Genomic DNA, 93,095 nt, shown 5'->3' on the forward strand with positions numbered 1-93,095 from the left:
CCCGGCGCCGCTTGCGCGTCGCGTCCCGCGGCAAGCGCCGGGCGGCCCGCGCGCGCCGGATCGCCGCGGAAGCTTTGCATCGGCAGACGATCCTTGTCGACCTGGCCGGTCAGTCGCGTGCCGCGCACGGTCGCGGAACCGTCGCGTTCGACGAGCAGGATGTCCGGCGGCGCCCAGACGGACGTCGGCCGACCGGTCAGCTCGGACAGGCGCTGCGCGAGCGCCGCCGCGAAGGTGGTACTGGCCGCGCGCACCTGGCCGGGCGCGATGCGCAACGGATCGTGCTTGTTCGATCCGCCGAAACACGAATACAGCGTGACGTCCTGATCCGGTTCGAGATGCGGCGCGACGCGCTCCGCGACCTCGTCCGGCGTGAGCGGCCTGCCGTCGGGGCCGAGCATCGCGTCGGCCGAGATGCCGTGGCCGAACACCACGTGATGGCCGGGCGGCGACATCAGCCCGCGCGCGCCGACCGCATGCAGCGGATCGTCGGCCGGCATCAGCAGCGTATCGGCCGGGCGCAGGAATTCGGGATGCTGCGTCGCGTCGATGCCGGTCACGTCGTCGAACCCCGGTTGCAGCACCGACTTGCCGTGAATCGTCGTCGTCACGACGCCGCCGTCGGCGATCCTGCGATCCGTATAGACGCGGCTCGCCTTCGGGTAGATCTTTTCCGTCTTGCCGGACAGGCCGTCGTCGGCCTCCGCTTCGGCGGCCTGGTCGGCCCGCGCGGCCCATTCGTCGGCCGTGTAGATCCGGTCCGGCGCGACCTCGACGAGCGGCGTAGGCTCGTGGACAGGCGGCTCGCCTGCATCCGGATCGGGCGCGAGCCGCGGATGCGCGGGCTCGCCCGGTGTCGCGCCCGGCCGCCCGGTATTGGCGTGCGCATCGTCCGGCGCGCCGTTCGCCGCGCGCCGGCCGCTGTCTCCGTGCGGATCGATTTCGACGTCGATCGCCTGCACCGGCTCGACCGGCGCATCTCCATGGGCGAGCGGACGCGCCACCGTCTGGCCGCGCTGCGCGAACACCATCGGCGGGTCGCTGGCATCGGGCGCTTCGGGTACGTGCAGATAGAGCCGCGTTCCGACATCGGGATCGTGAGCCGGCACCGTGATCGAGTCGTCGAGCGGATACAGCTCCAGCGCACCGGTGCCGCGCACCGAGTTCGATGCGATCGACGCGATCACGGGCACCTGCAGCTCGTACGCGAGCTCCTGCGCGAACGAGTAGCCGCCGGCACCGAGATAGCAGCCCGTCAGCAGCACACCGTTGCCTTCCGTGTAAGCCGGATCGTCGAGCAATGCACGCGCGAATTGCCGCGGCGACATCGTCTTGCCGCCCTGCGTGATGGCAGTCGCGCTGTCCAGGCTCACGTCGCGCGGCTGCGTGCCGTGCGACTCGGCGATGTCGAAGCCGGACACCTTCAGGAACTGGCGGGCGGTCGCGTGACCCAGCAGGTTCACGACGCTCGTACCCGGCACGGGCCGCAGCTCGAGCGGATTGATCCGGACGGGCTGCGCGCCGCCCGGCGAGAACTTGCCGTTCACGTCGGGCTCGATCTGGAAGCGCGCGAGCCGGCGATTCGGATTGGGCACCGCGCGGTGCCATCCGGCCGCGTCGTCGTCGCCGAGCCGGCCGAACACCGGCGCCTGGATCAAGTCCGCGAATTCCTGCAGCAACGCGGGATCGGCGCCGCTGCGCGGCCCGTCGAGCGCGATCGGCGTACCGGGCGTATAGCCTTTCCATGCGAGCGCTTCCAGCGCATGCGTCATCTCCAGCGCGCTGGCGGGACGATTGCTGCGCGGATTGATGATCGACCCGCGTTTCGTCAGCATCCGCCACACGTACACGCCGATCGGCACGCGCACGTCGCCCGTCGCCGCGCGGCCGCCCCACTGGTTCGACACCGGACGCGGCGCGACGCTGCTCCAGTCGACCGGATGCGCGCCCTGGTCGATCACCGCCAGCGCCGGCGAGAACCGGTAGGTGCGCGGCCCGCTGCTGACCGAATGGTCCGGCACGCCGTCGCGGCCGGGCGCACCGGGTTCGATCAGGATGCCGCTCGTATAGCCGGAATCGGGCGCGCCGCCGGTGCGATAGCGCGGCGAACGCCACGCGACGAAGCCGCTTGCGCCGTACACGTCGACACCCAGCACGTTCGCGAGCAATTGCGCGAGCGGGCTCACGCGCGTGCCGGCGCCGCACGCATACAGGATGACCGGCGACTTGCCGTCCCAGCCGCTCTGGCGAATCATCTCGGCCATGTCGTCGACGCTCATCGCCTTGCCGTTCGCGCGCGCGAACGCGTCGGCCCACGCGTGCGCATACACCGCGAAGTACCCGGGCGGGACCGGCATCAGCGGCCGCTCGCCCGGCGGCAGCCGGTTCTCGGGCTGGGCCGGGTTGTCCGAATAGATCGCGAGATCGGCCTCGCGGCGCGGATACGCGGCCCACTGCGTTTCGCTCATGCCGAACGGCGCGTTGATCACGTCGACGCGCCGGCCGTCCTCGCTGCGGATCAGCGGCTTCTGCGGATCGAAGCCGCGCGGGTACATCACGCGTAGCGTGCGGTCGTACGCGTCGTTCATCGACAGCATGAACGCGTCGCCGGCGTCGGTCAGCCCGACGTGGCCGACGACGGCCTCCGGCGGCACCGACCCGTCCGCGGCGAGCGCACGCTGATCGACCAGCGCGATCCGGTAGCGGCCGGCCGCGACGCCGCCGGCACCGACCATCAGCGCATCGTGATACGTCGCATAGCGCGTCACGCCGATCGTGCCGTCCTCGTCCGGCGCGACGGCCGCGCGTGCCCGCGCATCGTCGGCGGCTTTCGCGCGCCGCTCGTCCGCCTTCGCCGCGTTCATGTCCTTGAGCAGGTCGCCCTTGTCGGTCGCGGGCAGCCCGTCCTCCTCCGGGTTGCGCACGTTGCCTTCGGCGTCCTCCAGCGCGTACACGTAATACTCGACGTCCTCGAGCCGATTGCCGCTTTCGATGATCCGCCCGACGACTTCGCTCAAGATCGCCGGATCGGCCGCGATATGCGCGGGAATCTCCCACGACACGGGCCGCGCGCCGTTGGCCGGCACACCGGTTTTGCCAGGCGATGCATCGTCGCCTGCCAGCGCGCCGGCCACGGCCGGCGTCACGTCGCCGTCGACCGGTTCGCCGTCGGGCGCGAGCCGCAGCGCGATCGCATCGTCATCCGTGGCGCCCTGCATGCGGCGCGCGCGCAGCCATGCGGCGACGCGCGCGCGCAGCCCCTTGTCGGCCGGTGCGATCGCGCTGCGTTCGTCGATCGGTTCGCCGAAGCTGGCCGCCTGCTCCTGCGCGTGCTGCCACGGATTGCCGATTTCGCCGACCGCGAGCCGCTGGTTCGCGAGCCCGTTGCCGTACAGCGTGTCGGCTACGTTGACCGCGGCCGGCCTCGGGATCGCGGGCGGTGCGGGCGTCTTCGTGATCGCGCGGATCGGCCGCTCCATCAGCGTGTGCGAGCCGAGGCCCATCTGTGCGACGCCGACGCCGAGGTTCAGCAGTTGCTGCGCGCGATCGGAGTCGGACATCGCGTCCCAGTTCTTCACCAGCGACACGCCCTGATCGGCCATCTGGTAGCCGCCGATCGCGCCGCCCGTGACATTGAGCACGCCGGCCGTGCGGCCCGTCGTCTGCGCGAGCGACTGGAACGCATCGGCCTCCTGTGCGAACCGGCCGAGACCGGCTGCGTCGGCCGTCACGCCCTCGCCGCGCGACGCCAGCGTGATCATGTCCGACACCTGCCCGGTCGTGCGCAGCAGCGACGATGCTTCCGCGAGCGATTTCGCCGCGATGCCGAGCCCGCCGCCCGCGATGCCCGCGCCGCTGCCGATCAGGCTGATCCAGTCGCCGCGCGCCTGCGCGTTGCCGAAGCCGATCGACTGTCCGTGGTCGCTCAGGTTCTTCAGGTCGCCGATCGCGGCCGACGCGCCGACGGCCATGCCGACGCCGACCGTCGTCCACGCGGCGCCGAGCAGCGCGCCGCCGACCGGCGCGCCGATGCCGCTCGCGACCAGCACGACACCGCCGGCCGCGGCGAGAATGCCGGTGCCGATCTCGAGAACGTGCTCGACGTGCTGGTACCACTCCGTCTTGTGGGCCGCGATCGTCTCGTATTGCGACAGGTCGCCGGCCGCCGCGTCGCTCGTCAGGCTCTTCGGCACGTACAGCTTGCCGTCGTCGGACAATGCGTTGTTGTGCTGATAGTTGTCGACGCTGTCGTACTGCCAGCCGCGATCGTCGATCAGCTTGTACTGGCCCGGATGGCCCTCGACCTGCACCTTGAACAGGGCGCTCGGCGCGGTGCCCGATTGCTTCGACACGTAGTAGATCGGCACCAGCGACACGACGGCATGATCGCCGCCGACCTTGCGGATTTGATCGACCACGGCCTGGATCATCTGCGTCGCGGCGGAATTCTGCGCGTACAGCGAGCGGCTGTTTACGGCCGCCCCGTTCTGCAGCTGCCCGTTGCTCACGATCAGTTGCTCGAGCAGCGCCATCGACGGCACGTCGTTCCGGTCGGTCGGCACGGCGCCCGGATCGTCCGGCTGAATCCCGAGCCCCGCGCCGACGAAGTTCTTCAACTGATCGGAATCGGTGGCGAACGTGTAGGACTTGTCGCCGAGGTTCTTCTGGAAGTCGTTGAAATACGCGCGCAGCTGCTTGTCGGGATCGGTCTGGAAGAGCTTGTAGCTGGCGCTGGCGGCCTCCTTGTTCTGCTTGTTCTGCGCACTCCTGGTGCCCTGCTCGTAACGCAGCTGGAAGTCGTTCGCGAAGCCGGAGCGGAACCGGTCGTCGTTCTGCATCTTGGACAGCAACGCCTTCGACAACGCCGGATCGACACCCGCCGACAACGCCTGGCGCACGCTGTCGAAACCGTAGCCGGTGTCGCTGCCGCGCAGCGTGTAGATGAGCGTCTTCGCATTGCCGTCGGCGTCGAGCAGCCAGTTCGCGACGTCGTCCGCGCGATCCACGGGCACGCCGCTCGCGGTCGGCTGCTGGTCGGCGAGCCCGACCGCCGTACTGAGGCCCTTGTAGAACTCGATGCCGTCGCCGTACGGCTGCGGCGTGCCCGTGTTCGACTGCGTCCACTTGTTGCCGAAATCCTTCTCGACGGTGTCGAGCACGACGCCCGCGAATTCGGGCGGCGCATTCGCGAGGATGTCCTGCATCCACTTGCCGACCTTGTCGGCATTCATCCGGCCGTCGGCGCGCGCCTGCATGCTGGCCTGATCCGTTGCCTGCGAATCGGGCTTCTGCATCAGCGGATCGATCTGCGAATGAATGAACTTCGCGTCGAAATGCGGCTGGCCGGCCTGCGTCCACAGCGTCTGGCGCTCGTCGAGCGAGAACGACGCGTTCATGTTCGTCTTCAGCACCTGCAGCGCCGCGCCCGGATTGCTGCCGGAGCCCTGCATCAGCTGCGCGGCCTGCTGCTTCGTGTACTGCAGCCGCACGTCGGGCGCCGCCGCGAGCAGCGTCTGGATCTGCTGATAGGCGGGATTGTTCTTTTGCGCCTGAGCCTGCGCCATCGCGTACGCGAACACGCCGCCCGCCTGGTCGATCTTCGCGTTCAGCGCCTTGGCTTGCGCATCGCTCAGGCCGTCGGTGCCGACCTTGACGCCCGTCATCTTCACGAACGCTTCGGCAAGCGGATTCTGCTGCGCGAGCGCCCTCTCCTGCGTCGACAGCTTCGGGTCGTTGGGATCGACGCTCACGCCGGTGTCCTGCAGCAGCGCGAACGTCACGGGATCGGACTGCGCGAGCTGCTTCATCTGCGGCGACAGCGACGGGTCGTCGGGATTGATCGTCGCGATCGTGCGCTTGAGCTGGCTTTCCTTGCCGAGCGCGTCGACGAGACCCGTGTACCACATGCCGTCGTGATTCTGCTTCACCGAGGCGACGACCTGCTTCTGCTCGTCGGCCGTCACATAAGTGAGTGCGGTGTCGTCGCCGCCCGTCACGACCTTGTCGTACTGGTTTTGCGCCTGCGACAGTTCCCGCATGATGTCCGCTTCGTCGGCGCGGCGGGCGCCGCCAGGCTCCTTTTGCCATGCCGCGTAGTCGGCCTTCGCGTCGTTCAGGCGCAGCGTCGCGGCGGCCGCGCTGTATTCGTGACGCAATGCGGTGGTGAGCGCCGTGTATGCGTCGTTCGCGTTCGCATCGGCCGCGGTGGCCGCCTGCCGCACTTGTGCGCCCGCTTCCGGATCGGCGCGCCGGACGCCGCCCGGCAACGCGTTGTACTTCTGCCGATCGGCGTTCGCGTCCTGGTCCTTCTGCATCGCCAGCGCGAACTGGAACGCCTTTTCGTTGGTGGCCCGCTGAGGTGCCGATTCGGCCGACACCGCCTTCTGCGCATCGTCGAGGACCGACCCGAGCACGGGATCCTTCGGCGAAGCGTTGCGCAGGTCCGCCGCCACGCCGGCGATCGCCTTGTTCGTGTCGCCGCCGCCGTCGGCCGCGACGCGCATCTGGTTCTCGACGGCCGCCTGCGCCGCGCCCCACGCGGCTTGGGCCTTCTTTATCTGGTTGTCGAGATCGGCCTGCGACGCGCCCTGATCGTGCAGTCGCTTGAGCGCGGCCATTTCGGCCTGCGCGAGCCGCAGCAGGCGCTGCGTCTCGGCCTGCGCGGCCGCGAGCGCCTTCTGCTCCGGCGTCTGGGCCGGCGGATTGCTGCCGGCCCCGTTCTTGGGCGCCGGATCGTTGTCGTTCTGCGGCTGCGGCACGCTGACCGGTCCGCCTCCGCCCACAGCCATCAACACCATGTCCGTTCTCCCGCGGCATGCGCGACGTGCCGGCACAGCGGCAGGCGGGCCGCGCGCAATGATCCATTGTGCCGAACGGGCGCGCGCGAAACGTCCGCGTATTACGTAGTCGGCGGGCGGCGGGCGGCCGTGCCGACCGACGCATGCTACGAACATGCCGCCGCCAGCCGCTCGGCGGCCGTCAGCGGCAAAATTTGCGAGTTGCGTTCGTGCGTGCCATAAATACACGCTGCATCCCGTCGACACCCGTCTTCCGATGCGGCGTGCGCTCACGCCGCCGTTGAACACGACGCGCTCCGGCGGACCCGCTCATGCGCGCTGTCGTCCGTTTGAGAGCGGCACACGCCACGCCCGCGCTCGAAGCGCGGGCGACTGCCGTTCGCGCCGCCTGTCCGCGCGGCGGGCTTCACGCTGCGTTGCCTTTTGTCCGTCGCTGATCCTCAATCGGCTGCGTGCATGTCCGGGACATTACCGCCGCCCGGTTGCGGCGCGATGCCGCGATTCCGCGCGATTTCGCAGAGGACCTTTCCCGTGCAGCGCCTTGATCGGCCGTCGCTCGATTTCCAATAATGGCCGCTCGCTGCGTCGCGCCCGCGCGCAGACGCGACCACCGGCGATCGGGCCGGAGACCAACGACAAGAAAATCCTGTGCATTCCCACCCAACAGACCGACACGCCCGCGCAACCGTCCGCGGCGCGCATTGCACTTCACGCGCCCGCCGCACGAGTACGGCCGCAGGCACCTTCATCGCCGCGTGCGTCGCCGGCCTGACACCCGGCGCCGCGGATGCGCAAAGCAGCGTGACACTGTACGGGCTGATCGACACGTCGATCACCTACGCGACCAGCCAGCGCACGCACGGCGCCGGTTCGCCGGGCAGCGGCAGCGTCGCGCTCACGAGCGGCGCGTTGAATGCGTCGCGCTGGGGGCTGCGCGGCCGCGAAGATCTCGGTGGCGGCGTGGCCGCAGTCTTTGCGCTCGAGAACGGCTTCTCGGGCACGACCGGCAAGCTGTCGCAGAAAGGCGTCGACATGTTCGGCCGCCAGGCATGGATCGGCGTCAGTTCGCGCACGGCCGGCACGCTCACGTTCGGCCGGCAGTACGACCTGATCCTCGACTTCGTCACGCCGCTCGGCGCGTCGGGGCCCGGCTGGGGCGGCAATCTCGCGGTGCACCCGTACGACAACGACGACTCGAACCGCAACCTGCGCATCAACCATGCGGTGAAATACACGAGCGCGGCCTATCGCGGGCTGACGTTCGGCGCGCTGTACGGGTTCTCGAACACGGCCGGCGCGTTCTCGAACAACGCCGTGTGGAGCGCCGGGCTCGGCTATGCGAACGGGCCGCTGAAGCTCGGCGCCGGCTACCTGAAGATCAGCCGCGACCGCAACGTGCCGAATCCGGACGGCGCGCTGAGCACGGTCGACGGCTCGGCGACGATCACCGGCGGCAACCAGCAGATCTGGGCCGTCGCGGCCCGCTACGCATTCGGCCCGCACTCCGCCGGCGCCGCGTGGTCGCATTCGGCCACCGACGGCGTGAGCGGCGTGCTGCAGGGCGGCGGCATCACGCCGCTGAAGGGCGAATCGCTGGTGTTCGACAACTTCACGGTCGACGGCCGCTTCTTCGTCACGCCGGCGTTCAGCGTGGCCGCCGCCTACACGTACACGATGGGCCGTTTCGACACGCGCACCGGCCAGACGCGCCCGAAATGGAACCACGTCGTCGCGCAGGCCGACTACGCGTTCTCGAAACGCACGGACGCGTATCTCGAAGCCGTCTATCAAAGCGTGAGCGGCGGCAACGGCAATCCGGCGTTCAACGCGACCGTGTGGACGATGACGCCGTCCGCGAACAGCAACCAGGTGGTCGTCGCGCTGGGGCTGCGGCACAAGTTCTGACAATCGCCGTTCGCGCAAGCAGGATCGCGTGCTGCGTGGTTTTTTCGCAAATAGACGGAGCAACTGTTCGCGTTGTGACATTTTTCCTAATCTATTTGCAGCGCCGCCGTGATCCGGCGTTCCGGCCGACACACTCTTTCATGTCGCACGTCGCCGGCTTACGAAAACGCATCGCTCGCGCAGGCCGGCACCTTTGTGCCGTCCCGCCGCATACGTGCCGCGGCCGTTCTCGCGCACCTACGCTTTCCACGCAGTCAACCGCAGGAGACGCACGATGAGCAAAACGAACCGATTGGCGGTCCTGGCAATGTTCGCGCTGCTGGCAGGTTGCCACCACGCGGCGAAAACACCCGAAAACGCGAGCGCGGCGCCGGAGCCGTCGAGCGAAGCGGTTGCGACGGTCGCGGCCGACGATCTCGACAATCCGAACAGCCCGCTCGCGAAACGCAGCGTCTATTTCGATTTCGACCAGTACTCGGTGAAGCCCGAATACCAGTCGCTGCTGCAGGCGCATGCCGGCTATCTTCGCAGCCATCCGTCGCGCCGCGTGCTGATCCAGGGCAACACCGACGAACGCGGCACGTCCGAATACAACCTCGCGCTCGGCCAACGCCGGTCGCAGGCCGTGATGAGCGCGCTCGAAACGCTGGGCGTGCAGGCGTCGCAACTCGAGGCGGTCAGTCTCGGCAAGGAAAAGCCGGTCGCGCTCGGCCACGACGAGGAATCGTGGGCGCAGAACCGCCGCGCCGACCTCGTCTATCGCTGACCGTCGGCCCGAGGCCGCCGCGACGGCGGCATTGCGGCCGTGCATCGTCCGTCCCCGTCTCACCCGACGCCCGGTGCCGACACGCTCCGATCCGCAAACAGCATGGAATAAACCGCCCGCGCGAATCGTTTCGTCATCGCGCGGCCTGCGGTTCCTGCGAACCGCGCCGCCGCACGGCCTTCGCGGCGAAAGGAGAGTGAAATGGGATCGGCAAGATGGGCCGCGGCGCTGCTCGCGGCGGTGATGCTGGTGCTGTCGGCTGGATGTGCGTCGTCGGCCGGCGGCGTATCGCAGGGGCCGGGCATGAGCCGGTATGGCGGCGCGGGCGGCAGCGCAGGGGGAAGCGGCGGAGGGGGCGGCGGCTACTGACGCGCCGCCACACCGGCTCGACCGGGGCGTCACGTGCGAGCGCGGCCGCAACCCGGCTGCGTCGCACGCGACGCCCCGCTTCGTCGCCCGATTTACCGACGCATCGCCGTCACGTCGGCCGGCACGACGCTCGCGGGCTGGCCGCCCCACGTCGCGCGCAGGAAGTTCGCGAGCTGCGCGAGTTCGTCGTCGCTCAGCGTGCGCGCGAAACCGGGCATCGCCTGCATGTTCTCGACACCGGCGAACTTCTGCTCGTCGATGCCGTCGAGCATCGCGACCAGCAGGTTGCGCGGGTCGCGCTGACGCAGCGTCGAATTGCCGTTCATCGGCACCGCCACGTGCGGCTTGCCCTCGCCGTTCAGCCCGTGACAGCCCGCACATACCGCGAGATACACGGAGCGGCCGGCTGCGAGCTGCGCCGCGTCGGCCGACACCGGCTTCACCGGCTGCGGCGCGGGCGGCGTATCGCCGAGCAGGTACACGGACAGCGCGCGCAGGTCGTCTTTCGTCAGGTTCTGCGTGCTCAGGTGCACGACCGGATACATTTCGCCGAACGCCGAGCCTTGCGGCGCGATGCCGACGCCGAAGAACGTCTGCAGGTCGGCGCCCGTCCAGCCGCGCGCCGCGAGCCCGGCCGGCGTGATGTCGGGCGCGGCGACGCGGCCGAGCGCGGCGCCCGCGAACGGCTTCGCGCCGTCGAGCTGGCCGGTGAACGCGCGCGGCGTATGGCATTCCGCGCAATGGCCGAGCGCACCGGCCAGATAGCGGCCGCGCTGCCAGTCGGCGGACCGGCCGCTCGACGCGTCGGGCAGGCTGTCCTTCAGGAACGCCATGTCCCAGAACACCATGCCGAAGCGCAGGTTGTACGGGAACTTCAGTTCATGCGCGCGGTTTTCCTGCGCAACCGGCTTCAGCGTCTTCAGGTACGCGAACATCGCGTCGGCATCGGCACGCGTGAGCTGCCGGTACGACGTGTACGGCATCGACGGATACAGCCGCTTGCCCGGCGCCTTGCCGTCGTGCAGCGCGGCGTAGAAGTCGTCCGCGCTCCAGTTGCCGATTCCGTGATCCTTGTCGGGCGTGATGTTCGAGCCGTAGAACGTGCCGAACGGCGACTCGAGCGGCGCGCCGCCGGCGAACGGCGCGCCGTCCTTCGCGGTGTGGCACGCCGCGCAGTCGGCGGCCTTCACGAGATAGCGGCCGCGCGCGATCTGATCGGCGCCGGGCGCGCCGGATGCCGCGCTCGATACCGGCGCATCGTGGCCGCCGCAGGCGGCGAGCAGCAGCGCGCACGCGGCCGCGAGCGCGGACAGGCGCGCGGCCCGCGCGGCACGTTGGGCGAATGTGCGTGTCATGCGGCGTCCTTCACGAGTCCAGGCGTCGTCAGGATCACGTCCTTCACGGCTTCGTAGTAGCGGACGTAACCCGTGCAGCGGCAGAGGTGCGCGTTCAGCGCGTCGGTGATCGTGCGCTCGACGTCAGCCTTCGCGACCGGCTCGCGCTTCAGGCGCTCGATCAGCACCGTCGCCGCGTTCACGAAGCCCGGCGTGCAATAGCCGCACTGGAAGCTGAAGTGCTCGAGGAACTTCTGCTGGATCGGCGACAGCTCGACCACTTCGCCCGCTTCGTTGCGCTTCGCATGACCTTCGATCGTGCGGATCGAACGGCCGTGGAAGAAATGCGCGCCGGTGATGCAGGTGCGCATCTCCTCGCTGGTGCCGTCCGGCTGATCGACGATCACGACGCACGCGTGGCAGACGCCCTGCCCGCAGCCGAGCCGCGAACCGGTGAGGCCGGCATACTCGTGCAGGAACTCGATCATCATCAGCCCTTCGGGCACCTGCATCGGGCCGACGGACTTGCCGTTGATCCTGACCGACAGCGGCTTCTGCTGGAACCGGACGAGCGGGCGCTCGACGGCTGCGGGCGCGGCAACGGATGCCGCGGGCGCGGCCGAAGCCGCATTCGGCGCGGACGCGCCGGTCGCAGCCGCGCCGGCGCTCGCGGCCGACGCGGCGGTTTGGGCGGTCGTCATGCGAGCACCTCCTGAATCTTTTGCGGGGTCACCGGCAAATCGGTGAAACGATGGCCGATCGCGTGCGCGATGCCGTTCACGATCGCGCCGACGACCGGGATCATCACCACTTCGGCGACACCCTTCGGCGGATCGGTCTCGGACAGCGGCGGCAGGATGTCGCCCGTCTGCGACCACACGGCGACGTCGGTCGCGCGCGGCAGCTGGTAGCGGTTGAAGTTCCACGTGCCGTTGCCGGGGCCGTCTTCGTAAAGCGGCAGATACTCGTGCAGCGCATGGCCGATCCCCATCGCGAGGCCGCCCTGCAGCTGGCCCGACACGAGCTGCGGCGAGATCTGGTTGCCGCATTCCATGATCGAGTGATGCGCGAGCAGCTCGACCTTGCCGGTCGCCTCGTGCACGGCCAGCTCGACGAGCGTGCCGACCGCCGTGTAGTACGTGACGGCCGCGTTGTTGCGGCTCGTCGGCGGGATGAACACACGCTTGCGGTCCAGCACGCGATAGCCGTTCGCGGTCGGCGGCAGCGTGCCGCGCAGCGCGGCCGCGCCGGTGGGTGCGGCGGTGCCGGGGATCGGGCCGTCGTCGCCCGTCCTGGGTGCGCCGACGCGCAGCGACAGCCCGTCGATCGGCAGACGCTCGACCACGCCGCCCACGTCAAACTCGGCGTCGGTCCATTGCCAGCGGTTGAACACGTGCACGACGGCGCCGGTCGGCAAGCCGAGCGCATGCGCCTGCTTCGCGAGCTGCTCGAACGTCAGCGGCTCCAGGCCGTCGGCGGTCAGCTTGCCGTCGACCCAGCGCGCGTCCTCGATGCGGACCGTGTACGGCGCGGCCTGGCCGCCGCCGAGGCCGCGCGTCCAGATCGACATCGCGGCCGGCCACAGGCCGTAGCGGAACACCGCGCGCGCGGCTTCCCGCGTGCTGTGCGTGAAGTAGTACGCGGAATTCGTCGCGCTCGACGGCGACGCATAGCCCGGCGACCAGCGCGGGTTCGCGCTCAGCCGATCCTGATCGGCCTGCGACATCAGGTACGGGTCGCCGCTCGTCTCGATCGGCAGGTCCGGCCATTCCGTCACCGCGACGCGCACGTCGGTCGCCGGGCGCCCGAGCCACTTGACGACCGCGACCGCCTGCGACGTCGACATTCCGGTGCCGATCTCGGCGGCCGTGTGATGCAGCGACACGTTGCCGTTCTCGTCGAACTCGACCTTCGCGAACGATGCTTCCGCGCCCGTGCCGAAATCCTTCTGCACGCACGCGAAGCCGACGCCGTAGCGCTTGCCCGGGTTCGCTGCGTCGAATTCGGTCTTGCGTGCCGCGCGGCGCGTCCACAGCGGATGCTGCTTCGCGCGTTCGAGCACTTCGTCGACGCGCAGCGCGCCGGCCGGAATCGCGCCCTGCGTGTTCTTCATCCCCGAACGCAGCGCGTTGCGCAGGCGGAACTCGATCGGATCGATGTTCAGTTGCGCGGCGATCTCGTCGATTGCCATCTCGGTCGCCGCCATGCTCTGCAGCGTGCCGTAGCCACGTGCGGAACCGGCGTCGATCGCGCGCGACGCGATCGCGACGGCCGCGAGATCGCTCTTCGGGAAGTAGTAGATCGATTGCGCGGCGGTCGCACCCACCATCGCCACCGACGGCGAGAAGTTCGAGCGGCCGCCGCCGTTCGCCTCGAAATCGCCCTTGAACGACTGCAGCAGGCCCGTGTTGCGATCGACCGCGATCCGGTAACGCATGTTGAATGCGTGGCGCTTCAACGACGTCTGGAACTGCTCGTAGCGATCGTTCGCGAAACGCACGGGCCGGCCGTCCGCGTACAGCGCGCAGACGAGCCCGTAGAACGGCACGTTGCAGTGATCCTTCGAACCGTAGCCGACCGTGTAGCACGGATGCACGAACAGCTTCTTCACCGGGAAGCGGCATTTCGCGACCATCGCGGCCGCGTTTTCGGCCACTTCGAGCGGCGACTGCGTCGGCACGACGAGGTGCAGCGACTGCGCCGCGGCGTCGTACCAGCAGTTCGCGTTGTCGGGTTCGAGCGCGGCGGTATCGACCGACTGCGTGCTGTATTCGCGGTCGAACACGAGCCAGTCGGCGGGCGGATGATCGAGTTCCGCGGCGATCTGGCCGGCCAGGAACATCCCCTGTTCGTCGAGCTTGCCGTGCTCCTTGCCGTCGGGCCACACCGGCAGATGCTTGCGCATCATGCTCGGGAAGATCGGCGCGTCCTTCAGGCTCGAATAGACGTCGTCGTCATGGGCCGTCTTGCCGCCCACGCGCACGTAGCGGAACGTGCCCCACGGATCGCGCTCGAGCGGGCCCGTGACCGCGCCGTAGCGGATCACGTCGTCGCGGAACTTCAGCGCGTTCTTCGCGAAGCGGAAGCGCGCGAAATCGTGATAGATGAGGATCGCGACCGCATGGCCGAGATACGCGGGCGTCTTGCCGGCGGGCAGGAGCATGTCGTCGCCGTAGAACGCCGGAAACGCGACGCCGTCGCGCGCGAGATCGTCGGCCGTGACCACGCGGTCCGGCTTCAGTTCGTCGCCGAGCAGCGACAGGTCGAAGCCTTCGTAGACGCGATCGGCCCGCGTGACGCGCAGGATCAGCGCGTGCGACTGCTGCTGCGGCCAGTGCGGCATGTCGGCCGCGCGCACGTCGCGGGCGAATACTTTCGAGCCCGTGACCTTCGCGATGCCGTCGATGCGGAATTTGGGGATGCCGGTGACGCCATCCCATTTGACCGGGGTGAGGAGTTTTTCTTCGAAGAGCGCCGCGAACGCGCGGCTGCCGATGGGCGCGACGTAGACCGCGACGCCCGCCAGCATGCTGGCTTTCAGAAAACCCCGCCGTGACAGGCCGTGGTTTTTCATTTGGGGGGAACCTCCTGATACGGCTCGGACGGCGATCGGGTGTCGCGGCGTTCGGAGCGGCGCGCATTCTGGCATTATTTTTGATATATCGCCCATAGTATTTCCCGCATGAAATAGTTATTGGATTTCTTATAAGCGGATTCAGACGGGCCGGGGCAGTCGGTTGCGGGCGCCACTCGATGGCCGCCGTCCGATCGTCCGTCAGCGCAGGGCGACGCGCGGCGCGCGGCAAAACGGGCCTTCGGCCGGCCGCCCGACATCGTCCCGTCGGCAACGATCCTGCGTTCGCGCCGACGGATCGGCATCCCGCGCGCAGCCGTGGTCGACGACTATTCGCCGACGCTCCGCGGCGGCCCGCGCGGCCGATGTTTCATGGTAATGTCGTGCGCATCCGGCTCGCCGGCCATCCCGCCATGTGCCGGCGCGGGCTGCCGGCGACGAGTCGCATCGTGTCGAGGTCAAAATAGCCATGGCAGTCAAGGCACGCCTCCTGAACGCCGTTCTTGCCACTCCCCCTTCCGGCAATCACCAGGTGACGGCCGAACTGCGTCCGTCGATGCTCGTCACGCTGTTCGAAGACGTGCGCCCGATGGCGCTGTCCGGTCTCGCCAGCGCATTCGTCGCGGCGATTGCGCTGATCCGCCTGCAACAACTCTGGTGTTTCGCGTGGCTCGTCGTCGACGTCGGCCTGCTCGCCGCGCGGCTCGCGATCGCACGCGCGTACGTGATACGCCGCGCCGCTGGCGACGATCGCGCCGAATACTGGGCGCAGCGCTACGCACCCGTGTCGCTCGCCGCGTGTTTCGTGCTCGGCGTCGGCGCGATGGGCTGCCTGGATGCACCCGACGTCGAACTCGGCACGCTGGCGGTCATGGTCGCGGGGGGCGTGTTCGGCGGAATCGCATCGCGCAATTCGGCGCTGCCGTGGCTCGCGATGACGCAGGTCACGCTCGGCGTCGTGCCGATCGGCGTCGGCGCGCTGCTGGTCGACCGGCCCGGCGCATGGCTGCTGCTGCCGCCGCTGTTGATCTATCTCGCCGCAATGCGCACCGTCGTCCAGCGTCATTACCGCGTGCTGGTCGCGCTGATCGCCGCGCGCCAGCGCAACGCCGAACTCGTCGCGCACTTCGACGCCGCGCTCACCTACATGCCGCACGGGCTGTGCATGATCGACGGCGAAAGCCGCGTGATCGTCGCGAACCGGCGCACCGCTCAGCTGTTCGGCTCGCCGCGCGAGATCATGCTCGACACGCCGCTGCCCGACGTCGTTGCGGCGCTCGGTTCGACGGCCGTGGGCGAGCCCGGCAATGCCGGCCTCGCCGCGCAGTGCGCCGTGTGGCTGACGCGCGCCGAGCCCGTGCCCCTCGACATCGTGCTCGCCGACGGCCGCCAGCTCGAACTCACGCGCCATCGCGTGCCGGACGGCAACGCCGTGATCATCGTCGAGGACGTCACCGCGCGCCGCCGCACCGAGCAGCATATCCGCCACCTTGCGCGGCACGACGCGCTGACGGGACTGCCGAACCGCCATGAACTGCATGCGCAACTGAAACGGATGCTCGCGCATCGGCCGAGCACGCCGAGCCTCTCGCTCGCCGTCATGTATCTCGACCTCGACGGCTTCAAGGCGATCAACGACCGCTTCGGCCACCAGGCCGGCGACGAAGTGCTGATGCAGGTCGCCGAGCGGCTCGGCAAGACGCTGCCGAACGGCGAACTCGCGGCGCGGGTCGGCGGCGACGAATTCATCGTCGCGCTCGACGCGACGACGATGCATGCGTGCTCGCTCGTCGCCGCGCGGATCATCGAGCAGATCTCGGCGCCGTACACGCTGTCGATCGGCGAGACCATCAGCTTCGGGATCAGCATCGGCATCGCGCTCGACGATGGGCTCGGATCGCCCGACGAACTGATCCGGCAGGCCGACAGCGCGCTGTATGACGCGAAGTCGGCCGGCAAGGGCATCTATCGGTTCTATTCGGCGGGAAGCAGCCGTGTCGCACCCGTGACCGCGAGCTGAACGCCGCGGCGGCGCACGGCGGCATCACGGCATCACGGCACACGCGCGTTGTCCGCTCGCTGCGGTCGCGCGGCGATTCGTTTCCGCACGTTCCGCGCATTTCCGTCACGGTCGTCGCGATTCAATTCCGCAACCGTTTGTGCGATCCGGCGCGTGCGTGCATGTGCCGGTGTGTCGGCGCGCGCGCTCGTGTCACGTGACGTGTTCCGTAACATCGGGCCGCCGCGCACGTCACGTTCGCGGCAAAAGCCCGCACGATCGGCGCTGCGCGTGGTATTTCACGGCTGGCACTCTTATTGCTCCTTGACGGTGAAACAGCACGTCAGGGAGCCACCACATGAATACCGTCGAAGTCCTCAGCCACGCGGAAACGAGCGACCAGGTCGACGTGATCGACGGGGCCGCGCTGATCCGGCGGCTCGTCTCGGAGCACCGCACGACCGCCGCGCGTGAAGCCGCCTGCGTCGACAACCCGCCGCTCACGCTGTACGGCGCATATCGTCAGGGCGTCAGCGATTACGCGGCGCGGCGCGCGAACCCGTATCGCGCCGGCAGCCGGTTCTGGGCGCTGTGGGAAGAAGGCCGTATCGAGGCTGAAACGTCGGGCCGCTGACGCCATCGCGCGCGCCGGCCCCGTAGCGGCAACGGGCCGACGCGCCACATGGCGTGCGCAGGCGGCCAGCTCGCACGCCGGCATGTGTTTCAGCGCTGCAACATCGCGCGCGGTTGCTGCGATTGCGTGTGTCGTGCGTTCGCATGCCGGTCCGTCGACGGAATCGGGCATGCCTGCGCTGCGTACGCCGCGCGACGGCCGTTTCCCGATAAGATGGCAGATTCCGTTCATCGAACGACGCTGCCATGACCGCCTCTTCCCCACACCGAAATCCCATTCACTGCGAAATCGATCTGGATGCGCAAGGCAAGCATGCGGGCTACCTGCGCCTGCCGCATTCCGTGCATCGCTCCGCGTACGGCTGGCTGCCGATCCCGATCGCGTCGATCCGCAACGGCGACGGCCCGGTCGCGCTCGTGATGGCCGGCAACCACGGCGACGAATACGAAGGCCAGATCATCGTGTCGCAGTTGATGCGCGAGATCGATCCGGAGATGGTCAGCGGCCAGCTGATCCTGCTGCCGATGGCGAACTTCCCCGCGGCCGACGCGGGCCTGCGCGTGTCGCCGCTCGACGAAGGCAACCTGAACCGCAGCTTCCCCGGCGACCCGACCGGCACGCCGACGCAGATGATCGCCCATTACATCGAGCACGCGCTGCTGTCGCGCGCGCAGTATCTGGTCGACCTGCATTCGGGCGGCAGCTCGCTGCTGTACCAGGGCGGCAACATGCTCGCGATCGATCCGCTGGACGATGAAGAGGCGGCGAAGCTCAACGGGCTTCTCGTTGCGTTCGGGCTGCCGAATGCGCTGCTGCATGCGCCGAATCCCGTGCATTCGGCGTCGGCTGCGCGCCGGCAAGGCGCGATCTCGATCGTGACCGAACTCGGCGGTGCGGGGATGGCCGATCCGTCGCTGATCCGGCTCGGCCGTCATGGGTTGCTGCATTACCTCGGGTATATCGGTCTGCTGCGCGGCCCGCTCGTGCCCGATGCGCCGCCGACCGTCACGCGTTTTCTGCGTGTCGATGGCGATCGTCACTTCGTCTACGCGTATGAGCGCGGGCTGTATGAACCGCTCGTCGAACTCGGTGAACAGGTGAAGGCCGGACAGCCGGCTGCGTGGGTGCATTTTCCTGACACGCCGCTGCGGGAGCCGGTGCTGCATCGGTTCAAGGGCGACGGTGAGGTGGTGTGCAAGCGCGTGCCGGCGCAGGTGCGGCGGGGGGATTGCTTGTTTCAGCTGGCGGAGGCTTCGACGCCGGCTCGGGTCATTGGGTGACGCGTCCGGCAGGCTCATTCAGTAAACGCGTGCATCGATCGATTGCCTTCGGCCTCCGTATTGCCGATTTACATAGATGAACAATACGGATCCGTTTGCCATGCTTACGCGAGATACCCCGTTACACCATCCCAAAGCAGTTTCACCGCGGCCGCCACCAGCAGTCCATAACAGGCTCGATAAACCTGGCGTTGATCCAGTTTCGCGTGAAGCCGCCAACCGACCACGACACCAGCAGGGATCGCACACAGGCAGACCGCCATCACGATCCAGACATTGCCCGTCGGCCTGGCCAGCAGGAGCCATGGCACCGCCTTGGTCGCGTTACCCACGGTAAAGAACATGCTTGTCGTCCCCGCATATACTTCCTTGCTGAGGCCAAGAGGCAGCAGATACATTGCGAGTGGCGGGCCACCCGAATGCGCCACCATCGTGGTCACGCCGGAAGCAAGACCAGCTGTGATCGCCTTTGGCCTGGAACGCGGACGGACTGTCAACGCTGCGCCTCCGACCAACCATAGCCCGACGAAGATCAGCGTAATCGCCGCCATTACAATCGCGATCGCACGATGGTCCAGGACGCGGAAGGTGAGATAGCCGACTCCGATGCCCGTCACGAGTCCCGGCAAAAGCAGCATCAGATCCGGCTTCGACCAAGTCGAAGGCTTCCAGTAGCGCAATGCGAACAGATCCATTGCGATGAACAACGGCGCGAGCATTCCGCCCGCGGTAACCGGATCCATCACCAACGACAGCAGCGGGATACCGACGATCGAAAAGCCACCGCCGAAGGCCCCTTTCATGAACGAGATCAGGAACACACCCGTAAAGGCGATCAGTATCGTGATAAATGTCAGCTGCGGATCCATTCCGGTCGACGAAACCATCACGATAATCTCGCGTGGCCGACGTAACAGGTGACCAACCGGCGTGAAGATCGCGCCGCCCTTCTCGCATGCGGGGATCGGACGGTAATCGAAGAGGTGAAAGGCATATTGCGGCTCCATGGATGCTCCAAGGCCAATTCGACGCCTGCGCGGATTTCGTCGAAACCCGGCGCGTGCAAATTGGGCGTAGAAGCTTTGCAATCCCGGTACAATCGGGCGACGAAGACAGAATGCACCGAACACCAACTCGGTTCAATAAAAACATTGATCTCGGTGCAATATACATTGAACTCAGTACATTGAATGTCAAAGTCCGAATACCTGAAGTTGGCCGACACGATCGCCGCAGACATTGCTGACGGAACGCTCAGGCCGGGCGACCGGCTTCCTCCGCAGCGGGATTTCGCGGACCAGCGAAAGATCGCCGTGTCGACGGCCAGCAGGGTCTATGCAGAGTTGTTGCGACGAGGACTCGTCGTCGGCGAGGTAGGGAGGGGAACGTTCGTTTCAGGCCAGGCGAGGCGCGGAGCAGCGGCGCCAGGCGAACCGCGTGACGTCCGGATTGATCTGGAGTTCAATTACCCGATACATCCCGACCAAACGACACTCATCGCGAAAAGCCTGAGCGGGCTCGAAAGAGCGGCGGAGCTCGCGAGCGCCTTGGGTCACGCAACAAGCAGTGGAACGCCCGCTATCAGGGCCGTCTCGGCCGCATGTCTCGCGCGCAATGGTTGGTCCCCTGCTCCTGAGCAACTGGTCTTCACGGGCAACGGACGACAAAGCATTGCCGCCGCGGTCGGCGCCATGGTTCCGACCGGCGGGCGCTGCGGCGTGGAAGCCTTGACCTACCCGTTTATCAAGGGCATCGCTGCGCGGCTCGGTATCACGCTGGTCCCGCTCGCGATGGACGAAGGCGGCGTGCGCCCCGACTCCGTACTCAAGGCGCACCGGGAGGCGAATCTTTCGGCAATCTACGTTCAGCCCGCAATCCAGAATCCGTTGGGCATGACGATGAATGCTGCGCGACGGGAAGATCTTTTGCGCGTCGTAGAGAAGCTCGGCATTCCCATCATCGAGGACAATGTGTACGGCTTCCTCGACGACCAGCCGCCGCTTGCGGCGCTCTCACCCGACAATTGCATGGTGATCGACAGCCTATCGAAGAAGGTTGCGCCGGGGCTGACGCTGGGATTCGTCGTACCGCCGCGGCGATTGCGCGAAACCGTGATGGCGTCGGTGCGCTCCGGCGGATGGACGGCATCGGGATTTGCATTTGCGGCCGCGCAGCGATTGATGAGCGACGGTACGGTTGCCGAACTCGCACGGCTGAAACGCCTCGACGCCGTGGCTCGTCAGAAGCTGGCCGCCGACCGTTTGTCGAATTTCGACATTCAGACGAATGGAAAATGCTTTCATCTGTGGTTGACGCTTCCGGCCCACTGGCGCTCGCAAGCGCTAGTCGCAGCCGCAGCCCGACGAGACATCGCGTTGACGCCCTCGACCACCTTCGCAGCGTCACCCGGCCATGCGCCTAACGCCGTCAGGCTCGCACTCGGTGCGCCAACAATGGACCAGCTCGACGCGGGTCTGCTCACACTGAGCGGAATTCTGAATGCAAGAGAAGAGGATTTCGATTCGACCGAATGAAGTCTGCGGCGCAACTTTGGATTGCCCCTCGAAACGGTCGTACGACCCCCGCGCATTGCTCCGAGAGCAATAGACGGTATACCGCTCTGTCTGCGTGTGCGTCGTGACCGCCGATGAAAGATGAAAAGCCGGGGCTCGGTCCGCCGGATAGAGTCACGTTCGAATGACGCTGCTTGGCCGACTGCCGCCAAGCCCGATCGCTCCCTTCCCCCTGCAAGCCTTCTGACTCCATCCACGAAATCCTTATCGAAATTGCTTCGTTCGCCTTTGCCCGCCGCGCCGCTAACGTGTTCGAAACGGCGGCGGCACGCCGGATGCATCGCAGCAAGCATGGTTGCCGCCGTCATCACGACAACCGCGTCGCGATAACGGAACAGACCGGACGGGCCGAGTGCCCCGAGCCCGCCACGGACGTCCGCATCGCGCGCCCTTCGCGATGCCCATGGCCACGAACGACCGCCTCATCGACACGACACCGCTCGACGTCCGCGCGCAGCCGCTGATCGACGCGCTGATCGACGAATACGCGACGCGCTACGACGCGTACCGCCCCGACAGCCGCGCGGCCGCGCGCGACGAACTCGCACGCTATCCGGCCGAGTTGTTCGCGCCGCCCGAGGGCGCGTTCGTGCTGTTGCTGCGCGACGGCGAGACGATCGGCGGCGGCGCGTTCAAGCGCTACGACGCGCAGACCGCCGAGCTGAAACGCATCTGGACCCGCGCGGACCTGCGCCGTCAGGGCCTGGCACGCGTGATCGTCGAGGCGCTCGAACTGCGCGCCGCGCGGCAAGGTTATCGGCGCGTGTACCTGACCACCGGCTTTCGCCAGCCCGAAGCGTGGGCGCTGTACGACCGCACCGGCTACACGCGGCTGTTCGATTCGTCGATCGACCCCGAAGCGTATTTCCATCTGCGCTTCGGCAAGGATCTCGCCGATCCGTCGCGCACGTCAACGCTCGCCGACCTGTGGGCGCCGCTGCCCGAACCGGTGCTGCAGCGCTGAACACGCCGCCGCCTGAGATCCGCTTCAGCCTCCCGCCTACCGACAACACCACAACGACAGGACGCATCCATGCAACGAGCCGTATCTTTCACGCCACGCGCGCTGCGCACGCTGGCTTCCGCGTTGATCGGCGTGACCGCGATCGCCGCAGCCGCCGCGACCTTCGACCTCAGCCCCGAGCAGCGCGGCCGGCCGCGTGGCACGGCCGATGCGGCCGTCGAGCGCGCGGTGCCCGCGTCGTTCAAGTTCGCCGAAGCCGGCACGCTGACGATCGGCGTCGCGCCGAGCCTGCCGCCGATCAGCTCGTATGCGACCGACGCGCGCACGGTGATCGGCTTCGACGCGGACGTCGGCCAGCTCGTGTCCGACAGCCTCGGCCGCAAGCTGAAGATCGTGCCGCTCGCGTGGGCCGACTGGCCGCTCGCGCTCGAATCGGGGAAGGTCGACGCGGTGATCTCGAACGTCACCGTCACCGAGGAGCGCAAGCAGAAGTTCGATTTCTCGACGTACCGCAAGGATCAGGTCGGCTTCTACGTGCGCAACGACAGCAAGATCCAGTCGATCCGCGAACCGAAGGACGTCGCCGGGTTGCGCATCGTGACCGACGCCGGCACCAACCAGGAAAAGATCCTGCTCGCGTGGGACCGCGACAACGTCGCGCACGGGCTGAAGCCCGTGCAGGTTCAGTACTACGACGACCAGGCGATGCGGATCGTCGCGGTGCAGTCCGGCCGCGCGGACGCGGTGTTCAGCGTGAATTCGGTGCTCGCGTACCAGAGCGCGCAACAAGGCAAGACGCGGCTCGTCGGTGCGATCAGCGGCGGCTGGCCGCGCACGGCCGACATCGCGATCGCGACGCGCCGCGGCAGCGGGCTCGCCGAGCCGCTGACTCTCGCGCTGAACGGGCTGATCAAGAACGGCCGCTATCAGCAGATCCTCGAGCGCTGGAACCTCGCGTCCGAAGCGATCGACCAGTCGCGCACGAATCCGCCGGGCCTGCCGAAGAGCTGAGCGCCGCCCGTTCACGCGTTGCGCAGAGGAGCGCCGACCACCATGTCTTATTCGCTGTCATTGCTGGACAAGAGCCCGATCGCCGACGGCGCGACCGCCGCCGACGCGCTGCGCTTCACGACGACGCTCGCGCGGCGCGCCGAACAGCTCGGCTACGAGCGCTTCTGGGTCGCCGAGCATCACGGCGCGCCAGGCTTCGCGAGCTCCGCGCCGGAGATCGTCGTCGCGCACCTGCTCGCGCATACGTCGCGCATTCGCATCGGCTCGGGCGGCGTGATGCTGCAGCACTACAGCCCATTCAAGGTTGCCGAGACGTTCAAGCTGCTCGGCGCGCTCGCGCCGGGCCGCGTCGATCTCGGCGTCGGCAAGGCGCCGGGCGGGCTGCCGCTGACCACGCGCGCGCTGCAGTGGTTTCACGACAAGGCGAGGAAGCCCGATTTCGCCGGCCAGCTCGCCGAACTCGACGCGTTCCTCGGCTGGGGCGTCGCCGAAGATCATCCGCTCGCCGGCGCGGTCGCGATGCCGGTGCCGCCGCACGCGCCCGAACGCATCCTGCTCGGCGGCTCACCGGACAGCGGCGCCCTCGCCGCGCGCCACGGCTGGCGCTTCTGCTACGCCGGCCACTTCAATGGCGATGACGCCAACCTCGAACGCTCGCTCGCCGCCTACCGCGACGCGGGCGGCACGCGGCCGCTCGTCGCGCTGTATGCGATCGCCGCACCGACGCGCGACAAAGCCGAGCAGCTGAGCGGCCCGCTGAAGATCTTCAAGCTGCAATTGGCCGGCGGCCCGAGCTTCAACCTGGCGAGCGCGCAGGCCGCGGCCGAGTTCGCGCGGCAAAGCGGCGCGTCGGACTACCGGATCGACGAGCTGCGCCCGACCGTGCTCGCGGATACGCCCGAGCGCATCCACCGCGCGCTCGACGCGCTGAGCCGGCGGCTCGACGTCGATGCGTTCGTGATCGATTCGCCGGTGACCGACTACGCGGCGCGGCTCGCGTCGGCCGAGTGGCTCGGCGGCGCGCTGTCCACCACTTCGTTGCAGACGGCCTTCGCGGCCGGCCGCTCCCTCTCCCCCGACCAGAACGCGTGACGCGCCCATGACGACCCGACGATCGATTCTCTTCGGCCTGATGCTGCAAGGCGCAGGCAGCCACATGAACGCATGGCGGCATCCGAGCAACCCGCCGGATGCCAGCATCAACCTCGACTTTGCGATCGGCGTCGCGCGCAAGGCGGAAGCCGCCGGCATCGCGTTCGCGTTCGTCGCGGACGGCCTCTACATCAACGAGAAGTCGATTCCGCACTTCCTGAACCGCTTCGAGCCGCTGACCGTGCTGTCGGCACTCGCGGTCGCGACGAAGAAGATCGGCCTCGCGGGCACGATCTCGACGTCGTACAGCGAGCCGTTCACGGTCGCGCGCCAGCTCGCGTCGCTCGACACGATCAGCGGCGGCCGCGCTGGCTGGAACGTCGTGACGACGCCGCTCGAAGGCACCGCGAAGAATTTCGGCAAGACGCATCCCGATCACGAACTGCGCTACGAGATCGCCGACGAGTACCTCGACGTCGTGCAGGGGTTGTGGGACAGCTGGGACGACGACGCATTCGTGCGCGATCGCGCGAGCGGCCGCTTCTTCGACCGCGACAAGCTGCACACGCTCGACCATCACGGCCGCTTCTTCAACGTGGCCGGCCCGCTGAACATCCAGCGCTCGCCGCAGGGGCAGCCGGTGATCTTCCAGGCCGGGTCGTCGGACACCGGCATCGCGCTCGCGGGCAAGTATGCGGACGCGGTCTTCACGCATTCGCCGTCGCTCGACGAAACGGCCGCGTTCACGCGGCGCGTGAAGCAAAGCGCGGTCGAGCACGGCCGGCAACCCGGCGACGTGAAGATCTTTCCGGGCATCGGGCCGATCGTCGGGCGCACGGCCGCCGAAGCGGAAGACAAGTACCAGGCGATCCGTGATCTGCTGACGATCGATGAAGCGCTCGCGTATCTCGGCCGCTATTTCGATCACCACGATTTCACGCAATACGCGCTCGATGCGCCGTTCCCCGAGCTCGGCGACATCGGCCGCAACAGCTTCCGCTCGACCACCGACCGGATCAAGGCCGACGCGAAACGCAAGAACCTCACGCTGCGCGAGACGGCACTCGCCGTCGCGACGCCGCGCCCGAACTTCATCGGCACGGCCGAGCACGTCGCCGACGAGCTGATTCGCTGGCACGACGCCGGCGCCGGCGACGGCTTCATCCTCGGCTTCCCGGTGCAGGCGCAGGGTGTCGACGACTTCATCGAACTCGTGATTCCGGTGCTCGAGGCGCGCGGCCGTTACAGCCGCGAGCTGCCGGGCAGCACGCTGCGCGACCATCTCGGCCTGCCGCGCAAGGCGAGCCGGTATGCGGCGCCGGACGCCGCACAACCACAGGACGACGCGGCCGAAGCGCACGCGTGACGCCGACGCGCGCCGACGCGCGGCGCGACCGACCGACCCGACCGAGGACTTCACCGACATGAGCGACACGACCCATCTCGGCGGCGCACTGCCGCCGCTCTCTTCGTCCAGCGTCCGCGACGCCGGCACGCGCCTGCGGATCGTGCCGGCGCGCCACCGCTCGCGCACGGCCGGCACGGTGCTGGCGCTCGCGTTGATCGCGCTCGCACTGCATTCGATTCTCGGCAACCCGCAATGGGGCTGGCCGGTGTTCGCCGAATGGTTCGTGTCGCCGCCGGTGCTGTCGGGGCTCGCGCGCACGCTGCTGCTGACGCTGCTCGGCGCCGTGTTCGGCTTCGCGCTGGGCGCGTTCGTCGCGCTGGCGCGGCTGTCGCGCTCGCGGCTGCTCGCGGCAAGCGCATGGACGTTCGTGTGGCTGTTCCGCTCGATTCCGCTGATCGTGCTGCTGCTGATCCTGAACAACCTCGGCTATTTGTACGAACACGTGCGGCTCGGCGTGCCGTTTACCGACATCGTCTGGTTCGACACACCGACCACCGACCTGATCAGCCCGTTCCTCGCGGCCGTGCTTGGCCTCACGCTGAACCACGCGGCATTTTCGGCGGAAGTGATTCGCGGCGGCATACTCGCGGTCGACCAAGGGCAGCTCGAAGCCGCCGCCGCGCTCGGGCTGCCGCGCGGCCGACAGACCACGCGAATCGTGCTGCCTCAGGCGATGCGCGCGATCCTGCCGACCGCGTTCAATGACCTGATCACGCTCGCGAAAGGCACGTCGATGGTGTACGTGCTCGCGATGCCGGAGCTGTTCTATACGGTGCAGGTGATCTATCGGCGCAATCTCGAAGTGATTCCGCTGCTGATGGTCGCCACTGTGTGGTATCTGATCATCCTGACGGTGCTGTCCGCGATCCAGGTGCAGATCGAGCGCCACTACGCACGCGGCGCGCTGCGCAACCCGCCGCCGTCTGCACTGACGTTCGTGCTGGCGCGCGTGAGCGCGCTGCGGCGGCGCGCGTCGGCGCGCAACGCAACGACGGCCGCCGCAACCGCCGATGACGCAACCGCGGCCACGCAGGCGTCGCGCACCGGCGGCGAAGTCGCCGTACACAACGTGTCGAAGCAGTTCGGCATGCAGCGCGTGCTCGACAACGTGTCGTTCGTCGCGCCGCGCGGCAGCGTGACGGTGATCGTCGGACCGTCCGGCTCGGGCAAGTCGACGTTGCTGCGCACGATCAACCATCTGGAGCGCGTCGACGACGGCTTCATCGACATCGACGGCGAACTGATCGGCTATCGCCGCGACGGCGACGTGCTGCACGAACTGAAGGAGCGCGACGTTTTGAAGCGGCGCACGGCGGTCGGCATGGTGTTCCAGAACTTCAACCTGTTTCCGCATCTGACGGTGCTCGAGAACCTGATCGAGGCGCCGATTGCGGTCGCGGGCGTCACACGCGCCGCCGCCGAGCGCACCGCGCGTACGTTGCTAGCGCGCGTCGGCCTCGCCGACAAGGCCGATGCGTATCCGCGCCAGTTGTCCGGCGGCCAGCAGCAGCGTGTCGCGATCGCGCGCGCACTCGCGCTGCGGCCGAAGGTGCTGCTATTCGACGAACCGACGTCCGCGCTCGATCCCGAACTGGTGAACGAAGTGCTCGACGTGATCAAGGAGCTCGCGCGCTCGGGCACCACGCTCGTGATCGTCACGCACGAGATCGGCTTCGCGCGTGAGGTCGCCGACAACGTGCTGTTCATGGAGCGCGGCCGCATCGTCGAATCGGGGCCACCAGCGGTCGTGCTCGACGCGCCGGCCCATCCGCGCACGCGCGCATTCCTGTCGCGGGTGCTGTGATGCGCGCCGCCCGCCATCTGCGAGGTAACGGACGATGATCGACCGACGCCAGTTCATCACCGCCGCGCTTGCGGCCGCGGCAGGCGTGCGATGGCACGCAGCCGATGCCGCGTTCGCGGCGGCGGATCTCGATCCGCGCCAGGCCGGCCGCATCCGCGCCACGCGCGACGACGCCGCGATTCGCGCGGCAAGCCATTACCGCTGGGTGCGCGACGGCGCGTTCACGGTCGCGATCTCGCCGCACGCGCCGCCGGTGTCGACCTACGCGACCGATGCGCGGACCGTGGTCGGCGCGGACCCTGACTACGCGCAGCTCGTCGCCGATGCATTGGGCCGCACGCTGGTGCTGCTGCCGATCGCGTGGGCCGACTGGCCGCTCGGCCTCACGTCCGGCAAGTACGACGCGGTGATTTCGAACGTCGGCGTGACCGAAAAGCGCAAGGAGAAATACGACTTCACGACCTACCGGCTCGGGCTGCACGGCTTCTACGTGCGCACCGCGAGCCCGATCGCGAAGATCGCCGAACCGAAGGACGTCGCGGGGCTGCGGATCATTACCGGCGCCGGCACGAGCCAGGAGCGCATCCTGCTCGAATGGAGCCGGCGCAATGTCGCGCAGGGGCTCAAGGCCGCCGAACTGCTGTATTTCGACGACGATGCGGCCGCGCGCGTCGCGCTGCTGTCGGGCCGCGCCGATGCCGAGCTCAATCCGAATGCGTCGCTTGCGTACGAGGCTGCGCGCGACGGCAAGATCCGGCGGGTCGGCGTCGTCAATGCGGGGTGGCCGGCGAATGCGGACGTCGCGATCGCGACGCGTCGCGGCAGCGGGCTCGCGCCGGCGCTGACGCTCGCGACGAACGCGCTGATCGCCAATGGTCGCTATGGGCAGGCGCTCGCGCGTTGGGGATTGCAGAGCGAAGCGGTCGCGCGCGCGGAGACGAATCCGCCGGGGTTGCCGTCGTTCTGACGCTGAAGCGTTGGCATACCGAATGAAATTGAAATCGCCCCGGCATGCATTGAAGGACATACCGGGGCGAATCGGCTGACCAGCCTGCACGCTGGCGTTGGCCGCTCGAGCCGATGCCGGCGAAACCCGCATCGATGCCGGCGACGACGCGGATTACGCGATCCGTACTACGCCGTCACGGTCGCACGCTCCCGATCGAGTTCCGCGACATGCGCGTGAATCGCCGGAATCAGCTCGCGCCCATAGGTCGACGCGTCATCCAGCGGATCGAACCCGCGAATCAGGAACGTCGACACGCCGAGCCGGTAATACGCGCCGAGCGCGCGCGCAACCTGTGCAGGCGTGCCGACGAGCGCGGTCGAATTCCACCGCGCGCCGGTGAGCTTTGCAACGCCCATCCACAGCCGCTCGTCGAGCACGTCGCCCTGCGCGGCGGCCGCCATCAACCGCTGCGAGCCCGCATTCTGCGGCGCATGACCGGCGACAGGCTGACCGTTCGCGAGCCGTGCCGCACGCACGCGCTCGCGGATCGCCCCGGCCTTTTCCCACGCGGCGGCTTCGGTTTCCGCGACGATCGGCCGGAACGACACGCTGATGCGCGGCGCGCGCCCGAACGGCGCGGCGGCGGCCCGCACGCGCGCGATCTGCTCGCGCACCGATGCGAGCGGCTCGCCCCACGTCATGTAGACGTCCGCATGCTGCCCGGCCACGGCCAGCGCAGCCGGCGACGAGCCGCCGAAATAGATCGGCACGTGCGGCCGCTGTGCGCCTTTGACCACCGGCGACGCGCCACGCAGACGATAGAACTCGCCGTCGTGATCGACCGGCGCGTCGGCGAGCCAGATGCGTTTCAGCACGTCGAGATATTCGGCGGTGCGGCGATAGCGCGCGTCATGCGGCACGAAATCGCCGTCGCGCTGCAAGTCGGTATCGTCGCCGCCCGACACCACGTTCAGCGCGAGCCGGCCGCCGCTGAACACGTCGAGCGTCGATATCTGCCGCGCGGCGGCCGACGGCACGATCACGCCCGGCCGATGCGCGAGCAGGATACGAATGCGTTCGGTGGCCGCAGCCGCGAACGACGCGACGACGAAGCCGTCCGCCGCGTTGCTGAAATGGCCGACCAGGATCTGGTCGAAGCCGGCCGCTTCGTGCGCTTGCGCGAAGCGGCGCACGTAGTCGGGCTGGACGGCCGCGCCGCCCGGGACGTCGACCTCCGCGCCGGGTGTCGCGGTGATCATGCCGATGATGTCGACTGGCATGTCGGGATGTCCTTCTGGGTGTCGAATGGAACGCGCAGGCGCGGCCGCGCGGTCACTGCGCGGCGGCCGTCTTCTGCGCGGGCGCCGCGAACGCGCCCGCATACGAACGGTCGAGCAGCTTCGCCGTGTCGTACGCGGCCGGGATCACGCCGGACTTGTGCAGGAAATCGGCCGTGTTCTGCGCATCTTTCGCGGCCGTGTCGTCGACCGGGCCGACGCGCTGATGCGCGTTGTTCAGCCAGCGGTATGCGACGTCCGGCTCGAGCTTCGCGCGTTTCGCCCACAGGTCCGCGTACTCGCGTGGATGGCTGTCGACCCACTGGCGCGCCACCACCACGCGCCGCAGGAAATCGGTGATCTCGGCGCGCTTGCCCGACGCCGCCTCGTCATTCGCGGCGACGAAGCTGAGGGCCGGCATCAGCCCCTGCGCGGTCGTCACCGGGCGCGCACCCTGCCGCAGCGCGAGCGTGCTGACGAACGGCTCCCACAGCGACACCGCGTCGACCGAGCCGTTCGCGAGCGCGTTGGTCGCGTCGATCGGCATCAGGTACGCGTACTTGACGGAATCCGCACGCAGGCCCGCGTGTTCGAGCGCGCGCAGCACGAGCTGCTGGCTCCATGCGCCGCGCCACACCGCGATGGTCTTGCCCTGCAAGTCGGCGACGCTGCGCACCGGCGAGTTCTTCGGCACGAGGATCGCGACGCCGTCGAGGCTTTGCCTCGATACCGCGACGACCTTCACCGGCGCGCCGCGGGCGGCCAGCGTGAGCAGCGCGGAATCGCCGAGGAAGCCGACGTCGATCGCATTGCCGTTGAGGCTTTCGGCGACGGGCGCGGCGGCCTGGAAGTGCTTCCACTCGATCGTGTAAGGCAGGTCCTTCAGCACGCCGGACGCCTCCATCGACGCCTGGATGTTGAAGTAGTTCTGTTCACCGACACGCAGCGTGACGGTGTCTTTCGCGATGCCCGGCTGCGCGGCGAGCGCGAGCAGCAGCGCCGTGACGATTCGGCTCAACAACGTGATCTCCCCGGAGGTTGGCGGGCTGCCGCATGACGCGCGACCGCCCTTTGGTCCGCCCGGCGCGACGCCCGGCGGACGGGTTGGAACCGGTGACGATACGTCGAACCGTTCGATCAGACAAACGCATTATTCTTCTATGCAAAGATGCAAACATTTTATGGAGTGATACCACCGCCCGCGCGCTGCCTGCCCCGCTTGCCGGATGGCCGTTCGAAGGTTTCCTCGACAGATATTTCGTGCGCGAAATAAATCCGCGACTATATTTCGCATACGAAACAACCATCCGGAACGAGGGCGGCCATGACGTCAGAACCGATCGAGTTTTCCGCCGCCGACGGCTATACGCTGCGCGGCACGCTGTGGTCGCCCGCCGCGCCGCCCCGCGCGCTGGTGCTGATCCATCCGGCCACCGCTGTGCCCGAGCGGCTGTATTCCGGCTTCGCTGGCTTCCTGACCGAGCGCGGCTTCGCGGCGCTGACTTACAACTATCGCGGGATCGGCGCGTCACGGCCGGCGCGGCTGAGCAAGCTGAAAGCGCGCATGCGCGACTGGGTCGAACTCGACGTCGGCGCCGCGATCGCATGGGCGCGGCACGCCCATCGAGGGCTGCCGCTGCTGGCCGTCGGCCACAGCGTCGGCGGCCACGCGATCGGGTTGTCGGCCGGCACCGCGCACCTGCGCGCGGCCGTGATGGTGGCCGCGCACGCGGGCAGCACGCGGCTGATTTCCCGCGCGGCGGAGCGGCTGAAGGTGCGGCTGATCCTGCGCGTGATCGGCCCGCTCGCGGCCGCGCTGTTCGGCTACGTGCCCGGCAAGCGGCTCGGCCTCGGCGAGGATCTGCCGGCCGGCGTATTCCGCGAATGGAGCCGCTGGACCACGCTGCCGCGCTACTTCTTCGACGATCCGACGCTGGGTGCGGCCGAACGCTTCGCGAAGCAGCGCTTGCCGATCCTCGCGCTCGGCTTCGACGACGATCCGTGGGCGAACCCGCGCGCGATCGACCTGCTGGTAAGCTACCTGACCCGGGCGGCCGTCGAGCGCCGCCAGATCGATCCTTACGCGGCAGGCAGCGGGCCGGTCGGGCACATGGGCTTCTTCCGCAGCCGGCCCGGCAGCGTGCTGTGGCCCGGCGTCGCCGACTGGCTCGCGCAGGCGCTCGAAGCGCCCCGCGATGCGGGCCGCCCGCCTCTTTCCATTGCAGCAGGGAACCGAGCTTGAGCGAAGACCGACGACTGTTTTTCCTGTTGAACATCGGCCAGCGGCGCGTGCAGCGCTGGGTCGACCGCAAGGCCGAGACCGATGCGCGCGCCAGCGCCGCGCAGGCGGGCGTGCTGTTCTGTCTCGCGAAGCAGGACGGCGCGCTGATCGGCGAAGTCGGCGCGGCGCTGCAACTGGCGCCGTCCGCGATGACGGGGCTCGCCGACCGGATGGCGAAAGCCGGCCTGCTCACGCGGCACGCCGATTCGGACGACGGGCGCGCGACGCGCCTGTTCCTGACCGACGCAGGCCATGCGGCGCTCAAGCGTGCGCGCGTCGTGTTGCGCGAGTTGAACGGCAAGCTGTGCGACGGTTTTTCCGACGCCGAACTCGACGTCGTCGCGCGCTGGCTGCACGCGTTGCAGGACCGGTTTCCGGCGGATCGCTGAACGGCGTCACGCGCCGCATGATGCTCGCACGTTCGCGCATCGAATCCCGCGCGATCGCACGTGATTGCGCGTGAGCGATAGCGATTCCGATTCGTCTTTCCGCTTTCTTTTCGCCCGCTTCCCCGCGGCAAATTTTGCGTCGCCGATACGCAATGTCGGCAACGCTTGCCTGCTACGCTCTGTTACAAAAAATTGCCTCCCGCGCCGCATACGGATCGCCTACATTGCAATCCACTTCGACGCATTCGTCGTATGCACGGACAGGTCTTCCGTCGGGTCCACAGCGCGATGCTCGCCCGGCAAGCAGTGAAATCGAATAGGAGTCTTGACCGAAGTGCTGGCGGCATCCAGCACACGCGGATTGCGATGGCCGACGCGGCCTCCTGAACGACACGATCGACGCATTGCACGGCACCGTTGCCGCGCGGCGGGTCGTGTTGCGCGGCCATGCCGCGCCATCGCCACCGCACGTCACCGAGGAGCAGTCCATGCGACGCACGATCGTGTCTCACTCGCTTGTCATTCGCCTCACCCGCCTGTCCGCCGCGATGGCGATGGCCGCCGCCGCCGCCGCGGCGCATGCCGAACCCGTTGCCGTCTCCGGCCCAAGCCCGTTCGCCGCGTGCACCATCGGCGGCCCCGGCACGAACTACGTGAACGCCGAGGTCGAACCGTGGCTGTCGGTCAACCCGGCGAACCCGACCAACATGATCGCCGTGTGGCAGCAGGACCGCTGGTCGAACGGCGGCGCGCACGGGCTCGTCGCCGGCTACACGTTCGACGGCGGCGCGACCTGGGCGCGCACGCCGCAGCCGTTCAGCGCATGCGCGCCCGGCGGGCTCAAGTACGAGCGCGCGTCGGATCCGTGGGTGTCGTTCGGGCCCGACGGCACCGCGTATTCGGTGTCGATCTCGTTCAACCAGTCGAACAACGGCAACGCGGTTGCGGCGTCGGTGTCGACCGACGGCGGCCAGACGTGGAGCAGCCCGGCCGTGCTGATCGCGAACGACGAGCCGACGACGCAGTTCTTCAACGACAAGGAATCGGTGACGGCGAACCCGGTGAAAGCCGGCACCGCGTATGCGGTGTGGGACCGTCTCGAGCTGCCGAACGGCAATCCGTACGCGAACCTGCACACGGCAGCCTATCGCGGGCCGACGTTCTTCTCGAAGACGGTCGACGGCGGCAAGACGTGGAGCGCGCCGAAGATCATCGTCAACGTGCCGTCGCGTCAGCAGACGATCGGCAACCAGATCGTCGTCGATCCGAAGACGGGCACGCTCTACAACTTCTTCAACCTGATCCAGCCGCCGTTCAACAAGGCGGCCGGCAAGGTCGCGTTCATCAAGTCGACCGACGACGGCGCGACGTGGACGAAGCCGCAGGTGATCGCCGGGTTGCAGACGGTCGGCGTGACGGACCCGAACACCGGCGAACCGGTACGCACCGGCGACATCATTCCGGAGCCGGCGATCGATCCCGCGTCGGGGCAGCTCTACGTCGTGTGGCAGGACAGCCGCTTCAACGGCGGCCACTACGACGAGATCGCGTTGTCGACGTCGAAGGACGGCGGCGCGACGTGGAGCGCGCCGCTGCAGGTCAACACGCCCACCGGTCGCCCGGCATTCAATCCATCGGTGCGCGTGGACAATGCGGGCGCGGTGATGGTCACGCACTACGACTTCCGCGACCTGCAGCCCGGCAACACGACGACGCTGCCGACCGGGTTCTGGCGCAAGATCTCGCACGACGCGGGCGCCACGTTCGCCGACGAGCGGCGCGTCGGCGGCCCGTTCGACATGAAGCTCGCGCCGAATGCGGAGGGATACTTCATCGGCGATTACCAGGGGCTCGACGTGTTGCCGTCGTCGTCGTTCCATCCGCTGTTCGTCCAGACCAACGCGGGCAACCTGACGAACCGCACCGACGTGTTCTTCGCGCCGTGATGCGCGTGTGAGTGCGGCGCTGCCGCGACGTTCGTCGCGCCGCGGCAGCGTACCCGCATGCGTGTCAGTGCATGTCGGTCAGCACGACGCGCCCGTCGACGTTCCCGTCGCGCAGCCGCGCGAAGACGTCGTTGATGTTGCCGAGCCGGTCGCGATGAACGTGCGCGCGCACCAGCCCGTCCGCCGCGAAATCGAGCGATTCCTGCAGATCCCGCCGCGTGCCGACGATCGAGCCGCGCACCGTGATGCCGTTCAGCACCGTCGAGAAGATCGGCAGCGGGAAATCGCCGGGCGGCAAGCCGTTGAGTGCGACCGTGCCGCCGCGCCGCACCATCCCGAGCGCCTGCGCGAACGCGCTGCGCGACACGGCCGTGACCAGCACGCCATGCGCGCCGCCGATCTCCTTCTGGATCACCTTCGCCGGATCGTCGGCCGACGCATCGATCGTCAGCTGCGCGCCGAGCTCGCGCGCGAGTGCCAGCTTCGCGGCGGACACGTCGATCGCGGCGACGTGCAGCCCCATCGCGCGCGCGTATTGCACGGCCACGTGGCCCAGCCCGCCGATGCCTGAAATCGCGAGCCACTGGCCCGGACGCGTATCGGTGACGCGGATCCCCTTGTAGACCGTCACGCCCGCGCACAGGATCGGCGCGATCTCGTCGAACGCGACCTGCGCCGGCAGATGGCCGACATAGTCGGGATCGGCCAGCACGTATTCGGCATAGCTGCCGTTGACCGAATAGCCGGTGTTCTGCTGCGCATGGCAAAGGGTCTCCCAGCCGGTGTGACAGTACTCGCAGTGACCGCATGCGGTGTAAAGCCAGGGCACGCCCACCCGGTCGCCTTCGCGCACGTGCGTGACGCCCGCCCCGACCGCCGCGACGACTCCCACGCCTTCGTGCCCGGGAATGAACGGCAGCGCCGGCTTCACGGGCCAGTCGCCGTCGGCCGCATGCAGGTCCGTGTGGCAGACGCCCGACGCCCTGATGTTGACGAGGATCTGACCAGGGCCCGGCGTCGGGACCGGCACTTCGTCGATGCGCAACGGTTCGCCGAACGCGTGCACCACGGCCGCTTTCATGGTTTGTGTCATGGGTCGCTCCTGTCTGGTCGATGACCGCCAAGTATCCGGGCTTGAAGCCGGAACGCGTTGATACGCATCAACGCGCAGGAAGCGGGCGCGACCGCAGCCACCCGATCTCGAGACATCGCGCGCGGGCCGACGGTCCCCGCGCCGGTTTGACGGGCCGCCGCCACTGCCGTCGCCGTTTCGGCCGGTGGTCCGCAACCCCGCGCACATCGCCGTTTCGCTTGGAATTTGCGATGATATAACATATCATCTTGCCGCCGCAGCCATCGTCCGATCTCGTTCCGTCCGGATGGCTGGCGACGCCGAGCCCTATTTTTATCGGTCAGTGCGCCCGTCTGATGCAACAATATATCGTATCCGAGACGGCAGGCCGCGTGGCTCGTTTTTCAATCCCATTCCAACCGATTCACCGACCATGCGCGACCTCCCTCGTCTACCGCTTCGCCCGCTGTCCCCCGTTTCGTTGATGCTGTGCGCCGCCGTCGCGCAAGCGCAGGCCGACACGCCGGCCATTGCGGCTTCCGCGCAGGGCACGCCGCTCGCGCCGATCTTCGTGACCGCGAACCCGCTCGGCGACACCGAGCTGATCGCGCCGACCGCGCAACTGTCCGGCGACGCGCTCACGCGCCGCCAGGCGGATTCGCTCGGCGAGACGCTCAACGGCCTGCCCGGCGTGTCGACCACCACGTACGGGCCGATGGTCGGCCGTCCGATCATCCGCGGGATGGACGGCGACCGGATCCGGCTGCTGCAGAACGGTGTCGCCGCGTACGACGCGTCGTCGCTGTCGTACGACCACGCGGTGCCGGAGGACCCGCTGTCGATCGAGCGCGTCGAGATCGTGCGCGGCCCGGCCGCGCTGCTGTACGGCGGCAACGCGGTGGGCGGCGTCGTCAACACGATCGACAACCGGATTCCGCGCGACGCGATCGAAGGCGTGACCGGCGCGCTCGACGCGCGCTACGGCGGCGCGAACGCGACGCGCGCGGGCGCCGCGCAGGTCGAAGGCGGCAATGGCCGCTTCGCGTTCCACGTCGATGCATTCGACCGCGAAACGAGCAAGCTGCGCATTCCGGGCTATGCGCGCAGCAGCGCGCAACGCGCGGCCGACGATCCCGACACGCCGCAACCGGTCGGCAGCGTGCCGAACAGCGACGGCCGCGTGCATGGCGGCGCAGTCGGCGCGTCGTACACGTGGGCCGACGGCTTCGCGGGCCTGTCGTACAGCGGCTACGAATCGAACTACGGTTCCGTCGCCGAGGACGACGTGCGTCTGCGGATGCGCCAGGAACGCCTCGCGTTCGCGTCCGAGGTGCGCAACCTCAGCGGCCCGTTCACGAAGCTGAAGTTCGACTTCGCGTACACCGACTATCGCCACAAGGAAGTCGACAACGGCGAGACGGCCACCACCTTTCGCAACCGCGGCTACGAGGCGCGCATCGAGGCGCGGCATCGCAAGATCGGCCCGTTCGAAGGCGCGATCGGCGTGCAGTTCGGACAGAACACATTCTCCGCGCTAGGCGACGAAATGCTCGTGCCGTCCACGCGCACGAACAGCGTCGCACTGTTCGGGCTCGAGGAATGGCAGGTCGACCCGGCGCTGAAGCTGAGCGTCGGCGGGCGCCTCGAGCACGTCAAGGTCGACCCCGACCCGGCCGGCGTCGAGAAATTCGCGCTCGCGCAGCCGCGCGACTTCAATGCCGGCAGCGTATCGGCCGGCGCGCTGTTCTCGCTCACGCCCGTCTGGTCGGTCGCGGCGAACGTCGCGTATACGGAGCGCGCGCCGACCTTCTACGAGCTGTACTCGAACGGCCCGCACGACGCGACCGGCCAGTTCCTGATCGGCAACCCGAACGCGTCGAAGGAAAAGGCCGTGTCGACCGACCTGTCGCTGCGCTATGCGAGCGGCCCGAACCGCGGCAGCGTCGGCGTGTTCTACAACCGCTTCTCGAACTATCTGACCGAGTACAACACCGGCCGCGTCGTGAACGCCGATGGCGAGCCGGTCGCGCCGGGCACCGGCGATACGCTCGCGGAAGCCGTCTATCGCGGCGTACGCGCCGAGTTCTACGGCGTCGAGCTCGACGGCAAATGGCGCGCGTTCTCGCAGCGCGGTCATACGGTCGATCTGGAGTTGACCGCCGACTACACGCATGCGCGCAACGTCGACACCGGCCAGCCGCTGCCGCGCATCGCACCGCTGCGCGCGACGCTCGCGGCGGACTACGGGTATGGTCCGTTCGGTGCGCGCGCACAGGTCACGCACGCGTGGTCGCAACACCGCGTGCCCGACAACGACGTCCCGACCGACGGCTATACGTCGCTCGGCCTGTTGCTCACGTACAAGTTCCGCGTCGGCGCGACGCACTGGCTCGCGTACCTGCGCGGCGACAACCTGACGAACCAGGAGATCCGGTATGCCACCTCGGTCGTGCGCGGCTTTGCGCCGCAAGGCGGTCGAAGCGTGATGGCCGGCCTGCGCACGACGTTCTGACCGCCCCGCCGCCCGCGGCATTCGCCGCGGGACCATCCGGCACCGGTACCGGCACCGCCCGGTGCCGGCTTTGCTTCGCAGACGCCGCTCACTCCGCTTGCGCACCGGTTCCCACCCTCTGTTTCGCACGCGAATTCCGGTATTCACCAGCAAATCGCAAACGTCCAATACCGGGAATTAGAGCGTTCGCTTTAAATCCAATTAGACCGGCCATTTGATCCGCATCTGAACACGTCTCGCCATGGATGATTCTGCATTTCTGATATAGATCAACCAGGCCCGCCCCGCATGGGTTACAGCGAAAAATAAATCGATGTCAGGGTTTTCGAAGGGTAAAGAAAGCATTCTGAATGCCCGTTAATACCGGCACGAGCCCGTATCGGGCCGAAGCAGAAATTCCCATCGCCAACCACGCTCGCACAGAGGCACATCGTGAAAATCGCCAGAATCACCATCAAGACAAAATTGCTTGGCGGCTTCGGTCTGCTCGCCGCAGTGGTCGTGATCGTGTCGGCCATGGCGCTGAAAGCGCTGTCCGACACCAACGACGAGTTTTCCCGCTACATGAACGGCCTGAATGCGCGGGCAGACCTGTCCGCGCAGATCCGCACGGCGGTCGACCGGCGCGCGATCGCCGCGCGCAACCTCGTGCTCGTGAACGCGCCGTCCGACATCCAGGCCGAGCTGGCCGACGTCCAGCAGGCCCACAAGGATGTACAGGATCATCTCGCGAAACTGAAGTCGATGATGGCGAACGCGACCGACACGACCGACCGCGCGCGCGAACTGGTTGCCGAGATCGTGCGCGTCGAAGCGAGCTACGGGCCGGTCGCGCTCGACATCGTCGGGCAGGTCCAGGCCGGCAAGAAGGACGCGGCGATCGCCGATATCGACAACCGTTGCAGACCGTTGCTCGCGCAACTGGTTCGCGCAACCGATGCGTACGCAACCTATACGCACGAGCGCGAGCTCGCGATCGCGCAGGCGTTCGCCGATCGCTACACGACCGAGCGCAACCTGCTGTCCGCCATCTGCCTGATCGCGCTCGCGGTTGCAGCGGGCGGCGGCCTGTGGCTCACGCGCAAGATCACGATGCCCATCATCGCGGCGGTCGACGTCGCGCGCACGGTGGCCAACGGCGATCTCGGCAGCCGCATCCGCGTGACCGGCAACGACGAGACACGCGACCTGCTCGACGCGCTGCGCACGATGAACACGCGGCTGATCGACATCGTCGGCCGCGTGCGCGATTCGTCGAACAGCATCGCGCACGCGGTCGGCGAGATCGCGTCGGGCAATCTCGACCTGAGCCAGCGCACCGAAGAACAGGCGGCGTCGCTGCAGGAAACGGCCGCGACGATGGAGGAATTCACGTCGACGGTGCGGCTGAACGCGGAGAACGCGCAGCAGGCGAGCATGCTCGCCGCGAATGCGTCGGACGTCGCGCTGCGCGGCAGCTCGGTAGTCGGCCGCGTCGTCGACACGATGACGGAAATCGGCCACAGCTCGTCGAAGATCGCGGACATCACCGGGATCATCGAAGGTATCGCGTTCCAGACCAACATCCTCGCGCTGAACGCGGCCGTCGAAGCGGCACGCGCGGGCGAACAGGGCCGCGGATTCGCGGTCGTCGCGAGCGAGGTGCGCAGCCTCGCGCAACGTTCGTCGACTGCCGCGAAGGAAATCAAGGAGCTGATCTCCGCGTCGGTGCAGACGATCCGCGACGGCTCCGCGCTCGCTGGCGAAGCCGGCAAGACGATGACGGACGTGACGCAGGCCGTCGCGCGCGTCACCGACATCATGGGCGAGATCGCGGCCGCATCGGCCGAACAGAGCCGCGGCATCGATCAGGTGAACCTGACGATCACGCAGATGGACGAGACGACGCAGCAAAACGCGGCGCTCGTCGAACAGGCGGCGGCCGCGTCGAAATCGCTGGACGCGCAAGGCCGCGAGTTGTCGCAAACGGTGTCCGCATTCAGGATGCCGGCCGGCGGCGACGCGGGCGACGCGCACACGCGTGCGCATGCGGCGGACACCGCGTCGCGCTGGCAGCCTGCTGCCGTGTAATGCGGTCGCGCAAGTCGACCAGCGATGCGCGGCCCGCGCGACGGTGGCCCGCGCGCGCATCGTCGGCTTCGCCCTGCTTCGACCAGCGAAATGTGCTTGCGTTGACGCGAAGCTGAATTCAACGCTGACGCCGAACGTCGAGAAACGGCAATACGCTGACGCACGCGCAACTGACAGCCTGTTCGCATGCGCCGCCGCGCGCGAACAGGTCGATCCCTTCCGTATCACCGACAAGATGCGATCGATGGCACACGCGCGCATGACTACCCGCTCGATCGTGCCGCGCGCGCAATTACCACTCTTCAGCCGCAGATTTCCCGCCGCAGCGCGCCAGTTTCGCGTGTGCGCAAATTTCGGTCCCGCTCCGGTGATACAAGGCATTCGCCGCATTGCGCCGCATTCACGCGCGTTTCAACCGCGGCCTCGCACTTTTAAATCGTCCGAATGACGAGTATGCTTAAAAAGCACTCCACGTTCGAACGGCGAATCGCGTGCCCCTGATTCCCGTCCGATCGTATTGCGGCCCCATCGCGCCACGCGTCGATGGCGGCGTCCGCCTCGCGCCTCGGCCGCACGAACCTTCCCCAACCATTCGCAGGAGAGCTGGTGAGCCGTCTCGTCGTCGTATCCAATCGCATTGCAGATCCCCGTAAAGCCGCCGCCGGCGGGCTCGCCGTGGCCGTGAAAGACAGCCTGCAGGAAACAGGCGGCGTCTGGTTCGGATGGAGCGGCAGGCTGCGCGGCGACGGCGAGCGTCCCCCGCACGGCGATGACGTGCAGATCCAGAACGTCGGCGGCATCCAGCTCGCGACGATCGATCTCGATCCGCAGGATTACGACGCGTATTACCTCGGCTACTCGAACAACGTGCTGTGGCCGGTGTTCCACTACCGGCTCGATCTCGCGCAGTTCGACCGGCGCTTCGCGGACGGCTACCGGCGCGTGAACCAGCTGTTCGCGCGCAAGCTGAGCACGCTGCTGCGCCCCGACGATACGATCTGGGTCCACGACTACCAGCTGATTCCGCTCGCGGCCGAGCTGCGCGCGACGGGCTGCACGAATCCGATCGGCTTCTTCCTGCACATTCCGATGCCGCCGCCGCCGATCATGGCCGCGATCCCGGAGCACGAGTGGCTGATGCGCTCGCTGTTCGCGTACGACCTCGTCGGCTTTCAGACCGAATCGGACCTGCTGCACTTCGAGCACTACGTCGAAGCCGAAGCGGGCGCCGCGCGTTTGCCCGACGGCCGTCTGCGCGCGTTCGGCCGCACGTTGTCGGCCGGTGCATTCCCGATCGGCATCAATGTCGACGAGTTCGCGGCGCTCGCGGAGAATCGCGACGGCATCGACATGTTCGAGCGGATGCGCGACGAGTATTCGCGCCGCCAGTTGCTCGTCGGTGTCGACCGGCTCGACTACACGAAGGGGCTGCCGCAGCGCGTCCATGCATTTCGCGAGTTGCTCGAACAGTATCCGGAGAACCGCGACCGCGCGACGCTGATCCAGATCGCCGCGCCGAGCCGCGAGGATCTCGGCGCATACGACGATCTGCGACGCGAGATGGACAGCCTGTGCGGCGCGATCAACGGCGACTATGGCGAACTCGAATGGATGCCGATGCGCTACATTCACCGCACCGTCGCACGCAAGCGCTTGCCCGGCCTCTATCGCGCAAGCCGCGTCGCGCTCGTCACGCCGCTGCGCGACGGGATGAACCTGGTCGCGAAGGAATTTCTCGCCGCGCAGGATGAAGCCGATCCGGGCGTGCTCGTGCTGTCGCGCTTCGCCGGTGCGGCCGAGCAGTTGAAGCCCGCGCTGCTCGTGAATCCGTACGACACGCAAGGCACCGCGCAGGCGATCCAGCGCGCGCTGTCGATGTCGCTCGAGGAACGCCGACGCCGGCACGACGCGTTGATGGCGATCGTGCGCAAGACCGACGTGCACTGGTGGCGCGGGCGCTTTCTCGACGCACTCGCGGAAGCGGCCGAAGTCGCCGCCGCGACGGCGTCCTGACGTCGCGTATCGCGCGTACCTCGCGCGTCGCGCACACTCACACGCCGGTCGTCTCGCGGTCGAGCACCGCGCCGTTCACGTCCTGCACCGTCACCGAGATCGGTATGCCTTCGCGCATGCTCTCCGTCACCACGCAATAGGCGTCGAACCGGTCGAGCAGGCGCGTCGCGGCCGCGAGATCGGCCCACGCCTTGCCGACCGACAGCGCCACGGCCATCGCGCCGACACGCACCCTCCCCGCGTCGTTCTGCACCATGTCGACGTCGATATGCGCGGCCACCGGCTGCGGATCGACGCGCTGTTTTTCCAGCGCGAACAACAGGCTCGCCGCGAGGCAGCTCGCGACCGACGCGGCCAGCAGCCGCACCGGATTCGGGCCGCGGCCGGCGCCGAGCGGCGGCGGTTCGTCGGTGAGCACCGGCGAAAGATCGGTGCCGGCGAACGTGACTTCGAAACTGAAACGCGCATGCTGCGCGACATCGACCGATACGTGCGCCTCGCTCATGGCGACTCCGTGACTGGCAAAAGAGGAAAAGAAAGCCGACGCGACGCCGCGCCGGCGAACATGATGCGCAGTGCGGGCGCGTGCAACGCGATCGACTTCAGGATCGCGGCCGCTGCCGGCTGCGCGCGAGAGACGCGCTTCAGCGCTCCGGTTCGCGCGGCGGCCCGTATGCGACGAAATCGCGCTCGACCGCCGACGCCTGCTCCGGCGCATCCGCAGTCGTGTAAGGTCCGCGATCGCCCGACGGACGCTTAGCGCCCGCGTCGGCAAGCCCGTCGATCAACGCCTGCAACGCCTCGCGTTCGAGCACCTCGCATGCGAGCAGCCGTCGCGCGATCCGCTCGAGCACGTCGCGGCGTTCGCCGAGCGTCGCGGCGACGCGCGCATGCGCGTCGGCGAGCAGCGTGCGCACTTCGTCGTCGATCATCCGCGCGGTATGCTCGCTGCAGCGGCCCTCGCCCGCATGCCACGCGCCCGGCATGCCGGTGCGCGCTTCGCCGTCGTCGAAGCTCACGAGACCGATCTTTTCGCTCATCCCGTACTGCATGACCATGTGGCGCGCCATCGCGGTCGCGCGTTCGAGGTCGTTCTGCGCGCCCGTCGACACGTCGCCGAACACGAGTTCTTCCGCGACGCGTCCGCCGAGCAGCGCGTCGATCCGGTCGAGCAGTTCGCTGCGGCGCAGCACGTAGCGATCCTCGGTCGGCACCTGCTGCGTGTAGCCGAGCGCCGCGACGCCGCGCGGAATGATCGACACCTTCTTCACCGGATCGCAGTGCGCGCGGCTTTCCGCAACGAGCGCATGGCCGGCTTCGTGATACGCGATCGTCAGCTTCTCCTGCGCGTTCATCACGCGGCTCTTGCGTTCGAGGCCCGTCAGCGCGCGATCGATCGCCTCGTCGAAGTCGTCCATCCCGATCGCCGGCTTGCCGAGTTCGGCCGCGTGCAGCGCGGCCTCGTTGACGACGTTCGCGAGATCCGCGCCGACGAAGCCCGGCGTGCGCGACGCGAGTTCGCCGAGATCGACGTCGGCCGCGAGCTTCACGCGCTTCACGTGCACGCCGAGGATCTGGCGGCGGCCGTTCACGTCGGGCCGGTCGATCGCGATGTGACGGTCGAAGCGGCCCGGACGCAGCAGCGCCGGATCGAGGATTTCCGGCCGGTTCGTCGCGGCCATGATGATCACGCCGGAGCCGGCCTGGAAGCCGTCCATCTCGACGAGCAACTGGTTGAGCGTCTGCTCGCGCTCGTCGTTGCCCGACATCGGGCCGACGCCGCGCACCTTGCCGAGCGCATCGAGCTCGTCGACGAACACGATGCACGGCGCCTTCTGCTGCGCCTGCTCGAACAGATCGCGCACGCGCGCCGCGCCGACGCCGACGAACATTTCGACGAACGCCGAGCCGCTGATCGAGAAGAACGGCACGGCCGCTTCACCGGCCACCGCGCGCGCGAGCAGCGTCTTGCCGGTGCCCGGTGCACCGACGACGAGCACGCCCTTCGGAATCTTGCCGCCGAGCCGCTGGTAGCGATCTGGATTGCGCAGGAACGCGACGAGCTGCTGCAGTTCGGCCTTCGCTTCGTCGATGCCGGCGATGTCGTCGAACGTGATGCCGGTTTCCTGCTGCACGTACACGCGTGCGCGGCTCTTGCCCATCCCGGTGAAGTCCTGCAGCCCGCCGCGCCGGCGCACCATCAGGTTCCAGACGAACACGAACGCGACGAGCGGCACCAGCCACGACGCGAGCGACGTGATCCAGCCGGTGTCGGACGTCCCGTGAAAACGGATCCCTGCGGCGGTCAGCGAGTCGATCAGCTGCGGATCCGTCACGCGGTTGGTCGCGAAGCGCGACGGCGTGCCGTCCTGCTTCACGGCCGCGACTTCGGACGCCGGCAGCATCGCGCCCGCCTGCGGCATCTTCAACGTGCCGGTGATCGCGGTCGAGCCGATCTCCAGATCGTCGACGAGCCGCGCGGCGACGAGCCGGTGGAAGTCGCTGTACGCGATCAGCGTCGACGCCGGGCGCAGCATCATCAACTGCGCGGCGAACAGCACGAAGAAGCCTGCGGCGATCAGCAATCCTGCGTAGTCGAATTTCCTGTCCATGACATGACATCGGGCCGGCCATACACGCACTGCGTGCGGCGCGCGGCGCCGGCAGCCGCGCGCACACGGCGCGCATTTGCGCCGACGCGTTTCGTCGCATGAATGACATCGCGAAGCGCCGCGGGCGCTATGCGCACGGACCGCGCGCCGCAACGCGCCGCCCTCGCTTTCAGTCTAGTTCGCGCGTGCGCGCCGCGCATCGTCCGACGAACGGCTTTCACCGGCGCCGTCGGCCGCGTTATAGTCGCGTGCATGACACTTTTGTGACAACCGGCGTCGCGCCGGGCAGCGCCTCGCCCACGTTGCCGGTTGCCGCATCCCGTCCCGCGCCGCGGCAGGCAGCAGGGCGACGCCGCCGCGCATCGAACGACAACCGCCCATTCGAGGAGCACACGACGTGAACGACACCCCCGATCGCCCCGACGACCTGCCCGCCGATCCCGACCGCCGCCGCATGCTCGGCGGCCTCGCCGCGCTTGGCGCGGGCGTCGCGCTGGGCGGCTGCGAGACCACGCCGGGCGGCGCGCCGCGCTCGGCGGCCGACCTGCGGCTCGACGAAGCGCTGCGGCGGCAGGTGCGCCACATCGTCGTGATCTACGCGGAGAACCGCAGCTTCGCGAACCTGTACGGCGACTTCCCGGGCGTCCGGTATCCACTGAGCGACGTGCGGCCCGAGCATGCGCAGCAGCTCGATCGCGACGGCAAGACGCCGCTGCCGGTGCTGCCGAAGATCTGGGGCGGGCTCGTGCCGCAGGCGCAGGAAGTGGACGGCAAGCGCTACGCGATCGCGGAGCGCGACATCGACAAGCTGCCGAACGCGCCGTTCCGGATCGCCGATGCGCAGGGCAAGCCGCTGCCGAACGGCGTGATCACGCGCGATCTGTGGCATCGCTTCTACCAGAACCAGATGCAGATCGCGGGAGGCCGCAACAACCAGTTCGCCGCGTGGGCCGATTCGGGCGGCCTCGTGATGGGCCACTACCGCAATTCGGCCGACACGCTGCGACTGTGGAATCTCGCGCGGCAGTACACGCTGTGCGACAACTTCTTCATGGCGGCCTTCGGCGGTTCGTGGCTGAACCACATGTTCCTGATTTCCGCGCAGCCGCCGATCTATCCGGACGCGCACAAGCATCCGCACGCGGCGAAGCTGCTGTCGAAGGTCGACGGCGACGACCCGGCCGGCACGCGGCTGACACTCGCGGCCGATTCGCCGGCGTCCGCGCTCGACGGCCCGCCGAAGTTCGCGGTCGACGGGCCGCTCACGCCCGACGGCTACGGCGTCAACACGATGGCGCCGCCGTACCAGCCGAGCTACGTGCCGCCGCCCGATCCCGGCAACGCCGCGTATGCGGATCCGTCCGACCATCGCGTGATTCCGCCGCAAGGCCATGCGACGATCGGCGATCGTTTGTCGGAGAAGAACATCGACTGGGCGTGGTACAGCGGTGCGTGGCAATACGCGCTCGAGCATCGGGACACGGGCATGGTGCCGGACTTCCAGTACCACCATCAGCCGTTCAACTACTTCGCGAACTACGCGCCGGGCACCGAAGCGCGCCGCAGGCACCTGCGCGACGCCGGCCTCGGCGACGATCCGTCGACCAATCACTTCATCGCGGACATCGACGCGGGCCGCCTGCCGGCCGTCGCGTTCTACAAGCCGCAGGGCAACCTGAACATGCACGCGGGCTACGCGGACGTCGAGTCGGGCGACCGCCACATCGCGCACGTGATCGAACGGATCCGGCGCGGCCCGCAGTGGGCGAATACCGTGATCGTGATGACGCACGACGAGAACGGCGGCTGGTGGGATCACGTCGCGCCGCCGGCCGGCGATCGCTGGGGCCCGGGCTCGCGGATTCCGGCGCTCGTGATCTCGCCGTTCGCGAAGAAGGGCTACGTCGATCACACGATGTACGACACGAACTCGATCCTGCGCTTCATCAGCCGCGTGCACGGGCTCGCGCCGCTCGACGGCGTCGCCGCGCGCGACAAGGCGTTCGCGTCGCGCGGCGCGACGCCGCCGGGCGACCTGACGAACGCGCTCGACCTCGGCTGACGCACGACCGGAGACGGCCGACGTCCATCGGTACGACGGCGCGCCGGTGCAACGCGGTTGCCCTGCGCGCAGCAGAAACGACAACGTCCCGCCACGGCCATCGAAGCCGGGGCGGGACGCCCGTACCGCTTTCAAGTCGTGATGCCGATCCCGCCCGTCACGCGCCGATGCGCTGTTCGATCTTCTTCATCGTATCGGTCAGCTCCGTCGGCAGACGCAGCTTCAGCGTGTCGAACAGCGCCGCATGCAGCGTCAGCTCCTCGCGCCATTCGTCGGCGTTCATCGACGTGACCGCGTCGAACTGCTCGCGCGTGAAGTCGAGCCCTTCCCAGTGCAGATCGTCATACGCGGGCGACACGCCGAACGCATGTTCACCGCCGCCGCCGTTGCCTTCGAGGCGATCGAGCATCCACTTCAGCACGCGCATGTTCTCGCCGAAGCCAGGCCATACGAACTCGCCGTTCGCGTCCTTGCGGAACCAGTTCACGCAATAGATCTTCGGCAGCTTCGCGCCCGCGGCTTCGAGCTGCTTGCCGAGCTTCAGCCAGTGCGCGAAATAGTCGCTGACGTTGTAGCCGCAGAACGGCAGCATCGCGAACGGGTCGCGGCGCACGATGCCCTGCTGGCCGACGGCGGCGGCGGTCGTCTCCGATCCCATCGTCGCGGCCATGTACACGCCTTCGACCCAATCGCGCGCTTCGGTCACGAGCGGCACCGTCGTCGAGCGGCGGCCGCCGAAGATGAACGCGTCGATCGGCACGCCGGCCGGGTTCTCCCAGTCCGCGTCGATCGACGGGCATTGCGACGCCGGCGCGGTGAAGCGCGAGTTCGGATGCGCGGCCTTGCGGCCGGTCTCCTTGCCGATTTCGGGCGTCCACGGGTTGCCCTGCCAGTCGGTCAGCTTCGCGGGCGCCGTGTCGGTCAGGCCTTCCCACCACACGTCGCCGTCTTCCGTCAGCGCGACGTTCGTGAAGATCACGTTTTCCTTCAGCGTCGAGATCGCATTCGGATTGGTCTTCACGCCGGTGCCCGGCGCGACGCCGAAGAAGCCCGCTTCCGGATTGATCGCGTACAGACGCCCGTCGCGGCCCGGCTTCAGCCATGCGATGTCGTCGCCGATCGTCGTGACTTTCCAGCCGTCGAAGCCCCGCGGCGGAATCAGCATCGCGAAATTGGTCTTGCCGCAAGCGGACGGGAACGCCGCCGCAACGTGATACTTCTTGCCTGCCGGCGACGTCACGCCGAGGATCAGCATGTGTTCGGCCAGCCAGCCCTGGTCGCGGCCCATCGTCGACGCGATGCGCAGTGCGAAGCACTTCTTGCCGAGCAGCGCGTTGCCGCCGTAGCCCGAGCCGAAGCTCCAGATTTCACGCGTGTCGGGAAAGTGCACGATGTATTTCACCGGATTGCACGGCCATCGCACGTCCTGCTGGCCCGGTTCGCGCGGATGGCCGACGCTGTGCACGCATGGCACGAAATCGCCGTCCTCGCCGAGCACGTCGTACACGTCGCGGCCCATGCGCGTCATGATCCGCATGTTCACGGCCACGTACGGGCTGTCGGACAGCTCGACGCCGACGTGCGCAATCGGCGAACCGAGCGGGCCCATCGAAAACGGCACGACGTACAGCGTGCGGCCGCGCATCGAGCCGCGGAACAGGCCGTTCAGCGTCTCGCGCATTTCGTCCGGCGCGATCCAGTTGTTGGTCGGGCCGACGTCGTCGGGCGATTCGGTACAGATGAACGTGCGATCTTCGACGCGCGCGACGTCGGACGGATCGGACTGCGCGAGATACGAGTTCGGACGCTTCGCCGGGTTCAGGCGAATCAGCGTGCCCTGATCGACCATCGCCTGGCACAGCGCGTCGTATTCTTCCTGCGAGCCGTCGCACCAGACGACGCGTTCAGGCTCGGTGAGCGCCGCGATGCGCGACACCCAGTCGATCAGCTTGCGATGTTTGACGAATGCCGGGGGAGCGATCAGCGGGCCGTGCGTCGCTTCGGCCAAAGGGATTTGCGACATGGAAATGTCTCCAGATTATTGGGCGGGGATGGGGGATGCGGGGCGCGCCCGCGAGATGGGAAATGCGGTCGGAGTGCAGGTTGAAGCGACGCGCAAGGCGGGACGCGCGAGCGGAACGCGTGTCGATGCCGCGATGCGGGCGAGAGAATGTGATGTCTCGTATGAGCGTGCGAACGCGAGTTTCGCCATGCAAGCAACCTGCCGTACAACTCCATGCCGGCCAGCATACCATCGCCGTTATCGGGCGGGCGTTGCGTTGCAACAAGAAACAATTGTGACGACGCGCCGGCACGCGCGTTGCAGGCCGGTTCTTTTTACTGCGCCGACGCGCCGGCTTCGGGGACGAATCGACTGAAACGGCCGTGCGGCAAGGGTTTCGCGCGGGCGGAAAAATTGGCGTCATACGTATGCATGCGACACACGCGAACGCGCGCGGCGCGAATTGGCGTTTTCGCTACTCAGGCAAACCCTGAATTAGGTTGCGTACACAAACATCTGCGAAACCGCGGCTCGAATGAAAAAACGCCAACCCGCGATGAACGGGTTGGCGCCGTGCCGCTGGTCGGACGATTACGCGAACTGGTTCATCGTGTTGTCCTTGCCGGCCGCCTTCAGTGCTGCTTCGCCGCTGAAGTATTCCTTGTGGTCGTCGCCGATATCCGAGCCGGACATGTTCTGGTGCTTCACGCACGCGATGCCCTGGCGGATTTCCTTGCGTTGCACGCCGGCCACGTAGCCGAGCATGCCCTGGTCGCCGAAGTATTCCTTCGCGAGGTTGTCGGTCGACAGGGCGGCCGTGTGATACGTCGGCAGCGTGATCAGGTGATGGAAGATGCCCGCTTCACGCGACGCATCGGCCTGGAACGTGCGGATCTTCTCGTCGGCGATCTTCGCGAGTTCCGTGTCGTCGTATTCGACGCTCATCAGGCGTGCACGGTCGTACGCCGACACGTCCTTGCCCTCTGCCTTCATCGCGTCGTAAGCCTGCTGACGGAAGTTCAGCGTCCAGTTGAACGACGGGCTGTTGTTGTACACGAGCTTCGCGTTCGGAATCACCTTGCGGATTTCGCTGACCATGCCGCCGATCTGCGCGATGTGCGGCTTTTCGGTTTCGATCCACAGCAGGTCGGCGCCGTTCTGCAGCGACGTGATGCAGTCGAGCACGCAACGCGCTTCACCGGTGCCCGGACGGAACTGGAACAGGTTGCTCGGCAGGCGCTTCGGACGCAGCAGCTTGCCGTCGCGCTTGATCACGACGTCGCCGTTGCCGAGCTGATCGGCCGACAGTTCCTCGCAATCGAGGAACGAGTTGTACTGGTCGCCCAGGTCGCCCGGCGTGTTGGTCACGGCGATCTGCTTGGTCAGGCCGGCGCCGAGCGAGTCGGTGCGCGCGACGATGATGCCGTCGTCCACGCCCAGTTCCAGGAACGCGTAGCGGATCGCGCGGATCTTCGCGAGGAAGTCCTCATGCGGCACCGTCACCTTGCCGTCCTGGTGGCCGCACTGCTTCTCGTCGGACACCTGGTTCTCGATCTGAATGCAGCATGCGCCCGCTTCGATGAACTGCTTGGCCAGCAGATAGGTCGCCTCGGCGTTGCCGAAACCGGCGTCGATGTCGGCGATGATCGGCACGACGTGCGTCACGTGGTTGTCGATCTTTTCCTGGATCGCGGCCTTCGCGGCGGCGTCCTGTGCCGCATCGAGCTCGCGGAACAGCCCGCCGAGTTCACGCGCGTCGGCCTGGCGCAGGAACGTGTACAGCTCGCGGATCAGCGCGCTGACCGAGGTCTTCTCGTGCATCGACTGGTCCGGCAGCGGGCCGAACTCCGAGCGCAGCGCGGCGACCATCCAGCCCGACAGGTACAGGTAGCGGCGCTCGGTGCTGTTGAAGTGCTTCTTGATGGAGATCATCTTCTGCTGGCCGATGAAGCCGTGCCAGCAACCGAGCGACTGCGTGTACTTCGACGGATCGGCGTCGTACGCGGCCATGTCCGCGCGCATGATCTTCGCGGTGTAACGCGCGATGTCGAGGCCCGTCTTGAACTTGTTCTGCGCACGCATGCGCGCCGCATACTCGGGATTGATGGCATTCCACGCGCTGCCGTGGTTTTCCTTCAAAGCCGCCACTGCGTTGATGTCGTCTTGATACTGGGACATGTCTATCTCCTGGGAACGAAGCGCATTTGAGTAAAGAGTTCAGCGTGCCCGCCGCGTGTGCCGAAGCGAACTGCATGGACTCAATACTAACGCCGGCCGCCGCGGTTTCGAACAACTCTTATATAAGACATAAGATATAAATTTCACTGAATTTTCAATGAGATAAGCAAGTCGTTTTGCGATGCAAAACCGGCTTTCAAGCCATGGGAAGGCGTCGCGACGGCAATTCAGCTCGCATCCCGTGATATGAAACGGCCTTTCGGCAACTGGTGAAGGCGCAGATTTGGCGGCCAACGATTCGCGCCTTTGCCACGGATGCGACAAAACGTCTATACTTGGACAATTCATCGACAGCAAACCGACACGCGGCATGGCCGCGTATCGCGATGCGCCCCAAGCCCGGACCGACATGAGCGACTATCCCGTTTTCGATGCGCTGCGCGACCTGCTGACGGCGTCCGGCGCGCGCTTTCGCGTGCTCGAGCACCCGGCCGAAGGCAAATCCGACGTGATCGCCGCGATTCGCGGCACGCGTCCCGAGCAAGGCGCGAAAGCGATGCTCTGCACGTTCAAGGACGGCGGCGCCACCGCGCTCGCCGTGATCCCCGGTCATCTGAAGATCGATTTCCGCAAGGTCGCGGACGCGCTCGGCCGCCGCAAGGCGACGCTCGCGCCGCCGGAACTCGCCGCCGCGGTCACGCGCTGCGTGATGGGCGCGGTGCCGCCGTTCGTGTTCGACGCGACCGTGACGCTCGTCGCCGACCCCGCGCTGATCGAGCTCAATGACGAAATCGCGTTCAACGCGGGCCGGCTCGATCGCTCGATCGTGCTCGATTCGTCCGACTACGTGCGGATCGCGCGCCCGCTGCTGGCGGACATCACGCGGCCCGGAACGATCGATGCGAGTACCACGCCGGCCGCGCGCACGCTCGAGGCAGACGCATGAGCGCGCCCGGCCCCAAGCCGCAAGCCGAACAGGCGTCGCTGATCGAGCAGGTGCTGCGCATCGCCGAAGGGCTCGGCGCGATGTTCGCGCCGTTCACCGAAGTCGTCGTGCACGACCTGCGCACGCCCGAGCATGCGATCCTCGCGATCCACAACAACCTGTCGGGCCGTGCGATCGGCGACCCGGCGACGGAACTCGGGCTCGCGCGCATCGCGGATGACAACTTCCCGCAGGTGCTCGCGAACTACGCGAACCGCTTCGCCGACGGCCGCACCGCAAAAAGCACGTCGATCGGGATCAAGGATTCGAGCGGCCGCTACGTGGCCGCGCTGTGCCTGAATGCGGACGTCACGCTGCTTCGCGGCTTCCAGGGGATGCTGAACCAGTTCTGCAGCACCGAGGGCGCGCCGGTTGCCGAAACCCTCGATCCGGCCGGCGCCGACGCAATCCGGCAGCGCATCGACGCGTTCGCGACACGCTTCGCGACCACGCCGCGCGAACTGAAGACCGACCAGCGCCGCGAGCTGATGCAGGCGCTGAAGGCGGACGGTTTCCTCGAGGTGCGCCGCGCGATGGAAATCGTGTCGCAGCATCTCGGCGTGTCGCGCGCCACGGTATACAACGACGCGAAATGAAGCGCGCCCGCGGGCCAACCCGCTTACCTGTTGATTGACTCTTCCGACGAGCGACTCATGAACATTCCGACCCTCCCTACCTACGACGACGTCGCGGCCGCCGCGGCACGGCTCGAAGGCCACGCGCACCGCACGCCCGTGATGACGTCGCGCACGATCGACGAAGCACTCGGCGCCCACGTGTTCTTCAAATGCGAAAACCTTCAGCGCATGGGCGCGTTCAAGTTCCGCGGCGCGTTCAACGCGCTGTCGCGCTTCGACGCGACGCAACGCCGCCACGGCGTCGTCGCGTTCTCGTCGGGCAACCATGCGCAGGCGATCGCGCTGTCGGCGCGCATTCTTGGCATCCCGGCGACGATCGTGATGCCGCACGACGCGCCGGCCGCGAAGATGGCCGCGACGCGCGGCTACGGCGGCAACGTCGTGACGTACGACCGCTACACCGAGGACCGCGAGCAGATCGGCCGCGCGCTCGCGGAGAAGCACGGGCTCACGCTGGTCCCGCCGTACGACCATCCTGACGTGATCGCGGGCCAGGGCACGGCGGCAAAGGAGTTGATCGACGAAGTCGGGCCGCTCGACGCCGTGTTCACGCCGCTCGGCGGCGGCGGCCTGCTGTCGGGCACGGCGCTTTCGACGCGCGCGCTGTCGCCGCACGCGAAGCTGTACGGCGTCGAGCCGGAAGCCGGCAACGACGGCCAGCAATCGTTCCGGTCGGGGTCGATCGTGCACATCGACACGCCGCGCACGATCGCCGACGGCGCACAGACGCAGCACCTCGGCAACCTGACGTTCCCGATCCTGCGCCGCGACGTCGACGACATCCTCACCGCGACCGACGCGGAACTCGTCGACTGCATGCGCTTCTTCGCGACCCGGATGAAGATCGTCGTCGAGCCGACCGGCTGTCTGTCGTTCGCGGCCGCGCGCCGGATGAAGGACGAATTGAAAGGCAAGCGCGTCGGCATCGTGATCAGCGGCGGCAACGTCGATCTCGAGAACTTCTGCACGCTGGTGTCCGCGTCCGCATGATCGGCGCGGCGCGCCGATCGCACGATGACGATCGTGTCGCCCGCGCGCCGCTGCGCATTCGCGTCGCGTTAAGTTTCGCGCCCTAGACTGATTGAATCGTCCCGCAATCGGTCGTGAAGAAGGAGCCGCCATGAACACGCACGCGATCGTCGCCGCCGCCGTCGCGGCAGCGTCCCTGTCGGCGTTCGCTCAACCGAACGCCTCGTCATCCGGTTTTTCCGCCCCGTCGCCGCGCGAGCACGCCGCGCAGGCCGTCCATCGTTCATCCGCCGGCTTCGCGCTCGCGAAGATCGATCAGAACAATACGCCACCCGATCGCGGTGGCGATCCGGGTGGCCGCGCGCACGCCGGCACGCATATCTAACGCGGCGGCCACCGGCATCCCGTTTCATCAGACATGAAACGAGACTTGCATGCGCGAAAGAACGATGCCGGGAAGCAGCGCGCGCACTGACGTTTTTTCGCACGCAGTTCCTCGCGGGAATTGACGTGCGCAAGCGCTCGCCATTACCCTTGCGCGCTGATGGTTCCCGGTAACGGGATCAAAAGGGAACGCAGGGAGGCCACGCCTCGAATCTGCGGCTGCCCCCGCAACTGTAAGCGGCGAATCCGCGCCCCCGCACGCCACTGGGATACCGGGAAGGCCGGCGCGCATCGCGACCCGCGAGCCAGGAGACCTGCCATCGACCCGAGGTCCAAGCAGCCGCACCGGGCGGGGTGTCCCGGCGCGCCAGGCGCCGCCGTCGGCGGCCGCCCCGTTGCATGGACGGCCCGACCTCAGACCCTTCAGATGTCCGTACTTTCCGTATTCGCTTCCCCGCCGGAAGCATCGCACCGCCGCGCCGCACGGGTATGCGGTGCCGCGTCGGCGGTTTCGCCCGCTGCCTTCTGCACGTGCGATGACGACACGCGCGTCATTCGGCCGCGCTGCCCCACTCCACGATGAGCCGCCCGGCATCCGCGCGCACCGCGCCGCGCCGCACTCACCGTACCCGCAACACGATCACGTTTCGCCGCCCCATGAACCTTCGCCACTTTCTCGCCACGTCCGCCGCCACAGCGCTGCTCTCCCCGCTCGCCCACGCCGCCGGCGACGCGCCGCTCGCACAGCCGCCGCAGCGCACGGACGACGCCGACCTGCCGACGATCACCGTGACCGACACGCGGCACCTGCCCGAGTCGTTCGATCAGCGCTACGCAACGACGCAGGTGCTCACGCGCGCCGATCTCGATCGCCTGTCGCCGAGCGACCCGAGCATTACGCAGGCGCTCGCGACGCTGCCGGGCGTGACCGTATCGCAGAACGGCGGCCCGGGCTCGTCCGCGTCGGTCAGCATCCGCGGCGCGTCGGCAAGCCAGGTTGCGGTGTTCATCGACGGGATCCGGATCGGTTCGCCGACCACCGGCATCGCGCCGTGGGCCGACCTGCCGACCGACGCATTCGAACGCGTGGAGGTGATTTCGGGGCCGGCCGCCGCGTCGTTCGGCGCGAACGCGATGGGCGGCGTCGTGCAGCTGTTCACGCGCCGCGCGTCCGGCCAGCCGAACCAGACCACCGCGTCGTTCGGCGGCGGTTCGAACAAGACCTTCGACACGCAGCTGCGCACGTCGGGCACCGTGCCGTCGACGGGGCCGCTCGCCGCGCTCGGCGGGCTCACGTACGCACTCGGGTTGCACGACTACAACACGGCCGGCATCGATTCGACGCGGCCCGTGCTGCCGTACCACGAGAACGGCCGCAACCCGTATCACGCGCAGGACCTCGACGCGCGCCTCGGCTACGCGCGCGACAACTGGTCGATCTCGACGTTCGCGCTCTATCATCGCTCCGACCTGTCGTTCGACAATGCCGGCTTCGCGAACCGCGAACTCGACCATCAGCTGACGACGGGCGTCGCGTTCCATCTCGACATCACGCCCGACACGCAGTTCGATCAGTCGTTCGGTTATGCGAACGATCGTCAGTTCCTGTACGCGAGCGATCCGGCCATCCCGACCGACCAGATCAACTCGCAGCGCATCAGCACGTCGACGTCGCTCACGCATCAGGAACATGGGTTCCATCTGTTCGGCCTGCCGCTGTCGGGCGAGACGAAGCTCGCGTACGACTTCACGCGCGAGCAGGCGTTCCTGCCGGTCGACGTGCCGGACGGCGTGCCGACCCGCAACGATTCCGCATTCTCGCTGCATCAGTCGGCCACGCTCGGCAGCGTGACGATGTTCGTCGCGGGCCGTCACGAGATCATCGCGGGGAAAGGCGTGAACACCGGCAACGCGGCACTGGCGTGGGCGATCACGCCGGCCTACACGGCCCGGGTATCGTACGGCAACGCGTTCCGCCTGCCGTCGTTCAACGACCTGTACTACCCCGGTTACGGCAACCCCGACCTGAATCCCGAGCGCAGCAATACGGTCGAGGCCGCGTTCGAGGCGAACACCGCGTACGGCACGTTCAGCGCCGCGATCTACGACACGCGCGTGAGCAACCTGATCGCGTACAACCCCGCGACGTTCTCGCCGATCAACATCGGCCGCGCGCATATCCGCGGGATCGATCTGTCGTACAAGGGGACGATCGGCCGCTCGACGCCCGTCAGCGTCGCGATCGGGATCCTGAACCCGCAGGACGAAACCAACGACAGCTGGTTGAGCCGCCGGCCGCGGCAGACCGTCAGCGTGAGCGTCGATCACACGTGGGACGAACTGAAGCTGCACGCACTGAGTACCGGCGCGTCGCTGACGTACGGCGGCACGACGTTCGACAACCCGGCCAACACGACCTATCTGCCGTCGTACCTGACCGTCAACCTGCGCGCGTCGTACAGGATCAATTCGCATCTGACGGTGTCCGCGTCGCTGTCGAACCTGTTCGACCGCCACTACATGACCGCGTACGGCTACAACACGCTCGGCCGCACCGCGTTCGGCAAGGTCAGCTACACGTTCTGATGCGCGCCGCCGGCCCATCGGCGCGCGCGATTGCGGGCGTCGATGCCGCACCGGCGCATCAGCGGCATCAGGCTCCGGCGACGCCGCGCACGCCCGCAACCAGCTGACTCGCGCCGAACGCCGCGATCACGACCGCCGATACGCGTGACAGCACGTGCATGAACGCGAGCGGCATCTTCGTGCGCAATGCGGCGGTCGCGCTGCTCAGGCACAGCCACCATGTCGCGGAACCCGCAAACACGCCGGCAACCATCAGCGCGACGGTCGGCCCCATCGCGCCGCGCTGCGCACCGGCCAGCGGACCGAGCGCCGCGAAGATTCCGACGAACGACAGGATCGTCATCGGGTTCGACAGCGTCAGGCCGAACGTCGTCAGGAAATCGCGCAGCACGGTCGTGCGCCGCACGTCGCCCGGTGCGGTGGACACCACCGGCGCCTGTCGCGCGATGCTCGCGGCGAGCCACACCAGAAACGCGCCGCCGCCGATCTTCAGCACGACGGTCAGCATCGGAAACGCGGTGACGATGCCGGCGACGCCGAGCGCGCCGAGCAGCCCGTAGATCGCGTCGGCGCATGCGGCGCCGATGCCGGTCGCAAAACCCGCATGAAAGCCGCGGCTCAGGCTGCGCTGGATGCACAGCATGCCGATCGGGCCGACCGGCACGGCGATCGACAATCCCATCACGACGGACTTGATGAACAGCATGGCCGGCTCCTCGCGACATGCAATGACTCGAAACGTCATCGTAGGGAAAGTCCGGTCGCCGCTGAAGCCGGTTTTTAAGGAAAAATGGCTGCTTCACCTTAAAAATTCCGGCGCAATGGACGAGCTCGACTGGAACATACTCGCGCTGCTGCAGGCCAGCGGCCGCATCAGCTACACGGAACTGGCGCGCCAGGTTCACCTGTCGGTGCCGGCCGTGACGGAGCGCGTGAAGCGCCTCGAATCGGCCGGCGTGATCGACGGCTATACCGCGCGGGTCAATCCGGCCGCAGCCGGCTACCCGGTGAGCGCGCTGATCGGCATCACGGTGCCGCAACCGGCCAAGGCAAAATTCCTGAAGCTGCTGGAGACGATTCCCGAAGTGGTCGAGTGCCATCACGTGACGGGCGCGGATTCGTACGTGATGCGCTTCGTCGCCGTCAGCATGGTGCACCTCGAGCAGCTGATCGAACGCATCAATCTGTACGGCGAAACGCGCACGTCGATCGTGATGTCCACGCCGTTGCCCGCGCGCGGCCTCGCGCGTCCGCCCGCGGAGACCAGAATCACGCGGAGATGACAGGACGCCCCGCACTGCGCGATGCTGTGCAATACGGACCTTGCACGAACCGGACACCCTCCCATGTCAGTCATCGGACTCAATCATTACAACCTGCGCGCGGATCGGGCGACGCTCGACACGCTGCGCGATTTCTACGTGAACGTCGTGGGCCTCGAACCCGGCTATCGGCCGCCGTTCCAGAGCGCCGGCTACTGGCTGTACGCGGGCAAGCAGGCGATCCTGCATCTGTCGGAAGCCCGGCCGGGGGAAGTGCGGCCGTCGCATGCGGTCAATACGTTCGACCATATGGCGTTTTCATGCGAGAACGCCGCAGCCATGGAGCGGCGCCTCGCCGACGCGCGCGTCAGGTACTCGCGCACCTACGTGCCGCTCACGCGCCAGCTCCAGCTCTTTTTTACCGATCCGGCCGGCAATGGTATCGAGTTGAATTTCGCGCAGCCGGAGGACGTTTCCGGCGACGATGCGGGTTAGCGCGGCATCGTCGCTTGCGTATCGGTCGTCGCCGCACGCGCTGCTTCCGCGGGTTGCGTGACGGGAGCATCATCGCGGCGCGGATCCGCGCGCGCTCGGCAACCGTATCACCGCTGCTTCACGAGCTTCACGATCGTCAGCACGCCGTTCACGCGTTCGATCCGGACCCGAACCTTCTCACCCACGTGCAGCGACTCGATCATCGCCGGGTCGCCGGCCTTGAACGTCATCGTCATCGGGCCCATTCCAACGTTCTCGAGCGCGCCATGCTTCAGCGTCAGCATTCCGTGCGCGGCATCGATCCGTTTCACCTCGGCATCGGTCAACGCGGCATCGGACGCCGGCGTCTTCATGTCGCTCATGTTCATGTCGGACATGCTGCCGGCCGCGCGCGCCGGCATTGCGACGGCTATGGCCATTGCGCCGAGCGCCGCGACGGCAATGCATCGAAGCTTCATGGAGACACCCCCGGCGCGGACGATGACGAACGCGCGCGTCAAACCAGCAACGTCGCGACCGCCCACGCAATCAGCACGACACCCAGCGCGCGGCCAGCTTGCTCGCCGCCCGGCAGCACCTTCTCGACGAGCACGATCAGCGACAACGCGACGATCCACACCACGTTCATCACGCCGCCGACGAACAACAGCGCCATCAGCAGCCAGCAACAGCCGACGCAATACGCGCCGTGACGCACGCCGAGCACGAGACTGCCGACAACGCCCGGGCGCCAGTACGTCGAGAGAAACCGCACCGGCGACCGGCATTGCCGCAGGCACGCGCGCTTCAGCGGAGAAAACTGATAGACGCCGGCCAGCGCGAGGACGAACGCCGAAAGCGCGGCGCTCTTCGACCACAGCATCATCCCGGAGATCAGGCCAGCCGGCTGCAGCAGCATCTGCAGCGCGGCCGCGCCGGCCGAGAACGCGAGCCATGCGGCCAGATAACCGGCCAGCAGCGACGCCGACGTGAGCGCCGCCCCCGCCCCGCTCGCACCGTGATGCCGCAGCACGCGCCGGTACAGCAGCACGAGCGGCGCGGCGCCGGGCGTCATCATCGCGATCATCATCACCCACCACATCAGGATCACGGTGGCCGGCGAAGGATCCATCGCGCCCATGTCGGCGGCGAGCCGATGCGGGAACAACGCGAGCGCCGTCATCTCCCGCGCCGACATGCCGGTGCCGGCGCCCGTCCACAGATACGCCCAGCACACGCCGACGAGCGCGGCCATGCCGAGCAGCGTGACGACGCGCTCGCGCCGCAGAACGTCGTCGAACACGATCATGCCGTGGCGCGATGCCGGATCAGCCCGTGATTGTTCAGGTGCAGCCGAGCGAACTGCGCATAGGTGCGCTCGAGATCGAGTTCGATGTGGCCGCGCGATCGGCCGGTGCCCGAACCGATCTCCGCCAGCTCGTATTCGAAGCCGTGCGGCAGATCGATCCGCGCGCGATGTTCGGCGCCCGTCACCGGATTGCGGATCGGTTCGCCGACGAGGTCGAACACGCCGTCGACGCTGATCCGCCCGCGCCGCGCATCGACATCGACGTCGAACTCGATCTTCGCGAAAATCGGTTCGTACGCGTGTTCGAGCGTCGATGCGAACACCGCGAACATCGTCGCGAATGGATCGGTATCCTGACCGGTCATGATCTTCAGCACGGCGTTGCATTGCGCGGGGCTCGCGCGTTCGTCGACGATCGGCTGGCAGCGGCCGCGGCCTTCGTGAATCGGGCCCGGCCACTGGAACACGACCGCGATCCGGACGCCGTCGAGCACCACGTCGCCGTAGTGACCGCTGTCGATCGAAATCGCACCCATCGCTTCGCAGTGGCCGTGCGTCGGCAGCGAATTGAACTGGCAGGGACAACCATATGAGCAATTGCAGTTGATCAGTTCGGTCCCCTGAATCTCCCACGGCGTCATGGTTTCACCTCGCGCGAGCGGTGGCACGTAATGCTTCGAATCTAGTGCACCGCACAGGGGAAAGCAAAGTCCGCGCGATACGTGCCGGCACGCGGTAGCACGACGCGCCGCCCGTCACTCGATGGCCGTGCACCGACGAATCGATCGCGTCTTCGCACGCCGTATCGATGCGGGTCATCAGGCAGAAAACGGCACGTTCCATCGATCGCGTTCGAACTGCGCGAGGCCGAGGCCGCAGTCGCCGCCGCGTCGCGACAAATCCGGGCACCGCGCGTCGGTCCTGTAGTCGGCCGGTTTTCGCGGCAGATCGACGCCGCGCGGATCGCAGCGTCATATTTCATCGGCACGTTAGGCGTTTCTTCGGTCGGCGGGCAGGTGATGGTGCATGCGGGCAAGGGAGCGTTGCTGATGCTGATCCCGAGCTGCGGGCTCGCGGCGCTGTCGCTGGCAATCTTGCACGACCGCCCGGTGCCGCTGCGCACGCAATAGGCGGCCGCGCGGCGCGCGCGGTCAACCTTGCTTCTTCGGCGCGCGTGCGACCGAGAACCACGCCATCACCGCGCCCGCGACCCACGCACAGGTGAGCAGCAGGTCGAAGTCCATCATCCCTTCGAAATTGGCGGTGTTCTCGAAGCTGCAATGCCGGCTGCCGCGGAATTCGATGCAACCGCTGATGATCCACTGGACGTGCATGAACACGTGATAGAACGCGAAAGTCGAAGCGATGGTGGCGACGCGCAGGCGTATCGGTGTTTTCATTCGGCGTCGAAGGCGGTGGGCTGAGCTGACGCCGATCTTATGACAACGACGCCGCATCAGGCAATCGATCGAGCGCGAACGATCGGGCCCGCATGCAGGTCGACGCGACGCCATCCGAATAAACCCGAAGAAAAGCCGTGACGAGCGTCACACCATCGCGCTCGTCATCGATCCTGTACGCAGAACGCACGCGCGATTGCCGCGAGTGTCAGAACGCATGGGCGTGACGAGCGACGGGTTTCTCGCCGTGAAGCACGCCGCCTCCGACGCATGACGCGCTGCGCGCGCGCAGCGTCGATCTCTGTGAATGCATTCCGGCACGTCGCAGCCCGCCCTCACGAACGCGCAAGCCACGACGACCGTCGTTGCGCCGTCCATCGCGATCGCGTTCATTCCGACCGTGGTGTCCGGCTCGAGCGTCGCATCGTGGTCAACGGGGTTGTTGACGCGAGCCGGCACGTGTCGGCTCTCCACGTCGACCGCGGCATGCGGGCATGACGTTTGCATCGCGTGCTGCCCTCGCCTGCTGACAGGACGCTGGCAGCAGACGGCGCATAAGGTTGCAGGATCGCCTGCCGAGGAATGTCGCCATGCCCGATACCGGAGAACGCGTCGCCCACCCGCTCAAACGCCGTGGCGTGACGTTGCTCACCCTGTGCATCGCCGTGTTGGTCGCGCAGATCGACACGGCGGTCGTCAATCTTGCGACGCGCGCGATCGGTGCCTATTTCCATGCGGGCGTCGGCGCGCTGCAATGGGTCGTCGACAGCTACAACCTCACGTATGCGGTGCTGCTGCTGACCGGCGGGCTGCTCGCCGATCTGTACGGCCGGCGCCGCATCTTCATGGCGGGCACGGCCGTGTTTACCGTCGCGTCGCTGCTGTGCGCGCTCGCGCCGTCGGTATCGGTGCTGATCGGCGCACGCGCACTGGCCGGCGTCGGCGCGGCGCTGCTGCTGCCGGCGTCGCTCGCGATCATCCGCGTCGTGTGGCGCGATTCGGTCGAACGCGGCCGCGCGCTCGGCATCTGGGCCGCATGCAATGGCGTCGCGATGGCGATCGGCCCGACGCTGGGTGGCGTGCTGATCCGGCATTTCGGCTGGCGCAGCATCTTCTTCGTCGTCGTGCCGCTGAGCATCGCCGCGATGCTGCTCGCGATGCCGGCCGTGCCCGAATCGTCGGATCCGCGCGGCCGGCATTTCGACGGCGGTGCGCAGGTCGCTGGCGCGCTTGCGCTCGGCACGCTCGCATATGCGGCGATCGTGTTCCGCGAGTCGCCTGTTGCCAGCGCAATTGCCGCCTGCGTCGCAATCGCGTCGTTCGTCGCGTTCGTCAGGATCGAACGGCGCCACGGCGACGCCGCGCTCGTGCCGCTGGACCTCTTCCGGCTCAGCGCGTTTCGCGGCGCGATCGCCGCTACCACCGGCATGACGTTCGGGATGTATGGCGTGCTGTTCCTGCTGCCGTTGACGTGGCAGAGCATCGGCCGGCTCGATTCGACCGGCGCGGGCCTCGCGCTGCTGCCGATGGCGCTTGTGTTCGTCGCGGTGTCGCCGTGCTCGGGACGCTTGTCCGAATGCGTCGGCACGCGGGCGACGACGGCCGGCGGCGTCGCGGTGATCGCGAGCGGGCTCGCGGTGATCGGCGCGTCGGCCGCGTCGCCGGGCCTGCTCGGCGCGGAAATCGGGCTCGCGTTGACAGGGCTCGGGATGGGGGTCGCGACGGGACCGCTGATGACCGTCGCCGTCGGCGCGGTGGATGCCGCGCGCTCGGGCACGGCGAGCGCGCTCGTCAACGTCGCGCGAATGACGGGCGCGACGCTCGGGATTGCGGTGCTCGGCACGCTGTTCGCGGTCGCGCACAGCGGCACCGCCGGGTTGCGCGCGGCGATGTTCGCCGGTGCGGCGGTCCAGCTCGCTGGAGCGGCCGGGTCGGCCGTCAGCGTGCAACGCGCGCGGCAGTCGGCGTGATCGCGGGACAGCGGACGCGCCGTCGATGCGCATCGTTTGCGCCATCGGCCATCGGCCGCTGGCTGCGAATGCGAGGAAGTGAAGATGCAGATCGGGCGATTCGATCGAGACGATGCGACCCTGGCCACCGCGGCACTGCTCTGCCGCCGGCGACCGACGAACGGCGCGACCTGCGCCGCCCATCCGGTGTGCCCGGCCGCATGACGCGACCGGACGGTTGTCGATCGAAGCGCGTTGCGCGCGCGATCGCTACTGCTTAGCGACGCGGTTGCCCGCTGCGCGGCGGACGCGGCGAATTCGCGTCCTTGTGACGGAAGTTGATGCGGCCCTTCGTCAGGTCGTACACCGACAGTTCGAGCGTCACGCGATCACCCGCGAGGATGCGGATGTGGTTCTTGCGCATGCGGCCCGACGCGTACGCGCCGACCACGACGCCGTTTTCCAGCGTGACACGGTATTTGCTGTCCGGCAGCACTTCGTCGACGATTCCGTCCAGTTCCAGCAGTTCTTCTTTTGCCAAACCAATTCCTCCAGACAAGGTGATGACCGCTGGCGCGGCGCGCTCGCCGGCGCGGTGCCCTGCAACGGGACGGCGGCCGACGGGATGCCGGGTATCCATTCGTTCAGACGGGCAACGTGCCCGTCCTGCAATCGGGGCCCGGCGCAATGCGCCGTTCGGGCGGTCGGTGGCAGCAGCGGTGCGATCGGCACCGCGCACAATCGGGACCGCGCCGCGTGCGGCATGGCGACGGTCTACTCGGGTTGCAGCATGAGCCGCTGGCGACGCGGCGAGCGCGTCGCGAGGGCGTTGAATCGCAGGTCGTACGGACTTGCGATGGATGAGGGAAGCACACGACCGATGCATCGTGACGACCGCGATGCATCGGTCGTGTGCGTCGAAACGCGCGGAACGCCGGCCGAGGCCGGCATCCGCGCGAAATTCCACAGGGCAGCGACCGCCGATTGGCGGCCGGCGCCGGCGCGGCTTACTGCGGCGTGATGTTCGACGCTTGCAGACCCTTCGGGCCACGCTTCACTTCGAAGCTGACCTTCTGGCCTTCGGCGAGGGTCTTGAAACCCGTGCCGCGAATTTCCGAGAAATGGGCGAACAGATCGTCGCCGCCGTTGTCCGGGGAGATGAAACCAAAGCCCTTGGTTTCGTTGAACCACTTGACGGTACCGGTATCCACAAATACTTCCTTAATACGAATGAATGAACATGCGCCCGTGACGGGCACAGAAAGAATCAAAGAGGGAGAGACCAACGACTGCCGCACGGCGTGGCGTGCGGCCAATGATGAGCAATCGGACTTCTTGAAGACCTTCGACACTACGCGGTATAGGCTGATCCGTCAAGCTCTTTCGATGCGACGTGCGTGTGCATCAGCGCGTGCGCCTTGTGCGGCGGGCGTCGGCGGTCGGCGGGACGCATAGCGATACGCGCCCCCTTTTCAGGCCGCTTCAGCCCGCTCCAGCGTTCGTTACGGCGGTTCGAACCCGTGGTGCAGCGCCGGCGGTGTGTCGCGTCGTCGTGGATATTCATCTCGAACGCGTTGCGCGCGGCGCTCGACGGCCGCATGTCGGCCATGGCCGGTTGCCGGATGCGGCGTACACCGTCAGTCGAACGGGATAAACAGACGGACGCCGATGCCGGCGAAACCGTCGATATTGCGCGTGACGACCATCAGATCGTTGATGAGCGCAGCGGCGGCGGATTCGCCAATAACAGCGAACGCGCCATGCGAGGAACGGTAGTTGCGATGCCGCGGCACAGGAGTAGATACGCATCGCGTGACCACGGGATGCTTCGTGCCGCGACGAAACATCATGTTGCATCTCCGCGCGGCATGCCGTCGCGATCGTTTGATAGTATCGGGACACAAGACCGGCGCTCGAACGCCGCACAAAACGCGTGGAAGACCTTGCATCGACGCGGACCATCCGTGCCTGAAATCCCGATCCGAGCGATCCAAGACACGAGACACCCTCCAGTGGACCTGACACCCTCTTCTCTGGATACCCTGTTCTCCCCGACTCCCGACAAGCTCTATTTCCCCGCATGCGTCGCGGCCGTCGCGATCATCGCGTGGCTTGCGGCGAGGCACGTGCCGTTCTATCGGGCGGCCGTTGAAAAGTCGCTGTCGATGCGTTATCACAACCTCGACGGCTTCCGCGGCGTGCTGGCGACGTCCGTCGTGTTCCATCACTTCGCGTGCAATCTAGGCTTGCTGTCGACCGGCGTGTGGGGCCCCACGTCCGATTTCCTGCGCAATCTCGGCACGATTCCCGTCGCGATGTTCTTCATGGTGACGGGCTTCCTGTTCTGGGAGCGTGCGTGCAGGGGCACGCTCGACGTGCGTGCCTTCTTCGTCGGGCGCGTTCGGCGCGTCGCGCCGCTCTACCTGTTCTACGCGGCGATCATCATTGCGTGCACGCTGTATTGGTTTCCCGGCAACGTCGTCCACGCGCCGATCCCGTTGCTCGTCGATCTGCTCAAAGCCGCGTCGCTCGGCTGGTTTGGCTCGTTCCCGGTCAACGGCGCGCAGCAGACCAGCCAGTTGAGCGGCGTGTGGTGGACGCTCGCATACGAATGGCGGTTCTACGTCGCCATTCCGTTTCTCGCGTGGTTCGTTGCCACGCGAGCGTGGCGCAAGCTGGTCGCGCTTGGGATCGTCACGTTCTGTGCCGCGCTGTTCGGGCCGCCCGGCGGCATGGCGCTGCTGTTCGCGTGCGGCGCGCTGGCGTTCGAAGTGTCGCGACATCCGGCGATCCGCGCGCTGCTCGGCACGAAGCTGGCGGCCAGCGTCGCGCTGCTGATTCTCGCCGCCTGCCCGTACCCGACGGAACGCTATTCGATCGAGGGGGCGCTACCGCTGCTTCCGGTGTTCCTCTGCGTCGCATGCGGCAACACGTTCTATGGCCTGCTCACGACCCGACCGCTCGCGCTGCTCGGCACCGCCAGCTTCAGCATCTACATGATTCACATGGTGATCGTGTACACGATCGTCCGTGCGTTCAACAAGTTCGTGATCCCGATCGATTCCGTGGACGACGCGAGCGCGTGGGCGTTGTCGCTTGCATGCGCGCTGATCGCCGTGTTTTGCTCGCTGATGACGTATCGCTACATCGAACATCCGTTCATCGCGAAACGCAACACGCCGCGCCCGGCACGCCGGACGGTCGAACCCGCACGCGAGCATCAGACGGCCGCGATGTGATGCATCCGCGGCTCGGAACCGGTACGAGGGCCCGATCTGGGGGGAGTCCATTGCTCCCCTCGATCCGATGCGCGTCCGACGACAACCAATGGTCAAAGATCCCCGCGCACTTCGCCGGTTCCCAGCGCGCTGCGCCGTCGGTTGACTTCCGCCCAAAGCTCGTCGCTGTCGTCGTTGCGCAGCAGGACGATCCAGTCCAGTTGCTCATCCGTCACGCCGAAGTACTCCCGAATTTCCCGGCGAACCGCGTCGACGAACTGCGCGTATTCCGGCGTTGCCTGAGCCTGCGCGTGCAGCGCGTCGTATGCTGCGTCGTCCGCGCCGCCGCCGTGCTCGTCGATATAGCGCGAGATCCACTGGTCCAGTTCGCGGTCGTAATCGGCCTCGGCGCGCATCGCCTGCACGGCCGTGTAGAAATCCAGTTGCGCAAACGCGTCGATCGCCGCCGTCGTCGCGTCGTCGAATGTCGTAGTCATTGCATTCCTCATGTTCGTCATCGCACATCATCGCACGGGCCATGCGTCGCCTGGTGCATCGGATCCCGGACGGGCAGCCAAAGCAATGTTCCAGGTCACACGAGCATGCAACCCGCCGCAGCGGCTGCAACAGTCTCGCATGCCCGTGGAGCACGCACAGCGCGTTACGCGGCCGTGCCGGGCGCGCGCAGGTCGCTCGTCTCCAGCAGTTCGAGCAGCGTGCCGGCCGGCTGGCTGAGCCGCTTCGCGGCGAGCGCGATGAATTCCACGTCGGGCAGCACGGGCAGCCCGTCGCCGTTCACGGGCGGTGCGAGGCCGCGCGCCGACAGGTATTGCGACGTCGCGGTAAGCCCGAGCCCGGCCCGGGCGGCCGCGATGCAGCCCGGCTGACTGCTGCTCGAACACACGACTTCCCAGCCGATCCCCTTTTCCGCGAGCGCATTGAGCACGACCGCGCGCGTGACGCTCGGCTCGGCGACCAGCACGAGCGGCAGCGGCCGCTCCAGATCGACCACGGTGCCCGGCCGCGCGACCCATTCGAGCCGCGCGCGCAGCAGCGGCGTGCCGCGCCGCTCGCCGAGGCGCCGCTTGCCGACCATCAGGTCGAGCGCGCCCGCATCCATCATTTCGTAGAGCCGGCTCGTCATCCCGGTCGTGATCTCCAGCGCGACGTCGGGATGCGCGTCGCGAAACGCGGCCAGCACGTCCGGCAGCGCGACCAGCGCGAGATCGTCCGACGCGCCGAGCCGCACGCGGCCCTGCAGCCGCGGCTTGCGAAACTGCGATTCCGCGCGGTTCAGCGCCTGCAGGATCACGTTCGCATGCACGAGCAGCGCCTCGCCGTCGGCCGTCATCGCGATCGAATGGGTGTCGCGCACGAACAGCCGCCGGCCGACGCTCTCTTCGAGACGACGGATATGTTCGCTGACGCTCGACTGGTTGAGCCCGAGTTGCCGCCCCGCTTCGGTGAAGCTGCGGCAATTCGTGACGGTCGCGAACGTCTTGAGCCAGACGGGATTGAGCATCCTGCATTGTCATCGGCGTTTCCAATGACAGTCAATGCCTTCAGGCAGCTTCCCGATGACCGGCGGAATCGGTACCATCGGACGCTCGTAAACCTGCCCTGCGCTTGCGCGCGCGTGCCGGGCCGCGTCGCCCGCCGTGTCGCCACGCGCCATGTCGCCGCCGGGGCGGCCGCCGCTCTTTCCATTTCGTCATGTCCCGCCAACCCTCACATTCCGCGCTGCTGTGGATCGTCGCCGCCGCGTTCTTCATGCAGTCGCTCGACACGACGATCGTCAACACCGCGCTGCCGTCGATCGCGCAAAGCCTGCACGCGTCGCCGCTCGCGATGCAGCCGGTCGTGGTCGTCTACACGCTGACGATGGCAATGCTCACGCCCGCGTCCGGCTGGCTCGCCGATCGCTTCGGCACGCGCCGCGTGTTCTCGCTCGCGATCCTGGTGTTCTCGCTTGCGTCGATCGGCTGCGCGGCGTCGCACACGCTCGCTCAGCTCGTCGTCGCGCGCGCCGTGCAGGGCATCGGCGGGTCGATGCTGCTGCCGATCGGCCGGCTCGCCGTGCTGCGGCGCGTGCCGGGCGAGCAGTACGTCGCGGCGATCGCGTTCGTGTCGATCGCCGGGCAGCTCGGCCCGATCGTCGGGCCGACGCTCGGCGGCTGGCTCACGCAGGCGATTTCCTGGCACTGGGTGTTCATCGTCAACGTGCCGGTGGGCGTGGTCGGCTTCATCGCGGTGCAGCGCTTCCTGCCGCACGACCACGCCACGCAGCCGCCGCCGTTCGACTTCGTCGGCTGCGCGCTGCTGTCGGTCGCGATGATCGCGCTGTCGCTCGCGATCGATCCGCCGATGTCCGCGCACCGCACGGAGTGGGCGATCGGACTGGCCGTGCTCGGCGTGGCAAGCGCACTCGCCTACCTGCCTCATGCGCGGCGCCGCGCGCAGCCGCTGTTCCGGCTCGGGCTGTTCCGCGAACCGAATTTCGGCTCGGGGCTGCTCGGCAACCTGCTATGCCGGATCGGCACGAGCGCCGTGCCGTTCATGCTGCCGCTGCTGATGCAGGTGCAGCTCGGCTATACGCCGCTACAGTCGGGGATGATGATGCTGCCGGCCGCGATCGCCGGCGTGATCGCGAAACGCTGGATCGCGCCGCTCGCGAAACGCTTCGGCTATGCGAGCTTTCTGGTCGTGAATACGGGAATCGTCGGCTGCGCGATCGCGGGGTTCGCGCTGGTATCGGCGCGGCCGGCGCCGGCGCTGGAGATCGCGTTGCTGATCGTGTTCGGCGCCGCGAACTCGATGCAGTTCGCCGCGATGAACGCCGCGACGCTGAAGGGGCTGTCGCACGCCGACGCCGGCAGCGGCAACAGCCTGTTCACGATGATGCAGATGCTCGCGATGGGGCTCGGCGTGTCGATCGGCGGCGGGCTCGTGAACCTGTTCGCCGCGCATTGGGGCTCGATGGCGAACGGCTTCATGCTGTCGTTCGTCTGCATGGGCGCGGTCACGCTGCTGTCGTCCGTCGTGTTCCGGCGGATCGATACGGCCGCGCCGCCGGCGCCGGTCGCGCCGCGGCCGTCCGCGTAAGCTACGCCGGCGGGCGCGGCTGTCAGTTCACCGCACGACGCTCGACGATGCGCTTGAGCACCCAGCGGATCGACGAGCCGTCGGCCGGCGGCTGCGCGACGCGGTATTCGTCGACTTCGAGCACATAGTCGTAGCCGGGCTGGTACGCAAAACCCTCGATGCCCGCGTACCCCAGGCTCCACGGCTCGGCCGGGCTGCCGCGCACCTGCAGGTAATCCATCGGCGCGACGCCGGTGCAGCGCGCCGCCTGCGGCGCGACGTAGACGATCTTCGTCACGGGCCGGCCGTCGGCCGCGCGGGCCCCGCGCGCATCGGTCGCGGCCGCGTCGGTCTGGCATCCGGCGAGCAGCGTGACGCCGGCGATCACGGCCGCGCCGACCAGCGTTCTGGTCTTGCGATTCATCCGATATTCCTCTCGAAGCGTTGGCGGGGCGATTTGACGAGCCGTGCACGCGAAAGTTCACGAACGGCTTACAGCGTGCGTACCGCCACGATCGTTCATCGAATGCCCGCGCACCGGCTCAAACATCATGCGTGTGCGCTCGCCGGCCGCGCGATCGCGATCGACGGCGGTTCACCGCATGGTGCTCGTGTATTACCATCGGCGCTTCCTCGTATGCTCGGCGCTGCGTGCCGTCCAGCCACGGCCGCAGCGCCCCCTCTTCGCATGACCTCATCCGTTTCGTCCGATGCCGCGCTGCGGCCGCTGCCGATCGACACGCTGACCGTGCCGGCCGCGCTCGACGGACGCGCAGGCACGAACCGCTCGACCAGCGCGCATCCGCAGATCGCCGCGACCAACGATCTCGACGCGGTGCGCGCATGGCTCGCACGCTTCGCCGACACGCCGACGACGTTCCAGAACTATCGCAAGGAAGCCGAGCGCCTGCTGCTGTGGGCGGTGATCGCATGCGGCAAGCCGCTGTCGTCGCTGACGCACGAGGATCTCGTCGTCTACCGGCAATTCCTGCTCGCGCCCGCGCCGGCCGATCTGTGGTGCGCGAACGGCGGCCGCAAGCATCCGCGCGGTGACCCGCGCTGGCGGCCGTTCTACGGACCGCTGTCGGCGGCGAGCCAGCGGCAGGCGATGGTGATCCTGAACGTGATGTTCTCTTGGCTCGTGCAGGCCGGTTATCTGGCCGGCAATCCGCTTGCGCTGTCGCGGCAGCGGCAACGGCGGCCCGCGCCGCGCGTCACGCGCCATCTGTCGCCGCCGCTGTGGCAGGCGGTCAAGGACGCGATCGCCGCGATGCCGCGCGACGATGCGCGCGCCACGTTCCATGCGAATCGCGCGCGCTGGGTGTTCACGCTGCTGTATCTCGGCGGGCTGCGCATCACCGAGGCCGCCGACACGACGATGGGACAATTCTTCGCGCGGCGCGATGCGAACGGACGCGACCGCTGGTGGCTCGACGTGACCGGCAAAGGCGGCCGGCAGCGGCTCGTGCCGGCTACCGCGGAAATGATGGCCGAACTCGCGCGCTACCGGTGCGCGCACGGCCTCCCTGCGCTGCCGGCGGACGGCGAGGCGACGCCGCTCGTGTTGCCGGCCGGCGGCTCACGCAAACCGCTCACGCGCGCGGCGCTGCACCGGATCGTGAAGCAGGTGTTCAGGTTCGCGGCCGACCGGTTGCGTGCGCAACCCGATGCTGGTGAAGAACGGGCGCGCGTGCTCGAACAGGCATCCGCGCACTGGCTGCGCCACAGCGCGGGCTCGCACATGGCTGATGGTCGCGTCGATCTGCGGCTCGTGCGCGACAACCTCGGGCACGTGTCGCTGACGACGACGAGCCAGTATCTGCACGCGGACGACGACTGGCGGCACAGCGAAACCGAAGACAAGCACCGGATCGGTTGGTAGCCGCCAACGCCAACGTGCAGCGCGATTCAAATTGCACGCGCGCGTCGGCTCTCCTTTGCCGTCGATCGCACGCCACGCGCGTGCGCGTTCGGGTCAATACACGGCCACCCAATGTCCGGGCACCCACGCCCAGTGATTGCCGGCCCAGCGGTAATGGCCCTTGGCCCAGCGATAGCCGGGCGCGGGCGGCGGCGGCGCGACCTCGACGACCGGCGCGGGTTGCGGCGGCCGCGCCGGTTCGACTACGCATGCGGACACCAGCGCTGCGGCCGCCGCTGCCACGATGGCAAGCGATGCGGATCGGATCTTCATGTTCATTTCTCCGTGTCTTGTAGTCGATTGCACGATGCGCTTTCGCGTCTGCCTCGGTTGCCGCGCATCACGCCATTGCGCGAATGAGGCCCGTCATCGGCCCCGTCGGGCCGCTTTCGGCGAACAGCGCGGACGCGGTCACGCGCGGATCGAGCCGCAGGCTTTCGGCGGCCGCGCCCGCGATCAGCGCGTCGAGCGACGCGGTCGGCTTCAGATCGCGCCCTTCGTAAAGGTCGCCCGGCCGCAGGCCAGGCCAGTCGGCGATCACGCGGCCGCCCGCGACCGCGCCGCCCGCCAGCATCGCGACCGACGCCTGCCCGTGATCGGTGCCGCCGGTGCCGTTCACCGCGGCCGTGCGGCCGAACTCGGTCGCGACCAGCACCGTGGTCTGCTGCCACACCGGCCCCAGGCCGTCGCGCAATGCGGCGAGCATCGTGTCGAGCGCCTTCAGCTGATTCGCGAGCCGTGCGTTCTGCGCGCTGTGCGTGTCCCATCCGCCGGTTTCGATCATCGCGATCCGCGGGCCGTCGTCGCGTGCGAGAAACGTCGCCGCGAGCTTGCCGACGCCGGCCGGGTCCTGGCGCGCATGCGCATCGCCAGCGAGCCCGCGCGCGGCCATCGCCGATCGCCATAGCGGCCCGAGCTGCGCGTCGGCGTCGTAAAGCGCCGACACACGTGCGAGCAGATCGTCGGGCGCAGCGGGCAGTCCGGACGCCGCATACGACGCGGCCTGCACGCTGCCGCGCAATGCAAGCGGCACGGTCGGCGCGAATGCGATCGCACGCTCGCGCGTGGCCGGCAACATCGCGGCGAGCCGGTTGAGCCAGCCGTCCTTCACCTGGTACGGCGCGCGGCCGCCCGTCTCGAGCACGTTCTGGCCGTCGAAATGCGAGCGGTCGCGATACGGCGACGCGATCGCATGGACGAACAGCGCCTGCTTGTCGCGATACAACTGCGCGGTCTGCACGAGCGACGGATGCAGCGCGAACGTGCCGTCGATGCGTGTCGCCGCCGCTGCGTCGATCGCGAGCGGCCCGCGCAGCGATGCATACGCAGGCTCCGCATACGGGACGACGATGTTCAGTCCGTCGGCCGCGCCGCGCTGGATCACGAACACGAAGCGCCGGTCGGTCGCGACGTTCGCGAACACGATGCGCGGTGCGACGAGGATCGCGCCCGCACCGGCGGCGGCGATGCTCAGGAAGTGCCGGCGGGTAACAGATCGAGCCATGTTCATCTCCGTTGAAAATCGGGCGACACGAGCAGCAGCGCGAGCGACGTGGTCGCACTTTCCGCGCGCGACAGCGCCGCCGCGGTCGATGCGCTCAGCGAGCCGGCCAGCAGCGTATTGCCGAGCGTGCGCGGATCGAGCCGGTCTCCCGTGCGCGCGGCGAGCCGCTGCGCGATCTCGACGCGGCGCACCAGCGCGTCGGGTGCGGCCCAGCTCGCGGCGACGTCGTCATAGCCGGCCGGCGATCCGGGCCGCCATACCGGCTGCCCGAGTTGCGCGAGCAGCGGCGCGGCCTTCAGGTCGCCGGTGTCGCGCCAGCCGAGCCCGCGCAGCGACGACACGGCCCACTCCCACGGCGTCTTGAACTTGCGATTGACGGGCGACCACGCGTCCGGCGCATCGACGAGCGCGCGATACACGGCCGGCAAGTCGCCGCCGCTCGCGTCGAATGCTTGCGCGAGCCGCTCGGTGAGCGCGGGCGGCGGGTTGTCGGCGACGAAATGGCGTGCGAGCTGGAACGCGATATGCCGGCCCGTCGCAGGAGACCGCGCGAGGTCGCTCAGGATCGCGCGTGCCTGCGCTTCGCCCGGCTGGCCGTAAGTACGGCTCATCACCGTGCGCGCGCCGGGTTCGTGCAGCGCCGCGCGAAACACGAACGCGCCGGGCGCCGCATCGCCGGGCTGCGGACCGCGGCCGCCGGCGATGCTCCAGCCGGTCAACGCGCGCGCGAATTCCGTCACGTCCGCTTGCGTGTAGCCGGTACGGACGCCGAGCGTATGCAGCTCCATGATTTCGCGCGCGAGGTTCTCGTTGAGGCCGCGTCGCGCCGCAGGATTGCGCGCTTCGGCGCGCAGCGCGGCCGGGCTGTCCGGGCCGACCGAGCGCGCCTGATCGAGGAACAGCTGCATCGCCGGATGCTGCTCGACGGCGACGAGCATGTCCTCGAAGCGGCCGAGCACGTGCGGGCGGATCGCGTCGCGCTCGAATGCGCCCGCATACGCAGCGACCTGCCCCTTGTCGACCGACACCGCGAAATGGTTCGCCCAGAAATGCACGAGGCGTTCGACGAACGGCGCGGGCGTGTTCAGCGCACTGTTCAATCGGGCGGCAACGGCGCTGCGATACGCGTCGTAGCCGTCGCGGCGGATCGACTGCTCGGTCGCGCGCTTCGCTGCCGCATCGCCGCTCGTCGTCGCATTGCGTGCATCGGCGAAGCGCGTGGCGAGTGTGGTTGCGTCCGGTTCGCCAGCCCATGCAGCGGGCCGAGCGTCGTAACGGTCGAACTGGGCGGCCAGCGCCGCCTTCGGATCGGCGGGCGGCGCTTCGTCGGCGCGCGCGCCGAGACCGAAGCGGTTCAGCGCGATCGCAGCTGGTGTGATGTCGTTCGGGTGATCCATGACGAGGGTTCTCGCGGTGCATACCCGTGTTCAACGGGGGATGCCGGGAAATCCGTCGCGGGACTGCGAAATATTCTTGATTCGAGGCCAGGGGGATTCGCCCCTGTCGCGGCGCGCGAAATTGCCGCGCGCTACGGTGAATACATCGCCGCTGCCAACGACCGGTTCATCACGATCCTGAAGGCGCGTGCGATTCGACACCCGCACCTGCATCGCTTCATGAGCGGCGAACGCGACGTGCCGCCGTGCCACGCTGCCGCTTACCGACTCGCCGCCGCATCGCGTTTCTGCTGCAACTTCGGCGGCATCCGCCAGTTCCCGCTGCGCCGCAAACCGTCGACGAACTTCGCGCGCTCGTCCGGCGTCAGCGTGGCCGCGAAGTCGACGACACTGCGCTCGACTTGCGCACGCAACGCACTGTCGGCCGCACGCGTGCGCTCGAGCGCCGCGTCGATCGCCGCACGATCGAGCTGCGGCGCGGCCAGCAGGTCCAGCACCGTGATCCGGCCGTCGCGGCCCTCCCGCGCGAAGTCCCGGCCGTCCTTGCGCGCCCCCTTCAGCGCCGCCGCGAACTCACGCTGTCGCGCATCGGGCAACTCGTCCGCGGCGAAACGCAGAGCCGCGCGCTGCGCGGGGCCGCCGGCCGCATGCACGTCACGATGCGTCGAGAACCACTGATACACGCCGCCGCCGATCGCGCCGAGCATGAACACGTTCAACACGACCGAGCCGACGAGAATGAATTTCCAGCTGCGTTCGGTCATTCGTCGGCTCCGTCGATGCTCGGGCCGCCGAACGTCGTCGTCAGATAGCCCGGTTCATGTTGCGCGAGCGGCGCGCTGCCGAGCATCAGCATCGAAACGGCCACCGCGCCGGCGAGCGCACCCGCGAGTCCGACGCCCGCGAATGCGGCGCCCGACCACCACACTTTGCCGCGGCGCCGCGCGCGTTGCGGCGCCGGCGCCGTCGCGACGATGCGTTCGACCAGCGCAGGCGCCGGCGGCGCAACCGTGTCGTGCATCAGCCACGCATCGAGCTCGGCCGCGTCGTCGAGCGCGTCCAGCGCGTCGCGCGGATGCGCGTGCGCCCACGCTTCGGCCGCCGCGCGTTCCGCTTGCGGCCAGCGCCGCGCATCCGAGCCGTACGCGGCGACGATGGTACGGAATCGTTCGGGTGTCATCGCTTGTCCTCGCTAGGTGAGTCGCCGGCCAGTTGCGCGCGCAAGTTGCGTCTCGCGCGCGCGAGCAGGCTTTCCAGCGCATCGACGGTGATGCCCATCAGGTTCGCCGCTTCAACGTTCGACATCTCCTGATAGTACTGGAGCACGAGCGCTTCCCGCTGCCGGGGCGGCAAAGCCGCAAGCGCATCGCGCACGCGCACGTCGCGCGAGCGCAACTCCGCGCGCGCGGCCGGCTCGGGCTGCGTGTCGGGCACGTCGGGCAGCGTGTCGACCGGTTCCTCGCGCCGCCCGCGCAAGCGGTCGTAGCACAGGTTCAGCACGACGCGATGCAACCACGTGTCGAAACGCGCTTCGCCGTCGCGCCAGCGCGGCGCGTGACGCCAGATCCGCAGGAAGGTTTCCTGCGCGACGTCTTCGGCCTCGCTCCGATCGCCGAGCATGCGCGTCGCGAGCGCAAGCAGGCGCGGCAGCTTGCGTGCAACGAGCACGCGCACGGCCGATACATCGCGTGCACCGACCCGCGCGACGAGTTCCGCGTCCGGATCGGCGTCGCTCAACGCGCGCGGCTCCGCGACGTGCGGCAAGAACGCGGCAGGTTGCCGGCGCACACGTCCGCGATCCGGCTGAAGCTCGTCATCGTGCTCTCCTTGCATGCGCCGGGCCGCTGCGTCGAGCGCAAGCTCCGCCCCGTCGGTTTCATCGATATCCGGTTCGAGCGGCATGCCGATCCCGTCGATCGCGCGCCGGCCGGCGCGATCAATATACGACGACCGGCGCGGGCCGGTAATACACCGGCCGCGCCGGCGCCACGACGCAACCGGCCGGCACGGCGGCCGCGACCGTCAGGACCGCGATGGTTCTGAAAGGCACGACTCGGCTCGCAAGTTGCGTGGATGGAGTGCGGCCGCGCGCGCCATGTGCATCGCGCGGCATCGTGCGCGTCACGCCCAGTGTCCCGGCACCCAGCGCCAGGTCGGCCCGCGCGCGACCCAGTGACCCGGCACCCAGTGATAACCGGCACGCACCACCTGCCAGTGCCCGGGAATCCAGACGTAGCGGCCGTGCCGCCAGTGCCAGTGACCCTGATCCCACACGTAGCCCGCGCGCGGTGCCGGCATCACTTCGACGCGCGGCGGCGGCGGTGCGACGGGCGCGACGATGACGGCCTGCGCGAAGACGGCGGACGTCGCGAGCGCGGCCGCGCATCCCGCGGCCATCCGTAATGAAATGGAAAGTTTCATGCAAGACTCCGAAGCGTCGTGTATCGAATGTCGATGGCCGCAAGCGGCCGTTCATGCGTTAAACGGCGCATGCGGGCCGAATCCGTCGCGACATCCGCGAAAAATTTCGGCCGCGCCGGCCGGGCCGGGCACGCATTGCCGATGCGTGCGATCCGTGACGTGATGGCTGTCTGTCACAACGCGGCAAAACTGCGCTTCGACAATCCGTGTCACCGGATCCCGCTCGTTTCCGGCCCACGCCCCGGACGCGCTTCCGCACGGCCGGGCGGTTCCACATCTCGCGTGCCATCCAACGAAAATACGATCATGTCGAACCAGGACAACTTCCCCGCCGAGCCGAACGAGCCGGCTGCTTCCGTCTCGCGTCGCGGCTTCCTGAAACTGGCCGGCGTCTCCGGCCTTGCCACCGCCGCCGGCGGGCTCGCGGCCGCCCGTGCCGCCGCGTCGAGCCCGGACGGCACGCCCGAGCAGGTGCACCTGACGTGGGGCAACGACCCGGCGTCCGAGGTCGTGATCTCGTGGGCGTCGCTCGCGCCGGCCGTCAATCCGCGCGCGCGGATCGTCGCCGACGGCGAGCCGGCCCGCACCGTGCACGGCGTGCAGCGCCTCTACACCGACGGCCTGAACGGCGAGACCGTGTTCACGTACCACGCACGCGTGCACGGCCTGAAGCCGGACACGCGCTACCGCTACGAGCTCACGGCCGACAACGACAGCAACGCGGCGCAGCCGTTCACCGCAACGTTCACGACCGCGCCGCGCGGCCGCGCGCCGTTCCGCTTCACGAGCTACGGCGACCTCGCGACGCCGAACGGCGCGTGGGTGCTGTCGTCGCCGCAAAGCCGCTTTGCAGTGCAGGCCGTCGAGCAGTTCCAGCCGCTGTTCCATCTGCTGAACGGCGACCTTTGCTATGCGAACCTGAACCCCGCGCATCAGCCGGAAGTGTGGCGCGACTTCGGCAACAACAATCAGACGTCGGCCGCGAACCGCCCGTGGATGCCGTGCCCCGGCAATCACGAGATCGAATTCAACAACGGTCCGCAAGGGCTCGACTCGTATCTCGCGCGCTACACGCTGCCGGAGAACGGCACGCGCTTTCCGGGCCGCTGGTACAGCTTCCGCGTGAGCTCGGTGCTGTTCATCTCGCTCGACGCCGACGACGTCGTGTACCAGGATGCGGCCGCGTTCGTCGGCGGCCCCGATCCGCTGGTGCCGGCCGCGAGCACCGGCCGGCCGCCGATCGAACCGGGCACGTCGTTCTACGTGCGCGGCTACAGCAACGGCGAGCAGACGCGCTGGCTCGAGCACACGCTGCGTCATGCGGCGCACGATGACGACATCGACTGGATCGTCGTGCAGATGCACCAGGACGCGCTGAGCTCGTCGAAGACGGGCAACGGCTCGGACAAGGGCATCCGCGAGGCGTGGCTGCCGCTGTTCGACCGCTACGGCGTCGACCTGGTGCTGTGCGGCCACGATCACGACTACGAGCGCAGCTACCCGGTGCGCGGCTGCAATCACCGCGCGGGTGTCGATGCGTCGACGGGCGAAGTGGTCGAGACGCTGCAACCGCGCCCGGTCGGCGCGACCGATCCGAGCCGGACGACGTTCGACACGAGCCACGGGACGATCCACCTGATTCTCGGCGGCGGCGGCACCAGCGCGCCGCTCGACGTGTACGGCGAAAACCCGGCGACCGGCTACGCGCAGGCGAAGGTTTTCACGAAGCCGAACCGGCCGGTGCCGGGCACTGCTCCGAACACGTTCGTGCGCAAGCCGGCCGACGCGCTCGAAGATGCAATCTGGTCCGCGCGCCGCGATACGGGCACGGGCTACGGGATCGCCGTGTTCGATCACGATCCTGGCAAGCCGGGCGGCCGCACGACGATCACGATGCGCTACTACCACGCGCCGGGCGCCGATCAGCATCCGACCGCGCAGTACGAGCTGTTCGAGACGATCGAACTGAGCAAGAAGCGCGGCGAACGCTGACGCGACGGCCGCCCGCCGACGCGTGAGCGCGCGGCGGGCGGCGGCGGTTGGCCGATATGGATCATCGCGCGGGCGACGCGCGGATCGGCTCTGCTGTCTAGTTTCGCGATTCCAGCGCGATGCGCACGGCCAGCCCCGCGAGCACGGTGCCCATCAACCAGCGCTGCACGCGCGCCCACCCCGGCCGAGCGGCAAGAAATCCCGCGATCGACCCGGCCATGCTCGCGATCAGCGCATTGACGCTCACGCTGACCGCGATCTGCACGCAGCCGAGCGCCAGCGATTGCGCGAGCACGCTGCCGTGCCCCGGCGAAATGAACTGCGGCAGCAGCGACAGATACATCACCGCGATCTTCGGATTCGCGAGGTTCGTGACGAAGCCCATCGTGAAGAGCTTCGCGCCGCTGTCGTGCGGCAACTGCCGAACCTCGAACGCCGAGCGTCCGCCCGGCTTCAGCGCCTGCCATGCGATGTAAAGCAGATAGAGCGCACCGGCGACACGCAGCGCGTCATACGCGTACGGGACGGTCAGCACCAGCGCGGTAATGCCGAATGCCGCGCAGAACATGTAGAACACGAACCCCAGCGCGACGCCGCCGAGCGATACGAGTCCCGCGCGGCGACCCTGGCAGATCGCGCGCGAAATCAGGTAGATCATGTTGGGACCGGGCGTAAGGACCATGCCGAGCGACACGAGTCCGAACGCAATCAGGGTAGGAAAAGCCGGCACGATGGGCTCCTTCGCGGCGATGAAGTCGGGACGAGTGCCGAACAATATATTTCATGCCGGATGATCGTGGCATGAATAAACTGCAAGCCACGCATGAGCGCGCTTCATCGCGCCTTTCTCCGACGCCGGCGCGTTACTTCTCCTTTTTCGCGCGCGTCCGGATCGCTTTTCGTGCGTTCGCGCGCTGTGCGTCGACCAGCTTCACGAATGCGTCGGCGACCGCGTTGCCGGTCGTATTCCACGACAGCCGCACGGAGCGGTGCAGCTTGGGCGACAGCTCCAGCACCCGTCCGCCGAAGCGCGTATAGGTGAGCGTGATGCGCGGAACGATCGACACGCCCATGCCGGCCTCCGCCATCGCGAGGATCGTCCGCATCTCGACCACGTTGAACGCGGCGCGCAGCGACGCGCCGTTGCGCGCGAAGTAGTCCGCGATGACCGGCCCGCACCCGGCCTTCGAGAAAATGAACGGCATCGCGGACAACAGCTTCGGCGACACGCTCTTGCGCCCGGCGAACATCCCGTCCGCCGCCACCGCGACGAAATCCTCGTCGAGCAGCGGCAGGTTGTGCGCAAAGGTCTTCGCGCCCGCGACCACGCCGATGTCCGCGGTGCCGTCCTCGAGCCACCCTTCGACTTCGGCGTCCGTGCCTTCGAGCAGCACCGCCGTCACGCTGCCATGCGCGGCTTTCAGCGCCTCGAGCGCCGGGACGACGAACGCGAGCGACACGCTCGGCAGCGACGCCACCACCAGCCGCCCCTCGAGCTTGCCGCGCGACAGGCCGAACTGCTGGCGCAGCGTCTGCGCTTCGCGGACGACGTTCTGCACGTACGGCCACAGACGCTCGCCGGCAGCGGTCAGCACGACCGGCTGGCGGTCGCGCAACAGCAACTTGACCTCCGTGAGGTCCTCCAGTTCCGTCAATGCGTGGCTGATCGCCGACTGACTGCGGCTGAGCCGCTCGGCCGCGGCCGTCAGCGAACCGAGCTCGACCACGGCCGCCAGGGCCTGCAACTGCGCAAGCGTCATTTCGCCTCCTTGTTTCGACGCATGTACTTTTCACATGACAGGGTCGCACATCATGAACGATATTGAACAGACGCAGCGGTATCCGGAGACCCTCGAGCCGCATTTTCGGCATCGGCTATTTGTGTCGTTGGCTGCGCGGCCCAGTCGATTCGTAGTTCGACGAGCATCGAACGCGCGTCGCCGCGCATGAAACGGGCGCTGCCTCATCCGCCGTGCAGCCGCGCCGGCGCCGCGCCCTGCCATGATCCGCAAGACGCGTTAGACTGTCCGGATGGAACAATGCCGTTATTGCCAGAGAATCCGCGATGAATGGGATTGCCACGGGGACGAATGCCGCCGGGCGATCGCGAAGGCGCTGCGCCGGCAGCGCGCGGGCCTGCCGATGGTGCCCGATCGCATCCGCAACGAGCTGCCGTCCGGTGCGCCGACCCAGCAGGTGATCGCGGTCTTGTCGCGCCAGCGACTGCGCGCGCGCCGCGGCAACGAGGAACGCCGCGAGCGCAAGGAAATCGACGACGCGGACGGCGTCTGATTCGACATCGCACTCATCGCTCCACCGTCGCCCGTCGCGACCACGCCGCCGCGTGCCGGCGCATGCACGCGGCGCCGCCATGCGGTTGCCATGGTTGCCATGGTTTGCCGTGCGCGCAACAGCGCACGGGGCCGGATCACATTTATCCCGAAATTATTGCCTCGTCCGCAAGAATCTTTCGCGCGAATCCACGTTTACCCTAGGAGCCGCGAAGCCTACGATGTGATCAATCGCTCCCGACATGGTGTCGCCAGCGAAGTCAATAGAACATCGGAGGTCATCATGAAATCGCTCGTTTCCGCAGTCGCCGCCGCCGTCGCCCTGTCCGCTTCGTTCGGCGCTTTCGCGCAAAGCACCGTAACCCGCGCCCAGGTGCGCAACGAACTCGTCCAGCTTGAAAACGCCGGCTACACGCCGACCCAGTCGAGCCCGTACTACCCGGCCGACATCCAGGCCGCGCAAGCCCGCGTGCAAGCCGCCGACAACAGCGGCTACGGCGCGCAACCGGCGCCGGTCGTCCAGGGTGGCGCGCCGGCAGTCAAGGTGCAGAACGCCCGCGATTCCGTCTACTTCGGCCACTAAGCCCGTCAAGCCCGCTGCTGCGCACCGCGCGCGCGGCCGCGCAGATACGACGAGCCCGTCCCGCGACGGGCTCGTCGCGTTTGCGCTGCCCGCGTGCGGCGCGGGCCGTCAACGGCCGCCGGCCGCCATGCGGGCGGCGGCCTGCGCGTCGGTACTGCCGCCGAGCAGATCCTGATAGCGCACGTACACGCACTGCGCGGACGCCTTCGCCGCGTACATCGCCACGTCGGCCTTGACCAGCAGTTCCTCGGCCGACGCGCCGTCCGCCGGATATTCGCTGACGCCGATGCTCGCACCCACCGCAAGCTGCCGTTCACCGAATTCCAGTTGCTCGGCCATCACGCTCTGAATGCGCGACGCGATATCGCCGATCACCTCCGGCGAACGCACGTCCGAAATCAGCACGATGAATTCGTCGCCGCCGAGCCGCGCGGCCATGTCGCCGCTGCGCAGCACCTGGTTCAGCCGTTTCGCGACCGCGACGAGCGTCCGGTCGCCGGCCGCATGCCCGTGCTGGTCGTTGATCTGCTTGAAACGGTCGAGGTCGACGAACATCACCGCCAGCCCCTCCCGCACCGCGGCCGCATGCCGAATCGCGGCATCGAGATGCTCCATGAACAGCAGGCGGTTCGGCAGCCCGGTCAGCGGATCGTGGCCGGCGAGGTGCGCGAGCTCCAGTTGCTTCGCGCGCAGCATTGCAACCTGCGTGCGGATCTCGACACGCATGCTGTCGAAGCAGCGCGCCAGCACGCCGATTTCGTCGGCCCGCGCGACAGGCAGCCGCTCGGCGGCCGGATCGTCGAACACATGGGTCGCCGCGCGCGCGAGCATCTGCAGCGGCCGCGTGATCGCACGGGCGAACAGGATCGCGAGAATCACGGCGGCCAGGCTCATCAGGAACACCATCCGGATGATCCGTTCGCCGAGAATCCCGCCGGGCGTCAGCACGTCGATGAGCGGACGCGCCATGCCGAGCACGACGAAGCGGTTGCCCTCGCTTTTGCCGAACGGCGTGCGCACGAACGCGAACGTCTGCCCCGGCGCATGGTCGGGCTGCGCGAGACCGTCGAGCGTCACGTTCGTGCGCGAGCCGACGAACAGCAGCCGCGTCGGCGGAAAGTCGTCCTGCATCAGCACGCGCCGCCCGCGATCGAAGCCGAACGCCTGTGACGGATCGGGATGCACGATGAAGTCGCCCCACTCGTTTGCGAGATACACCGCGTAGTCTTGCGGCAAATCGCGCTCGAGCCGATCGAACACGCGTGACAGTTCGATGTCGACGATCAGCGCGCCGACGACCTGGCCCGCCGCGTCGGCGACCGGCGTGCCCACGCGCACGATCGGCACGCCCTCGGCCGCGTGCGAGCCGGTTTCGTGATTGATCACGATCGGCGACAGGTAGATATGGCCGGGCGGCGTCGCGAACGTCTCGAATACGTACGGAAACTGCCCTTTCTCCTGAAACGCACTCTCGGGCAGCACGACGATGCCGCGCGCGTCGCGATCGACGCGAAGCCGTTCGAGCCCGAAATGCGCGCGCGTGATCAGGCGGATCTGCAGATACTCCGGATGATTCCGCATGAAGCTGTAATACACCTGCTCGAGCCGCGCACGCGCCGCGGGATCGGCGCCGTCGGCGCCCGCGACGAGCGCGGACGACGGCAACTGCGCGAGCACGAGCGCATCGTCGGCCACGTCGGACAGCGCGGTCGTGAAGCGCTGCGCGAGCAATTGCGTCGACATCAGCAGGCTGTGCTGCGCCTCCTGCACGAGCATCGTCCGGTTCGCGCGATACGCGTAATAGCCGGTCGTGCCGGACGCGATCACGCCGATGCATGCGAACAGCACCGACAGCTTCGACGTGAGCCCGAGCCTGATCATTTGTCGAATCGCTCCGGCCGGTCGCCCGACACGATGCGGCTCCACAGCGATTCGCGCCGCGCGATGTCCTCGACCGGCTGGATCCATACGAGACGCGAGCGGCCGGCGTCGAGACCGGCGCGCGACTGGAGCGTGTTCGCGAGCCCCTGGCGTTCGGTCAGCAGTGCGCCGATCGCCGGTTCGAGCATGTAGTTGATCCATGCGAATGCGAGCGCGCGGCGCTCCGCACCACGCGTGACGCCCCAGCAATCGAGCCACGCGAGCGCGCCTTCGTCCGGAATCACGTAGCCGACGTCCGCGCCGGCGCGCCGCAGTTGCTCGACCTGCTGCGTGCCGTAGTTGCCGAACATCAATGCCGCGCGATGCTGGACGAACAGCGCGGTCGCTTCTTCCGGAAGCGTGTAATACGTCAGCAAATTGCGGCGCAGGTCGATGAGCTTGTGCGCGACCGCAAGCGTTTGCGCGGCCGACAGGTGAAACGGATCGGGATAGCCGAGCGCGAGCGCGGTGAACGAAAAATTATGCTGCGCGCTGTTGAAGTCGAGCACCTTGCCGCGGTAACGCGGATTCCACAATTCCAGCATCGAGCGCGGCGCGGCCTGCACCTGCTTGCGATCGTAGATCAATCCCATCGACGAATAGGTGAACGGAATCGCATACGTGACGCCGTCGTGCACGAGCCCGCCGATCGTCGCGAGCTGCTGGAACTTCGGCAGTTGCAGGCGCCGGTTCGGGATCTGCGACAGGTCGATCGGCGTGAGCAAGCCTTCGCGCGCGTAGCGCTGGATCTCGGCCGTGTTCGCCGCGAGCACGTCGTACGGCGGCGGCGACGCGCTGTGCATGCGCGTCCACAACGCTTCGTCGGAATCGACGAACGTCACTTCGACGCGCACATGGAATTGAGTCTCAAATGCATTGACGACGTCGGTGTCCGCATAACCCGGCCACGCAAGCACGCGCAGCACGGTGTCGCCGGCGGACTCGGGGGATGCGGCGCAGGCGGACAGCGCCGGCAAGCCCAGCGCGAACGCGACGAGCAGCCGGCATACGGCACGCCGCCCGCGCCGACATGCGCCAATCTCGCTGATCCGTCGGTCCCCGCCCCAGTTCCCCGAATGCATTCGACTGTCCTTTTTCGAGTCGATGCGTGATCTGCAACGAGACCATAAAAATTTTCGCCGCGCAATTGGAACAAGCCGCACGAGCTTCGCGTTCGCGGCGACGGACGGCGACGCGTGTGCGCGCATTCGAGATGCGTGCCGCCGTCCGTGCACGCACTGCTCCGCACGGACGGACAATGATCAGTCGAAAGCGCTCACACGACGGTGGCGATGACCATGACGCGACACGGCATGCGCTGTACCGCCACGCCGGCGTAAGCTCCGCGATCGCGCGTGACAGATGCGCACACATTGCATCGCGCGCATCGTTTGCATCGTGCGCACGATTGCCGCAAGGATCGGCTGGTGATCGTCCTGCGACGCTTCGCGCAGCGCGGCCGAGTAAAAGTGTTCGTCGTCCCGCGGCGGATGAGCCGCTGCACCGCGGCGCGAACCGGCGCAACGCGGAACCGAACGCGGACTGATACCGCACAAGCAGCGGAAGCGGCAGCGCCGCACAGACGCGACGATCGCGGCCGTCGCGCTTTCCTTTCCCGTCGCGCGTCGGGCAATGTGCCGCACTCGCCGGCGCGGCGCCGCATCGGCCTCACGCGCGGCGCCAGCGTGTTTGCCCGCGCCGATGAAATGCTACGAGCCTCCGCCCATGCGATCGCCGATGCAATCCGCGACGGCAACCTCGCGGCCGGCACGCGCCTGCCGTCGCTGCAACAGATCATGCATCGCGTGATGCCAGTCGACCGTGCTTCCCGGACGAACAAATGAAAACGGGCGGCCCGTCACATGGGCCGCCCGTCCGATGAACCGCGCATCCCGCGCCCGCCGCGCAGCGGGCGCCGGCGTTCAGCGCGCCGCGACCGGCTTGCCGAACCCGCCGAGGATCTTCTTCTCGAGCGCGATGTAGTCGTGGCCGAAGTGATGGTCGCCACCGGTCTTGATCACGTCGGCGCCGGTATTCGCGAGCGCCGGGCACATCGTTTCCTTCTCCTGCGCGCCGTAGAAGCACTGCACGAGCTGCGGCGGCACCTTCGCGATTTCCGGCGCGACCTTCAGCGCGTTCTCGCTCGCCGGCATCCCGAGCCAGCCCGTCACGCGGATCTGGAAATCCGCCGCAGGCGCGAAGCCTAGCAGCGACATCACCGAGACCTTGTCGCGCAGGTCGGCCGGCAGCCGGTTGTACGCGAACGGCATCACGTCCGCGCCGAACGAGTAGCCGACCAGCGCGACGCGGTTCGCATGCCAGCGCGCCATGTACGTGCGCATCACGCGCGCGAGGTCGCGGCTCACCTGCGCCGGCGGCTTCTCGCTCCAGAAGTAGCGCAGGCTGTCGATGCCGACCACCGACACGCCGTCGCGCTGCAGCGCCTCGGCGATCGTCTTGTCGAGATCGCGCCAGCCGCCGTCGCCCGAGATCACGATCGCGAGGCGATCGCTGCTGCCCTTGGCCGGCAGCTCGACGAGCGGCAGGTCCGACACGTCGAGTTCGTCGCTGCTGCTGGTGTCGTGCAGATGCGACGCGACGAGCGACACGAGCTTCGCGCCGTCGCCGGCCGCGGCCGTTTCGACGAAGCCCGGCATCGCGCGGCGCACGATCGTCGGATCGGGCGGGCACGGCTTGAAGCGCGCATCGAGCTTCGCGGCCGGATCGACCGACACGACGCCGGCAATCGTGTTCTCCGGCGCCATCGACAGGATCTGCTTCGCGATCGCGCCGCCCTGGCCCGCGCCGGCGACGATCGGCGTGAAGTAGCGCGACGATTGCGCGACGCGTTCGAGCTGGTGGCTGACCGCCTCGGCGTCGCCGTCGAGGTGGTGACAGGTTTCCTGCTTCGCGGCGAGGTTCGCCGCATAGCGCTCCGAATCCACGCCGACCGTCATCGCGCCCGCCTTCGCGAGCGCATCGGCCGCCTGCTGGTCGGCCGCGCTCCAGCCGCGTCCACGCGAGAACAGCACGACGAAGCCGCGCAGCGCGCCGCTCGGCTTCGTCACGGTCACGGGGCCGTAGCGGCCGCCCGACACGGTTTCCGGTTTCGCCGCCGGCTGCGCCGCGAGCGACGCGCCGGCCAGCATCATTCCCGCGCAGGCGGCTGCCGTCCGCGCGATACCCTTCTTCACCATCATGAACGCCGACCTCCAGCCAGCAGGGACAGATCCGCGAGCGTGACGAACACGCCGACCGAGCCCGAGGCCGCGAGATAGCGCGGCTCCCAGTGCGGCTCGAACTTGCTCTTGAATGCACGCAAGCCACGGAAGTTGTAGAAGCGGCCGCCGAAGCGCCAGACCATCAGCCCGAACCGGTGCCACGGCGACGGCATCTTCGCCGCCCCCATTCCCGAGAACGGCGCGATGCCGAGGCTGAGCTTGCGGAACCCCGCTTCCTTCAGATGCAGCGCGAGCTGCGTAAACAGATACTCCATCGCGTACGGCGACGCTTCGGGCAGATGACGCATCACGCCGACGGTCGCCTCGGTGTTGAGATCGGTCGTCATGAACGTGACGAACGCGATCGGCTTGTCGGCCTGGCGCACCAGCATCACCGACTGCGTCGCGAGATAGCCTTCGTGGAACGCGGCCACCGAGAAGCTTTTCTCGCGCGCATCGCGGCTGTCGAGCCAGCCATCGGAGATGTCGCGCAGCGCCGGCAGCGCGGCCGGCACGTCGGCCGGCGCGATCACCTCGACCGACAGCGCGTCCTTGTCGCCGCGGCGCAGCGCATAGCGCAGGTGCGACCGGTTCGAGCCCTTCAGGTCGAACCGGTCGAGCGCGATGTGCGCTTCCTCGCCGAGCTTCATCAGCGTGAGGCCGGCATCGAGATACAGCGGCAGCGCGTTCGCGCGCACCTGGTAGAACGCCGCGCGGCCGCTGTGCGCGTGCGCGAGCGCGATGAACTTGCTGATCAGCGCCGGCCATTCCTCGCGCGGCCCGACCGGGTCGTGCAGCGCGGCCCACGTGCGGCCGTTCTTCGCGTACATCAGGAACGCGCGGCGCGATTCGGAGAACAGGAACGACTTGTCGCCCATCAGCGCGAGGCCCGCATCGCTGCATTCCTGCGCGCGGATGATCCGCTCCGCGTCGAGCAGATCCTGTTCGGCCGGCTTCACGAAACGGCCGGGCGCCGGCCGCAGCAGTTGCCACAGCGCGAACATCGCGACGAACACGCCGGCCGCGAGCGTCGCGCGCAGTGCGCGCGGCGCGCGTGCGTCGAACGAGAAATGCGACCACAGATCGCGTGTGTACGGCACGTCGCGGAACGCGAAGCACAGCACCCACACCGCGAGGATCAGCACCAGCGTGACCGACACGAACCAGCTCACCGTGAAGCGCTCGGCGAGCAGCGACGAATGCCGGTTGAAGCGGCGCCGGCTGACGAGCAGCAGCACCAGCAGCGTGCCGAGCACGCCGGCCTCGACGAACGCGAGGCCCTTCGCGAGCGACAGCGCGAGGCTCGCGAGCGTCAGCGCGAAGGTCATCCACCAGGCGCCGTCGAGGCGGCGCAGCAGCCCGCGCGCGACGAACAGCAGCGCGACGCCCAGCACGCTGCAGATCACCTGCGAGCCTTCCAGCACCCATAGCGGCACGATGCCGCGCAGGATGGCGATGCGATGCCAGAACGCGGGCGTCGCGCTCGAGATCACGAGCATCCCGCCGACCGCAAAGGTCACGAGGCTCAGGAACAGCGGCGCCAGTTGCGACACGCGCGCGGCCTGCCGCGACACGAGCCGGCGGCGCAGCGCGCGCCCTTCGAAGCCGGCCAGCAGCCCGGCCGACAGCACGAGCGGCACGCCGAAGTAGATCGCGCGATACGCGATCAGCGCGGCCACCATCGCATGCGCGGGCACTTCGCGGCCGAGCGTGAACACCATCGCGGCTTCGAACACGCCGATCCCGCCCGGCGTATGGCCGATCATCCCGAGCAGCAGCGCGGCCGCGTAAACCGTGATGAAGGTCGGGAAGCCGACCGGCGCGGCCGGCAGCAATACCCACAGCGTCAGGCCGGCGGCCACGACGTCGAGCACCGCATAGACGACCTGCGCGACGAGATCGCGCCGCGCCGGCACGTCGAACGCGAGCCATTTGAACCGCGTGATGACCGGGCGCGCGGTGCTGCCGCACAGCACGACCATGCCGGCGAGCACGACGAGCAGCGCGGCGCCGCCCCACGTGAGCACGCCGGGCGCGACGTGCAGCATCGCGGCGAGCGTCTGCGGCACGCACACCATGCCGATCGCGGTCATCAGCACCATCGCGAGCGCCAGCGTGCCGCTGGTGAATACCGTCATCCGGCCGATCTGCGCGGGCGTGACGCCCGACACGCCGTACACGCGCGCGCGCACCGCGCCGCCCGTCAGCGCGCCGAACCCGGTCGCGTTGCCGAGCGCGGAGCCGGCGATCGCGCCGGTCCACAGCGCGGCGCGCGGCACGTTCGCGCCGACGTAGCGCAGGCCGACCGCATCGCGGGCGACGAGCGCGAGATAGCTGAGCGCGGTTGCGACCAGCGACGCGGCCCACTCGCCGACGGCCATGTGGCGCAGTTGGCGGATCACCGACCGGTAGTCGACGGATTCCGACAGATGCTGGAAAACCACGATCAGCAGCAGCCCGATGCCGAGTGCGAGCAGCGGCGACAGCACGCGCTCGTGGCGGATCAGCGCCGAGAAACGGGCGATCGCCGACGCGGCACGGCCGGGCGGACCAGGGTGACGGGAAGACATAGGTTATTCGTGCTGGTACATGGCATGTCGCGGCGCGGGACGGCCGGGCGGCGACGAATCTGGTTGTTCTGCGTGGGCGGTCGGCCGAAAGCAGAGGCAGGCGACGCCTGGATCGGAAATGACAAGTATACGGATCTTATATTACAGAATATTTCGGTCTCACACAGGGCGGTTGGGGACGCCCGTCGCATCAACGCCGCATCAAAATCATGCGCAAGGTGCGCATCATACCGGGAACCGGTGCCGGTTTTTCATCAGATGACTGATGAATTACGCATTTGGAAAGAATTCTCCCGGCCGGCCGGCCGCACGAGCGCAAATCCGCGATCGGACGGCGGTTTGGGAAATGGGGACGGGACGGCGGCGCAGGCCGGCAACGCCGCGCCGTCGGGCCGTCGGGCCGTCGGGCCGGCGATTCGGGGCCGGCGCTTCGGAGCCGGCGATTAACCGGCCGGAACCGGGCCGCCCCGTTTCATCATGCCGCCGCGAAATCGGTCGAACTCGCCAGCGCCTTCCATGCTTCCGTTTCCTCCGTCACGTAGGCGTTCTTGGCCGCAATGGCCGCCAGCGTGTCCGTACCGAGCGGCAGGCGCAACGGCGGGTCCGCCGCGTCGGCCAGCGCGATCATCGCGGCCGCGAGCTTCGCCGGGTCGCCGGGCTGGTTGTGATTCAGTTGCGTGGCCTTGCGGCGAACCGCGCCCGACGTTTCGTCGTAGTCGTCGATCACGTGCGGCGCGACGACCAGCGACGACGCATCGAGGAAGTCCGTCCGGAAGTAGCCGGGTTCGACCACCGTCGCGTGAATCCCCAGCGGCTTCAATTCCGCATGCAGCGCCTCCGTGATCCCTTCGACCGCGAACTTCGTCGACGAGTACACCCCGAACCCCGCCGCGGCCCGATAACCGCCGATCGACGAAATGTTGATCACGTGGCCCGAACGATTCGCGCGCATCGCGGGCAGCACGGCACGCGTGACGTTCAGCAGCCCGAATACGTTCGTGTCGAACATGCGGCGCACGTCCGAATCGGCCGACTCCTCCACCGCGCCGAGCAGGCCGAAGCCGGCGTTGTTGACCAGAACGTCGATGCGGCCGAACGTGTCGATCGCCGCCTGCACGGCCGCTCTCGCCTGCGCCTCGTTGGTCACGTCGAGCTGGACCGGCAGCAATGCCGCCGAATCGCCGAGACGCTCGACGATCGCCGCCGCGTTGCGCCCCGCGGCCACGACGGCGTTGCCGTCCTCGAGCGCCGCTTGCGCGATCAATGCCCCGATGCCGCGCGATGCGCCGGTGATGAACCAGACCCGCTTGAAACCGCCTTGCCGCTTGCCTTCCATGATGTTTCTCCACGTGTGTGTGATGAGGTGAGTCCATGGTAGGCGCGACGATTGACACGAACTAGCCGGTCTATTCTTGCGTGATAATCAACTTTTATTTGCGAATCCGGAGCACGGAAATGAACGGAATCCGCGCGATCACGACGTTCGTGCGCGCCGCCACGCTCGGCAGCCTGCGCGGCGCGGCGGTCGACCAGCGCATCTCGCCGCAGGCCGCGAGCCATGCGGTGATGCAGTTGGAGAAGGAACTGGGCGTTCGGCTTTTTCACCGCACGACCCGCAAGCTGAGCCTCACCGAGGAAGGCCAGCGCCTCCTCGACAACGTGAAGCCGGCGCTGGAGATGCTGTCGTCCGCGCTCGACGACGCGCGGCGCTCGACGGAGGACGTGGGCGGCGTGCTGCGCGTGAGCGCGCCGCGCGCGCTGGGCCTCCCGGTCCTGTGGCCGCATTTCGATGCGTTCCAGAAGCGCTACCCGAACGTGCACCTCGACGTGCAGCTCGACGATCAGTTCACCGATCTCGTCGCCGACCGTTCCGACGTCGGGTTTCGCGGCGGCCATCCGCCTTCGGGCGGCTCGATCGCGCGCCCGCTGGTGCCGATTCAGTTGATCGTGTGCGCGTCGCCCGACTATGTCGAGCGCAACGGCGCGCCGCGGACCATCGACGAGCTGGCGGCGCATCGCTGCACCGGCTACCGGCGCGCGACGACGGGAAAGCTCGCGCAATGGCAGTTCCGCATCGGCGACGAGCTCGTCTATCGCGACGTCCCTGCCGCGATCTGCGTGAACGACACGGAGATGGAAACGCAGGCGGTGCTGTCGGGCCTCGGTATCGGGCAGCTCGGCAGCTTCAACGCGGCGCCGCATATCCGCAGCGGCCGGCTCGTTCCGTTGCTGACGCAACATATGTCCGAATACGGGATGATCTACATCTACTACCGGCATCGAACGGAGCAATCGCAGCGCGTGCGGACGTTCATCGACTTCATGGTCGAACGCATGGCCGGCAATCGTGACTTTTTTCTCGATCCTTCCGAACTTCGCGCCGGCCGGCAGTCCGCGCAAAAGCCGCGCGGATAGCGGCGAAGCGGCCGCCAACGGGCCGATTCGCCGCCGGATCAGTACACGTCACGCATGTAGCGGCGCGCCTTCGCGAGCCGCGCGACGTAGTCGTTCGCGGCTTCGTCCGACATCCCGCCGTGCTCGGCCACGATCGCCTTCAGCGCGGTATCGACGTCCTTCGCCATCCGCGCGGCGTCGCCGCACACGTAGAAGTGCGCGCCGTCTTCCAGCCACCTGTAAAGCTCGGCGCCCTGCTCGCGCATCCGGTCCTGCACGTAGATCTTGTCGGCCTGGTCGCGCGAGAACGCGAGATCGAGCCGCGTCAGGAACCCGCTGTCGCGCATCGCGGTGAGTTCGTCGCCGTAGTAGAAGTCGGTTTGCGCATGCTGCTCGCCGAAGAACAGCCAGTTGCGCCCGCGCGCGCCGCGCGCCTGCCGCTCGTGCAGGAAGCCGCGAAACGGCGCGACGCCGGTGCCCGGCCCGACCATCACGATCGGCACGTCGCCGTTCACCGGCGGCCGGAAATGCGCGGATTTCTGCACGAACACCGGCACGCGGCCGTCGTCCGCGCGATCGGCGAGGAACGTCGACGCGACGCCTTTGCGCGCGCGCCGGCCGTTGTGATAACGCACGGCCGACACCGTCAGGTGAATCTCGCCGCGATGCGCGCTCGGGCTCGACGCGATCGAGTACAGCCGCGGCTGCAGCCGCTTCAGCATCCCGACCAGTTCCGCGCCCGACAGCTCGATCGGGAACTCGTGCAGCACGTCCGCAAGTTGTTGCCCCCACAACCATTGCTTCAGGTCGGCCTTGCGATCGTCGGCGAGCAGCGCCTTCAGCGCGCCGTTCGCGGTGCGCGACGCGATGAACGCGAGCGTGTCCGGATGCGGGCGCGTGATGTCGAAGTGGCGCGCGAGCGCGTCGCCCAGGCACATGTCGCCGACGCCTGCGACCGATACCGGCGCGTCGGCCTTCAGCGCGGTGACCGACAGCAACTCGTCGACGAGTTCCGGACAGTTGGTCGGCCATACGCCGAGCGCGTCGCCGGTTTCGTATTCGAGGTTCGCGCCTTCGGTCGACAGCGACACGTAGCGCGTGTCCTTCGCGGCGCCCGGCCGGTTCAGCCGCAGGTTCGCGACGAGCTTCGACGGCGCCGGATGCGCCTTGGTCGGCAGCAGACCCGACGCGCTCAAGCCGGTGGCCGGCACCGCGTGCAGCGCCGCATCCGCTTCCTTGATCCGCGCGATCACGCGTTCGAGCCACTGGTCCGCGTCGCGCTGGAATTCGACGTCGCAATCGACGCGCGCACACAGCCGCGCCGCGCCAAGTTCGGCCAGCCGCGCATCGAGCCGGCGGCCGTGGCCGCAGAACTGGTCGTAGTTGCGGTCGCCGAACGCGAGCACCGCGAAATGCACGCCGTCGAGGCGCGCGACGCTGCCGGCCTGCAGCGCATCCCAGAACTCGCTGCCGTTGTCGGGCGCATCGCCGTCGCCGAACGTGCTGGTCATCAGCAGCACGTACTGCGCGCCGGCCAGCGACGCGACCGGATAGTCGGACATGCACGCGGTGCGGATCTCGAAGCCCGCGTTCATCAGCTGCGTCGCGTAGTCCTCGGTCAACGATTCGATGTTGCCGGTCTGCGACGCCCACAACAGCGTGACCTTCGGGCGCGCGCGCACGATCCGCACGCCGCCGGACGCGGCCGCGTCGGCCGGCAGCGCGGGCGCCGCGCCGTCCGCGGCGTGCGCGG

The 93,095-nt window shown here is 68.0% G+C and carries 77 protein-coding genes, 1 pseudogene and 1 riboswitch; of the genes and pseudogenes, 38 read left to right on the top strand and 40 right to left on the bottom strand.

Annotated features, from left to right (window positions below; translation table 11 throughout):
* A partial coding sequence (locus BSE24067_RS17440; RefSeq protein ID WP_174904809.1) for a DUF4781 domain-containing protein occupies positions 1–6,797 on the bottom strand: 6,797 nt, incomplete at its 3' end.
* A 747-nt stretch (positions 6,798–7,544) separates the two neighbouring features.
* Here BSE24067_RS17440 and BSE24067_RS17445 point away from each other — a divergent pair.
* The 3 genes from BSE24067_RS17445 (at position 7,545) to BSE24067_RS17455 (ending at position 9,837) form a co-directional block, all read left to right on the top strand.
* A complete protein-coding gene (locus BSE24067_RS17445) occupies positions 7,545–8,702 on the top strand; it encodes a porin (protein ID WP_208456212.1) in 1,158 nt (385 codons plus the stop codon).
* A gap of 274 nt (positions 8,703–8,976) precedes the next feature.
* Positions 8,977–9,468, top strand: a complete 492-nt coding sequence (pal, locus tag BSE24067_RS17450) for a peptidoglycan-associated lipoprotein Pal (protein ID WP_151063502.1) — start codon at positions 8,977–8,979, stop codon at positions 9,466–9,468.
* Between the two features lie 201 nt (positions 9,469–9,669).
* Entirely contained in the window at positions 9,670–9,837 is a 168-nt protein-coding gene (locus BSE24067_RS17455) for a hypothetical protein (RefSeq protein ID WP_170297431.1), read from the top strand.
* Positions 9,838–9,929: 92 nt separating this feature from the next.
* Here BSE24067_RS17455 and BSE24067_RS17460 read toward each other — a convergent pair whose 3' ends face one another.
* From BSE24067_RS17460 to BSE24067_RS17470, 3 genes are read right to left on the bottom strand one after another with little or no spacing between them, the layout of a single operon-like run.
* Positions 9,930–11,192, bottom strand: a complete 1,263-nt coding sequence (locus tag BSE24067_RS17460) for a cytochrome c (protein ID WP_151063501.1) — start codon at positions 11,190–11,192, stop codon at positions 9,930–9,932.
* The gene (locus tag BSE24067_RS17465; protein ID WP_151063500.1) at positions 11,189–11,872 is read right to left on the bottom strand and encodes a (2Fe-2S)-binding protein; all 684 of its coding nucleotides are present in this window, start codon (positions 11,870–11,872) and stop codon (positions 11,189–11,191) included. The genes BSE24067_RS17460 and BSE24067_RS17465 overlap by 4 nt, the downstream gene beginning before the upstream one ends.
* Entirely contained in the window at positions 11,869–14,745 is a 2,877-nt protein-coding gene (locus BSE24067_RS17470; RefSeq protein ID WP_151063499.1) for a xanthine dehydrogenase family protein molybdopterin-binding subunit, read from the bottom strand. Before BSE24067_RS17470 ends, BSE24067_RS17465 begins: the two co-directional genes overlap by 4 nt.
* Before the next feature lie 469 nt (positions 14,746–15,214).
* On the opposite strand from BSE24067_RS17470, the gene BSE24067_RS17475 reads away from it, so the two are divergent.
* The 3 genes from BSE24067_RS17475 (at position 15,215) to BSE24067_RS17485 (ending at position 18,658) form a co-directional block, all read left to right on the top strand.
* The gene (locus tag BSE24067_RS17475) at positions 15,215–16,765 is read left to right on the top strand and encodes a sensor domain-containing diguanylate cyclase (RefSeq protein ID WP_151063498.1); all 1,551 of its coding nucleotides are present in this window, start codon (positions 15,215–15,217) and stop codon (positions 16,763–16,765) included.
* Positions 16,766–17,102: 337 nt separating this feature from the next.
* On the top strand, positions 17,103–17,378 hold the full coding sequence (locus BSE24067_RS17480; protein WP_151063497.1) for a hypothetical protein: 276 nt from the start codon (positions 17,103–17,105) through the stop codon (positions 17,376–17,378).
* A gap of 245 nt (positions 17,379–17,623) precedes the next feature.
* Entirely contained in the window at positions 17,624–18,658 is a 1,035-nt protein-coding gene (locus BSE24067_RS17485; RefSeq protein ID WP_151063496.1) for a succinylglutamate desuccinylase/aspartoacylase family protein, read from the top strand.
* Positions 18,659–18,762: 104 nt separating this feature from the next.
* Here the strand turns inward: BSE24067_RS17485 and BSE24067_RS17490 are convergent, their stop codons facing one another.
* Complete coding sequence (locus tag BSE24067_RS17490; RefSeq protein ID WP_244122130.1) at positions 18,763–19,665, bottom strand: sulfite exporter TauE/SafE family protein; 903 nt, start codon at positions 19,663–19,665, stop codon at positions 18,763–18,765.
* A gap of 183 nt (positions 19,666–19,848) precedes the next feature.
* On the opposite strand from BSE24067_RS17490, the gene BSE24067_RS17495 reads away from it, so the two are divergent.
* The 7 genes from BSE24067_RS17495 to BSE24067_RS17525 all read left to right on the top strand — a co-directional run bounded on the left by BSE24067_RS17495 (position 19,849) and on the right by BSE24067_RS17525 (position 28,477).
* The gene (locus BSE24067_RS17495) at positions 19,849–21,192 is read left to right on the top strand and encodes an aminotransferase-like domain-containing protein (protein WP_151063495.1); all 1,344 of its coding nucleotides are present in this window, start codon (positions 19,849–19,851) and stop codon (positions 21,190–21,192) included.
* A gap of 442 nt (positions 21,193–21,634) precedes the next feature.
* Positions 21,635–22,195, top strand: a complete 561-nt coding sequence (locus tag BSE24067_RS17500) for a GNAT family N-acetyltransferase (protein ID WP_151063494.1) — start codon at positions 21,635–21,637, stop codon at positions 22,193–22,195.
* A 69-nt stretch (positions 22,196–22,264) separates the two neighbouring features.
* Complete coding sequence (locus BSE24067_RS17505) at positions 22,265–23,206, top strand: ABC transporter substrate-binding protein (protein WP_151063493.1); 942 nt, start codon at positions 22,265–22,267, stop codon at positions 23,204–23,206.
* A 42-nt stretch (positions 23,207–23,248) separates the two neighbouring features.
* Positions 23,249–24,298, top strand: coding sequence for an LLM class flavin-dependent oxidoreductase (locus BSE24067_RS17510; RefSeq protein WP_151063492.1), 1,050 nt, complete (start codon positions 23,249–23,251; stop codon positions 24,296–24,298).
* 7 nt (positions 24,299–24,305) lie between these two features.
* A complete protein-coding gene (locus BSE24067_RS17515; protein ID WP_151063491.1) occupies positions 24,306–25,664 on the top strand; it encodes an LLM class flavin-dependent oxidoreductase in 1,359 nt (452 codons plus the stop codon).
* 58 nt (positions 25,665–25,722) lie between these two features.
* A complete protein-coding gene (locus tag BSE24067_RS32805; protein WP_151063490.1) occupies positions 25,723–27,510 on the top strand; it encodes an amino acid ABC transporter permease/ATP-binding protein in 1,788 nt (595 codons plus the stop codon).
* 34 nt (positions 27,511–27,544) lie between these two features.
* Positions 27,545–28,477: an ABC transporter substrate-binding protein gene (locus BSE24067_RS17525; RefSeq protein WP_151063489.1), complete on the top strand. Its 933-nt coding sequence runs from the start codon at positions 27,545–27,547 to the stop codon at positions 28,475–28,477.
* 167 nt (positions 28,478–28,644) lie between these two features.
* Here the strand turns inward: BSE24067_RS17525 and BSE24067_RS17530 are convergent, their stop codons facing one another.
* Entirely contained in the window at positions 28,645–29,739 is a 1,095-nt protein-coding gene (locus BSE24067_RS17530) for an LLM class flavin-dependent oxidoreductase (protein WP_151063488.1), read from the bottom strand.
* Between the two features lie 52 nt (positions 29,740–29,791).
* Complete coding sequence (locus BSE24067_RS17535; RefSeq protein WP_151063487.1) at positions 29,792–30,757, bottom strand: ABC transporter substrate-binding protein; 966 nt, start codon at positions 30,755–30,757, stop codon at positions 29,792–29,794.
* Between the two features lie 303 nt (positions 30,758–31,060).
* Here BSE24067_RS17535 and BSE24067_RS17540 point away from each other — a divergent pair, with 303 nt between their 5' ends.
* From BSE24067_RS17540 to BSE24067_RS17550, 3 genes are all read left to right on the top strand, one after another.
* Positions 31,061–31,978, top strand: a complete 918-nt coding sequence (locus BSE24067_RS17540; RefSeq protein ID WP_151063486.1) for an alpha/beta hydrolase family protein — start codon at positions 31,061–31,063, stop codon at positions 31,976–31,978.
* Positions 31,975–32,406 carry a MarR family winged helix-turn-helix transcriptional regulator gene (locus BSE24067_RS17545; RefSeq protein WP_151063485.1) on the top strand — a complete coding sequence of 144 codons (432 nt, stop codon included), beginning with the start codon at positions 31,975–31,977 and terminating at the stop codon, positions 32,404–32,406. Before BSE24067_RS17540 ends, BSE24067_RS17545 begins: the two co-directional genes overlap by 4 nt.
* A 488-nt stretch (positions 32,407–32,894) precedes the next feature.
* Entirely contained in the window at positions 32,895–34,352 is a 1,458-nt protein-coding gene (locus BSE24067_RS17550; protein ID WP_151063483.1) for a sialidase family protein, read from the top strand.
* A 64-nt stretch (positions 34,353–34,416) separates the two neighbouring features.
* On the opposite strand, the gene adhP is transcribed toward BSE24067_RS17550, so the two are convergent.
* Entirely contained in the window at positions 34,417–35,445 is a 1,029-nt protein-coding gene (gene adhP, locus BSE24067_RS17555; RefSeq protein WP_151063482.1) for an alcohol dehydrogenase AdhP, read from the bottom strand.
* 412 nt (positions 35,446–35,857) lie between these two features.
* On the opposite strand from adhP, the gene BSE24067_RS17560 reads away from it, so the two are divergent.
* The 4 genes from BSE24067_RS17560 to otsA all read left to right on the top strand — a co-directional run bounded on the left by BSE24067_RS17560 (position 35,858) and on the right by otsA (position 42,019).
* Positions 35,858–37,936 (top strand): TonB-dependent receptor, encoded by a 2,079-nt coding sequence (locus BSE24067_RS17560; protein WP_174904810.1) that lies wholly within the window; start codon positions 35,858–35,860, stop codon positions 37,934–37,936.
* Between the two features lie 432 nt (positions 37,937–38,368).
* Complete coding sequence (locus BSE24067_RS17565) at positions 38,369–40,006, top strand: methyl-accepting chemotaxis protein (RefSeq protein WP_151063480.1); 1,638 nt, start codon at positions 38,369–38,371, stop codon at positions 40,004–40,006.
* A gap of 43 nt (positions 40,007–40,049) precedes the next feature.
* The gene (locus tag BSE24067_RS17570; RefSeq protein WP_174904811.1) at positions 40,050–40,454 is read left to right on the top strand and encodes a hypothetical protein; all 405 of its coding nucleotides are present in this window, start codon (positions 40,050–40,052) and stop codon (positions 40,452–40,454) included.
* Positions 40,455–40,612: 158 nt separating this feature from the next.
* Positions 40,613–42,019, top strand: coding sequence for an alpha,alpha-trehalose-phosphate synthase (UDP-forming) (gene otsA, locus BSE24067_RS17575; RefSeq protein WP_151063478.1), 1,407 nt, complete (start codon positions 40,613–40,615; stop codon positions 42,017–42,019).
* A 37-nt stretch (positions 42,020–42,056) separates the two neighbouring features.
* On the opposite strand, the gene BSE24067_RS17580 is transcribed toward otsA, so the two are convergent.
* On the bottom strand, positions 42,057–42,524 hold the full coding sequence (locus tag BSE24067_RS17580; protein ID WP_151063477.1) for an OsmC family protein: 468 nt from the start codon (positions 42,522–42,524) through the stop codon (positions 42,057–42,059).
* A 139-nt stretch (positions 42,525–42,663) separates the two neighbouring features.
* Positions 42,664–44,631 (bottom strand): ATP-dependent zinc metalloprotease FtsH, encoded by a 1,968-nt coding sequence (gene ftsH, locus BSE24067_RS17585; protein ID WP_151063476.1) that lies wholly within the window; start codon positions 44,629–44,631, stop codon positions 42,664–42,666.
* Between the two features lie 397 nt (positions 44,632–45,028).
* Here ftsH and BSE24067_RS17590 point away from each other — a divergent pair, with 397 nt between their 5' ends.
* Positions 45,029–46,693, top strand: a complete 1,665-nt coding sequence (locus BSE24067_RS17590; protein ID WP_151063475.1) for an acid phosphatase — start codon at positions 45,029–45,031, stop codon at positions 46,691–46,693.
* A 157-nt stretch (positions 46,694–46,850) separates the two neighbouring features.
* On the opposite strand, the gene BSE24067_RS17595 is transcribed toward BSE24067_RS17590, so the two are convergent.
* Together BSE24067_RS17595 and BSE24067_RS17600 are read right to left on the bottom strand one after the other, a co-directional pair.
* Entirely contained in the window at positions 46,851–48,716 is a 1,866-nt protein-coding gene (locus tag BSE24067_RS17595; protein ID WP_151063474.1) for a phosphoenolpyruvate carboxykinase (GTP), read from the bottom strand.
* Positions 48,717–49,286: 570 nt separating this feature from the next.
* On the bottom strand, positions 49,287–50,873 hold the full coding sequence (locus BSE24067_RS17600) for an isocitrate lyase (protein WP_151063472.1): 1,587 nt from the start codon (positions 50,871–50,873) through the stop codon (positions 49,287–49,289).
* Positions 50,874–51,282: 409 nt separating this feature from the next.
* Here BSE24067_RS17600 and BSE24067_RS17605 point away from each other — a divergent pair, with 409 nt between their 5' ends.
* The 5 genes from BSE24067_RS17605 (at position 51,283) to BSE24067_RS17625 (ending at position 56,435) form a co-directional block, all read left to right on the top strand.
* Positions 51,283–51,819, top strand: a complete 537-nt coding sequence (locus tag BSE24067_RS17605; RefSeq protein WP_151063471.1) for a YbaK/prolyl-tRNA synthetase associated domain-containing protein — start codon at positions 51,283–51,285, stop codon at positions 51,817–51,819.
* The gene (locus BSE24067_RS17610) at positions 51,816–52,454 is read left to right on the top strand and encodes a helix-turn-helix transcriptional regulator (RefSeq protein WP_151063470.1); all 639 of its coding nucleotides are present in this window, start codon (positions 51,816–51,818) and stop codon (positions 52,452–52,454) included. The genes BSE24067_RS17605 and BSE24067_RS17610 overlap by 4 nt, the downstream gene beginning before the upstream one ends.
* Before the next feature lie 57 nt (positions 52,455–52,511).
* Positions 52,512–53,486 carry a threo-3-hydroxy-L-aspartate ammonia-lyase gene (locus tag BSE24067_RS17615; RefSeq protein WP_151063469.1) on the top strand — a complete coding sequence of 325 codons (975 nt, stop codon included), beginning with the start codon at positions 52,512–52,514 and terminating at the stop codon, positions 53,484–53,486.
* A 130-nt stretch (positions 53,487–53,616) separates the two neighbouring features.
* The gene (locus BSE24067_RS17620) at positions 53,617–53,850 is read left to right on the top strand and encodes a hypothetical protein (RefSeq protein ID WP_151063468.1); all 234 of its coding nucleotides are present in this window, start codon (positions 53,617–53,619) and stop codon (positions 53,848–53,850) included.
* A 143-nt stretch (positions 53,851–53,993) separates the two neighbouring features.
* Positions 53,994–54,185: riboswitch (cobalamin riboswitch) on the top strand.
* 321 nt (positions 54,186–54,506) lie between these two features.
* Entirely contained in the window at positions 54,507–56,435 is a 1,929-nt protein-coding gene (locus BSE24067_RS17625; protein WP_151063467.1) for a TonB-dependent receptor domain-containing protein, read from the top strand.
* A 67-nt stretch (positions 56,436–56,502) separates the two neighbouring features.
* On the opposite strand, the gene BSE24067_RS17630 is transcribed toward BSE24067_RS17625, so the two are convergent.
* Positions 56,503–57,141 carry a LysE/ArgO family amino acid transporter gene (locus BSE24067_RS17630; RefSeq protein WP_151063466.1) on the bottom strand — a complete coding sequence of 213 codons (639 nt, stop codon included), beginning with the start codon at positions 57,139–57,141 and terminating at the stop codon, positions 56,503–56,505.
* Between the two features lie 115 nt (positions 57,142–57,256).
* On the opposite strand from BSE24067_RS17630, the gene BSE24067_RS17635 reads away from it, so the two are divergent.
* Positions 57,257–57,718 carry an Lrp/AsnC family transcriptional regulator gene (locus tag BSE24067_RS17635; RefSeq protein WP_151063465.1) on the top strand — a complete coding sequence of 154 codons (462 nt, stop codon included), beginning with the start codon at positions 57,257–57,259 and terminating at the stop codon, positions 57,716–57,718.
* Between the two features lie 63 nt (positions 57,719–57,781).
* Positions 57,782–58,192, top strand: a complete 411-nt coding sequence (locus BSE24067_RS17640) for a VOC family protein (RefSeq protein WP_151063464.1) — start codon at positions 57,782–57,784, stop codon at positions 58,190–58,192.
* Positions 58,193–58,299: 107 nt separating this feature from the next.
* Here the strand turns inward: BSE24067_RS17640 and BSE24067_RS17645 are convergent, their stop codons facing one another.
* From BSE24067_RS17645 to BSE24067_RS17655, 3 genes are read right to left on the bottom strand one after another with little or no spacing between them, the layout of a single operon-like run.
* Positions 58,300–58,650: a copper-binding protein gene (locus BSE24067_RS17645; RefSeq protein WP_151063463.1), complete on the bottom strand. Its 351-nt coding sequence runs from the start codon at positions 58,648–58,650 to the stop codon at positions 58,300–58,302.
* A 38-nt stretch (positions 58,651–58,688) separates the two neighbouring features.
* Positions 58,689–59,480 (bottom strand): DUF2182 domain-containing protein, encoded by a 792-nt coding sequence (locus BSE24067_RS17650; RefSeq protein ID WP_151063462.1) that lies wholly within the window; start codon positions 59,478–59,480, stop codon positions 58,689–58,691.
* Positions 59,477–60,121 (bottom strand): DUF1326 domain-containing protein, encoded by a 645-nt coding sequence (locus tag BSE24067_RS17655; protein ID WP_151063461.1) that lies wholly within the window; start codon positions 60,119–60,121, stop codon positions 59,477–59,479. Before BSE24067_RS17655 ends, BSE24067_RS17650 begins: the two co-directional genes overlap by 4 nt.
* 81 nt (positions 60,122–60,202) lie before the next feature.
* Here BSE24067_RS17655 and BSE24067_RS33120 point away from each other — a divergent pair, with 81 nt between their 5' ends.
* Positions 60,203–60,610 (top strand): hypothetical protein, encoded by a 408-nt coding sequence (locus tag BSE24067_RS33120; protein WP_420883491.1) that lies wholly within the window; start codon positions 60,203–60,205, stop codon positions 60,608–60,610.
* Positions 60,611–60,631: 21 nt separating this feature from the next.
* On the opposite strand, the gene BSE24067_RS17665 is transcribed toward BSE24067_RS33120, so the two are convergent.
* The gene (locus BSE24067_RS17665) at positions 60,632–60,880 is read right to left on the bottom strand and encodes a hypothetical protein (protein ID WP_151063460.1); all 249 of its coding nucleotides are present in this window, start codon (positions 60,878–60,880) and stop codon (positions 60,632–60,634) included.
* Positions 60,881–61,027: 147 nt separating this feature from the next.
* Positions 61,028–61,339 carry an LbetaH domain-containing protein gene (locus tag BSE24067_RS33125; RefSeq protein ID WP_420883492.1) on the bottom strand — a complete coding sequence of 104 codons (312 nt, stop codon included), beginning with the start codon at positions 61,337–61,339 and terminating at the stop codon, positions 61,028–61,030.
* 131 nt (positions 61,340–61,470) lie between these two features.
* On the opposite strand from BSE24067_RS33125, the gene BSE24067_RS17675 reads away from it, so the two are divergent.
* On the top strand, positions 61,471–62,850 hold the full coding sequence (locus tag BSE24067_RS17675; protein ID WP_151063459.1) for an MFS transporter: 1,380 nt from the start codon (positions 61,471–61,473) through the stop codon (positions 62,848–62,850).
* Between the two features lie 256 nt (positions 62,851–63,106).
* On the opposite strand, the gene infA is transcribed toward BSE24067_RS17675, so the two are convergent.
* The 4 genes and pseudogenes from infA to BSE24067_RS17695 form a co-directional block, all read right to left on the bottom strand.
* The gene (gene infA, locus BSE24067_RS17680) at positions 63,107–63,370 is read right to left on the bottom strand and encodes a translation initiation factor IF-1 (protein WP_006483034.1); all 264 of its coding nucleotides are present in this window, start codon (positions 63,368–63,370) and stop codon (positions 63,107–63,109) included.
* A gap of 466 nt (positions 63,371–63,836) precedes the next feature.
* Positions 63,837–64,040, bottom strand: a complete 204-nt coding sequence (locus BSE24067_RS17685) for a cold-shock protein (RefSeq protein WP_006483056.1) — start codon at positions 64,038–64,040, stop codon at positions 63,837–63,839.
* A gap of 140 nt (positions 64,041–64,180) precedes the next feature.
* Entirely contained in the window at positions 64,181–64,438 is a 258-nt protein-coding gene (locus BSE24067_RS17690; protein WP_151063458.1) for a hypothetical protein, read from the bottom strand.
* A 28-nt stretch (positions 64,439–64,466) separates the two neighbouring features.
* Positions 64,467–64,562 (bottom strand): annotated as a pseudogene (locus BSE24067_RS17695) (VapC toxin family PIN domain ribonuclease); the annotation flags it as partial.
* A gap of 279 nt (positions 64,563–64,841) precedes the next feature.
* Between BSE24067_RS17695 and BSE24067_RS17700 the strand changes: the two are divergent.
* Positions 64,842–66,068, top strand: coding sequence for an acyltransferase family protein (locus BSE24067_RS17700; protein ID WP_151063457.1), 1,227 nt, complete (start codon positions 64,842–64,844; stop codon positions 66,066–66,068).
* Between the two features lie 92 nt (positions 66,069–66,160).
* On the opposite strand, the gene BSE24067_RS17705 is transcribed toward BSE24067_RS17700, so the two are convergent.
* Both BSE24067_RS17705 and BSE24067_RS17710 read right to left on the bottom strand, forming a co-directional pair.
* Complete coding sequence (locus tag BSE24067_RS17705) at positions 66,161–66,544, bottom strand: ATP-dependent protease (RefSeq protein ID WP_151063505.1); 384 nt, start codon at positions 66,542–66,544, stop codon at positions 66,161–66,163.
* A gap of 164 nt (positions 66,545–66,708) precedes the next feature.
* Complete coding sequence (locus BSE24067_RS17710; RefSeq protein WP_151063456.1) at positions 66,709–67,569, bottom strand: LysR family transcriptional regulator; 861 nt, start codon at positions 67,567–67,569, stop codon at positions 66,709–66,711.
* A gap of 191 nt (positions 67,570–67,760) precedes the next feature.
* Here BSE24067_RS17710 and BSE24067_RS17715 point away from each other — a divergent pair, with 191 nt between their 5' ends.
* Complete coding sequence (locus tag BSE24067_RS17715) at positions 67,761–69,149, top strand: DHA2 family efflux MFS transporter permease subunit (RefSeq protein WP_151063455.1); 1,389 nt, start codon at positions 67,761–67,763, stop codon at positions 69,147–69,149.
* A gap of 22 nt (positions 69,150–69,171) precedes the next feature.
* On the opposite strand, the gene BSE24067_RS17720 is transcribed toward BSE24067_RS17715, so the two are convergent.
* Positions 69,172–69,552: a DUF4377 domain-containing protein gene (locus tag BSE24067_RS17720; RefSeq protein WP_151063454.1), complete on the bottom strand. Its 381-nt coding sequence runs from the start codon at positions 69,550–69,552 to the stop codon at positions 69,172–69,174.
* A 264-nt stretch (positions 69,553–69,816) separates the two neighbouring features.
* On the opposite strand from BSE24067_RS17720, the gene BSE24067_RS17725 reads away from it, so the two are divergent.
* Positions 69,817–71,010 (top strand): tyrosine-type recombinase/integrase, encoded by a 1,194-nt coding sequence (locus BSE24067_RS17725; RefSeq protein ID WP_151063453.1) that lies wholly within the window; start codon positions 69,817–69,819, stop codon positions 71,008–71,010.
* 93 nt (positions 71,011–71,103) lie between these two features.
* Here BSE24067_RS17725 and BSE24067_RS17730 read toward each other — a convergent pair whose 3' ends face one another.
* From BSE24067_RS17730 to BSE24067_RS17760, 7 genes are all read right to left on the bottom strand, one after another.
* A complete protein-coding gene (locus BSE24067_RS17730; RefSeq protein WP_151063452.1) occupies positions 71,104–71,322 on the bottom strand; it encodes a YXWGXW repeat-containing protein in 219 nt (72 codons plus the stop codon).
* A gap of 67 nt (positions 71,323–71,389) precedes the next feature.
* Positions 71,390–72,553: a DUF1501 domain-containing protein gene (locus BSE24067_RS17735; RefSeq protein WP_151063451.1), complete on the bottom strand. Its 1,164-nt coding sequence runs from the start codon at positions 72,551–72,553 to the stop codon at positions 71,390–71,392.
* A 2-nt stretch (positions 72,554–72,555) separates the two neighbouring features.
* A complete protein-coding gene (locus BSE24067_RS17740; protein WP_151063450.1) occupies positions 72,556–73,950 on the bottom strand; it encodes a DUF1800 domain-containing protein in 1,395 nt (464 codons plus the stop codon).
* 260 nt (positions 73,951–74,210) lie between these two features.
* A complete protein-coding gene (locus tag BSE24067_RS17745; protein ID WP_151063449.1) occupies positions 74,211–74,714 on the bottom strand; it encodes a periplasmic heavy metal sensor in 504 nt (167 codons plus the stop codon).
* Complete coding sequence (locus BSE24067_RS17750; RefSeq protein ID WP_151063448.1) at positions 74,711–75,130, bottom strand: hypothetical protein; 420 nt, start codon at positions 75,128–75,130, stop codon at positions 74,711–74,713. Before BSE24067_RS17750 ends, BSE24067_RS17745 begins: the two co-directional genes overlap by 4 nt.
* Positions 75,127–75,852, bottom strand: a complete 726-nt coding sequence (locus BSE24067_RS17755) for an RNA polymerase sigma factor (protein WP_151063447.1) — start codon at positions 75,850–75,852, stop codon at positions 75,127–75,129. The genes BSE24067_RS17750 and BSE24067_RS17755 overlap by 4 nt, the downstream gene beginning before the upstream one ends.
* 219 nt (positions 75,853–76,071) lie before the next feature.
* Entirely contained in the window at positions 76,072–76,371 is a 300-nt protein-coding gene (locus BSE24067_RS17760; RefSeq protein WP_151063446.1) for a YXWGXW repeat-containing protein, read from the bottom strand.
* Between the two features lie 306 nt (positions 76,372–76,677).
* On the opposite strand from BSE24067_RS17760, the gene BSE24067_RS17765 reads away from it, so the two are divergent.
* Positions 76,678–78,363, top strand: coding sequence for a purple acid phosphatase family protein (locus tag BSE24067_RS17765; RefSeq protein ID WP_151063445.1), 1,686 nt, complete (start codon positions 76,678–76,680; stop codon positions 78,361–78,363).
* A 97-nt stretch (positions 78,364–78,460) separates the two neighbouring features.
* Here BSE24067_RS17765 and BSE24067_RS17770 read toward each other — a convergent pair whose 3' ends face one another.
* The gene (locus BSE24067_RS17770) at positions 78,461–79,093 is read right to left on the bottom strand and encodes a LysE family translocator (RefSeq protein WP_151063444.1); all 633 of its coding nucleotides are present in this window, start codon (positions 79,091–79,093) and stop codon (positions 78,461–78,463) included.
* A 133-nt stretch (positions 79,094–79,226) separates the two neighbouring features.
* Positions 79,227–80,123, bottom strand: coding sequence for a LysR family transcriptional regulator (locus BSE24067_RS17775; RefSeq protein WP_151063443.1), 897 nt, complete (start codon positions 80,121–80,123; stop codon positions 79,227–79,229).
* 271 nt (positions 80,124–80,394) lie between these two features.
* On the opposite strand from BSE24067_RS17775, the gene BSE24067_RS17780 reads away from it, so the two are divergent.
* Positions 80,395–80,655 carry a hypothetical protein gene (locus BSE24067_RS17780; RefSeq protein WP_006760082.1) on the top strand — a complete coding sequence of 87 codons (261 nt, stop codon included), beginning with the start codon at positions 80,395–80,397 and terminating at the stop codon, positions 80,653–80,655.
* 282 nt (positions 80,656–80,937) lie between these two features.
* On the top strand, positions 80,938–81,237 hold the full coding sequence (locus BSE24067_RS17785; RefSeq protein WP_151063442.1) for a DUF4148 domain-containing protein: 300 nt from the start codon (positions 80,938–80,940) through the stop codon (positions 81,235–81,237).
* 108 nt (positions 81,238–81,345) lie between these two features.
* On the opposite strand, the gene BSE24067_RS17790 is transcribed toward BSE24067_RS17785, so the two are convergent.
* Together BSE24067_RS17790 and BSE24067_RS17795 are read right to left on the bottom strand one after the other, a co-directional pair.
* Positions 81,346–83,118 carry a sensor domain-containing diguanylate cyclase gene (locus tag BSE24067_RS17790; RefSeq protein WP_151063441.1) on the bottom strand — a complete coding sequence of 591 codons (1,773 nt, stop codon included), beginning with the start codon at positions 83,116–83,118 and terminating at the stop codon, positions 81,346–81,348.
* Positions 83,115–84,239: an extracellular solute-binding protein gene (locus BSE24067_RS17795; protein ID WP_151063440.1), complete on the bottom strand. Its 1,125-nt coding sequence runs from the start codon at positions 84,237–84,239 to the stop codon at positions 83,115–83,117. The genes BSE24067_RS17790 and BSE24067_RS17795 overlap by 4 nt, the downstream gene beginning before the upstream one ends.
* Before the next feature lie 273 nt (positions 84,240–84,512).
* Between BSE24067_RS17795 and BSE24067_RS17800 the strand changes: the two genes are divergently transcribed.
* Entirely contained in the window at positions 84,513–85,001 is a 489-nt protein-coding gene (locus BSE24067_RS17800; protein WP_174904808.1) for a hypothetical protein, read from the top strand.
* A gap of 78 nt (positions 85,002–85,079) precedes the next feature.
* On the opposite strand, the gene BSE24067_RS17805 is transcribed toward BSE24067_RS17800, so the two are convergent.
* From BSE24067_RS17805 to BSE24067_RS17815, 3 genes are all read right to left on the bottom strand, one after another.
* Positions 85,080–86,357 carry a virulence factor family protein gene (locus BSE24067_RS17805; RefSeq protein WP_151063439.1) on the bottom strand — a complete coding sequence of 426 codons (1,278 nt, stop codon included), beginning with the start codon at positions 86,355–86,357 and terminating at the stop codon, positions 85,080–85,082.
* Entirely contained in the window at positions 86,354–88,948 is a 2,595-nt protein-coding gene (gene mprF / locus BSE24067_RS17810) for a bifunctional lysylphosphatidylglycerol flippase/synthetase MprF (protein WP_151063438.1), read from the bottom strand. The genes BSE24067_RS17805 and mprF overlap by 4 nt, the downstream gene beginning before the upstream one ends.
* A 475-nt stretch (positions 88,949–89,423) precedes the next feature.
* Positions 89,424–90,284: an oxidoreductase gene (locus tag BSE24067_RS17815; protein WP_151063437.1), complete on the bottom strand. Its 861-nt coding sequence runs from the start codon at positions 90,282–90,284 to the stop codon at positions 89,424–89,426.
* A gap of 119 nt (positions 90,285–90,403) precedes the next feature.
* On the opposite strand from BSE24067_RS17815, the gene BSE24067_RS17820 reads away from it, so the two are divergent.
* On the top strand, positions 90,404–91,363 hold the full coding sequence (locus tag BSE24067_RS17820) for a LysR family transcriptional regulator (protein ID WP_151063436.1): 960 nt from the start codon (positions 90,404–90,406) through the stop codon (positions 91,361–91,363).
* Between the two features lie 38 nt (positions 91,364–91,401).
* On the opposite strand, the gene BSE24067_RS17825 is transcribed toward BSE24067_RS17820, so the two are convergent.
* The coding region (locus tag BSE24067_RS17825; protein WP_174904812.1) for a diflavin oxidoreductase at positions 91,402–93,095 on the bottom strand (1,694 nt) is incomplete at its 5' end.

Source organism: Burkholderia latens, assembly GCF_902499045.1.
Taxonomy (GTDB): Bacteria; Pseudomonadota; Gammaproteobacteria; order Burkholderiales; family Burkholderiaceae; genus Burkholderia; species Burkholderia latens.

Bases quoted from the DNA above. Each gene is read 5' to 3' on its own strand.
- BSE24067_RS17785 (WP_151063442.1), top strand. From the start codon at position 80,938: ATGAAATCGCTCGTTTCCGCAGTCGCCGCCGCCGTCGCCCTGTCCGCT.
- BSE24067_RS17525 (WP_151063489.1), top strand. From the start codon at position 27,545: ATGATCGACCGACGCCAGTTCATCACCGCCGCGCTTGCGGCCGCGGCA.
- BSE24067_RS17485 (WP_151063496.1), top strand. From the start codon at position 17,624: ATGACCGCCTCTTCCCCACACCGAAATCCCATTCACTGCGAAATCGAT.
- BSE24067_RS17740 (WP_151063450.1), bottom strand. From the start codon at position 73,950: ATGGATCACCCGAACGACATCACACCAGCTGCGATCGCGCTGAACCGC.
- BSE24067_RS17805 (WP_151063439.1), bottom strand. From the start codon at position 86,357: ATGATGGTGAAGAAGGGTATCGCGCGGACGGCAGCCGCCTGCGCGGGA.
- BSE24067_RS17710 (WP_151063456.1), bottom strand. From the start codon at position 67,569: ATGCTCAATCCCGTCTGGCTCAAGACGTTCGCGACCGTCACGAATTGC.
- BSE24067_RS17775 (WP_151063443.1), bottom strand. From the start codon at position 80,123: ATGACGCTTGCGCAGTTGCAGGCCCTGGCGGCCGTGGTCGAGCTCGGT.
- ftsH (WP_151063476.1), bottom strand. From the start codon at position 44,631: ATGGACAGGAAATTCGACTACGCAGGATTGCTGATCGCCGCAGGCTTC.
- BSE24067_RS17720 (WP_151063454.1), bottom strand. From the start codon at position 69,552: ATGAATCGCAAGACCAGAACGCTGGTCGGCGCGGCCGTGATCGCCGGC.
- BSE24067_RS17640 (WP_151063464.1), top strand. From the start codon at position 57,782: ATGTCAGTCATCGGACTCAATCATTACAACCTGCGCGCGGATCGGGCG.
- BSE24067_RS17490 (WP_244122130.1), bottom strand. From the start codon at position 19,665: ATGGAGCCGCAATATGCCTTTCACCTCTTCGATTACCGTCCGATCCCC.
- BSE24067_RS17690 (WP_151063458.1), bottom strand. From the start codon at position 64,438: ATGGCCGACATGCGGCCGTCGAGCGCCGCGCGCAACGCGTTCGAGATG.
- BSE24067_RS17630 (WP_151063466.1), bottom strand. From the start codon at position 57,141: ATGCTGTTCATCAAGTCCGTCGTGATGGGATTGTCGATCGCCGTGCCG.
- BSE24067_RS17505 (WP_151063493.1), top strand. From the start codon at position 22,265: ATGCAACGAGCCGTATCTTTCACGCCACGCGCGCTGCGCACGCTGGCT.
- BSE24067_RS17650 (WP_151063462.1), bottom strand. From the start codon at position 59,480: ATGATCGTGTTCGACGACGTTCTGCGGCGCGAGCGCGTCGTCACGCTG.
- BSE24067_RS17790 (WP_151063441.1), bottom strand. From the start codon at position 83,118: ATGATCAGGCTCGGGCTCACGTCGAAGCTGTCGGTGCTGTTCGCATGC.
- BSE24067_RS17605 (WP_151063471.1), top strand. From the start codon at position 51,283: ATGAGCGACTATCCCGTTTTCGATGCGCTGCGCGACCTGCTGACGGCG.
- BSE24067_RS17595 (WP_151063474.1), bottom strand. From the start codon at position 48,716: ATGTCGCAAATCCCTTTGGCCGAAGCGACGCACGGCCCGCTGATCGCT.
- BSE24067_RS17745 (WP_151063449.1), bottom strand. From the start codon at position 74,714: ATGACCGAACGCAGCTGGAAATTCATTCTCGTCGGCTCGGTCGTGTTG.
- BSE24067_RS17530 (WP_151063488.1), bottom strand. From the start codon at position 29,739: ATGCCAGTCGACATCATCGGCATGATCACCGCGACACCCGGCGCGGAG.
- BSE24067_RS17815 (WP_151063437.1), bottom strand. From the start codon at position 90,284: ATGGAAGGCAAGCGGCAAGGCGGTTTCAAGCGGGTCTGGTTCATCACC.
- BSE24067_RS17765 (WP_151063445.1), top strand. From the start codon at position 76,678: ATGTCGAACCAGGACAACTTCCCCGCCGAGCCGAACGAGCCGGCTGCT.
- BSE24067_RS17655 (WP_151063461.1), bottom strand. From the start codon at position 60,121: ATGACGCCGTGGGAGATTCAGGGGACCGAACTGATCAACTGCAATTGC.
- mprF (WP_151063438.1), bottom strand. From the start codon at position 88,948: ATGTCTTCCCGTCACCCTGGTCCGCCCGGCCGTGCCGCGTCGGCGATC.
- BSE24067_RS17760 (WP_151063446.1), bottom strand. From the start codon at position 76,371: ATGAAACTTTCCATTTCATTACGGATGGCCGCGGGATGCGCGGCCGCG.
- BSE24067_RS17735 (WP_151063451.1), bottom strand. From the start codon at position 72,553: ATGGCTCGATCTGTTACCCGCCGGCACTTCCTGAGCATCGCCGCCGCC.
- BSE24067_RS17460 (WP_151063501.1), bottom strand. From the start codon at position 11,192: ATGACACGCACATTCGCCCAACGTGCCGCGCGGGCCGCGCGCCTGTCC.
- BSE24067_RS17725 (WP_151063453.1), top strand. From the start codon at position 69,817: ATGACCTCATCCGTTTCGTCCGATGCCGCGCTGCGGCCGCTGCCGATC.
- BSE24067_RS17675 (WP_151063459.1), top strand. From the start codon at position 61,471: ATGCCCGATACCGGAGAACGCGTCGCCCACCCGCTCAAACGCCGTGGC.
- BSE24067_RS17465 (WP_151063500.1), bottom strand. From the start codon at position 11,872: ATGACGACCGCCCAAACCGCCGCGTCGGCCGCGAGCGCCGGCGCGGCT.
- BSE24067_RS17540 (WP_151063486.1), top strand. From the start codon at position 31,061: ATGACGTCAGAACCGATCGAGTTTTCCGCCGCCGACGGCTATACGCTG.
- BSE24067_RS17610 (WP_151063470.1), top strand. From the start codon at position 51,816: ATGAGCGCGCCCGGCCCCAAGCCGCAAGCCGAACAGGCGTCGCTGATC.
- BSE24067_RS17715 (WP_151063455.1), top strand. From the start codon at position 67,761: ATGTCCCGCCAACCCTCACATTCCGCGCTGCTGTGGATCGTCGCCGCC.
- BSE24067_RS17550 (WP_151063483.1), top strand. From the start codon at position 32,895: ATGCGACGCACGATCGTGTCTCACTCGCTTGTCATTCGCCTCACCCGC.
- BSE24067_RS17470 (WP_151063499.1), bottom strand. From the start codon at position 14,745: ATGAAAAACCACGGCCTGTCACGGCGGGGTTTTCTGAAAGCCAGCATG.
- BSE24067_RS17500 (WP_151063494.1), top strand. From the start codon at position 21,635: ATGGCCACGAACGACCGCCTCATCGACACGACACCGCTCGACGTCCGC.
- BSE24067_RS17730 (WP_151063452.1), bottom strand. From the start codon at position 71,322: ATGAAGATCCGATCCGCATCGCTTGCCATCGTGGCAGCGGCGGCCGCA.
- BSE24067_RS17475 (WP_151063498.1), top strand. From the start codon at position 15,215: ATGGCAGTCAAGGCACGCCTCCTGAACGCCGTTCTTGCCACTCCCCCT.
- BSE24067_RS17755 (WP_151063447.1), bottom strand. From the start codon at position 75,852: ATGCCGCTCGAACCGGATATCGATGAAACCGACGGGGCGGAGCTTGCG.
- BSE24067_RS17620 (WP_151063468.1), top strand. From the start codon at position 53,617: ATGAACACGCACGCGATCGTCGCCGCCGCCGTCGCGGCAGCGTCCCTG.
- BSE24067_RS17795 (WP_151063440.1), bottom strand. From the start codon at position 84,239: ATGCATTCGGGGAACTGGGGCGGGGACCGACGGATCAGCGAGATTGGC.
- BSE24067_RS17495 (WP_151063495.1), top strand. From the start codon at position 19,849: ATGTCAAAGTCCGAATACCTGAAGTTGGCCGACACGATCGCCGCAGAC.
- BSE24067_RS17635 (WP_151063465.1), top strand. From the start codon at position 57,257: ATGGACGAGCTCGACTGGAACATACTCGCGCTGCTGCAGGCCAGCGGC.
- BSE24067_RS17705 (WP_151063505.1), bottom strand. From the start codon at position 66,544: ATGACTACGACATTCGACGACGCGACGACGGCGGCGATCGACGCGTTT.
- BSE24067_RS17645 (WP_151063463.1), bottom strand. From the start codon at position 58,650: ATGAAGCTTCGATGCATTGCCGTCGCGGCGCTCGGCGCAATGGCCATA.
- BSE24067_RS32805 (WP_151063490.1), top strand. From the start codon at position 25,723: ATGAGCGACACGACCCATCTCGGCGGCGCACTGCCGCCGCTCTCTTCG.
- BSE24067_RS17580 (WP_151063477.1), bottom strand. From the start codon at position 42,524: ATGAGCGAGGCGCACGTATCGGTCGATGTCGCGCAGCATGCGCGTTTC.
- BSE24067_RS17560 (WP_174904810.1), top strand. From the start codon at position 35,858: ATGCGCGACCTCCCTCGTCTACCGCTTCGCCCGCTGTCCCCCGTTTCG.
- BSE24067_RS17625 (WP_151063467.1), top strand. From the start codon at position 54,507: ATGAACCTTCGCCACTTTCTCGCCACGTCCGCCGCCACAGCGCTGCTC.
- BSE24067_RS17750 (WP_151063448.1), bottom strand. From the start codon at position 75,130: ATGACACCCGAACGATTCCGTACCATCGTCGCCGCGTACGGCTCGGAT.
- BSE24067_RS17820 (WP_151063436.1), top strand. From the start codon at position 90,404: ATGAACGGAATCCGCGCGATCACGACGTTCGTGCGCGCCGCCACGCTC.
- BSE24067_RS17515 (WP_151063491.1), top strand. From the start codon at position 24,306: ATGACGACCCGACGATCGATTCTCTTCGGCCTGATGCTGCAAGGCGCA.
- BSE24067_RS17455 (WP_170297431.1), top strand. From the start codon at position 9,670: ATGGGATCGGCAAGATGGGCCGCGGCGCTGCTCGCGGCGGTGATGCTG.
- BSE24067_RS17510 (WP_151063492.1), top strand. From the start codon at position 23,249: ATGTCTTATTCGCTGTCATTGCTGGACAAGAGCCCGATCGCCGACGGC.
- BSE24067_RS17480 (WP_151063497.1), top strand. From the start codon at position 17,103: ATGAATACCGTCGAAGTCCTCAGCCACGCGGAAACGAGCGACCAGGTC.
- pal (WP_151063502.1), top strand. From the start codon at position 8,977: ATGAGCAAAACGAACCGATTGGCGGTCCTGGCAATGTTCGCGCTGCTG.
- BSE24067_RS17615 (WP_151063469.1), top strand. From the start codon at position 52,512: ATGAACATTCCGACCCTCCCTACCTACGACGACGTCGCGGCCGCCGCG.
- BSE24067_RS17665 (WP_151063460.1), bottom strand. From the start codon at position 60,880: ATGAAAACACCGATACGCCTGCGCGTCGCCACCATCGCTTCGACTTTC.
- BSE24067_RS17600 (WP_151063472.1), bottom strand. From the start codon at position 50,873: ATGTCCCAGTATCAAGACGACATCAACGCAGTGGCGGCTTTGAAGGAA.
- adhP (WP_151063482.1), bottom strand. From the start codon at position 35,445: ATGACACAAACCATGAAAGCGGCCGTGGTGCACGCGTTCGGCGAACCG.
- BSE24067_RS17780 (WP_006760082.1), top strand. From the start codon at position 80,395: ATGGAACAATGCCGTTATTGCCAGAGAATCCGCGATGAATGGGATTGC.